This is a genomic window from Sphingobium salicis subsp. salicis, assembly GCF_049472635.1.
Taxonomy (GTDB): Bacteria; Pseudomonadota; Alphaproteobacteria; order Sphingomonadales; family Sphingomonadaceae; genus Sphingobium; species Sphingobium yanoikuyae_A.
In genome coordinates, this window is the sequence record NZ_JAYRCS010000001.1 from 1,663,015 (window position 1) to 1,776,467 (window position 113,453).

Below are 113,453 nucleotides of genomic sequence, written 5' to 3' on the forward strand. Positions count from 1 at the left end.
ACCCGACATGCTGTGGCAGCCGCTGTCCCTTTGGCTTTCCCGCCATGGCGGATGATGTTATGTGCGCCTGCGAAAACAACATTACCACTAGTGAGGATCGAGCCTTTGTCAGACATCGTCATTACCGCCGCCAAGCGTACCGCCGTGGGCAGTTTCATGGGCGCCTTCGGCACGACTCCGGCACATGAACTGGGCCGCCAGGCCATCCTCGCCGCGCTGACACAGGCCGCCGTCGCGCCCGAGGAAGTGGACGAAGTGATCCTGGGCCAGATCCTCACCGCCGGCCAGGGCCAGAACCCCGCCCGCCAGGCCGCCGTCAACGCCGGCATCCCGGTCGAGCGCACCGCCATCGGCCTCAACCAGCTATGCGGATCGGGCCTGCGCGCCGTCGCGCTCGCGGCACAGGCGATCAAGGCGGGCGATGCCCGCATCATGGTCGCTGGTGGCCAGGAAAGCATGTCGCTCGCCCCCCATGCCCAGATGCTGCGCGGCGGCACCAAGATGGGCCCGGTCAGCTTCGTCGACACGATGATCCATGACGGCCTGACCGATGCGTTCCAGGGCTATCATATGGGCATCACCGCCGAGAACCTGGCCGAGAAATATCAGATCAGCCGCGAGGCGCAGGACGAGTTCGCCGTCGCCAGCCAGAATAAGGCGGAAGCCGCGCGCGCGTCGGGCCGCTTCGCCGACGAAATCCTGCCCGTGACGATCAAGGGCCGCAAGGGCGACACCATCGTCGACCAGGACGAATATATCCGCGCCGGTGCCACGATCGAAGCGCTGCAGGGCCTGCGCCCCGCCTTCAAGAAGGACGGCACCGTGACCGCGGGCAATGCCAGCGGCATCAATGACGGCGCCGCCGCGCTGGTGGTGATGAGCGCCGACGAAGCCGCCAAGCGCGGCGCCACCATCCTCGGGCGCATCGCCAGCTTCGCCACCTGCGGCGTCGATCCGTCGATCATGGGCATCGGCCCGGCCCCGGCCAGCCGCAAGGCACTGGAAAAGGCCGGCTGGTCGGTCGCCGATCTCGACCTCATCGAAGCGAACGAAGCCTTTGCCGCGCAGGCGCTGGCCGTGGGCCAGGAACTGGGCTGGGATCCGGCCAAGGTCAATGTCAATGGCGGCGCGATCGCGATCGGCCACCCCGTCGGCGCATCGGGCGCGCGCGTGCTGACCACTTTGCTCTATGAAATGGCGAAGCGCGACGCGAAGAAGGGCCTTGCCACCCTGTGCGTCGGCGGCGGCATGGGCGTGTCGATGTGCATCGAGCGCTGAGCGCCAGCGACTGAATAGCGAAGGGCGCCGGTCTTGCGATCGGCGCCCTTTTTGATGTTAGAGCCCGTACCAGCCCGCTCCCCCGCCCAACCACCCGACAGGATGACACTTGATCGGGCGGTTGGGCGGGGGATCGGGCCGGAACCGTTTTTTCTAAAACGGACTCTCAGGCCCAGATGCGGTCGAACCGTTTGCCCAGGCCCGTCAGCAGTTCATATTGCGACAGGCCCGACGCCTGCGCAGCCTGCGGCAGATCATAGTCGATCGTCAGCCAGTCTCCCTCCGCGACATCCGGGCGCGCGCCGACATCCACTGCCAGCAAATCCATCGACACCCGGCCCAGCACGTGCAGGCGGATGCCATCGACCAACGCCGCGCCCCGCCCCGAAAAGCCGCGCAGATAGCCGTCGGCATAGCCGATATTGAGGACCGCGATCTCCAGATCGCGCTCGGCCCGATGGGTGGCGTTATAGCCGATCGTGTCGCCGGCGATCACCGCGCGACGCTGCAATATCTGGGCCTGTGGCTGGACCACCGGGCGGAGATCCGGCGCTGCATCGGGATGCGGCACGCCGCCATAAAGGGCGATGCCCGGCCGGGTCAGGTCGAAACCATAGTCCGCGCCCATGCAGATGCCTGCGCTGTTGGCGAGACTGTAGCGCTGCGCGGGCACTGCGGCCCGGATATCCCGGAAGCGGGCCAGTTGCGTCGGGTTGAGATCGCTATCCTCGTCGGCTGACGCCAGATGGCTAAGCAGCGTGACAATCTCCAGCCCATCAACCAGTTCGCCGAGGTCAGCCCGCCAGTCGAGGCCCAGCCGGTTCATGCCGGTATCGATCATCAGGTCGCAGGCGCCGCCGCCTGCCGCCTTCCAGCGCGCCACCTGACCCGGCGTACAGAGCACCGGGCGCGCTCGCGAGGTCAGTGCCTGCGTCATATCCTCGTCGCGCACGCCGTGCAGGACGGCAAAGTTCACACCGTCCATCTGCGCTTCGAGCGCCGCCGCCTCGCCCCAGTTGGACACGAAGAAATCGCGACAGCCCGCATCTTTCAACCGCTGCATGACGCCGGCCGCGCCCAGGCCATAGCCATCCGCCTTGATCGCCGCGCCACAGGCCGGGGCGCCGCCCTGCCGCGCCAGCCAGCGCCAGTTGGAAAGCAGCGCATCGCCATCGAGGCGCAGGCGGAGCGGAGCGATATAGCCAGTCATTGCCCGCAGCCGATAGCGCGCCGGGGCTCAGGCGTCGAGGGGGCGTCCTTTTGTTTCCGGCAAGGCGACAAGGCAGGTGACCAGTGCCAGTGCCACCACGACGATCGTGTACCATAGGCCGGCATAGGGATCGCCGGTCCGCGCGACGATATATTGGCTGACCAGCGGCAGGAAACCGCCGAAATAGCCGGTGCCGATATGATAGGGGATGGAGAGCGAACTGTAGCGGATGCGGGCCGGGAAATATTCCGACAGAAGCGCCGCGACCGGGCCATAGGTCGCGCCCGACAGGGTCCAGAGCAGCAGCAACGCGGCGAACAGCATCAGCGCACGCGGCCAGTCGGGGCGGACGACACCGAAATCATAGCCCTGCGCCGTCAGCGCGGCATCGATCCCGTCGCTGCTGAGGTCCGCCACGGCCACGCCGCCGATGCTGACCGCCGGCGCCACGCCGCTGCGCTTCTCATAGGGGATGCCGCGCTTGGAAAAATGATCGAGCAGCTTGCCGCAGGCGGTCGGCTGTATCTTGGCAAAGGGATCGAAACGGCAATCGGGGCCGCTCACCACCACCGGCGCCCGTGCTGCCGCCTGCGTCAGCGCCGGGTTCGCGGTCGCGCCCATATACTGGTAGAGCGGCATGACCAGCAGCAGCACCAGTGCATAGCCGATGACGATCGGCTTCTTGCGCCCGATCCGGTCCGACAGCCAGCCGAAGAAGATGAAGCTCGCCATGCCGGCAAAGGCGCTGCCGCCGACCAGCAACTGGGCGATGCCCGGCGCGACATGCAGGCCGCTCTGCAGGAAATAGAGCGCCTGGAACATCACGGTATAGGCGATCACGGTGAAGCCCGCGGCGATGCCGATCATCGCCACCAGCATCCGCTTCCTGTTGCCCGGCGCGGTGAAGGCCTCCTTCAGCGGGTTCTTCGCCTGTTGCCCGGCCTTCTTCATCGCGGTGAAGACCGGGCTTTCGCGCAGCATCAGGCGCATCCACAACGAAATGGCAAGCAGCGCCAGCGAGAAGATGAAGGGAATGCGCCAGCCCCAGGCGTCCCACACATCCATGCCGACGATCCATTGCGTGCCGACCACGACGATCAGCGACAGGATGAAGCCACCAATCACGCCGGCCTGGATGAAGCTGGTATAGAAGCCGCGCTTTCCAGCAGGCGCATGTTCGGCGACATAGATGGCCGCCCCGCCATATTCGCCGCCCAGCGCCAGTCCCTGCGCGATGCGGAGCAGGATCAGGATGACCGGCGCGGCGACGCCGATGCTGGCCGCCGACGGGGTGAGGCCGACGCCCGCCGTCGCCAGCCCCATCAGGATGATGGTGGCAAGGAACGTATATTTGCGCCCTAGCCGATCGCCCAGATAGCCGAACAGCATCGCGCCCAGCGGCCGGAAGCCGAAGCCGATCGCGAAGCCGGCCAGCGAATAGAGAAGTTCCACGGTCGGATTGTCGGTCGGGAAGAAGGTGCGGCCGATGATCGGCGCGAGCACGCCATAGATGTAGAAATCATACCATTCGAACACCGTGCCCAATGCCGAAGCGGTGATGACCAACCGGTCCCGCTTCGCATCCATCACATAGTCGCCCCCGACCACCTGCGTCATCCCGCCCCCTTAACTTCCCACTTTTCCCGTATATTTTGACATCTTCATGCGCCAACGGGAAAGGAAATTTCCAATCGCCATATCGATAAGATCATGCTGGTCTAGCATGGCGAGGCCTGTGTAGGACAGGTGCAGCAATTGCGGGCATAGCCATGCGTGGCCGGGCTTGGGGGACGCAGAATGGACAGCGAAGGCGCGGACGCATCTGGCATGCCAACGAAAGCGACCCTGATCGCGACCATTCTGCTGATCATCGCCGCGCCGATAGCGATCCTGTTCTGGATGACCGCCGTGCCCGGCCGGTCGCACCAAGACCCGCCGCCACGCCTTACAGCGGAGCAGCGGGCGCTCAGCGGGCGGCTGAGGACCGATGTCGCGCTTATCGCGCGAAAGCCGCACAACGCTGCGCATTTGCGCGAAATGGATCATGTCGCACATTATGTCGAAATGGAATTGCGACAGGCCGGCTATGCCCCACGCCGCCAGCCAATCCAAGGCATCCCCGGCATCTTCAATATCGAAGCCATGCTCGAACCCGCCAATGGTGATGCCCCGACGCTGGTGATCGGCGCGCATTATGACAGCTATGGCACGACGCCTGGCGCCAATGACAATGGATCAGGCACGGCGGCAACGCTGGAACTTGCCCGCGCCTTGTCCGATCTGCGCGGACGGAGCCGATTGCGGCTACGCTTCGCCTTCTTCGCCAATGAAGAGCCGCCCTATTTCCAGACTGCGCATATGGGCAGCCTTGCCTATGCCAAGGCGCTGGCGGCCGGTCAGGAGCGCGCGCTCGGCATGATTTCGCTGGAGACAATCGGCTTCTACAGCGATGCAAAGGGAAGCCAGCATTACCCCTTTCCGTTATCAGCCCTCTATCCCGACACCGGCAATTTCATCGCCTTTGTCGGCATGACATCCTCGCGCCCGTTCATTCGGGCCACGGTTGCAGCATTCCGGCGCGAGGCAGCCTTCCCCAGCATAGGCGGCAGCGCCCCCGGCTTCGTGCAGGGGATCGACTGGTCGGACCATTGGGCGTTCGCGCAGGTCGGGATACCCGCTTTGATGATTACCGACACGGCCCCGTTCCGCTATCGCTATTATCATAGCGAAGCCGATACACCCGACCGGCTGGACTATGACCGCATGGCGCGGGTGGTCGATGGCGTGAAACGGGTGGTACGTGCGTGGGCGCGGAAGGGCGCGCTATAGCCTTAGAACAGGCGCGATCCATTGGGCACGGGCTTGTCGGGCGCGAACAGCATGACGGCGCCCGCCGCGTCGGCGAAGCCCAGGGTCAGCACTTCCGACATGAACTTGCCGATCTGGCGCGGCGGGAAATTGACCACGGCGGCGACCTGGCGGCCGGGCAGCTCTTCCAGTGCGTGATTTTCGGTGATCTGGGCGCTCGATTTCTTCTGGCCGATCGTCGGGCCGAAATCGATCAGCAGCTTGTAGGCGGGCTTGCGCGCCTCGGGATAGGGTTCGGCCGAGATGATCGTGCCGACGCGGATATCCACTTTCAGGAAATCGTCGAAGCCGATCGGGTCGGCGGCGGGGGCGCTGGGGTCGTGTGTCAGGTGCATGCAGGAACTCCATCTCCTCCCCGCCTGCGGGGAGATGGCGGCGAAGCCGACGGAGGGGGCGTGCCCCAAATGCGAGGCCGCGTCCAGAAGCATCCCCCCTCCACCACTTCGTGGCCCCCTCCCCGTTCCGGGGAGCAATGCTTACTCCAGTTCCAGGATCACCGCGTCAACCGGCAGGCTCTCGCCCTGTGCCGCCGACACGCTCTTGACCGTGCCCGCCTTGCCGGCGCGCAGGATATTTTCCATCTTCATCGCCTCGATCACGGCGAGCGGCTGGCCGATCTCGACCTTGTCGCCCTGCTTGACGTTCAGCGCGACCAGCAGGCCGGGCATCGGGCAAATCAGATATTTCGACAGATCGGGCGGGATCTTCTCGATCATGTGCGCAGCGTAAGGCGCGGCGTGGGCGGGCAGGATGCGCAGCTTGTGGCTGGCGCCATGGGCGGTCAGCACGAAGCCCGACCGCATCGGCGCGATCCGCACCGCCAGTTGCTCCTCGCCAAATTCCGCCTCGATCAGGCGATCGCCGGGCGTATATTCGAGCGCCATGTCGATGCTCTCGCCATCGACCGTCACTTCGTCGCCGTCGATCACGACATCATGAACGGCGTCGCCGATCTTCACCTGCCAGCCGGTGGGCGGGGCAAGACGCTTGCCAAGCTGCCCGTCGATGCGGCGGGCGCGGTCGGCCTGCGCCATCGCGGCGAAGGCACCGATGGCGGACAGGCGCTTGAGCAGTTCTTCCGACGCCGGGGCACCAGTGAAGCCTTCGGGATATTCCTCGGCGATGAAGCCGGTCGTGATGTTGCCGGAGCGGAAGCGCTCATGCTGCATCAGCGCGGAGACAAAATCGATATTGTGGCCCGGCCCTTCGATCTCGAACTTGTCGAGCGCCTCGATCTGCTTGTCGATGGCCTCGAGGCGGGTCGGCGCCCAGGTGATCAGCTTGGCGATCATCGGGTCGTAGAAGATCGACACCTCGCCGCCTTCCTGCACGCCGTCATCCACGCGGATCAGCGCGCCGCTTTCATCCGTGCCGGTTTCGGGCGGATTATAGCGGATCAGGCGGCCGGTCGACGGGAGGAAGCCGCGATAGGGGTCTTCGGCATAGACGCGGTTCTCGATCGACCAGCCGTTGATCTTCACGTCCGCCTGACCGAAGCTCAGCGTCTCGCCATTGGCGACGCGGATCATCTGTTCGACCAGGTCGACGCCGGTGATTTCCTCGGTGACGGGATGCTCCACCTGAAGGCGGGTGTTCATTTCGAGGAAGTAGAAGCCGTCGCCGGTCTTGTCCTCGCCACTGACGATCAGTTCGACCGTGCCAGCGCTGAAATAGCCGACCGCGCGGGCGAGCGCGACGCACTGCTCGCCCATCTTCTTGCGCATTTCGGGGCTGACGAAGGGCGACGGCGCTTCCTCGACCACCTTCTGGTGGCGGCGCTGGATCGAACATTCGCGCTCGTTCAGGTAAACGATATTGCCATGCTGGTCGCCCAGCACCTGAATTTCGATATGGCGCGGGCTTTCGATGAACTTCTCGATGAAGACGCGATCGTCGCCGAAGCTGTTCAGGCCTTCGCGCTTGGTGGCTTCAAAGCCTTCGCGGACATCCTGTTCGCTGTAGGCGAGGCGCATGCCCTTGCCGCCGCCGCCGGCCGAGGCCTTCATCATCACCGGATAGCCGATCTCGTTGGAGATCTTCACCGCATGTTCGGTGTCGTCGATCACGCCGACAAAACCGGGGACGACATTGACGCCCGCTTCCATCGCCAGCTTCTTGGATTCGATCTTGTCGCCCATCGCCGCGATGGCGTTTGCGGGCGGGCCGACGAAGATGATGCCCTCGGCGTCCAGCGCCTTGCGGAAACTCTCGCGCTCGGACAGGAAGCCATAGCCCGGATGGACCGCGTCGGCGCCGGTGGCCTTGCACGCTTCGATGATCTTGTCGGCCAGCAGATAGGATTGGGCGGCGGGCGGCGGGCCGATATGGACGGCTTCATCGGCCATCAGCACATGCGGCGCGCGGGCGTCGGCATCGGAATAGACCGCGACGGTCTTGATGCCCATCTTCTTGGCCGTGCGCATGACACGACACGCAATTTCGCCACGGTTCGCGATCAGGATCTTGGTGATTGCCATTATATTTCCTGTCCCAGTCCTTGTTCTAAACTCCGTTCGGTTCGAGCGTGTCGAGAACCGCTTCTCGACCTCGCTCGAACCGAACGGGTGTTATGGTTGCGGCGATGAACTAGCTTGCGCCAACGCCTTCCAAAATTCTGACGCGATCCAGCGTCATTCCCGTTTTGCAATCATATCTGACCAGCGCCTCGCCCGATGTTCCTTGCATGGAATAGGCCATCACATCGCAATGCGCGTCACGCCAGGCTCGCCAGCTTTTTTGTTCGGTGGTCAGAAGGTTGATCGGTGTCTGACCAAAAGCCTTGGTCGTATTCCTTCGGGCCGGATCGCGTAGCGTTTGGACAGCTTTACTCCACGCCACACTGAGACGCTTTTCCGCCTTCGCCAGCTCAGCCGCAGCACATCGCTCCTCCCCCGCCTGCCCCTTCTCGTGGCATGGCGGGGGTGCGTAGCGCACCACCTCGCTGAGAAGGAGGAGGGAGATCACTCCGCCGCCTCCAGCTCGACCTTCACTTCGGCCTGCATCGGCACGACGCCCAGCTTGGCGAAGAGCGCCGCATCGGCATTGTCGCCGGCATTGGCGGTGGTCAGCAGCTTGTCGCCGGTGAAGATGCTGTTCGCGCCGGCCATGAAGCAGAGCGCCTGGCAGCTATCCGACATGCTCTCGCGGCCGGCCGACAGGCGCACCATGGATTCCGGCATCACGATCCGCGCAACCGCGACGGTGCGCACGAACTCGATCTCGTCGATCTTGGCGAGCGGGGTGTCGGCCAGCATATTGCCCAGCACCGTGCCCTTGACCGGAACCAGCGCGTTGATCGGCACGCTCTGCGGATGGACCGGCAGCACGGCCAGCGCATGGAGGAAGCCGACACGATCCTCGCGCGCCTCGCCCATGCCGACGATGCCGCCCGAGCAGACATTGATGCCCGAATTGCGGACATTTTCCAGCGTCACCAGACGATCGTCGAAGGTCCGGGTGGTGATGACCTTCTCATAATGTTCGGGCGAGGTGTCGATATTATGGTTGTAATAATCGAGGCCTGCTTCGGCGAGCATATCGGCCTGGCTTTCGCTCAGCATGCCCAACGTCATGCAGGTTTCCATGCCCATCTGGCGCACGCCCTTCACCATCTCGACAATGGCGGGCATGTCGCGATCCTTGGGGTTGCGCCAGGCCGCGCCCATGCAGAAGCGCGAAGACCCTGCGTCCTTCGCCTGCGCCGCCGCCTGCATTACCGCCTGCACGCTCATCAGCTTCTCGGCCTTCAGTCCGCTTTCCGCCGAGGCCGACTGGTTGCAGTAACCGCAATCCTCCGGGCAGCCGCCGGTCTTGATCGACAACAGGGTGGACAGCTGCACCTCGTTGCGCGGGAAGTTCGCGCGGTGGATCGACTGCGCTTCAAACATCAGGTCGCCAAAGGGCAGGTCGAACAGCGCGGCGATTTCCTCGCGCGTCCAGTCGTTGCGGGCGGTCAGGGTGCAGGGGGTATTCATTTACGCAGCTTCCTCTAGCCCCGCCGGGGGCATGTTGTGGCCGAGCAGGCGCAGCACATCGGCGGCGCACTCCACGACATTGGAACCCGGCCCATAAATGCCCTGAACCCCTGCGTCACGAAGATAGTCATAATCCTGCGGCGGGATGACCCCGCCAGCGATCACCTTGATGTCGCTACGGCCGTGGTCGCGCAGCCGGTTGATCAGTTCCGGGATCAGCGTCTTGTGCCCGGCGGCGAGCGACGAGGCGCCGACCACATCGACACCGCTGTCGAGCGCCAGCACCACCGTTTCCTCCGGCGTCTGGAACAGCGGGCCGGACACGACATCGAAGCCCATGTCGCCGAAGGCCGACGCGATTATGTTGGCGCCCCGGTCGTGCCCGTCCTGCCCCATCTTGGCGACGAGAAGCTTGGGCTTGCGACCGAGGCGCCGTTCGACGGCCTGCACCCCGTCGAGAACCTGTTTCCAGCGGCTGTCATCCTTGTAGGGCGCGCCATAGACGCCCTTCACCGGTGTCGGCTGCGTGCCATAGCGGTTGAAGCTGTCTTCCATGGCGGCCGAGATTTCGCCCAGCGTGGCGCGCGCACGGGCGCACTCGACGGCGTGGGCGAGCAGATTGGTCTCGATCGACTGCGGCGCGGCGGCTGCATCGCGCAGCGCCTGCAACGCAGCCTGGCAGGCATCCTCGTCGCGCTGCGCCTTCACCCGGTTGATGCGGGCAATCTGGGCTTCGCGAACCTTGGTGTTGTCGACTTCGAGGGTTTCGAGCAGGTCTTCGTTCGCCAGGCGATATTTGTTGACGCCGACGATGACGTCCTCGCCCCGGTCGACGCGCGCCTGACGGGCGGCGGCGGCGGTTTCGATCATCGCCTTGGGCCAGCCCGCGCCCACGGCCTTGGCCATGCCGCCTTCGGCTTCCACGCGGTCGATGATTTCCTGCGCGGCGTCGACCAGCTGCTGGGTCAGCGCCTCGATATAATAGCTGCCGCCCAGCGGATCGACGACATTGCACATGCCGGTCTCTTCCTGGATCACGATCTGCGTGTTGCGCGCGATGCGGGCCGAAAAATCGGTCGGCAGCGCGATCGCTTCGTCGAGCGCATTGGTGTGGAGCGACTGGGTGCCGCCCAGCATCGCCGCCATCGCCTCGATCGTGGTGCGCATGACGTTGTTATACGGGTCTTGCTCGGTGAGGCTGACGCCCGACGTCTGGCAATGGGTGCGCAGCATCTTCGAGCGCTCGTACTGCGCGCCCAGCTTCGTCATGACGCGGTGCCACAGCACGCGGGCGGCGCGCAGCTTGGCGATCTCCATGAAGAAGTTCATGCCGATGGCGAAGAAGAAGCTGAGGCGTCCGGCGAACTTGTCGATGTCGAGGCCGCTGGCGACGCCATAGCGGACATATTCCGCGCCGTCGGCGATGGTGAAGGCCAGTTCCTGCACCTGCGTCGCGCCGGCTTCCTGCATATGATAGCCGGAAATGGAGATGCTGTTGAACTTGGGCATCTCGCGCGACGTATAGCCGAAAATGTCGCTGATGACCCGCATCGAGGGTTCGGGCGGGTAGATATAGGTGTTGCGGACCATGAACTCCTTGAGGATGTCGTTCTGGATGGTCCCGTCGAGCAGCTTGCGCTCGACCCCCTGCTCCTCGCCCGCGACGATGAAGAAGGCCAGGATCGGGATCACCGCGCCGTTCATGGTCATGCTGACCGACATCTTGTCGAGCGGGATGCCGTCGAACAGGATCTTCATGTCCTCGATCGTGTCGATCGCCACGCCCGCCTTGCCGACATCGCCGACGACGCGGGGATGGTCGCTATCATAGCCGCGATGGGTGGCAAGGTCGAAAGCGACGCTGAGGCCCTTCTGGCCGGCCGCCAGATTGCGGCGGTAGAAGGCGTTGGATTCCTCGGCAGTCGAGAAGCCCGCATATTGGCGGATGGTCCAGGGCCGACCCGCATACATGGACGCACGCACGCCGCGGGTGAACGGCGCAAAGCCCGGCAGGCCCGGATCGACGGTCACGTCCTCGGCCGTGTAGAGCGGCTTCACCGTGATACCTTCCGGGGTATCCCAGTTCAGATCCTTGCCCTTCACTTCCTTGGCAGCAGCGGCGGCCCACTGGTCCAATGTCGGCTTCTCGGTCATTCGTTCCTACCCTTCACTCCTCTCCCGCAGGCGGGAGAGGATATGCAGGCTTAGCAGCTTGCTGCTTAGCCGGAGTTGGAGTGGGCTGTCCCGTGCCCACCCCGCTGCGACTAGGCGGCAAAGCCGCCAAGTCTCGCTGCCCCTCCCGCAAGCGGGAGGGGTGATGTCAGTGCGCACCGTCCTTCGGCGTCTCCATGATCTCGGTCAGCACCCCGTTCATATCCTTGGGGTGGACGAAGAAGATCGGCGTGCCATGGGCGCCGATGCGCGGCTCGCCCAGCACCTTCTTGCCCAGCCCCTCGAACCAGGCCTTGGCCGCCATGATGTCAGGCACTTCATAGCAGATATGATGCTGCCCACCGGCCGGGTTCTTGGCGATGAAGCCGTGGATCGGACTATTCTCGCCCAGCGGCTCGATCAGTTCGATCTGCGTCCCCGCCGTGCCGCCTTCACCCGGCGTATCGACGAAGCACACCTTCACCCCCTGCGCGGGCAGGTCGAACGGTTCATGCGTCAGCGTCGCGCCCATGATGTCGCGATAATAAGCGAGCGAAGCCTCCAGCGAAGGCGTCGCGATGCCGATATGGTTGAGACGGCCGAGTTTCATAACATCCTCATATCGTCACTCCAGCGCAGGCTGGGGTCTTGGGCCTTCAAGGTCCAGCTTAGCGGCACGAGATCCCAGCCTGCGCTGGGATGACGCTCCTGCGGGCCATCACAGCGGAATATTATCGTGCTTCTTCCAGGGGTTATCCAGCGCCTTGTTGCGCAGCTTGCGCAGGCCCAGCGCGATCCGCTTGCGGGTCGAGTGGGGCTGGATCACCTCGTCGATGAAGCCCTTGCTCGCCGCCACGAAAGGGTTGGCGAAGCGGTCTTCATATTCCTTGGTCTTCTCGGCAATCTCTTCGGGCGTCTTGCCGCGGAAAATGATCTCGACCGCGCCCTTGGCGCCCATCACCGCGATCTCGGCGGTCGGCCAGGCATAGTTCAGATCGCCGCGCAGATGCTTGGAACTCATCACGTCATAGGCGCCGCCATAGGCCTTGCGGGTGATGACGGTGATCTTCGGCACGGTCGCCTCGGCATAAGCGAAGAGCAGCTTGGCGCCATGCTTGATGATGCCCGAATGCTCCTGCGCGGTGCCCGGCAGGAAGCCCGGCACGTCGACGAAGGTGACGATCGGAATTTCGAACGCATCGCAGAAGCGTACGAAGCGGCCGGCCTTCTTCGACGAGTTGATGTCGAGCACGCCGGCCAGCACCATCGGCTGGTTGGCGATGATGCCCACCGTCTTGCCCTCGATCCGGCCGAAACCGCACAGGATATTGCCCGCATGGGCCGGCTGCACCTCGAAGAAGTCGCCCTCGTCCACCACCTTGCGGATCAGCTCGTGCATATCATAGGGCTGGTTGGCATTGGCCGGGATCAGCGTGTCGAGGCTGTCCTCCAGCCGGTCCCACGGGTCCGCGCTCGGGCGCTCGGGCACTGGCTCCTTGTTGGACGCGGGCAGGAAGTCGACGAAATCGCGCACCGCCAGCAGCGCTTCGATGTCGTTCTCGAACGCCACGTCCGCCACGCCCGACTTGGTCGTATGGGTGATCGCGCCGCCCAGTTCCTCCTGCGTTACCACCTCGTTGGTGACCGTCTTGACCACGTCAGGCCCGGTCACGAACATGAAGCTGCTGTCCTTCACCATGAAGATAAAGTCGGTCATCGCCGGGGAATAGACCGCGCCGCCCGCGCACGGCCCCATGATGACGCTGATCTGCGGCACCACGCCCGACGCCAGCACATTGCGCTGGAAAATCTCGGCATAGCCGGCCAGCGAGGCGACGCCCTCCTGGATGCGCGCGCCACCGCTGTCGTTGAGGCCGATCACCGGCGCGCCGACCTTCATCGCGATGTCCATGATCTTGCAGATCTTCATCGCGTGCCGTTCCGACACCGCGCCGCCATAGACGGTGAAATCCTGGCTGAAGACATAGACGAGGCGACCGTTGATCGTGCCCGATCCGGTGACGACGCCGTCGCCCGGAATATGCTGTTCGTCCATGCCGAAGTCGATGCAATTATGCTCGACATACATGTCCAGCTCTTCAAAGCTGTCCTCGTCCAGCAGCACTTCGATCCGCTCCCGCGCGGTCAGCTTGCCCTTGCCATGCTGCGCGTCGATGCGGCGCTGGCCGCCGCCCATGCGGGCGCCCTCGCGCTTGGCTTCCAGCTGTTCGATGATGGCGAGCTTCGACATGAAAGGCTTCTCTCCAAATTCGTGGCGTCCATAGCTTGGCCGACGCCGCCTTGCCCTTCCCCTACCCAGCCGCACGTAAAGTTCGCAAATGTAAATTTGCCAATTTGCAAATCGCGACTTCGCAAATTAGGGTAAGGATTATGGCACGCGGCAACCGTATATTCGCAGGTCCACGCCTGCGCCAGCTGCGCCTGGACCATCGCATGGACCAGGCGACGATGGCGCAGGCACTGGGCATATCCGTATCCTATCTGAGCCAAATGGAAAATGACGATCGCCCGTTGACCGCCAAGGTCAAGGCCGCGCTCGCCAATGCCTTTCCCACAGACTGGGCCAGTTTCGACAGCCGCGAGGACGAGCAGCTGCTGGGCGCCTTCGCCTTTGCCCTATCCCATCCCGAGCTGCCCGGCCCCGCGCTGGAGCCGGAACGGATCGAGAAGCTGCACCTGCAATTTCCCGAGTTCGCGGCCCGCTATGTCGATCTCTACAACGCCCATATGCGCGCCAATGAACGGATCAACATGATCGAGGAGGCGATCGCCAACGATCATGAGGTGCAGGCCCGCCTGCCATGGGAAGCGGCGCGCGACTGGTTTCATGAGGCGGGCAATTATGTCCATAGCCTCGACTGCCTGGCCGAGGAGATGGCCGAGAGCTTTGCCCAGGGCCAGGTGCTGGACGAGGGCATGCTGGTCGAGGCGCTGGCCCGCCGCCACGGCATCGAGACGCTGATCGCCGAGACGCCCGACAGCGCGCTGCGCGCCTATCGCGCCGCCGACCGGCAATTATTCATCAACGCCGCCCTGCCGACCGAAAGCCGCAAGTTCATGCTGGCGCACCAGCTGATGATGCTGGAGGGGCAGGCAGTGATCGCCGATGTCGTGCGCAAGGCCGGCCTGCCGGTCACCGGCGCCGACCGGCTGCTCGCCATCGGCCTTGGCAATTATGCCGCCGGCGCGCTGCTGATGCCCTATGCCCCCTTCCGGGAGGCGGCGCGGACGATGCGCCATGATATCGACCGGCTGGCCCGCACCTTCGGCGTCAGTTTCGAACAGGCCTGCCACCGCCTGTCCACGCTGCAGCGACCGGGCCTGCGCGGCATCCCCTTCTTCTTCTGCCGGGTCGACATGGCCGGCAACATCACCAAGCGCCACAGCGCCACTCGCCTGCAATTCGCCCGCTTTGGTGGCGCCTGCCCGCTGTGGAACGTGCATGAGGCGGTGGCCGTGCCCGATCGCATCAATGTCCAACTTGGCGAGACCCCCGACGGCGTGCGCTATGTCTCGATGGCCAAGGGGCTGGTGAAGCCGTCCGGCAGCTACAAGCGCACCCCGCGCCGTTTCGCCGTGGTGCTGGGCTGCGAGGTCGCCCATGCGGCCAATTTCGTCTATGCCGACGGCCTGCATCTGCAGGAGGAAGGCGCCGCGACGCCGATCGGCATCACCTGCCGCCTCTGCTCGCGCCAGAGCTGCGACCAGCGCGCCTTCCCACCCGCCGACCGCCCGATCCATGTCGACCCCGACAATCGCCAGATCGTGCCCTACTGGATCGGCTGACACGAAGTAATAATGGCACGAAAATCCGAAATAAAATTCGCCATTACTTTTACATTTCAATATTCAACTTCACGAACGAAGATCATGCAGCATATTGAAATATAATTCACTTATATGTCGTGTCACTTTTAACAAAATTGTCATAGCGAAATCCCAGTTGCAGGGCGGGACTGTCACGGACAGCTCGGTGCCAGAAAAGATAATCGGCACCCTTGTCGCACATGGTAAAAAGGGATTTCGGGTCAATGAAACAGCTATTGATGTGCAGCGCCGCGCTGGTCGTGGCGGCTGCGCCGGCGATCGCGCTTGCGCAATCGACCGGCTCGCAGGATTTCGAGGACAGCATCATCGTCACCGGCGCGCAGGGCGACCAGAGCGTCGGCGGCGTCAAGATCCCCGAAACGCCCAAGGCCAAGGTCACGCTCGACCAGGAGATCATCGCCCGCCAGCGCCCCGGCCAGGCGATCAACGAAACACTGAACCTGGTGCCCGGCGTCAGCTTCTCCAACCAGGATCCCTGGGGATCGCTGGGCGGCAGCTTCACCGTGCGCGGCTTCAGTTCTGACCGGGTGTCGCAGACGATCGACGGCATTCCGCTCAATGACTCGGGCAATTACGCGCTCTACACCAACCAGCAGCTCGACCCGGAAATCATCGAGGCGGCGACCGTCAGCCTGGGCTCGACCGATGTCGACAGCCCGACCGCCTCGGCCGCCGGCGGCACGATCAACATCCGCTCGCTGACGCCGTCGGACGAGATGGGCGCGATGATCAGCGCCAGCTATGGCAATATCGTCGCCCGCGGCAATGACGATGATCGCGCCTATCACCGCATCTTCGGCATGTTCCAGACCGGCGTCTTCACGCCCTTCGGCACCAAGGCCTGGTTCTCCGCCTCGCGAGCGACCAACAAATCGACCTACACCAATTATGGCGGCGTCGATAAGCAGCAATATAATGGCAAGATCTACCAGCCGATCGGCAGCAATGGCGACTTCATCGCGCTGGCGGGCCATTACAACCAGAACCGCAACACCTTCAACGGTTCGACCTATACCACCGCGACCTTCCCCGGCACGACCGACGGTCGCTTCTACGACACCGCGACCTGCACCGTCGATACCCCGCAGACCGGCGTCACCGACTATGCCAATAGCTGCGGTTCGGCGTTCGAGCGGCGCTACAACCCGTCCAACACCGGCAATGTCCGGCTCAATTCGCGCTTCACCCTGGCGAATGGCCTCACGCTGACGGTCGATCCCAGCTTCCAATATACCAAGGCCAATGGCGGTGGCACATCCTATGCCTATGAAGGCGCCAGCGCCGACGGCAATACGGGCGGCTATTATCTCAAGGACAGCCGCAACACCGCCACCAGCAGCTCGACCCAATATTATTATGTCGGCGGCGTGGACCTGAATGGCGATGGCGACACGCAGGATTTCGTGCGCGTCCTGTCGCCTAGCCAGACCGTGACCAAGCGCTATGGCGTGATCGCCAACCTGTCCTACGATATCGACCCCGAAAATCGCCTGCGCCTGTCCTACACCTATGACCGCGCCCGCCATCGCCAGACCGGCGAGGCCGGCTATCTGGAGGCCAATGGCGATCCGGTCGACGTCTTCCCGATCAACAATCCGATCGTCGATGCCGACGGCAATGTCGTGCAGAAGCGCAACCGGCTATCCTATGCCACGCTGAACCAGATTTCGGGCGAATATCGCGGTTCCTATCTCGACGATCAGGTCATCCTGCTGCTGGGCGCGCGCATGCCCTTCTTCAGCCGCGACCTCAATCAATATTGCGTCACCACCGACGCATCGGGCAACGTCAACTGCCCGGCGACCCAGGCCGGCATCGATGCCCAGCTGGCCGCCAACAGCGCCTATGCCGCGCCGCAGTCGCGCAAGTTCGACTATAACAAGCTGCTGCCCAACCTTGGCGTCACCTACAAGTTCACCAGCAAGGCCAGCGTCTTCACCAGCTATGCCAAGAACCTGTCCGTGCCCGGCACCGACGCCCTCTATGGCGCGCTCTATTTCGACCAAGACTCCAGCTCGGGCAATCCCAAGCCGGAAACCTCCGACGCGTTCGACCTTGGCGTGCGCTATCAGTCGGGCCTCGTCCAGGCGCAGCTGTCGGGCTGGTACACCCGCTACAACAACCGGCTGGCAACCGCCTATGACGCCGATTGCGATTGCAGCGTGACCCGCAACCTCGGCCGCGTCGACAAATATGGCGTGGACGGCAGCGTCGCGGTGCGCCCGGTCAAGGATCTGATGCTCTACGTCTTCGGCTCCTACCTGAAGTCCGAGATCAAGGACGATGTCCAGACCGGCGCCAGCACCTATGCCGCGACCGCCGGCAAGCGCGAGGCCGGCGCGCCGGTCTACACGCTGGGCAGCCGCATCCAGGGCACGCTCGGCCCGGTCGACCTCGGCCTCCAGATCAAGCGGACCGGCGAACGCTATGTCAACGACATCAACACGGTGAAGCTGCCCGGCTATACGCTGGTCGATCTCGACGCCCGCTTCTCGCTGGAGCAATGGGGCCTCAAGAAGACCTTCTTCCAGCTCAACGTCACCAACCTGTTCGACAAGGTCTATATCGGCTATTCGGGCACCGGCCTCACCAGCACCGCCACCACCGCCTATCTCGGCTCGCCCCGCGCGATCAGCGGGTCGATGGTCGTAGCCTTCTGACCGGACGAAGGGGCGCCGGCACCGGCTGCCGCCCCTTCACCCCACCACGGGCATCGCCCCGTCCAGATAGTCGAGAAAAGCGCGCACCCGCGCAGCGGTGCGATCTTCTGCCGCGTAGAGGGCATGGATATCCTCGCCGTCGCCGGGGTTATAGTCGGCCAGCACTTCGACCAGTCGCCCCGCCCTGATGTCGCTGGCGACATGGAAATGGCCGTGCCGGGCGATGCCGCCGCCGGCGACCGCCATCTGGCGCACCACTTCGCCCGAATTGCCGTAGAAGCTGCCCTGCACCGGGCGCTGGACCAGCTTTCCGCCGATGCGGAACGGCCAGCCGTCGATCGAGCGGCGGAAGCTGAAGCGCAGGCAGTCATGATCGTCCAGATCGTCCGGCGTCTGCGGCGTTCCGCGCCGGGCGAGATAGGCCGGGCTCGCCACCAGCACCATCGCGCTATGGCCCAGCTTCTTCGCCCGCAGGCTGGTGTCGCGCAGCGGGCCGATGCGGATGGCGATGTCGGCCCGCTCCTCGACCAGATCGACGATCGTGTCGGACAGGGTCAGGTCCACCGTCACCGCCGGATACAGGGCACGGAAACCGGGCAGGATCGGGATCAGGCATTCGATGCCGAAGGAGGGCGAAGCGTTGATCCGCAACAGCCCGCGCGGCGCCGTGCGATCCTCGCCCAGCCCCGCCTCCAGCGCCATCATGTCGCCCAGCAGCACCGCCATACGGTCGCGATAGGTGACGCCTTCCGGCGTGAGCGCCAGCGCCCGCGTCGTCCGCCGCAACAGCGTGACGCCCAGCCGCTGTTCCAGCCGGGCGATCGACCGGCTGACCGCCGATGGCGTCAGCCGCAGCGCCTTGGCGGCGGCCGCCAGACTGCCTTCACCCGCCACCATCAGGAAGGTTTCGATGTCGCCGAACCTATTATCCATGATTTCAAATCACTTCTGAAGTGTCAAAGTGCAATCTAATCACCAATGATAAATAGTCTATCTTGGTGTCAACGTCGCTGTCACTTTTCAGAGGAATGCACCATGGATCTTCAGCTTTCGGGGAAGACTGCCCTCGTCACCGGATCGACCGCCGGCATCGGCTTCGCCATCGCCAAGCGCCTGGCGCAGGAAGGGGTCGAGGTCGTCATCACCGGCCGCAACCAGGCCAAGCTGGACGCTGCCGCCGCCGAGCTTTCGCAGGCCGGCGCCATCCGCCCGGTGCTGGCCGATCCCGCCACCGCAGCGGGCGCCGACGCGCTGATCGCCGCCGTCCCGGACATCGACATCCTCGTCAATAATCTCGGCATCTATGAGGCCAAGGATTTTACCGACATCACGGACGCGGACTGGCACCATCTGTTCGAGGTCAATGTGGTGAGCGGCGCCCGCCTTGCCCGCCATTATTTCCCGAAGATGCTGGCCAAGAACTGGGGCCGCATCCTGTTCATCGCCAGCGAAAGCGGCCTGCTGCCGCCCGCCGAGATGATCCATTATGGCATGACCAAGTCGGCTCAGCTCGCCATTTCGCGCGGTTTGGCCGAACATACGCGCGGCACCGGCGTCACCGTCAATTCGGTACTGCCCGGCCCGACCCGCTCGGAAGGCATTGTCGAGTTCATCCGCTCGGTGGTCGAGAACAAGGACGCGTCCGAAGCCGAGCGCGAGGCCGAATTCTTCACCAAGCTGCGCCCGCTCTCGCTGATCAAGCGGCTGATCGAAGCCGATGAAGTCGGCGCGATGACCGCCTATCTCGCCAGCCCGCTGGCCGCCGCCACCAACGGCGCCGCGGTCAAGGTCGAAGGCGGCATGGTGCCGACGATCTACTGACGCCCAGCGCCAACCTCCGCAAAGCGGTGGTTGGCGCGCGCCTCCATCACAATCCTGCTTGTGGTAACTGGCCCTGTCGCTCGTTTCCTCCCCTGTCTATGAGGATGGAAATGAGCGATACGGACTGCCTGCCCACCATCGACCAGGCGCTGGAACAGGATGGCTATGCCCGCCTGGCCGGCGCCGACCTGCTGCGCCAGCTGGATATCGGCGCGGCCGACTGGGCGCCCTTTGCCCGCAGCTGGGACGATCTTGGCCCCGACCTCTTCATGGCCGATGGCGGCCGTTATCGCCGCCGCCGCCACGCCACCTTCCACTGCGCCGCCGGGCAGTTCAGCCGCCAGCCGCACCAGCCCCATTATCAGAGCCGCGACTATAACCCGCTGAACGGCGACGTGCAGCGCTGGTTCGATCCCGTCGAAGACGCCACGATCGCGCTGCCGGTGACGCAGGCGCTGCTCGCCTTTTGCGCCAGCCATTTCGATCCGGCGTCATCGGGCGACTGGCATGTCGAGATGCACCAATTCCGGATCGAGGCGAAGGCGGGCGAGCTTGGCCGTCCCACGCCCGAAGGCATGCACCGCGACGGCGTCGACCGGGTCTTCGTGATGCTGGTCGAGCGCCGCAATGTGCGCGAAGGCATCACCCGCATCGGTGCCGCCGACGGCACGCCGATGGGCGAATTCACCCTGGCGCAACCCGGCGACGCCATGCTGATCGACGATCATCGCATCTTCCACGGCGTAACCGAAATCCACGCCGTCGATCCCGCCCAGCCCGCCTGGCGCGATGCGCTGGTGATTACCTTTGTAGCCAACAACTAAGCCCGTTCGTTTCGAGCGAAGTCGAGAAACGGCAAGCGCAGCGCTCTGCGCTTCTCGACACGCTCGAAGCGAACGGATTTTTGGTTCTCCGCCTTTACTTCAGCAACACCAGCTCTTCGGCCATGCTGGGGTGCAGCGCCACGGTATCGTCGAAATCCTGCTTGGTGAGGCCTGCCTTCACCGCGACCGCCGCCGCCTGCAGGATTTCCGGCGCATCCGGGCCGATCATGTGCAGGCCCACCACCTTGTTGGTGGTCGCATCCACGACCATCTTGTAGAGCGCCCGCTCGTCGCGCCCGGCCAGCACATTCTTCATCGGCCGGAAGTCGGAGGTATAGACCTTCACGGTGCCATATTTATTCTTGGCCTGCGCTTCGGTCAGGCCGACGCCGGCCAGCGGCGGATGGCTGAACACGGCCGAGGGCACACAGCTATAGTCGACAGTGCGCGGGTTGTTGCCGAACACGGTGTCGGCAAAGGCATGACCCTCGCGGATCGCCACCGGGGTCAGTTGCAGCCGATCGGTGACGTCGCCCACCGCATAAATGCTCTCGCAGCTGGTGCGGCTATATTCGTCGACCTTGATCGCGCCCTTGTCGTCGATCTCGACGCCGGCATTCTCCAGCCCCAGCCCGTCAGTGTGCGGGCGGCGGCCGGTGGCGAACAGCACGATGTCGGCCGCGACCGGATCGCCATTCTTGAAGTGGACGCACAAGGTGCCATCCTCCTTCTTCTCGATCTTCTCCATCTGCGCGTTGAAGCGGAAATTAATTCCCTTCATCGTCGAAATCTGGAGCAGGCGGTCGCGGATCTGTTCGTCATAGCCGCGCAGCAGCGTGCCACCGCGGTTGACCATCGTCACATGGCTGCCGAACTGGTGGAAGATGCCGGCAAATTCATTGGCGATATAGCCGCCGCCGACGATGACGATGCGCTTGGGGCATTCGTCCAGATGGAACACCTCGTTGGAGGTGATGCCATGTTCGGCGCCCTCCACCTCAGGGATCAGCGGCCAGGCGCCGGTCGCGACCAGGATGACCTTGGCCGTCACCTCGCGTCCGCTGGCGAGCTTCACGCTATGCGGCCCGGTCACCGTCACCCGTTCGGCGATCAGCTCGACCTTATGGCTGTTGAGCGTATTGGTGTAGAGCCCTTCGAGCCGGTCGACATCGGCCAGCACATTGTCGCGCAGCGTCGCCCATTCAAAGCCGCAGTCCGGCACATTCCAGCCGAAGCGGCGGGCGTCCTTCAGATCCTCGGCGAAATGCGCGCCATAGATGAGCAGCTTCTTGGGCACGCAGCCGCGGATGACGCAGGTGCCGCCGACGCGAAATTCCTCGGCCACCGCGACCTTGGCGCCATGCGCGGCGGCAACGCGCGACGCGCGCACCCCACCCGATCCCGCGCCGATGACGAAAAGGTCGAAATCATAATCGCTCATGCCAGTCTCCGCTCGGCGCACTATCTTGGCGGCGGATATGGCGGCTGGACCGCACAGTTACAAATGGGAATTTTTGCAACTTCCGTTCGCTTCGAGCCTGTCGAGAAGCATTTTCCGACGTCGCCCGAAACGAACGGTCGTCATTGCCTTATTCGCCCAAAGCGATCTCGATCAGCGCCATGGTCGAGGGGTCGAAACCGGTCGGGCCATTGGCCTCGATCGACTTGGCGATCTCTTTGCCCAGTTCGACGCCGAACTGGTCATAGGGATTGATCCCCATCAGCACGGCATTGGCGAAGGTGCGATGCTCGTAGAAGGCGATCAGCGCGCCCAGCGCCTCCGGGTTCACGTCGTCCATCAGGATGGTGGTCGACGGGCGGTTGCCGGCATAGGCACGGGCCGGATCTTCATTGTCCTTGCCGCGCATCAGCGCCGCCCCCTGGGCGAAGCAGTTGACCAGCAGTGCGCGATGATGCGCCGGGTCGAGCGCATTGCCCGGTTCGATCGAGGCGATGAATTCGACCGGGGTCAGGATCGTGCCCTGGTGCAGCAGCTGGAACACCGCATGCTGCGCATCGGTGCCCACGCCGCCCCAGGTGATCGGCGCGGTCGGCCCATCGACCGGCGAGCCGTCCAGCTTCACCGACTTGCCATTGCTCTCCATCTCCAGTTGCTGGAGATAGGAGGGCAGCAGCGCTAGCCGCTCGTCATAGGCGAACAGCGCGCGGGTCTCGCAGCCCCGCACGCGGGCATAATATTGATCGACGAAAGCGGCGATCAACGGGATATTCTCGCGCGGATCGGTGAGCTGGAAATGGCGGTCCATCGCCGCTGCACCCTCCAGCAGGCTTTCGAACGCGTCCCAGCCCAGCGCCAGCGCGGCGGGGAAGCCGATCGACGACCAGAGCGAATAACGGCCGCCGACGCTTTCAGGGAAGGGCAGGATGCGGGTCTCGTCGACGCCCCATTCCATTGCCTTTTCCGGCGCGGCGGTTAGCGCGATCACCTTGCCATAGGGATCCTCGACGCCCGCCTCGACCATCCAGTTGATCGCGCTCGCCGCGTTCAGCATGGTTTCGCTGGTGGTGAAGGTCTTGGAGGCGATCGCGATCAGCGTGGCGTCGGGGTCGAACGCATCCATCGCCTTTTCGAGCGCCGTGCCGTCGACATTGGAGACGATCGCGACATCGTAACGCATGCCGTCGCCGCCCAGCGCATCGACGATCAGGTCGGGGCCAAGCGCCGAGCCGCCGATGCCGATATGCAGGATGTGGCGGATCGGGCCGAGCGCTTCCGCCTCGATCGCGTCGATCAGCGCGCGGGTGCGATTGTGCAGCGCCTTGGCCAGCGCCACGCTGTCGGCATTGCCGACGCCGCGCTGCGCGGTGTGTTCGGCGGCGCGGCCTTCGGTATTGTTGACCGCCTCGCCTGCAAACAGCGCCTCGCGCCGGCCGGTGAAATCCTGTTCCTGCGCCAGCTTCAGGAAGCCGTCGACCAGATCGTCGGTCAGGTGGCTCTTGGACCAGTCGAAGCGCAGCGGCCCGTGGCTCAGCACCAGCTTGGACAGGCGGTCGGGATCACTCTCGAAGATGGTCTTGAGTTCAGCTTGAGGCAGGGCGGCAAGGGCCGCCAGTGCGGGACTGGACATGCGGGAGATCCTCTTGGTCGTTGGTCGATATCGACGCTGCACCGGTCGATTCTTCCTCTCCTTATCCAAAAGCGGCACGCATTGCATCGTCCACGCGCTTGACGCGGCGCGGGCGACCCCGCAAAAGCCGCGACAGGCCGCACTCACACGCTGCCATGCGGCACGATCTTGAAGGATTATAAGACAGACATGAGCGCAAAATCGGAAACGCGGGACTTCATCTGGTTCCTCGCCAAGCTGGCGGTGTTCGTCTTCGTCCTGCGCAGCTTCATCGTCTCGCCCTTCAACATCCCCTCGGAATCGATGCAGCCGCGCCTGCTGATCGGCGACTATCTGCTGGTCGCCAAATGGCCCTATGGCTATTCGCGCTATTCGCTGCCCTTTTCGGTGCCGCTGATCCCCGGCCGCATCTTCGCCTCGACGCCGCAGCGCGGCGACGTGGTGGTGTTCAAGGCGCCGCCGAGCCAGAAGAACGACTATATCAAGCGGGTGATCGGCTTGCCGGGCGACATGATCTCGGTCCGCGGCGGCACCGTCTATCTGAATGGCCAGGCGATCCCGAAGCAGAAGGTCGCCGACCTCGTCATTCCGGTGACGCCCAACATGGAAGATGCCGCGCAGAAGGAAGGCAGTCCCTCCCCCTGCTATCGCCCCGAATTCGAACAGGCCGCGCCGGGCGGTGGCAAGCAGTGCCGCTATCCGCAATATCGTGAGACGCTTCCGGGCGGTAAGAGCTATAACGTCCTCGACCTGGTGCCCGATGGCGCCGCCGACGACCGTGACACCGTGCTGGTGCCGCAAGGCCATCTCTTCATGATGGGCGACAATCGCGATCGCAGCGCCGACAGCCGCTTCCCGGCGGTCGAAGGCGGCGGCATCGGCCTCGTCCCCGAGGAAAATCTGGTCGGCAAGGCACTTGTTTCGGTCTTCTCGACCGACGGCAGCGCCAACTGGCTGCTGCCCTGGACCTGGTTCACCGCCGCGCGCTGGAGCCGGATCGGGGAAGGCTTTTGATGGTGGCTTCGCACAGGCCTGATACCGCAGCCTGGCTGATCGCACTGATCGGCCGCGCGCCGATCAACCCGGCCGCCTTCGAACAGGCGCTGACCCATGGCAGCGCCAAGGCGGAAAATTACGAGCGGCTGGAATTTCTGGGCGACCGCATCCTGGGGCTGCTGATCGCCGAATGGCTCTATGCCCGCTTCCCGGCCGAACCGGAAGGCAAGCTGTCGCGCCGGTTCAACGCGCTGGTCTCGGGCGAAACCTGCGCGCAGGTCGCGCGCGCCGCCGGAGTGCCCACCCATCTGGTGCTGGGCAAGCAGGCCCGCGACGATGGCGCCGCCGACAGCGACAATGTGCTGGGCGACGTGATGGAGGCGCTGATCGGCGCCCTCTATCTGGAGGCCGGACTGGACGAGGCGCGCACGCTCGTCCACCGCCTGTGGGGCGACCGGGTCGATACCCAGACCGCCGCGCCGCGCCACCCCAAGTCGGCGCTGCAGGAATGGGCCGCGTCGAACAAGCGCAAGCCGCCCGAATATGTGATGACGGACCGGTCGGGACCGCATCATGCGCTGCGCTTCACCGTCACCGTCTCGATCAAGGGCGCGGGCGAGGCGAGCGCTACCGGCGGCTCCAAGCAGGAAGCCGAAACCGCTGCCGCGAAAGCCCTGCTGGAGCAATTGGCGGGCTAAGCCTGTCCCCAACATTCATTTTGGTTTAGGAAGACGTCTCCGCGCATTGGCGTGGAGCGAACGGAGCATGTGATTGACCATCGAGTTTGAAAATCAGCGCTGTGGCGTCATCGCCATCGTCGGCGCCCCCAATGCCGGCAAGTCGACGCTGGTCAATGCACTTGTCGGGCAGAAGGTGGCGATCACCAGCCCCAAGGCGCAGACCACGCGCACCCGCGTCATGGGCGTCGCGATCGAGGGCGACGCGCAGATGGTGCTGGTCGACACGCCCGGCATTTTCGCGCCGCGGCGCCGCCTCGATCGCGCGATGGTGCAGGCCGCCTGGGGCGGCGCGCAGGGCGCCGACCTGATCGTCCTGCTGGTCGATGGCAAGGCGGGCCTTGGCACCAAGATGGAGCCGATCATCGCTGCGCTGAAAGCCCGGCCGGAACGCAAATGGCTGGTGCTCAACAAGGTCGACATCGCGGTCAAGGAGAAGCTGCTGGTCCATACCCAGCGCCTCTATGAGGAGCTGGAATTCGAGGAGACCTTCTTCGTTTCCGCCGCGACTGGCGACGGCCTGCCCGAACTCAAGACCGCCTTTGCGAACGCCATGCCCGAAGGCCCCTGGCATTTCCCCGAGGATCAGGTGTCGGACGCGACCGACCGCATGCTCGCGGCCGAAATCACCCGCGAGCAGCTTTATCACCAGCTCCACGCCGAACTGCCCTATGCCGCCGCGGTCGATACCGAGCAGTATAAGGAGCGCGACGACGGTTCGGTCGAAATTCACCAGCAGATCCTGGTCGGCCGCTCCAGCCAGCGCGCGATCGTGCTGGGCAAGGGTGGCCAGCGCCTCAAGGAAATCGGGTCCAAGGCGCGTGCCGAGCTGGCCAACCTCCTGGGCGTCAAGGTCCATCTCTACCTCCACGTCAAGGTGAAGGAAGACTGGGAAGAAGACCGCTTCATCTATCGCGACATCGGCCTCGACTGGGTCGACTGATCCACTTCGCTGCACAAGCGAAACATAATCGCCACCCTGGTCGTTGAGCCATCATGCTCAAGACCATCATGGTGGCCACGCGGGATCGCGCACGACTGGCCGAGATTACCAGCGTCGCGACCCGCTTCGGCCTCGACATGCTGCTCGCCCGGCTGGGACTGGCGAAAGGCGATGACAGCGCCGCCGCCGATCCGCCCGACCTGCCCCGCCGCACCCGGCAGGCGATGGAGGCGCTCGGCCCGACCTATGTGAAGCTCGGCCAGATCCTCGCCACGCGGCAGGATCTGCTGCCCGAAGCGTGGATCGCCGAATTCGGCAAGCTGCACAGCGACGCGCCCACCTTGCCCTTCGACCAGCTTCGCCCGCGCCTCGAAGCGGTGCTGGGCGAACCGGTCGAGACCGCCTTTGCCCGCTTCGATACGGCCCCGCTCGCAGCCGCCTCCATGGCACAGGTCCATCGCGCCACGCTGACCGACGGGCAGGAGGTGGTGGTCAAGATCCGCCGGCCGGGCATCCGCAAGGCGATGGAGGCGGACCTGCGCCTCATCACCCATCTGGCCGGCATCGTCGAGGCCAGCAGCCGCGAGGAGCGCCGTTTCCAGCCGCAGGCACTGGTGCAGCAATTGCTCGACACCGTGCTGGAGGAACTGGATTTCACCCAGGAAGGTCGCAATGCCGACCGGCTGCGCGAAGACCTGGGCGACAACCCGGCCGTGGTCATCCCGGCGATCCACTGGACCTATTGCGCGGAAACCGTGCTGATGATGGACTATATCGACGGGGTGCCGCCGCGCGACGGCGAAAGCCTGCGCGCCGCCGGCATCGATCCGGCCGCGATCGCCGACCTCGGTGCCGCGCTGGTGCTCGACATGGTGCTGGTCCATGGCCGTTTCCATGGCGATCCCCATCCCGGCAACCTGCTCTGCCTGCCCGGCGACCGGCTCGCCTTGCTCGACCTTGGCCTGATCGGCCATGTCAGCGCGCGGCGGCGGCAGGAATTCCTGTCCTTCATCCTCTCGCTGCGCTCCGGCGACGCGCGTACCCTGGCCGACACGCTGATTGCCTGGTCAAAGGCCAGCGCGCCCGATCCCGGCCGGGTGCTGGACGCCGCCGAGCAACTGGTCGCGCGCCATGGCAGCGGCCCGCTGGTCCTCACCCGCATGGTCGCCGACTTCTTTCCGCTGCTGCGCAAGGAGGGGCTGGTGCTGCCGCCCGACCTCGCCCTCATCTTCAAGGCGCTGATCACCATGGACGGGGTTCTGGGCGCGATCCGGCCCGGCTTCGACCTGTCGCAGGCCCTGCAGAAGGCCCGCGGTCGGCTGGTGATGAACCAGGTCGCGGCAGCCCATGCCCCGGAAAAGACCGTCGCGCTGCTGCTCGAACTCTCGCGCATCGCCGACGACGCCCCCCGCCTGCTGCGCGCGCTGACGCGCCGACTGGAAGCAGACACGACGCCCGCCACCCCGTCCCCATCGGACCAAGGAAGCAAATGGATCGCCGCCGCCGTCCTGGCTGCCGGCGCCCTGATCGCTGCCGCCCACTATTTCGGCTAGGCTGTCACCTGTTCCGGTCCGCGCAGCAACGAAGCCGGCGATAAACTGGTCAGCCGATCAGTTCGTCGACGCTTCATTCTCGGCGATTATCGACAAGCCAAAGTCCCGCGACCGCTGCACCAGCGTGCGGACCGTGTCCGGCCCGTCATAGCCTTCATAGGTCGCGACGAGGATCGCCTTGCCCGCCGCCGTCGTCAGACAGCCGCCAACGCCGATCGCCACCTGCGTCTGCTGCGTCTGCTGGGTCTGCATCGTCATCGATCCGCCGATGATGGCGCAGCTATCGTCCATTCCCATCGGCACCACCTTGCCGCTGGTCTGGGTCTTGGCGCCGAACAGCGTCTCCATCCCCTTGTCGATGGCCACATTGGTATCGTCCTTGTCCAGAAACGCCTTGAACGCCGGCGTGTCGAACTCCGCTTCCATTAGCTTCAGGAACTGGTCCCGCTCCAGCGTCGCCATCAGTGCCGCGACCGGCGCCTTGACAAGGATATAGCGATCCAGCTTCGTCAACGTCGCCTCTCAGGCAAAGAGGGTCAGGACCGTGACATTCTGCGTGTCCATGGTCGCCATCATCTGCGCCAGCGACGCCATCTGCCCCTTGGGCGGGCAATAGCCCTCCGGCACGGTCCAGTGCAGTTCCTGGTCGCCGACCTGAAAGCGCACGACATCCGGTTCGGCGGCCAGCGCGGGGCTGGCCGCCGACAGAAGCAGGGCGACGATGGCGCAGGCCCGCGCCGCCATGGCGCCGATCATGCCTTGGCGGTCTCCGCCTTCTTCTTGGCCGGGGCCTTCTTGGCGGCGGGCTTCTTCTCGCCCGCTTCCTTCTTTGCCGCCGGCTTCTTGGCGGCCGCCTTCTTCGCCGGCGCCTTCTTGCCCTTCTTGGCCGGGGCCGCCGCTGCGCGCGCGTCGATCAGCTGGGCCGCTTCCTCCAGGGTCAGCGCATCCTGCTCGATCGTCTTGGGCAGGGTCGCGTTGGTGGTGCCGTCGGTGACATAGGGGCCATAGCGGCCCGCCATCAGCTTGATCTCCGCTTCGGTGCGCGGATGCTTGCCCAGCACCTTCAAGGGCTCGCGCGACGATCCGCCACGCCCGCCCTTGTTCGCCGCATCGGCGAGCTTGGCGACGGCCATGTTCATGCCCACCTCGAAAATCTCGGCGGTCGAGGACAGGCGGCCATATTTGCCGTCATGCAGCAGATAGGGACCGAAGCGGCCGATATTGGCAACGATCGGCAGCCCGGTTTCCGGGTGCAGGCCGACCTCGCGCGGCAAGCTCAGCAGCTTGATCGCCCAATCGAGCGTCATCTCACCATCGGGCAGATCCTTGGGGATCGATCCGCGCTTGGCTTCCTTGCCCTCGCCCATTTCGATATAAGGGCCGAAACGGCCGGACTTCTTGACGATGTCCTGCCCGGTTTCGGGGTGCTGGCCCAGGATTTCGGGGCCGGTATCGGCGCCATCGCTGCCGCCGGGCTGGCCGAACTTGCGGGTATATTTGCACTCGGGATAGTTGGAGCAGGCGATGAACGCACCGAAGCGGCCACCGCGCAGCGACAGCTGGCCATCGGCGCAGAGCGGGCAGGCGCGCGGATTGCTGCCGTCCGCCTTGGGCGGGAACAGCATCGGCTCCAGGAACTTGTCCAGCTCCGCCGTGATGTCGGACGGCTTCTGCTCCATGATCTCGGCGGTCTTGGGCTTGAAGTCCTTCCAGAAGGCTTCGAGCACTTCCTGCCACTGGGCGCGGCCGCCGGAAATCTCGTCCAGCTCGTCCTCAAGACCCGCGGTGAAGTCATAGGAAACATAGCGTTCGAAGAAGCGCTCCAGGAAGGCCGTCACCAGACGCCCGCTCTCCTCGGCAAAGAAGCGGTTCTTCTCGACGCGGACATAGTCGCGGTCCTTCAGAACCTGCAGCGTCGAGGCATAGGTCGACGGGCGACCGATGCCCAGCTCTTCCAATTTCTTGACCAGCGACGCTTCCGAAAAGCGCGGCGGCGGCTGGGTGAAATGCTGTTCGGCGCTCACCTCCTTCTTGGCCGGCGCATCGCCTTCGCTCAGGCGCGGCAGCAGCTTGCTGTCGTCATCCTCGGCGTCGTCGCGACCTTCTTCGTAAAGGGCGAGGAAACCGGGGAAGATCACCACCTGGCCGGTGGCGCGCAGCGTGTGGCTGCCGCTGCCGTCCACCATGTCGATGGTGGTGCGCTCCAGCCGGGCCGAGGCCATCTGGCTCGCCAGCGCGCGCTTGAAGATCAGGTCGTAGAGGCGCGCATGATCGCCGCCGCCGACCTTGTCGCGATGGAATTCGGTCGGGCGGATGGCCTCGTGCGCTTCCTGCGCATTCTTGGCCTTGGTCTGATATTGGCGTGGCTTTTCGGGCAGATAGCCGCCGTCATAGCGTTCCGCGATCGCCTTGCGCGCGGCCGAGATGGCGCTGCCGTCCATCTGCACGCCGTCGGTACGCATATAGGTGATCGCGCCATCCTCGTAGAGCTGCTGCGCGATCCGCATCGTGTGGCTGGCCGAAAAGCCCAGCTTGCGTGCGGCTTCCTGCTGCAGGGTCGAGGTGGTGAAGGGCGGCGGCGGATTGCGGGTGAGCGGCTTGGTCTCGACCTTGTCGACGGTGAAGCGGCCGGCCTCCACGTCCGCCTTGGCGGCCATGGCGTCGCCTTCCTTGCCGATGGTCAGGCGGTCGATCTTCTCGCCCTTCCAGCGGACCAGGCGCGCGGTGAAGCCCTGCCCGCCCTGCTCCATCTCGGCCGCGATCGACCAATATTCTTGGGGGCTGAAGCTTTCGATCTCGCGCTCGCGCTCCACCACCAGACGCAGCGCGACCGACTGGACGCGGCCAGCCGACTTGGCGCCGGGCAGCTTGCGCCATAGCACCGGCGACAGGGTGAAGCCCACCAGATAGTCGAGCGCCCGGCGCGCGCGATAGGCGTCGATCAGATCCTCGTCCAGCGCGCGCGGCTTGGCCATCGCGTCCAGCACCGCCGCCTTGGTGATGGCGTTGAACGTCACCCGGTCGACCGTCTGCGGCAGCGCCTTCTTGGCGCGCAACACTTCCTGCACATGCCAGCTGATCGCTTCCCCTTCGCGATCAGGGTCAGTCGCCAAGATCAATCGCGTGGCCTTCTTCGCTTCGTCGGCGATGGCCTTGAGCTGCTTGCCCTTGTCGCCATAATTCTCCCACGACATGGCAAAGCCATTGTCCGGGTCTACCGATCCGTCCTTGGGCGGCAGGTCGCGGATATGGCCGTAGCTGGCCAGGACATGGAAATCCCCGCCCAGATATTTCTCGATGGTCTTCGCCTTGGCCGGCGATTCGACAATGACAAGTTGCATGTGGGTCCAGTAGCTGCTTACGCGTGTGTGTGTAAGGTGGGGAGCAAACACGTAGCGCGTCAAGCCAATCTGACGACTGGCTCCGTCAACGAATCACCCCCATGACATTTTCGTTCCTAGCGGAGCCACGAATGATGAGGCGGAATTTTTTGGCAGCGCTCATTGCCGGAGCGGCTGCGATCCTGGGCGGAAAGGCACAGAAAGGGCGCGCGACAACCGGCCAGCTTGGCGGCGACGCGCAGGATAGTTCGTCAACGGAACTGGTAGAGATGCGGCAGAAACTGCGCGCCGCCCTTCCCTATGAATGCGTCACCGTTGCGGGGGGTGACGCGCTCTCCGAATGGAAACGCCTCCACGATCTCGGCCAAGGCTGGCCAGTCATCATCGGCGATGACGAAGCGCTGGATCGCATCGCGGAGCAATATAGCCTGGATGATCCGGCCATGCTCCCGCCATCGGCACACCCCTCTGCGTCATTGCCCAAAACAGCGGCCGAAATCATTGTTGCGGCGGACGGCGTCAATGTCCCGGCCGCGCTCAGGCAGTTCTGGCAAGATGAATATGGGGACGATGAGGAAGCGGATGCCATGCCTGCAGAAGGTTCATGGCCGAGTTCGACATCCAATGCGCAGCCTGGCTTCACCATCGCCAGCGATGTGTTGACGGGCAAGGCTTTCCCACGCGTTCACATCCTCATCATTCCTACCCCCCATTCCTATGAAGTCCCCGCCTATCTGCGATGGGGCAACTGGAATGCCTGCCCGTCTCCGGAAATCCATGTCGCAGCCCTGCGATACTGGCATCACCGCTATGGCGCGGAGTTGATCGGGCTAAACGGCGACACCATCAATATGCGGGCATCCCGCCGACCCAGCACGAAGGCGGAGGCTCTCAACCTTGCTCGCGATCAGTTCTACTATTGCGCAGATATCGTCTATCAGGGCACCGAAACGCTGGCGCCATTGGCCGCTGGTCTAATGGATTCCGATTGGTGGTTCTTCTGGTGGGATTGATCACATCCGGGGAGTAATCGTTTACCGCAAGCTGACCCGTCCGCCCGCCTGCCGTTCCAGCCCGCCCGCCAGTTCCAGTTCCAGCAGCACCGTCTGCACGATAGCGGGCGACAGGCCGGACAGGCGGATGATCTCGTCCACCGCCACCGCGACCGGCCCCAGCAGCGCGATCACTGCCGCGCGATCGGCATCGGCGACATCGCTCGACACCGGCTGGCCGATAAAGTCGAAACTGCCCTGCCGCACCATGCGGGGATCAAGCCCGCCGACCGCCTCCAAAATGTCGTCAGCATTCTGCACCAATGTCGCACCCTCGCGGATCAGCAGGTTGCAGCCCTGAGCGCGCGGGTCGAGCGGCGATCCCGGCACCGCCATCACCTCGCGCCCCGCCTCGGTCGCCAGCCTTGCGGTGATCAGCGATCCGGACTTGGGTGCCGCCTCCACCACGACCGTGCCCAGCGCGAGGCCGGCGATGATCCGGTTGCGCGCCGGGAAATGCCGGGCGAGCGGCTGGGTGCCGGGCGGATGCTCGGTCACCAGCAGGCCGCGCTGCGCCACATCCTCCTGCAAGGCGGCATTTTCGGGTGGGAAGCCGATGTCGATGCCGCTCGCGATCACGCCGATCGTGCCGCTGTCGATCGACCCGCGATGCGCTTCGGTATCGATGCCGCGGGCCAGGCCGGACACGACCACCGCACCGCGATCGCCCAGTTGCTGCGCCAATATCCGGGCAAAGCGGCAGGCGGCGGCCGACGCGTTGCGCGCGCCGACCATGGCAATGCAGGGCCGCGCCGTGATCGCGGCATCGCCGCGCACGATCAGCGCCGGCGGCGCGCCCTCCATCTCGGCCAGCAGCGCGGGATAGTCGGCATCCCCCATCAGCAGATAGCGGGCGCCGGCTGCACGGGTGGCGGAAATCTCCCGCTCGATCGCGGCAGCATCGGCCACCCGCGCCTCGCCCCCACCGCGCGCGGCAAGCATGGGAATGGCGCGCAGCGCCTCGGCCGCGCTGCCGAAGCGCGCGAGCAACTGGCGGTAGCTAACGGGGCCGATCCGGGGGGATCGGATCAGGCGGAGACGGTCGAACCGCTCCTGCCCGCTCACTCGGTGGCGGCTTTCTGCTTGGAACTGCCGACCTTGGGCTCCTCACCCTTCAGCAGCCGGGCAATATTGGCGCGGTGCCGCCACAGCACGATCAGCGCGAGCGCCAGGCTGACCGGCACCAGATCGATCCGGCCAAAGGCAAACATGGCGATCGGTGCGCTGACCGCGGCCGACATGCCGCCGACCGACGACCATTTGGTGCCGAACAGCGCGCCTAGCCACACGACCGCAAAGACGATGCCGGCCGGCCAGTACATGGCCGTCACCACACCCATCATCGTCGCCACGCCCTTGCCGCCGGCAAAGCGCAGCCAGACGGGGTAGCAATGGCCGATGAACGCCATAGCGCCCGCCATCGGCCCGCCACCATCCACCAGCGCCGCGCCGATCAGCACCGCCGCCGCCCCCTTGAGCAGGTCGAGCAGCAAGGTCGCCGCCGCCAGCCCCTTGCGCCCGGTGCGCAGCACATTGGTCGCGCCGATATTGCCCGAGCCGATCTGGCGCAGGTCGCCAGCGCCAGTGAAGCGCGTCAGCAGCAGGCCAAAGGGGATCGAGCCGAGCAGATAGCCCAGCACCAGGACAGAAGCGGGAAGCAGCCAGGGAGGTGTCATGAAATTCGCCGATAAAGCGTTTTCAAAGCAGGTGGAACAACTGCTGGCTCGGAAAACGCGGTACATCAAAAGACCAGAACAGGACAGCCGATGCAATCGGCCGGCCTGTTCTGATTGTTGCGCGCGACCATAGCGTGACAGTCGCGCGGGGCAATGGGCAGTATCGGTTTACCGCACCCGCGCGGGATTGCCGACCACGGTTGCACCGGCCGGCACGTCGCGCGTCACCACGCTGCCCGCACCGATCAGCGCATCGTCGCCGATCGTCACGCCGGGCAGGATGATCGCGCCACCACCGATCCACACATTGCGACCGATATTGATCGGCACGCCCCATTCGATGCCGGTGGCGCGCTCGGCCGGATCGCGCGGATGGTCGGCGGTCAATATCTGCACCCCGGTGCCGATCTGCGTGCCGTCGCCGATCGTCACCGGCACCACGTCCAGGATGACGCAGTTGAAGTTCAGGAACACGCCCGCGCCCAGGAAGATGTTGAAGCCATAGTCGCAGTGGAAGGGCGGCCGGATCGTCGATCCCGCCCCCAGCGCGCCCAGCCGCTCGCGCAGCAGCGCCTCGCGCTCGGGCGGCAGGGTCGCGTTGAAACGCTGCATCCACGCCGCTGCGGCCAGCTGGTCCGCGATGATTTCCGGGTCGCTCGCATGATAGGGCTCACCCGCGATCATCTTCTGCTTCATGCTGGGCTGGGTCATCCTGTTCTCCTTCGATCGGCCCGCGAGGTGGCAGCGACCGGCCCGCTTTGCAAGCACCGGACGTTGACACTCACGCCCCATGTCGCGACACAGGCGCGCATGACGGTCGCACCAGACGCTCCCATCCTTTTCTTCGATTCCGGCGTGGGGGGCCTGTCCATCCTGGCCCCGGCCCGCGCCGCCTTGCCGAACGCCCCGGTCGTCTATGCGGCCGACAGCGCCGGCTTCCCTTACGGCACCAAGAGCGAGGCGGAGATCGCCGCGCGCGTGCCCACCCTGCTCGGCCGGCTGGTGGAGCGCTATCGCCCGCGCCTCGCCGTCATCGCCTGCAACACCGCCTCGACCATCGCGCTGCCGCATGTCCGCGCCGCGCTCGACATTCCGGTGGTCGGCACCGTCCCGGCGATCAAGCCGGCGGCGCTATTGTCCAAAAGCCGGGTGTTCGGCGTGCTGGGCACCAATGCCACCGTGCGCCAGCCCTATGTCGACCGACTTGCCGCCGAACATGGCGCCGACTGCACCGTGCTGCGCCATGGCAGCGCCGCGCTGGTGCAACTGGCCGAGGCGAAGCTGCGCGGCGAAACGCTCGATCCCGCCATCGCCCGCGACGCTCTGGCGGGGCTTCTCGATCAGCCGGGTGGCGATCGGATGGACATGGTCGTCCTCGCCTGCACCCATTTTCCGCTGGTGGAACAAGAACTTGCCGCCGCCGCGCCGCATCCGATGGGCTTCGTCCATGGCGGCGAAGGGATAGCCCGGCGCATCGCCTTCCTGACCGAAGGACAGCCCTGGCCGGATGCGCCCTCGCCCGGCATCGCCGTCTTCACCCGCGTCGATGACCAGGTCGAGGCGCTGCGTGACGCGCTTGCCGGCTATGGCCTTGATCGCATCGACGCGCTCTGACCCCAGGGGTAGGCCATTTGTCCAATGGCAAAGCGTTTCGATCACACTGATAGGGAATCTGCGTATCGTTGCGAGCGGTTATCGCTGGCAATGGCAGGCGCGCGCAGGTAAATGCACTCCTCAGGCAGAGGATGGCGCGACCATAGAAGAACCGGCGCGCGAGCAACGGGAAGAACGGCGTAGTGAATTACAAGCATATCTTTTCGCAGGCGATCGACCGGCTCCACAGCGAGGGCCGCTATCGCGTGTTCATCGACATCCTGCGTAACAAGGGCGCGTTCCCCAATGCCCGCTGCTTCCACGGCCATAACGGCCCGAAGCCGATCACCGTCTGGTGCTCGAACGATTATCTCGCCATGGGCCAGCATCCCAAGGTGGTCGCCGCCATGGAGGAAGCGCTCCATGATGTCGGCGCCGGATCGGGCGGCACCCGCAATATCGGCGGCAACACCCATTATCATGTCGATCTGGAGGCCGAACTCGCCGACCTGCATGGCAAGGAAGCGGCCCTGCTCTTCACCTCGGGCTATGTCTCGAACGAAGCGACGCTCTCGACCCTCGCCAAGATCCTGCCGGGCTGCATCATCTTTTCGGACGAGCTGAACCACGCCTCGATGATCGCGGGCATCCGCAATTCGGGCTGCGAAAAGCGCGTCTTCCGTCACAATGATCTCGATCATCTGCGCGAACTTCTCGCCGCCGAAGATCCCGAGGCGCCCAAGCTGATCGCCTTCGAAAGCGTCTACTCGATGGACGGCGACGTGGCGCCGATCGCGGAAATCTGCGACCTAGCCGACGAGTTCAACGCGCTCACCTATCTCGACGAAGTCCATGCCGTGGGCATGTATGGCGCGCGCGGCGGCGGCATTTCGGAGCGCGACGATGTCGCCCATCGCCTGACCATCATCGAAGGCACGCTGGGCAAGGCGTTCGGCGTGATGGGCGGCTATATCGCCGCCGACCAGATGATCGTCGACGTGATCCGCAGCTATGCGCCCGGCTTCATCTTCACCACCTCGCTCTCGCCCGTGCTGGTCGCCGGCGTGCTGGCGAGCGTGCGCCACCTGAAGGGCTCCAGCGCCGAGCGCGAGGGCCAGCAGGCATCGGCGGCCAAGCTCAAGCAACTGATGCGCGACGCGGGCCTGCCGGTGATGAACTCGGTCACCCATATCGTGCCGCTGATGGTGGGCGATCCGGTCAAGGCCAAGCGGATCAGCGATATCCTGCTCGCCGAATATGGCGCCTATGTACAGCCGATCAACTATCCCACCGTGCCGCGCGGCACGGAGCGACTACGTTTCACCCCCGGCCCGGCCCATAATGAAGAGATGATGCGCGACCTGGTGTCGGCACTGGTCGAAATCTGGGACCGGCTGGAACTCGAACTGCTGGAACGCCAGGCCGCCTGAGCGGACAGGAACGGGGTGGCCGATCACAGCGCCGCCCTGTCCTATCTGCGCAAAAGCCGCTAAGATGAGGCAGGTCGGAGCCATCCGCCCCGACGCCTGTCCCGCAACAAGATTTCCTACATTGGATATCAAATGTCACAATGTGCAGGAAATATGCGAAGTTAAGCGCGCCCTTTCCTACAAATCCAACATCATACCCGGATCAGCCCACCCCTGACTGCATAGCCGCGATAGAGCGTCCGGGCATGGGGAAAGCCTCCCATGTCCTGCGCCAGCCGGTTGATCGCGCTGCTGAGTTCGCGCCGGGGCGAGACGTGGAATCGCGCCAACCAGCCGAACAGCGCTCTTTTCCAGAGCGCTGGCAGTTCGTCCTGCTGGCCGAAATCGACGATCTCCAGCTTGCCGCCCGGCGCCACGCAGCGCGCCGCCTGGACCAGCGCCATTTCCCATTCGGGGATCATCGACAGCGCATAGCTGATGAACACGCGCTCGAAGCTCGCCCGCCCGAACAGCGCCTGCGGATCGAACCCACAGGCATCGCCCTGCGCCAGCGTCACCCGATCCGCCATACCCGCCTTGGCAACCGAGGCGCGCGCCGTGTCGAGCATCGCATCGCTGATATCGACACCGTATAGCTCTGCTTTTGGCCAGGCCTTGCCGACCGCAATCAGGTTGCGGCCGGTGCCGCAGCCAATCTCCAGCACAGCGCCGCCGGCGGGCGGATCGAGATCGGCGATCAGCCCGTCGCGGCCCAGCAGATAATATTTGCGGGTCAGGTCATAAATGTGCCGCTGGTAGCGATAGACCCCGTCCATCAGCTGCCCATGACCACTCATGCGTCGGTGCCCTTCAGCACATAGAGATGCACGCCGCCATAGATGGCCGACCGGTCCCGCGCGGTATAGTCGCGCGAGGCTTCGGCGCGATAGTCCCAATGGGCCAGCACATCGTCGGCGACCCGGCCGGGCAGGATGCTCGGTTCGCCGGCGGTGCGGAACAGCACGCGGGCGCCGGGCTTGGCCGTCCGCGTGATCTGCGCCCAGAGCGCGTTCAACTGCTCGTCATCCATCCAGTCCTGCGCATCGAGCAGGATATAGCGGTCGCACGATGCCGCCGGCTGACTGGCCAGGAAGTCGGTGAAGTTGATATGCCGGACATCGACCCGCTCTGCCCTGTCGCGCACTGCGCGATGATTGGCTGCCTGCAGATAGGGCGGCAACGGCCCTTCGCCGCCTGCATAGCCGCGACCGAACGCCTGCACGGCGAAATAATTGTCCTGAAGATCGAAGTCGCAGGCCAGTTTCTTGAGCCGCGCCTTCAGCACATTGTCCATCCGGTCGTCGCCCGCCAGCGCCTCGAACTGCGCGGGCGGGATGCCGAGGCCGAACAGCGAGGCCGGCTGGCTGGTCAGCCAGCGGACGAAGCCCTTGTCGAAGATCGGCGCCAGCTCGCGCTCGAAGATCGCCAGTTGCTCCTCGCGGCTCTGCGCGTCCAGCATCCGCTTGGGGTTCACGCCATGCAGCCGGGCGAGCAGATGGGCTGCGCCGATGAAGCGGCCAAGCAGGCCATGCCTGTAGATGCCCCGCGCAAAGCCACCGATGCGGCGGCGACCGGTCATGTCGCGCCCCTCCCAATAACGACGGGTCGCCTCATCCAGGCGCGGCGCTACGATCTCACGATAGGCCGCGATATTCGCCTTGTCGTCCGCCCGCGCGAAGAAGCGATGGAAGGCGGCATGATCGGGCAGCGTCTGCGCCGCCATCAGCTTCAGCCGGTTGAGCGCGATATGGGCGGTGTTGAGGTCGACCGCTGTGATCTTCGCGGGATCGGCGGTCAGGTAGGACAGGACATTGCAGCCGCCCGACGCGATCGTCACCACATGGCTGTCGGGCGTGATCGCCAGCGCTTCCATGTCGACCGCCGGGTCTTCCCAGATCTGGGCATAGACCAGGCCGCGGAAGGCAAAGGTGAAGGCGCGTTCCAGCAGCCCCTGCTTCGACAGATGGCGGTGACGATGCACCGCGTTGGTGACTTTCTTGTGGGCCGATGCGGCCATGGGCGCACTCCTCGCTGCCGGGTCGTTCGGTCGGCCGATAGGGCAGGCGCGTGTCGTGCGCATGACCGCTGGGTTACGCCATGATGACGCCCCTTGCGGAACCGGGACCGCCTTTCCCATCTTCTGCATCTGATGGCGCACTGGATCGAACCCCACCCCACCGGCATCTATGTCCGCCCCGCCGATGCGTGGATCGACCCGTCGCAGCCGCAGGAACGCGCACTCGTCACCCATGGCCATGCCGACCATGCGCGTGGCGGCCACGGCCATGTCTGGGCCACGCGGGAAACGCTGGCGATCATGGCGCTGCGCTATGGCACGGCCAGCGGCACGGCGGTCGGCTATGGCGAGGAGATCAGGCTGGGCGGCGTCACCATCCGCTATGTGCCCGCCGGCCATGTGCTGGGATCGGCGCAGATCATCCTCGACCATGCCGGCGAACGGGTGGTGGTGACCGGCGACTACAAGCGCCGCCCCGACCCGACCTGCCTGCCGTTTGAGCCGGTGCCTTGCGACATCTTCGTGACCGAGGCGACCTTCGGCCTGACCGTCTTCCGTCATCCCGACACCGGCAGCGAGATGGACCGGCTGCTCCATGCGCTTCACGCCAATCCCGATCGCTGCGTGCTCGTCGGCGCCTATGCGCTCGGCAAGGCGCAGCGGGTGATCTGCGAGTTGCGGGCGCGCGGCCATCATGACCCCATCTATATCCATGGCGCGCTCGAACGCATGTGCGCGCTCTACCAGGATTTCGGCGTCGATATGGGGAAGTTGCGCGGCGCGACTGGCGTGGCGGCCAAGGATATGCGCGGCGCCATCGTGCTGGCGCCGCCCTCCGCGCTCAACGATCGCTGGAGCCGCCGCCTGCCCGACCCGATTGCCGCCATGGCGTCAGGCTGGATGCGGGTGCGCCAGCGCGCCCGGCAGCGCAATGTTGAGCTGCCGTTGGTCATTTCCGACCATGCCGACTGGGATGAACTGACCGACACGATCCGCGAAGTCGCGCCGAGCGAGACCTGGATCACCCATGGCCGAGAGGAAGCCCTGCTCCACTGGTGCATGACCCACCAATATCGCGCCCGCGCACTGGCACTGGTGGGCCGCGAGGATGAGGAGGAAGGGTGATCAATATTGCATCACCACCTCCGTTCGGTTCGAGCCTGTCGAGAACCGGTGCGCATGGGTTCTCGACAGGCTCGAACCGAACGGAACAAGACGGATGAGGCAATTTTCCCAACTGCTCGACAGCCTCGTCTATACCCGCTCGCGTAACGGCAAGCTGGCGCTGATCGCCGCCTATATGCGCGAAGCCCCCGATCCCGACCGAGGTTGGGCGCTGGCCGCGCTGACCGGCAATCTCGATCTCAAGGCGGTGAAGGCCTCGGCCATCGGCGAAATGATCCGCGCTCGCACCGATCCCGTCCTGTTCGAGATGAGCCGCGATTATGTCGGCGACCTGGCCGAGACCGTGGCCCTGCTCTGGCCCCGCTCCAGCAATGAACCGGCCGAACTGGACGACGGCTCGCTCAGCCTGTCCGCCATCATCGACCGCCTCCACAATATCAGCCGCGCCGCCGCGCCGGACGCGCTGGCGCAGATGATGGACCATCTCGACGCATCGGGCCGCTTCGCCCTGCTGAAACTCGCCACCGGGGGCCTGCGCGTCGGCATCTCCGCCCGTCTCGCCAAGACCGGCTTCGCCCAGGCTTTCGGGCTCGACGTCGATGATGTCGAACAGGTCTGGCACGCCCTCGCCCCGCCCTACACGGCCCTGTTCGACTGGGCGGAGGGCCGCAGCGCCCGCCCCGACCCGGAGGGCACGCCCTATTTCCGCCCCTTCATGCTCGCCCATCCGCTCGAGGCCGACAGCGTCGACCTCGCCGACTATGCCGCCGAATGGAAATGGGACGGCATCCGTATCCAGATCGTCGGCACCGGCCGCGAAACCCGACTCTACAGTCGCGCGGGCGATGACATCACGGGCAGCTTCCCCGAAATCGCGCAGGCCTTCACCGGCCATGCCGTGCTGGACGGCGAATTGCTGGTGAAGGGGGAGTTTCAGGGCGGCGAGGCGGCGAGCTTCAACGCCCTGCAACAGCGTCTCGGCCGCAAGGCGGTGAGCGCGAAGATGATGGCCGACTATCCCGCCTTCGTCCGCCTCTACGACCTGCTGATCGAAGGCGACGACGATCTGCGCGCCCTGCCCTGGACCGACCGCCGCGCGCGCCTCGAAGCCTATATGGCGCAGCTATCGCCTGACCGTTTCGACCTGTCTGCCGTGATCGACGCGCCCGATTTCGCGGCGCTGGCCGACATCCGCGCCGGCGCCCGCGATGCCGCGATCGAGGGGGTGATGCTCAAGCGCCGTGACAGCCCTTATGTCGCCGGGCGCAAGGCGGCACTCTGGTACAAATGGAAGCGCGATCCGCTGACCGCCGACTGCGTGATGATGTACGCCCAGCGCGGCCATGGCAAACGCTCCTCCTTCTATTCGGATTATACATTCGGCTGCTGGACGGGCGATCCGGAAAATGGGGGCGAATTGCTGCCGGTCGGCAAGGCCTATAGCGGGTTCACCGACGAGGAACTCAAATGGCTCGACCGCTTTGTCCGGGGCAATACTGTGAACCGCTTCGGCCCGGTCCGCGAGGTCGAGAAGACGCTGGTGCTGGAAGTCGCGTTCGACTCCATCCATGACAGCAAGCGCCACAAGTCCGGCCTCGCCATGCGCTTCCCCCGCGTCGCCCGCATCCGCAAGGACAAGCCGGCAGCCGAGGCGGACACGGTCGAGGGATTGAAGCGTCTGGTCAGTTGAAGCATAAGGACCAGAAGGAGAACGAGGATGGCCTATAGCGGAAGCTGCCATTGCGGCGCCGTCACCTTCACCGTCGATGCCGATCCGCCCAGCGAGGCGATGAGCTGCAACTGCTCCCATTGCGGCCGGAAGGGCTTCGTCCTGACCTTCGTTCCGGTCGACCAGTTCCGCCTCGACAGCGGCGCCGATCAACTGACCGACTATCTCTTCTACAAGCACGCCATCACGCATCAATTTTGCAAGACCTGCGGGACGGAAGCCTTCGCGCTCGGCAAGTCGCCCCAGGGTGAAATGCGCGCGATCAACCTGCGCTGCGTGCCTGCGATCGATATCGAAGCACTGACCATCCAGAAGGTCGACGGGGCCAGCTTCTAACTCTGACTTTGCTCTGTCACGCGACGCCCCTATATGGGCGCTTTCGCGCGTCCGGCGCGACCACAGTTATGGAGCAGTTGAATTGAGCAAGGTTCTGGTCATCGGCGCAGGCGGCGTCGGGTCTGTCGCGGTCCACAAGATGGCGATGAACCCTGATATTTTCAGCCATATCACGCTGGCCAGCCGCCGCATCGTCAGCTGCGAGAAGGTCGCCGAATCGGTCAAGAAGCTGGTCGGCGTGGATATCGACGTGGCCCAGGTCGACGCCGACAATGTTGAAGAGACCATCGCCCTGATCCAGAAGGTCCAGCCCAAGCTGGTCGTGAACCTGGCGCTGCCCTATCAGGATCTGGCGATCATGGACGCGTGCCTCGCGACCAAGACCGATTATCTCGACACCGCCAATTACGAACCGCGCGACACCGCCAAGTTCGAATATAGCTGGCAGTGGGCCTATCAGGAACGCTTCAAGGAAGCCGGCATCATGGCGCTGCTGGGTTCGGGCTTCGATCCGGGCGTAACCAGCGTGTTCGCCAGCTACATCAAGAAGCATCTGCTCGACACGATCGACACGCTCGACATTCTCGACTGCAATGGCGGCGACCATGGCCAGCATTTCGCCACCAACTTCAATCCGGAAATCAACATCCGCGAAGTGACCGCCCCGTCGCGTCACTGGCTGAACGGCGAATGGGTCGAAGGCCCGGCATTGAGCCACAAGCAGGTGTTCGACTTCGATCAGGTCGGCGAAAAGAACATGTACCTCATGTATCATGAGGAACTGGAAAGCCTTGCCACCCACTATCCCGAAATCAAGCGCATCCGCTTCTGGATGACCTTCGGTGACGCCTATCTCAAGCATCTCGAAGTGCTGCAGAATGTCGGCATGACCCGGATCGATCCGGTCATCTATAATGGCCAGGAAATCATTCCGCTGCAGTTCCTGAAGGCCGTTCTGCCCGAACCGTCGAGCCTGGGTTCGACCACCAAGGGCAAGACCAATATCGGCGACATCGCGACCGGCCAGAAGGATGGTCAGGAAAAGACCGTCTATATCTATCAGGTCTGCGACCATGAGGACGCCTATGCCGAAACCGGCAACCAGGCGGTCAGCTACACCACCGGTGTGCCCGCGATGATCGGCGCCGCCATGATTTTGACCGGCGCCTGGAAGGGCGAAGGCGTGTTCAACATCGAGCAGTTCGATCCCGATCCCTTCATGGATATGCTCAACAAGCACGGCCTGCCCTGGCAGGTGAAGGAACTGGACGCGCCGCTGGCCTTCTAAGCTTCGGTTGTAGCAGAAACCTGGTCCTTCCCGCGACCCGAAGGGCGACCGAAGGTCAACGCGGGAACCCATCTCCGGACTTGGCGTCTGGGGATGGGGTGGGAGATGGATCCCCGCCTGCGCGGGGATGACGGAGTGGGCTGGAATGCGAAACCCCATGTGGGCCGTTCTGGCCCTTTCTCTATTGGTTCCTGCGGCATCGGCGCAGCAGCCCCCCGATCCCTACGCCCCGGCCAAGGCCATCGTCGCCGACGTCAACCGGATCGTGACGCCGAATGGCGTCCAGGAAGATCTGGTCGTGACCTTGGGTGGCGCGCGGCAGGCGATCAATGTGCGCGGCGCCGATCGGGCCAACCCGATCCTCCTCTATGTCCATGGCGGCCCCGGCGCGGTGGAAATGCCCTTCGCCTGGTCGTTCCAGCGGCCATGGGAAGATTTCTTCACCGTCGTCCAGTGGGACCAGCGCGGCGCAGGCAAAAGCTACGCGCTGAACGATCCCAAGGCGATCGCGCCGACCATGACGCTGGATCGCTATCGCGACGACGCGATCGAACTGATCGACTATCTCAAGGCCCGCTATGGCAAGCGCAAGCTCTTCCTGCTCGGCCATAGCTGGGGCTCGGCGGTGGGCCTCTCGGTCGCGATCAAGCGGCCCGACCTGCTCTACGCCTATGTCGGCATGGGCCAGGCGATCGACTTCCGCGCCGGCGAACGCATGGGCATGGATTGGACCATCACGCAGGCCAGGAAGGCCGGCAACACCGATGCCGTCAAGGCGATCGAGGCGCTTGCCCCCTATCCCGACAGCGGGCCGTTCACGATCGACAAGGCGGACGGCTGGCGCCGCTACGCCATTCCCTATGGCTCGCTGATGGCCGACCGGCCCGACCCGACGCTCTACTTCCAAACGCCGCGCCTGTCGCCCGACTATACGCCCGAAGACCGCAAGGCCTGGGGCGCAGGCAGCGAATTTTCGACCACGGCCCTGTGGCCGCGCGTTGCGGACGTCAGCTTCGCCAAGGTCCACGAGATGAAGCTGCCGGTCATCATGCTGCTCGGCCGCACCGACTATACCGTACCCTCGCCGCTCGCCGCGCAGTGGATGGACCGGTTGAAAGCCCCCGCCAAGAAGACCATCTGGTTCGAGCATTCGGCCCATATGCCGATGGTCGAGGAACCCGGCCTGGTCCTCAAGGCCCTGATCAACGATGTCCGCCCGCTGGCGGATCAGGAGTAATAATTTCATGGAAACCAAGGCTGGCGATCCCGCCGCTTTCGCCCATTTCGACTTGTACCGCGTCCCATCCCCCGCCTTCGTCGTCGATGAAGCGGCGGTGCGACGGAACCTGTCGGTGCTGCGCGATATCGGCGACCGCGCCGGCATCAAGGTGCTGGGCGCGCTCAAGGCCTTTTCCATGTGGTCGCTGGGCGGCGTGCTGGGCGAATATCTCGACGGCGTCTGCGCCTCGGGCATCTATGAAGCGCGCCTAGGCCGCGAGGAATATCAGGGCGAGGTCGCGACCTATTGCGCTGCCTACAAGCCCGATGATCTGGCCGAAATCCTCAAGATTTCCGACCATGTGATCTTCAACAGCCCCGGCCAGATCGCCCGCATGAAGCCGGTGATCGATGCCGCGCGCGCAGAAGGCCGCATCTTCGACATCGGCCTGCGCCTCAATCCGCTTCACCCCGAGGGTGAGGTGCCCAAATATGACCCGTCGCAGCCGCACAGCCGCCTCGGCTTCCCGGTCGACCAGTTGCGCGCAGAGCATCTGGACGGGGTGGACGGCCTCCACGTCCACAATCTGTGCGAACAGGATTTCCTGCCGCTCCAGCGCACCTGGGCGGCGATCGAGCCGTTCGTCATGCCCCATGTCGCCGGCCTCAAATGGCTGAACTTCGGCGGTGGCCACCATGTCACCCGCGCCGACTACCAGATCGACGAGCTGATCGCCTTCCTTCAGGCGATCAAGGCGCAGACGGGCCTTGAACTCTATATCGAACCCGGCGAAGCGATGGCGCTCGATGCCGGCATCCTGATCGGCGAGATCCTGGACGTGATCGACAATGGCATGCCCGTCGCGATCACCGACATCAGCGCCACCTGCCACATGCCCGACGTGATCGAGGCGCCCTATCGCCCCGCCATGCTGCATGAGCAGGACGAAGGCCCGGTCACGCGCCTGGGCGGTCCATCCTGCCTGGCGGGCGATATCATCGGCGATTATCGGGTGCCCGGCGGCGCCGAACCGGGTGCGCGCATCGCCTTCCTGGACCAGGCCCATTATTCGATGGTGAAGACCAACACCTTCAACGGCGTGCCCCTGCCCGCCATCTGGCTGTGGAATTCCAAGAGCGATGAACTCCGGGAAATCCGCAGCTTTTCCTATGCGGATTTCAAGGGCCGGCTGTCCTGATTCCACTCCCGATTCTACCCGGCCGGGCGTGTAAAATTCCGCGTTAATTCCGTGGAAACTATCTTTCGTCCGGCCGAAATATCCTGTCTTTTCAACAACCCATCCAGCATGACGCACGTTTCATAGCGGGCTGCGCAACAAAATTTTCATATGCGCTTTACAGGGGGGACCCCACCGCATATATCGGCCGCTCGCTGCCCCATGGGACTTCCACCGCAAGGCAGCTTTTTCGCCCTGAACTACACTGGAGGTCCCTTGAGTTGCACAAGCATCATAGCGCGCTGGGGGTAGCGACCGCCCTCACACCGGCAGCACCGGTAACGCTGATCCGTCCCGAAGCCGCAGCTCGGGCCGCCCGTTTCTTCACTGAGAAGTTTCCGGGTCGCTCGCTCTATGCAGTCAAGGCGAATCCGTCTCCTGATCTGATCCGTACGCTTTTCGATTCGGGCATCACGCATTTCGACGTGGCTTCAATTGCCGAAGTGCGTCTCGTTGCCGAAACGCTCGAAGGCAAGGCCAAGCTCTGCTTCATGCACCCGGTTAAGGCCGAGGAAGCAATCGCAGAAGCTTACCATGTCCATGGCGTGCGCACCTTCTCGCTCGACACGATCGACGAGCTGGAAAAGATCATGCGCGCCACCGGTGATGCGACCGATCTGGAGCTGTGCGTGCGCCTGCGCGTTTCGTCCGAACATTCGGAACTCAGCCTGGCGTCGAAGTTCGGCGCGGAGCTGGGCGAGACCCGCGAGCTGCTGATGGCAACCCGTCAGGCCGCCGATGCGCTGGGCATCTGCTTCCATGTCGGCAGCCAGGCGATGAGCCCCCAGGCCTACAGCGATGCGATCGAGCGCGTGCGCGCCGCGATCGTCGACGCGGCCGTCACGGTCGACATCATTGATGTCGGCGGCGGCTTCCCGTCCATCTATCCGGGCATGGAGCCGGTCGCGCTCGAAAATTATTTCGAAGCCATCCACCGCGGCTTTGAAAGCCTACCGGTCAGCTATTCGTCGGAACTGTGGTGTGAACCCGGCCGCGCGCTGTCGGCGGAATATAGCTCGATCATCGTGCGCGTCGAACGCCGCCGCGGTCAGGAACTCTACATCAACGACGGCGCCTATGGCGCGCTGTTCGACGCCGCGCATATCGGCTGGCGCTTCCCCGTCGCCCTGCTGCGCGAAGATGAGAGCGAAGAAGAGCTGGAAGGCTTCTCCTTCTATGGCCCGACCTGCGACGACATGGACCATATGGTCGGCCCGTTCATGCTCCCGGCGGACGTGAAGGTCGGCGACTATATCGAAATCGGCATGCTTGGCGCCTATGGCGCGGCGATGCGCACCGGCTTCAACGGCTTCACGTCGGAATCGACGATCGAAGTGTCGGACGAGCCGATGGCCAGCCTCTATGCGGAAACGCTGCCCGCCCGTCGTCGCGCAACTGTCATCAAGCTCGGTTAAGACGGGTAACGCTCCCCTTTAGGAGAGGGTGCCCGTCCAACGGCCCGCATAGGCCGAGGATCGAACGAAAGACTATATCCCTCGCTGCCGCCCCCTCGCAGCGAGGGATTTTCTTTGGGGCATTTGCCCCCTCCACGACGGTGTGAACTTCACAGGAAATCGCTCAGGGGCGCCGGAAAATCCCGACCAGCTCGACATGGGTCGACCAGCGGAACTGGCCGACCGGCATGACGCTGTCGAGCACATAGCCACCCGCCACCAGATGCACGGCGTCGCGGGCGAAGCTGCCCGGATTGCACGAGACATAGGCGATCAACGGCACCGTCGACTGCGCCAGTTGCATCGCCTGTTCGCGCGCACCCGCACGGGGCGGATCGATCACCACGGCGGCAAAGCGGTTCAACTCCTCGGGCGTCAGCGGGCGGCGGAACAGGTCGCGATGATCCGCCACCATGCGCCGCTGTGCGCGATGGCCGGCGAGCTTGAGCGACAGCACCAGATCGCGCGCGCCCTCCGCCGCATAGACCGGCCGATTGGCGCCGATCGCCAGCGCAAAGGTGCCAAGGCCGCAGAACAGATCGGCGACAGCGCCGGTCGCGGGCAGCGCGTCCTGCACTGCCTTCACCAAGACAGCCTCGCCATCGGGCGTCGCCTGCAGGAAGGAATAGGGCGGGAAACCGACCGCCACGCCACCAAAGCTGACGGTCACCGGCTCCGGCTCCCAACGGGTTTCGGGGCCATCGCCCTGGTCGATGGTCAGCCGTGCCAGAGAGTGTCCGCGGGCGAAATCACCCAGCGCCTCGTCCGCCGCCAGCCCCTCGACCTTCACGCCTTCCAGCAACAGGTCAATGCCCTGGTCGGTCAGCGACATGCGCACATGCGCGGCGCGCTTGTCGGGCAGACAGGTCAACAGCATCGTCCGCAGCGGCGCGATCAGTGCAAACAGGCGCGGATCCAGTATCTCGCACATCGTCAGGTCGACCAGAACATGGCTGCCCTGCTCGGCAAAGCCGATGGTGATCCGCTTGCCCTGCCGCGCGGCACGCAGCGAGGCACGGCGACGCGTGCGCGGCGGCGAGACATGGGCCGGCAGCACCATCTGCGGCACTACGCCCTGCCCGGCCAGCGCACCGGTCACGCGGGCGCTGACGAAATCAGCGAGGCTCGGCTCGTCGATCTGCTGCAGTTCGCAGCCACCGCAACCGGGAAAATGGACACAGGGCGCGTCGACATGATGCGGGCCAGCGATGATGCTGCCGTCGGCAGCAATCCGGTCGCCCGGTGCTACCAGCGCGAAATGCCGCCCATCGGCGGTGACGCCATCGCCCTTGGCGGCGATGCGGAGGATGAGATCATTATCTTGGGTCACAGCCGCGAGCCGATAGCGGCTGGAAGCGCGGCAAGCAAATCATCCGCGACAAAAGCCGGGCCAGCCCGTCGCGCAGCGTCCCCATGCAGCCACACCGCCTCGCACGCCGCACGGAAGGGATCGCCGGTCACGGCCAGTCGCCCGACGACCAGGCCAGCCAGCACATCACCCGTTCCGGCGGTAGACAGCCAGGTCGAAGCGCCCCGCGCCACCGCTACTTGGCCATCCGGCGCGGCGATCACGCTGTCCGCGCCCTTATAGACCACAACCGACCTCGTCATGCGGGCGCCGGCCAGCGCCCGGTCGATCTTGCTGCCCGGCAGATCGCCGAACAGCCGGACGAATTCGCCTTGATGCGGGGTCAGGATCGATCCGGCCGGGATATGGGTAGCTGCCCTTGCTGCCAGCAAGGTGAGCGCATCGGCGTCCAGCACCAGCGGCCGCTTGCATGCCAGCGCAGCATCAAGCCGCATCTGTGCCCCATCCTCCCGGCCCAATCCCGGACCGACCAGCACGGCCGCCAGTCGAGCTTCGGAAAGAGCATCGCTGAGGACAGTTTCGTCCTCAATCTGCTGATGAACGATGGCATGTGGCCTGGCCTCACAAGGCGAAGCGTCATAGCGCCTCACCATGCCAGCACCGGAATGGGCCGCCGCAGCCGCTGCCAGCGCTGCCGCGCCCGGCATAAGACCGCCGACAACGCCGACCAGACCTCGGCTATATTTATGCGCAGCGGCAACAGGCGCGCGAAGCCGTGGCGGTGCAAGCACATGCATGTCCTGCGGCATGGAGAGGCCGATGTCCGCCCGCACCAGCTTCCCCATGAGGCTGGCCGCCGGCTGCAACAGATGCGCGGGCTTGAACGCGCCCAAAGCAATCGTCACGTCGAACTTCGGCACCGCCGACAATAGCTGGCCGTCATCCGTCCCCACCCCGCTCGGCAGATCGATCGCATAGCTGTGATTGGCATGCGCCACCAATTCGCCCAACCGGTCCGCCACCGCCGCATCCAGGCCGCGCGTCAGCCCCGTGCCGAACAGGGCGTCGACCAGTTGCGCCGCCGGCGCGGCATCGGCCAGCGACTCTACCGGGCCGTCCCATAATGCCCTGGCCCGCAGGGCGGATGCAGTGCGACTGTCCCCCAGGGAGGAGACCCGCACCGGCACGCCAAGTTCGCGCAATATACGAGCAATAACAAAACCATCACCACCATTATTGCCAGGACCACAGAGGATCAGCGCGTCCCGTCGATGCCCGACACGCCAGATGATCTGCGCCGCCGCCGCACCGGCTCGTTCCATCAGTTCATAGGGATCGACACCAGCATCAAACGCCGCCTGCTCGGCCGCACGGATGGCTGCTGCCGTCAATATCGGGTCGGGCACCATCAATTCGGCTTGGCCGCCACGGTAGCGGGCAGCCGATACCGGTCGGCACCGATCGTCACTTCGACCAGCCCCTTGTCGATGATAGTGAGCTTCGCGTCCTCGGCACCATCGGCTGAAACCAGGCCGCGCCCGTCCTGCACGATCCTCAGCCGCCGGAACCCGCCATCCCGATGGCGCAGCGTCAACATGTCGCCCTCGCGTTCGACGCCGCACGCCCGCGACCAAGCGCCCTTGCCGATCGCGCAGTCGATCAGGCTTTCGTCATCGGCGATCGCCCCACTCCCGCCGCCCTTGCCGTCACATCCCGCCAGGGCCAGCCCCGCCAGCATCAGTGCGCCAGACAATCGCAGCCCCATCAGAACATCTCCTTTCGACATCCTCTATGGCCCGGCGCGCCAGGCCCGACCATCAACTCAGCCGGTTACGGCACTCCAGCACGATCGGCCCGAGCAGATCGGCAAAGCGGCGCTGCCCCGCAGCATCGTCAACCAGATCCTGCCGTATCTCGATGCCCAGATAGGGGATACCATTGGCTTCCGCATGGCGATTCATGGTCGCGTTGAGCAATTGCCCCGAATAGGGCAGTTGGTCGCCGACATTCAGCCCCGCCGCCTCCAGCATCGGAATGGCGATCCGCGCCGCCCGATCATCCTGATTATAGAGAATGCCGATGTCCCAGGGCCGTTGCTGCGCCGGATCGCTCGCCAGGCACGGTGTGAAGCTATGCACGGAAAGGATGAAGGGTGACGTCATGCCGTCAAGCATGGCCGCCACCTGCTGATGATAGGGATGATGGAAGCGGCGCATCCGTTCGGCCAGATCAGCGTCCCGATTACCCGGAATAGCATGGCCGTCACTCATCACCGGCAGCAGGCCGGGCGCATCCTCTTCGCGATTGAGATCGATGACTAGGCGGGAGATACCGGCCAGGATCGCGGAGCAGTTCAGTTGCGCCGCGAGCAACTGGCTGACCTCCGCCACGCCGATGTCGATCGCGATATGTTCGCGAAGCAGCGTCGGATCGATGCCCAGGTCGATATCGTCGGGGACATGGGCCGAGGCATGATCGACGATGATCAGCAGGTCGAGATCGCCCTCGCGCACGGTGGTGAAGGCTTCGCTCATGATGTCCTGATCCTCGTTTCCATCACCCACCAATCCGGATGATCGCGGCGCAGTGCGTCCGCCGCCTGCCCCCTTCCCTGCTCGTCATCGAACAGCGCGAAACAGGTCGCGCCCGACCCGGACATGCGCGCGAGCCGGGGCCTTTGCGCCTGCAACGCCTCCAGCACTTCACCGATCACAGGCGCCAACAGCAGGGCCGGCGCCTCCAGATCATTGCGCCCGTCGCGCGCAAGCCCATCAATATCCAGCGCATCGAGCGCACCGCGATCGATCCTGTCCCAGCCGGCAAAGACCGACGCCGTCGAGACGCCGACCCGCGGATTGACCAGCAGCATCGGCCGGCTCGACAGATCATCCAGCGCCTGCGCCTCCAGCAGCTCGCCACGGCCGCGCACCAGTTGCGTGGTACTGGCCAAGCAGGCCGGCACGTCCGACCCCAGCGACAGGGATAATTTCTGTAATACAGTATCTTCTACCTCGAAGCTCCAGATACGCGTCAGCAAGCGCAGCGTCGCGGCGGCGTCCGCCGAGCCACCACCAATGCCGGATGCAACCGGCAGTCGCTTGTCGAGCCGAATATCGGCACCGGCCGTTATACCGGTGGCCGCCTGAAGACTCCGCGCCGCCCGCATGACCAGATTGTCCTCGTCGCCGCTCAGGCCAGCACCACAAGGGCCTTCCACGGCAAGCGTGATGACGCCGTCATCGCGCTGCCGGGCATGGAGAATGTCCCCATCCTCGGCAAAGACGAACAGGCTTTCCAGCGCATGATAGCCATCCGCGCGGCGCTCTCGCACATGCAAGGCCATATTGACCTTTGCGTAAGCAATTTCAGTTAGTTGTTCAGATATGTTCACAGGATTTCAATGCAATCTCAGGGCGCTGCATATTCGGGTTTCAACCCTTCGCGGGCCTTGGCGTCAAGCCGATTGGCGACATCCCCCTCCGCGAAGACCGCCGCTGCGCGCCAGGCGTAGCGGGCTTCGTAGCGACGGCCAGCGGTCCACAGTGCGTCGCCCAGATGTTCGTTGATCGTGGCATCGCCGGGCGCCCCTGCTGCGGCGCGTTCCAGCACCGGGACTGCGCCCTTGACGTCCCCGGTCACGAACTTGGCCCAGCCAAGCGAGTCCGTGATCGACGCATCCTGGGGCTTGAGCGCGCTCGCCTTTTTCAGCAGGTCGAGCGCCACATCGACATTCTGCCGCCGTTCGATCTGGGCATAGCCGAGATAATTGAGGATGACCGGTTCATTCGGGGCCATGACGGCCGCCTTTTCCAGCACCGCACGAGCCTCGTCCCACCGCTTCCCCTGCTCAAGCGCACTGCCTTCAAACAACAGCAGCGCCCAGGGCAGGCTGTCGGCCGAATAGCCCGCCTGCGCACGATGGAAAGCCGACGCAGCGCCGTCGAAATCTCCCGAATCCGCCAGCAACCGTCCAAGTCTTACAAGGCGTTCCGGCTCGGCATTGGAAGCCGATGCCAGGCTTTGCGCCAGGGCAATCGCACCATCGCGATCACCCGACGCGGCCAGCGCTTCGACCAGTTCCGCCTGAGCGAGCGCGCCATACCAGCCAGTCACCGGCACCTTGCGCGCTTCCGCCGCCGCATAATTGGCGAGATCGCCCGCCACCAGCAGCTTCGCCGCCACCAGATGCGGCTCGGCAGCGGCCGGATCGGCAAAGGTCGCGATCCGCGCCAGACGAATGCCCAGCGCCGTGCCCGTTTCGTCGGACGCGATGTCGACCGCCAGACGGGCCAGCAATTGGGCAAAGCCCTGCCTGGGCGTGAAGGGGGCGGCAATCGCTCCCGGCACCTTGCCGCGGGCAACGTCCGCATGGGCCTTGGCGAAGCTCGCCTCATCGGCGGGCAGCAGGGCCAAGGCATCCGCCTTCGCGCGGCGCCCGGCCAGTTGCGCGGCGAAGGTCAGGCGCAGCGCTTCGTCATCCGTCACGCGCAAGGCCAAGGCGCGGCGCATCGCGCCAATCGCCTCTTCCTTGTCGCCCCGCGCCATGGCCTGCAACGCCAGATGTTCGTCAAGATAGCGGGCGCCCAGCGCCCCGAACTTGTCCTTGCTGTCGATGACGGGCGCCACATAGCGGCGCTGGCCCAGCGATATCCAGCTTTGCACGATCGGGGCGAGGAAGGAGAAATTGCCTTCCTCCACCAGGCGATCGGTGAAGGTCTGCGCCGCCGCCCAATCCTTGCGCCCCAACGCGTCACAAATCCGCAGCAAGGTGCCGTCGCGCGGCAGCATGCCGCCCTCATCCAGCAACGCGGCCGATTGCAATGCCAGCGGCATGTCGCCGCTTTCCAATGCCTGGACATAGGAACGGCGGGCAATGGCAAGGCTGGTCGGATCGCCGGCGAGGGCCACACGATAGCTGTCGACCGCAACGCCCAGCGCGCCTTCACCATCGGCAAGGCGCGCGCGGACATAGGCATGCAAGGCCATATCGGGATCGACCGATGCGCCGGCTACAGCCGGCAGCATCAGCAACAGTCCTGGAATCAGGCCCCTACATGTTCGGATAATTCGGTCCTCCACCACCCTCGGGCACGACCCAGTTAATATTCTGGGTCGGGTCCTTGATGTCGCATGTCTTGCAGTGGACGCAATTCTGCGCGTTGATCTGGAAGCGAGGCTCCCCTTCATCCAGACCGACCACTTCATAGACACCGGCAGGACAATAACGCTGAGCCGGCTCGTCATAAAGGGGCAGATTGTAGGAAATCGGGACCGACGGATCCTTCAACTGCAGATGGACCGGCTGGTCCTCTTCATGATTGGTGTTCGACAGGAAAACCGAGGACAGACGGTCGAAGCTGATCACGCCATCGGGCTTGGGATAGGCGATCTTCTGGCACTGGTCCTTGCGCCACAATTTCTCGCAGTCGGGCTTGTGCTTCATGGTGAAAGGCAGGCCGATCTTGAGCGTGCGCATCCACATGTCGATGCCGGCCAGCAGCGTGCCGATGGTGTTGCCGAACTTGGCCAGCAGCGGCTCGGCATTCTTCACCAGTTTCAGTTCGTCCGCGATCCAGCTGGAACGCAGCCGATCCTCATAATCGTGCAGCACGTCGCGCGCGCGTTCGTCCTGGATCGCCTCGAACGCGGCCTCGGCGGCCAGCATGCCCGACTTCATGGCGGTATGGCTGCCCTTGATGCGGGGCACGTTGACGAAGCCGGCCGAGCAACCGATCAGAGCGCCACCGGGAAAGACCAGCTTGGGGATCGACTGCCAGCCGCCCTCGTTGATCGCGCGCGCGCCATAGGAAACGCGGCGACCGCCCTCCAGGAACTTGCGGATTTCCGGATGCTGCTTCCAGCGCTGGAATTCCTCGAACGGATAGAGATGCGGGTTGCGATAACCCAGGCCCACGACGAAGCCGAGCGCAACCTGGCCATTGGCCTGATGGTATAGAAAACCGCCGCCATATGCGTCAGTTAGCGGCCATCCCTGCGTATGGATGACAAGGCCCGGCTGATGCTTGGCGGGATCGATGTCCCACAATTCCTTCATCCCCAGACCATAGACCTGCGGCTCGCAATCGGCCTCCAGGTCGAACTGGCGCTTGAGGATCTTGGTCAGGTGGCCGCGCGCGCCCTCCGCAAAGAAAGTATATTTGGCGTGCAGTTCCAGGCCCGGCTGATAGTCCGCCTTGCGCTCGCCATCACGGGCAATGCCCATGTCGCCGGTCGCGACGCCCTTCACGCTGCCATCCTCATTGTAGAGGATTTCGGCAGCGGCGAAGCCGGGGAAGATTTCGACGCCAAGACCTTCGGCCTGCTCGGCCAGCCAGCGGCACAGATTGCCCAGCGATCCGGTATAGGTGCCCTTATTGTGCATCCAGCCCGGCGTCATGATGTGCGGCATCGCCATCTTGCCCGCCTTGGACAAGACCCAATGCTGGTTGTCGGTGACCGGAACATCGGCCATCGGGCAGCCCTGTTCCTTCCAGTCGGGGATCAGCTCATCCAGCGCCCTGGGATCGACCACCGCGCCTGACAGGATATGGGCGCCGATTTCCGACCCCTTTTCCAGCACGCAGACGGCCAGTTCCTGCCCGGCGGCATTGGCCAGTTGCTTCAGCCGGATCGCTGCAGACAGGCCAGCCGGCCCCCCACCGACGATGACGATGTCATAGGGCATCGAATCCCGTTCGCTCATAATCCCTCCATAAAGGCGCCCGCCAGCACATGTCCGGCCATCCGGTCGCCTTATTACTCCAACGTTTTGACATTCCACGCGATGAAGATTCTTGACCCTCGCGTCAACCTCTGGCCCAAGGGCATCGTGATGCGGGGATTAGAGCGGGACTTTGGAGCCGCAGCGCCGGACGCTTATCTGGCGTGGTGGTCGCTGGCGGGGGTGGACGGCGCCGTAGCGGAAGCACCAGTCAACTGGTTGCGGCCCCAGCCGACACGCGCGCAACTGGCCGAGCAGGCTGCGAAGGCCTTTGCTCCACCGCCCCCCGAAAAACCCAAGACGCTGGACGCCTATCTCGAATGGCTTGCCAGTGATTCGGCCCAGCCCGAACGCAAATGGCCCGTCACCCCGATCCTGCCGACCGGCCCGGCCGAAGCATCGCTGATGGTCATTACCGACATGCCCGACATGGCAGATGCCGGCGCGGGCCATTTGTTCGCCGATCGCGCCGGCGCGCTGTTCGATGCCATGATGCGGGCCATCGGCCTGCGCCGTGACGATATCTGCCTGGCTTCGCTGTTCACCGTCCGCCCCGCCGGCGGCATGGTGGAGGCCAGCGATCTGGCGCATGTCGCCGATCGCATCAGGCTCCATGTCCATCTCGCCGCGCCGCGCCGCCTGCTCCTGTTGGGCGATCGGACGGTCCGTGCGCTGCTTCCGACCGATGGCGCGGACCGGCCCGTCGGTTTACGCCCCTTTAACCATGATGGCGGCACTGTGCCCGCCATTGCCACATTCCATCCGCGGCTGCTGCTCAGCCAGCCTGCGGCCAAGGCGGAATGCTGGCGCGCCCTGCAAAGCCTGATTGAGGAAGACCGCCCGTGATTCGCGTTGCAACCCGCATTTCCAGCCTTGCCCTGCTCAGCATGAGCGCGGCGCTGGCGATCCCGGCCGGCGCCAAGGCGGCCGAAACCCTCCCCACCTTGCCGACCAGTTCCACCGCCGGCACGCCGCTCCAGCTGTCCGATGGCGACAAGGCGCGCTACAATGCCATCTTCGCCGCCCTGCGTGACCAGAAATGGTCGGATGCCAAGGCGATGATCCTGGCACTCGACCCGCAGGATGCGGTCCGTCCGCTGGCCCTGTCGGAACTCTATCTTGCCAAGGGGTCGCCGCGCGTCGAGCTGTTCGACCTGCTCGACCTCGTCAACAAGGCAGCCTGGCTGCCCAAGGCCGACCAGCTTTCCCGCCTGGCGCAGAAGCGCGGCGCGACCATCCTGCCCGATCTGCCGCAGGTGCAGAAGCTGGTATGGCTGGGCTCGGCACCCCGCCGCCAATATGTCAGCGGCAGCAAGACGGACGTTCTGGCCCAGAGCCTGTCGGCCCAGATCCTGACCTTCATCAAGAATGACGATCCGGCCGGCGCGGAAGGGCTGCTTGCCGCCGGCGAAGCGGGGCTGACGCCCGAAGGCCTGACCGAGGTGCGCCAGCGTGTTGCCTGGGCCTATTATATTGAAAGCGACGATCTCAACGCGCGCCGTATGGCCGCGCGCGCGCTCGAAACCCGTACCGGCGGCGACTGGACTGTGCAGGCTCACTGGACGACGGGCCTGGCCGCCTGGCGCCAGAATGATTGCCGCGCTGCCGCCCCGGCCTTCGCCAATGTCGCCGCACTGGCGGGCGACGCCGACATGCGCGCGGCCGGTGCCTATTGGGCATCGCGCGCCTATATGGTCTGCGGCGAGGCCGAGAAGGTCGAGAATATGCTGAAGCTCGCGGCGCGATCCGACGAGACCTTCTATGGCCTGCTCGCCCGCGAGAGCCTGGGCATGCCACTGGGCGGGGCGACCATGAATGCGCGTTTCAGCGACAATGACTGGCGCCAGCTCAAGGACAGCCCCAATGTCCGCAGCGCGATCGCGCTGGCCGATATTGGCGAAAATGGCCGCGCCGACGAGATTTTGCGCTATCAGGCGAAGCTGGGCGGCACCGCCCAATATGATGCGCTGCTGCGGCTCGCCAGCGCGCTCAACCTGCCGGCAACCCAACTCTGGCTCGCCCATAATGGCCCGGCCGGCAAACAGCCCGACAGTTTCGCCCGCTTCCCGGCGCCGGCCTGGCGGCCGGACGGCGGCTGGCGTGTCGACCCATCGCTGATCTACGCCCATACGCTGCAGGAATCCGGCTTCCGTTCCGACGTCGTCTCCAGCGCCGGCGCCCGCGGCCTGATGCAGGTGCGCCCCGGAACCGCCGGCGATGTCGGCCTGTCGAACGCATCGCAATTGTTCGTGCCGTCCACCAACATGGAATATGGCCAGCGCTACCTGGAATCGCTGCGCGACATGAGCGCGACCGGCGGCCTGCTGCCCAAGGTGATGGCCGCCTATAATGCCGGCCCGCTGCCGGTCGAACGCTGGAACAGCGAGGTGAAGGACAAGGGCGATCCCCTGCTCTTCATCGAATCCCTGCCCTATTATGAAACCCGCGCCTATGTGAACATCGTCATGCGCAACTATTGGATGTACCAGATCCAGGCAAAGGGCGAGGCGGATTGCCTGACCGGTATGGCGCAGGGCATGTGGCCAACCTTCCCCAATGCCAAGGGCGTCAAGCTGGTGCGTCTCAGCAAGGCCGATGGCCGGGCGATGCTCGCCGGCGGATCGGACTGATGCCGATCGACGAGGGCCGGACCTTCCTGCCCGTCCGCATTGCCGTCCTGACCGTTTCCGACACCCGTACCTTGGCCGACGACCGGTCCGGCGACACGCTGGTCGATCGCCTGACCGGCGCGGGCCATGTCCTGGCCGACCGACTGATCGTCACCGATGATCGCAGCGCCATCGTCGCGCGCCTTCACGCCTGGATCGACGATCCGCAGGTCGATGTTATCCTGACTACTGGTGGCACCGGCGTCACCGGCCGGGATGTCACACCCGAAGCACTGGCCCAGGTGCAGGACAAGGAAATTCCCGGTTTCGGCGAACTGTTCCGGTGGCTCAGCTATCAGTCGATCGGCACCTCGACCATCCAGTCGCGCGCTACCGCCTGCGTCGCGCGCGGCACCTATATCTTCGCGCTGCCCGGCTCGACTGGCGCGGTGCGCGATGCTTGGGACGGCATTCTCGCCAGCCAGCTCGACAGCCGGTTCCGCCCCTGCAATTTCGTCGAGCTGATGCCGCGCCTCACCGAGCGCTGAGCGGCTGTTTGAAAAATCGCGAAAGAGCGATTTTTGGTTACGGCACCAGCCCGCTTCCCCGCCCAACCACCCGATCCAGTGTCATCCTGTCGGGTGGTTGGGCGGGGGAGCGGGCTGAAACGGGCTTTCTCAAACAGCCTCTGAGCGCCCTCACTTCTTGAGCGTGGGCGCCGGGTTCTCCTTGAAGAATTTGCTGAGTTCGCCGAGCATCACTGACCACCAGTCGACCACATCGGCAAAATTCTCCTGATTGAGACCGCCGATCGTGCTGACGTCATAGGACACGTCCAGAGTCTTGTCGTCGGCCAGTGACATCTGGATGAAGCGCTTGGACTGGTTCCACTTGTTCGCCAGTTCGACCGTGTTGCCGCCATCATCCGCGAAATTGATACCGAATTGCAACGAGTTGCAGTCCTTCATCTCTTCGCAGCCATAGAAATAGATGGTGAAATTATAGCCGGAGGCCGCGCTCTCTATCATCGGATTGCCGGTCGACTTGCTCTTCGTCAGCGCCGCCTTGTAGCCCGCCGCCTGCAACGCTTCGACCACCGACTGGGGCCGGCTGGCGCAGACCATATTTGCGGCGCAATCCGTCGTAGGCGTCGCGGCATCGGCCGCGCCTGCCATCAACATCAGAGCCGGAACAAGCCACCAGGCACGCATGATATTTCCCCCTGCTTTCAAGGGGGCAGCCATGACGCGTCGGAAGCGACCTTGTCAATAAGTTCATGATATGTTCTCATTCCTGGATGGCAAATATCCCCGGACGCGGCGCAACGCACAACCAGGCAAGCAGCCGGTTCAATCTTGCCGCGCGCGAGGCGGACGGCGACTGGCTCGACGCCGTGGAAGCGATCGACGGACCGGCCCAGAAACTGCGCACCAGCGTGTCGCTGATCACACCGCGTACGATCATCTCGCGGAATGCGTCGCCCGACATCGCCTTCTCCCAGTCGATCAACGCCTATGCCGGCTGCGAGCATGGCTGCATCTATTGCTTTGCCCGGCCAACCCACGCCTATCATGATCTGTCGCCCGGCCTGGATTTCGAGACGCGGCTGTTCGCCAAGCCGGACGCTGCGGCGCTGCTCCGCAAGGAACTGGCGCGCCGCAACTACAGCGTCTCGCCGATCGCCATGGGCACGAATACCGACCCCTATCAGCCGATCGAGAAGGATTGGGGCATTACCCGCCAATTACTGGAGGTGATGGTGGAATGCCGCCACCCGGTCTTCATCACCACCAAGTCCGACCGCATCCTGCGCGACATCGACCTGCTTGCCGATCTGGCGCGCGACAATCTGGTCGCGGTGATGATTTCGGTCACCTCGCTCGATCCCAAGGTCGCGCGCACGCTGGAGCCGCGCGCCCCCCATCCCGAGCGACGGATCGCCACCATCGCCCGACTGGCCAAAGCTGGCGTGCCGGTATCGGCAAACATGTCGCCGATCATCCCCGCGATCAACGATCATGAGATCGAACAGGTGGTGGCGCGGCTCGCCATGGCCGGCGCGCAGGACGTCAACTACATCCTGGTCCGCCTGCCGCATGAGGTCGCACCGTTGTTTCGCGCCTGGCTGGAAACCCATTATCCCGATCGCGCCGCCAAGGTAATGGCGATGATCCGGGACATTCGCGGGGGCCGCGACAATGATCCCGATTTCGGTAGTCGGATGCGCGGCCAGGGCGTCTGGGCCGACCTGACCCGCACCCGCTTCACCAAGGCACGGCGCAAGGCCAATCTGGGCCAGGCGCGGATCGGCGTCCGCACCGATCTGTTCCGGCCGCCCGAAGGCGCGCAGATGCGGCTCTTCTAGAGGCCGGTCAAATCTCGACCTGGCTACCCAGTTCGACAACGCGGTTGGTCGGCAGGCGGAAAAATTCCATCGCGCTTTCCGCGTTGCGGAGCATCCAGGCGAAGATCTTCTCGCGCCACAGCGGCATGCCGGGATTGGCCGAAGGCAGCAGCGTCTGGCGCGCCAGGAAGAAGCTGGTGTCCATCATCTTGAACGCCTGACCGCAGCCGGTGACATTCTTGAGCGCGGCCGGAACATCCGGCTCCTGCATGAAGCCATATTGCAGCACCAGACGGAAGAAGCCGCGCCCCAGATCCTCCAGCTTGCACCGGCCGTCATCCTCGACCACGGGCACATCCTTGATCTTGACGGTCAGCAGGATCACCCGCTCGTGCAGCACCTTGTTGTGCTTGAGATTATGCAGCAGCGCATGCGGCACGCCATCGGGCGTCGAAGTCATGAAAACAGCGGTGCCCGGCACGCGCACGGCGCTGTTGGCGGCCGAAGCCACGAATACCGGGATCGGCATTGCTGCCTCGCGCAGCCGTTCCTGCACCAGCCGGCGCCCACGAGACCAGGTGGTCAACAAGGTGAAGACGACGAAGCCGATCAGCAGCGGGAACCAGCCGCCGTCGGGCACCTTGGTCAGATTGGCCGCCAGATAGGCGCCATCGACCAGGTAGAAGACGGCAAGCAGCGGCGCGGCATAATACCATTTCCAGTGCCACAGCCGATAGAGCACCACGGTCAGCAGCACATTGTCGATGAACATCGCACCGGTGACGGCAATGCCATAGGCCGCGGTCAGGTTGGACGATGTCTTGAACACCAGCACCAGCAGGATGACCATCACCATCAGGCCCCAGTTGATCAGGGGAATGTAGATCTGGCCGGCCGTCGAGGCGCTGGTATGCTCGATCCGCAAACGCGGCATGAAGCCGAGTTGGATCGCCTGCTGCGTGACCGAGAAAGCGCCGGATATCACCGCCTGCGAGGCGATGATCGCCGCCAGCGTGGCAAGGCCGATCAGCGGCAACTGCATCCATTGGGGCGCGAGATTGTAGAAGGGGCTGTGCAGCGCCGCGGCACCCTCCCGGAAGAGCAGCGCGCCCTGCCCCATATAGTTGAGCATCAGCGCCGGCAGCACGAAGATCAGCCAGGACACGCGGATCGGGCTGCGGCCGAAATGGCCCATATCGGCATAGAGCGCTTCGGCGCCCGTCACCGCCAGCACCACCGAGCCCAGCGCCAGGAAGGCGGGCAGCGGATCGGTGGCAAAGAACATCACCGCCCAATAAGGATTAAAGGCGTAGAGAATGCCCGGCGTCTTGACGATGCTGAGCACGCCGAGCGACGCGATCGTCACGAAATAGATCAGCATGATCGGGCCGAACAGGGTCGCAACCTTGTTGGTCCCCAACCCCTGGATCCAGAACAATCCAAGCAGGATCAGCACCGCGACCGGCAGGATCGCCGGCGCCAGATTGGCATTATAGACCGCCAGGCCTTCCACCGCCGACAGCACGGAAACCGCCGGCGTGATCATCGAATCGCCGTAGAAGAGCGACGTCGCGAACACGCCCAGCAGCACGATGCCGCGCGACCAGCGCTGCGTCTTAGTCTGGCCGTTGATCAGCGCCAGCAGCGCCAGGCTACCGCCCTCGCCCTTATTGTCGGCGCGCATGATGATGCTGACATATTTAAGCGTCACGACCAGCATCATCGACCAGAACATCAGGCTGATGACGCCCAATATATGGTCGGGATCGAGGTCGAGATGATGGTGGCCCGCAAAGGTTTCGCGGAAGGCGTAGAGCGGGCTGGTGCCGATATCGCCGAAGACGATGCCGATCGCGCCGACGACCAGCTTGGCCGTGGCTTTCTGGCGGGCATGGCCATGCCCTTCCTGCTCGCCGTCTTCGGGGACGGCGACCGCGCTGTCATCAGCCATGAAGGAAATGCTCGATCATCAATATCATGTCGCAACCCTTGCCAGGGCAATTCTCATTCCAAGGACGGAGCCCAGCAAACCGCCGGCCCCTACCATGGGCACAGGGTTCACGCAATGATCGCCCCGATGCGGATCATCGCGAAGCCGCATCCATCGCCAGCATGGCATCGATACGCGCGATATTGGCCTGCAGTTCCGCTTTGATCTTGCTGCCTTCGGGCGCCGATTGCGCCAGCGGCAACCATTGTTTGCGCGCGGCGTCCAATTGCCCCGCCTGGGCCAAAGCAAGGCCATAGAAATAGCGCGGCGCCGGTCCTTCCGGGTCCAGCCGCAGCGCCTGGCGATAGGCATAGTCCGCCGCCGGCGCGACCACGCCATCGGCATGCGCGACCAGCGCATTCCCCATGCCCAGCCACAGATTGGCGTCTTCCGGCGTCTGCTTGAGGCCGGACAGCAGGACATTGGCGGCCTCCTTGGTCAGGCCGCGCCGCCCGTAGGAATCCGACATGATCAACCATTGGCCGGCCGGGCCATAGCGCTCCGCCAGGCTGCGGCGTCGCTCCGCCAGCTTCTCGTCGAACTGCGCTTCCTTCTCGGCCGCGACCTGTCGCGGTGCGCCGGCAAGGCCGGGATGCCCCTGCCAGGCATAGCCCGCGAGGCCGACCAACAAAGTCGCCGCAACGATCTCCCGCGTCACGCGCGGGATACGCCCGATGAAGCAGAGCACCGCCATGGCCATGATGGCGAGGCCGAAAGCAATGATCCAGCCCGTCATGCCCGCGGCCTCCGCTTGATCCGTCCGCGCATCAACAACAGCCCCAATGACAGCAGGATTATCGGCGCCGCCCATAACGGCCAGAGGATCGGCGCGGCCGTCGGCTCATAGCTGACCCAGTCGCCATAGCGCTCGATCAGCCAGCGCCTGATATGCTCAGGCTCCTCCCCCGACCTGATCCGCTCGCGTATCTCGGAGCGCATGTCGCCAGCCATGCTGGCGTTCGAATCGGCGATCGACTGGCTCTGGCAGGTCAGGCAGCGGATGGTTTCCATCAGCGCCTTCGCCTTGCGCTCCAGCGCCGGGTCATCAAGCTGCCGGTCGGCATAGGGCGCGGGCGGCAGGGCGGTCTGCGCCTGAACCGGCGCTGCCAGCATCAACAGGAGAAGAGAAAGCAGCCCCCTCATCATTGTGCGTCCTTCAGCCGTTGCAGCAACATCGGCACGTCATCGGCGCGGATGTCACCAATATGCTGATAGGCGATCCTGCCCCTGCCATCGATCACGAAGGTTTCCGGCACGCCTGACGAGCCCAGCGCGATCTGCACGCCACTGCGCGCATCCAGGCCAATCCGGCTATAGGGATTGCCGTTGCGCGCCAGGAAGGCGTCGACATCGGGCCGGGCATCGCGGATCGCGATCGCGTCTATCGCCACCCCAGCCTGCTTGAGCGCCATCAGTTGCGGCGCCTCCGCCGCGCAGGGAATGCACCAGCTGGCAAAGATGTTGAGCAGGCGCGGCTTGCCATCCGCCAATTGCGTGCTGGCGAGCGCGGGACGATCGCTGGCAGCAGCCGGCAGGGTGAAGGCCGGCAAAGCCTGGCCAATCAGCTTGGAGGTGATGACGCGGTCATCCGGCTTGAACAGGCCGCTTGCGAACAGCGCGAAGAAGCCGAGGAACAGGACAAGCGGTAGCCAGATCAGCAGCTTCCTCATGCCATTGCCTTCCGCGCCCGCCATTTCATTAGCCAGCCGCGCCGTTCCCGCCCGACCAGCGCCAGCAGGCCGCCCAGCGCGATCATGATGCCGCCCAGCCAGATCAGCGTCACGAACGGCTTCCACCAGATCCGCATCTGCCAGCGGCCGGCATCGGCTTCCTGCCCCAGCACGACATAGAGCTGGCCATTCCACCGGGTCAGCAGGGCCGCCTCGGTCGTGGTCGTCGGCGGCGAGGCGAAGAAGCGTGACTGCGGATGGATCACGACCGCGCGGCCGCTGCCCTCCGCAATGACGTCCGCCTGCAACGCCGTCCAATTGTCGCCAGCAAGCGGCAGGATGCGCTGGAAGCGCAGCGTCCAGCCAGCCGTCTCGATGCTGTCGCCCGGTCGGACTGCCACCAGCTTCTCGACCGTGAACGCCGAATCGCAGGCCATGCCCGCCAGGCTGACGGCACAGCCCAGATGGGCGATCACCATACCATAGGTGAAGAGCGGCGTGCGGCGCAGGTTGCGCTTCCACAGCGGTGCCAGCGATCCCACGCCGACGGCCAGCGCCACCACCAGCCCGCAATAGGGCAACAGCCCGATCCGGCCCCAGGCGAGCGCACCAACCAGCACCACGGCCGCCAGTGCGACCGCAGTCGGAACAAGCATGCGCCCGGCCACGGCGCGCACCTGATCCCGGCGCCAGCGGGTAAGCGGCCCCGCCGCCATGACGATCAGCAGGGCGAGCGCGATCGGCCCGGCAATGCGATCGAAATAGGGCGCGCCGACCGACACCTTGTGTCCGAATGCTTCGGTCATCAGCGGGTAAAGCGTGCCGATCAGCACCAGCCCGAGGATCACCGAAAGCAACAGGTTGTTGACCACCAGGAAGGTTTCGCGGCTTACCAGTTCGAACGGCGCGCCCTCGCGCACCGTGCCGATCCGCCAGCCGAACAGAGCCAAAGCGCCGCCGATATAGAGCGCCAGCAAGGCCAGGATGAAGCTACCCCGCTCCGGATCGACGGCGAAGGCATGGACGCTGGTCAATATGCCCGACCGGACCAGGAAGGTGCCGACCATCGACATGGAGAAGGCGACGACGGCCAGCATCACCGTCCAGGCGCGCAGCGCGTCGCGGGTCGCCAGCACGGTCACGCTATGCAGCAGCGCGGTTGCCGCCAACCAGGGCATAAGCGACGCATTTTCGACCGGATCCCAGAACCACCAGCCGCCCCAGCCCAGCTCATAATAGGCCCAATAGCTGCCCGCGGTGATGCCAAGCGTCAGCATCACCCAGGCGGCCAGCACCCAGGGCCGCATGGCGCGGGCGAACGCGGCATCTACCTGCCGCGTCAGCAAGGCGCCGACTGCGAAGGAAAAGGCGACCGACAGGCCAACATAGCCGAGATAGAGCGTCGGCGGATGGAAGGCGAGGCCGGGATCCTGCAGCAGCGGGTTGAGCCCCTGCCCGTCCGCCGGTGCCGGGGAAATGCGGGCGAAGGGATTGGAGGAGAAGAGCAAGAAGGCATAGAAACCGAGGCTGATCGCCGCCTGCGCCCCCAGCGTCGCCATATGCGCGTCGCGCTTCAACGCGCGCTCGAACAGGGCCACTGCGGCTCCAGCGACGCCCATTACCGTGACCCAGAGCAGCATCGACCCTTCATGATTGCCCCAGGTTCCGGCGAACTTGTAGAGCCATGGCTTGGCCGAATGGCTGTTGGTCGCCACCAGCAGCACCGACATGTCGGACCGCAGGAACAGGCTGATCAGCGCGACAAAGGCGGCTGCCGTCAGCACGCCTTGCAAAACAGCGACAGGTCGGACGGCGCCCAGCACCTCGCCCTTGCCGCCCGCCAACCCCATGCCGACCAGAAACAGCTGGAGCAGCGCGAGGACCGCGGCAAACCACAGGGCGGCGAGACCGGCTTCGGCAATCATGGCGCGGCCTTCATCTCATGCGTGGTTTCATTATAGGTCATGCCGTCCAGCTCGCGCGGCATGTAGCGCTCGTCATGCTTGGCCAGCAAATTGGTGGCGACGAACCGCCCCTGCCGATCAAAAGCGCCCTCCGCGACCACGCCGCTGCCTTCCTTGAACAGGTCAGGCGCGATGCCGCTGAAGGTTGCCGGCACGGTTGCCTTGCCGTCGGTCACGTCGAAATTGATCGTCACGCCATCGGCCGCACGCTCGAGGCTGCCCTTCACCACCATGCCGCCCAGACGGATCGCCTTGCCGGGCTCCACACCCTTGGTCTTCACGTCGTTGGGCGCGTAGAAATAGGCCGCTTCGTCCTTCAGCGCCGATACGGCGAGCAACCCGGCACCGATGATCGCCACCAGCGCTGCGAGCGCCAGGATAAGCCGTTGATGCTTGGCCTTCATGTCCGGTCAGACAGTCGTTCGGCCTGACGTTCCGCCGATCGCATCGCGCGCCAGCTGGCGATGGTGACGATCGCCGTGCCTACGGCCGTCACGGCATAGGCGGCGATCACGAAAGCCCATTGGTTCATCTCTACCCTCTCGTCAGGCGCTGCATCCGCGCCTCGACCTTATTTTGTGCCAATATTGCCCGCATCCGCATCAGCACGATCGCGGCGAACAACAAGGTGAAGCCGAACAGCGTCAGGCCGAGCGGCCAGAGCATCGATCCGTCGATGCTCGATCCGCGCATCGTGATGCTCGGCCCTTGGTGCAGGCTGTTCCACCAGACCACCGACCGATTGATGATCGGGATGTTGATCGCGCCGACCAGGCCGAAGATGGCGGTCACCGGGCTGACACCGCCCTGCCCCTGCCGCGCCGATGCATTGGCCAGGGCGATATAGCCCAGATAAAGGAAGAGCAGCACCAGCATCGATGTCATGCGCCCGTCCCATTCCCACCAGGTGCCCCAGGTCGGCCGCCCCCAGATCGAACCGGTCATCAGGCAGATGGCGGTGAACAGCGCGCCCGGCGCCGCGATCGCGCGGCCGGCTACGGAAGCCAGCGGATGGCGCCAGACCAGTTGCATCAGCCCGGACACGGCGATGCCGGTCCAGCCCGCCATGCCGAGCCACGCGGCCGGCACATGTATATAGAGTATGCGCACCGTATCGCCCTGCAGATAATCCGCCGGCGTCAGGAACAGACCCGAAGCGCAGCCGGCCAGCAGCAGCACGAGGCCGGGCCAGAACAGCCAGCCCGTCATCGGACGGGCGATCTTCAGGAAGCGGGCGGGATTGGCAAAACGGTGCATGAGTACAGGTTTCTTAGCGACACCCGAACGTCAACGCCAGTGGCCGTTTAGCCCATGGAAAAGCCAGCAAAACGCAGCGTTGCCACGATTGGCCACGCTTTTTTGTTACAGGCAGGCGACAAATCGAGCGGGAGGGACTATATGCGCGCGAAAGGTCGCCCCAGAGGGGTGGTCAGGAACGGCAATGGACCCGCTCACACCCATGATTACGACGAATCCTTTCGACGACGACAAGTTGCGCGAAGAATGCGGCATTTTTGGCGTATCTGGCGCAGAAACCGCGTCCGCGATGGTAGCGCTCGGCCTTCACGCCCTGCAGCATCGCGGCCAGGAAGCGGCAGGCATCACCAGCTGGGACGGGCATGATTTCCATACCCATCGCGCCATGGGCCATGTCGCCGGCAATTTCGACCGCGACGAGGTGATTCGGGGCCTTCCCGGCGACACGGCCTGTGGCCATGTCCGTTACTCGACCACCGGCGAAACCTCGCTGCGCAATGTCCAGCCGCTCTATGCCGAACTCAATTCCGGCGGTTTCGCGGTTGCCCATAACGGCAATATCTCCAACGCGATGAAGGTCCGCCGCGAACTGATCCGCCGCGGCTCCATCTTCCAGTCGACCTCGGACACCGAAGTCATCATCCATCTGGTCGCGACGTCCAATTATCGCACCCTGCTCGACAAGTTCATCGACGCGCTCAAGCAGATCGAAGGCGCCTATTCGCTGATCGTCATGACCCCCGAGGGCATGATCGCCTGCCGCGATCCGCTGGGCATCCGCCCGCTGGTGATGGGCAAGCTGGGTGATTCGACCATCTTCGCTTCGGAAACCGTCGCGCTCGACGTGGTCGGCGCCGACTATGTCCGCTCGATCGATCCGGGCGAACTCGTCATCGTCACCAAGGATGGCGAAATGCGCTCGATCCGCCCGTTCGGCGAAGTGCATCCGCGCCCCTGCATCTTCGAGCATGTCTATTTCAGCCGCCCCGATTCCATCATCGACAATTCCAGCGTCTATTCGGTCCGCAAGGCGATCGGCGCGCAGCTGGCGATCGAAAATCCGGTCGAGGCCGACTATGTCATCCCGGTGCCCGACAGCGGCGTACCGGCCGCCATCGGCTATGCGCAGGAATCGGGCATCCCGTTCGAACTGGGCATCATCCGGTCGCATTATATCGGCCGCACCTTCATCCAGCCGGGCGACAAGGTCCGCCATCTGGGCGTCAAGCTGAAGCATAATGCCAACCGCGCCCTGATCCAGGGCAAGCGCATCGTGCTGATCGACGACTCGATCGTGCGCGGCACCACTTCGCTAAAGATCGTGCAGATGATGCGCGAAGCGGGCGCGGCCGAAGTGCATATGCGCATCGCATCGCCGCCGACCAAGCATAGCTGCTTCTATGGCGTTGATACGCCCGAGCGCACCAAGCTGCTGGCGCACAAGCTGGACATTGGCGGCATGCAGGACTTCATCCACGCCGACAGCCTGGCCTTCATCTCGATCGACGGCCTGTACAAGGCGCTGGGCGAGGCGAAGCGCGCCGACATCCGTCCGCAATATTGCGACGCCTGTTTCACCGGCGACTATCCGACCAAGCTCACCGACCAGGATGAAGCGGTGGTCGAAAACCAGTTCGAACTGCTGGCAGAACGGGTCTCCTGATCCACGGGCAAGGCCCGACCGGGCGGGGTCGCACGACCCCGCCCTTCCCTTTTCCCACGACGACACCCGGCATCGGCCGGGGCGAACGGAGAGCCGATGTCTGATACCTTGCCGCTGTTCGGAAAACTTGCGCTCGTCACCGGCGCCAGCCGGGGCATCGGCGCGGCCACGGCGGAAGCGCTGGCCGCAGCCGGCGCCCATGTGATCCTGACCGCGCGCACCAGCGGCGGACTGGAAGAGGTGGAAGACCGCATTCATCAGGCCGGCGGCAGCGCCACCATCGCGCCGCTCGACCTGATCGACGGCGAAAGCATCGGCCGCCTGGCCCAGGCCATTTCTGGCCGCTGGAAGGCACTCGACATCCTCGTCCTCAACGCGGCGACGCTCGGGTCGCTGGCATCGGTTCCGGCGATCGATGCCAAGGAATTTGCCCGGCTGCTGATGCTCAACATCGCTGCGCCCCAGGCGCTGATCGCCGCTTTCGATCCGATGCTGCGGGCCAGCGCCGACGCGCGGGTCATTGCCCTGACATCCTCGGTCGGCGCCACCCCGCGCGCCTATTGGGGCGCCTATGGCGCGTCCAAGGCCGCACTCGAAACGCTGGTCGGCGCCTATGGCGAGGAGATGAAGAACATCTCCGCCATTCGCACCCATATCGTCGATCCCGGCGCCACCCGCACCGCGATGCGCGCCCGCGCCTTCCCCGGCGAGGATCCGGCAACGCTCAAGGGGCCGGAGACGGTCGCCAAGGCGATCCATGATCTGGTGCTGAGCGATGCCCCGAACGGCCACCGCCTGCGTGTAGAGGGTTAAGCGGCCGACTTCACCAGCGTGACCTGGGCGACATCAATGGTGCCGCCCCGGAAACCGCCTTCGCAATACATCAGATAATAGCGCCACAAGCCGACGAAATGCTGGTCGAAACTGGCCGGCAATCGCCCTTCGTCGATCGCCCGATCGAACCGCTCGCGCCAGCGGCGCAGCGTTTCGGCATAATGGCCGCCAAAGCGGCGCACGTCGCGCCATTCCAGCCCGCGTTCCTGCGCCAACGTCCGAAAGCGACTTTCGGATATCAGCATGCCGCCGGGGAAGATGTAGGTCTGGATGAAATCGGCGCCGCGCGCATAATGATCGAAGATCGCGTCGTCGATCAAAATATACTGGATCGCGGCGCGGCCGCCGGGCTTCAGCAGGCGCGCGACCGCATCCAGATAGTCGGGCCAATAATGCTGGCCGACCGCCTCCACCATTTCCACGCTGGCGATGGCGTCATATTGCCCCTGTGCGTCGCGATAGTCGGTCAGGTGGATTTGCGCGCCGGACCCCAGCCGATCGCGCGCATAATCAGCCTGCTCGACCGACAGGGTCAGCCCGTCATATCGGATGGCACAGCGCTCCATCGCCTGTTCGGCGAGGCCGCCCCAGCCGCATCCGATTTCCAGCAGCGCCTGTCCGTCGCGAAGGTCAAGCCGTTCCAGCAGGGCGTCCACCTTGCGCTGCTGCGCCCGTTCCAGGCTTTCGATCCGATCCTGCGGATTGAGGAACAAGGCACTGGAATAATGCATATTCCTGTCCAGCCATAGGCTGTAGAAGTCATTACCCAGATCATAATGGAAGGCGATGTTCCGGCGCGAGCCGTTACGGTTGTTGCGCCGCGCCCAATGCAGTAGCCGTCCTGCCCAGCGTGCCGGTCCATGAGGCCGGGCAACGCGGCCCAGCGATACCGCATTGGCCATGAACAGCGCGAACAGCGGCACCGGATCGGCACTGCGCCACTCGCCCGCCGCCCAGGCGCGATACCAGCCCGCCGAGCCACCCATCGCCAGTCGCACCAAGGCGCGCCAGTCGACCAGGTCCACGACACAGTCGAATCCGGGCGTCCGTCCGCCCAACAGCCGGCGCGTGCCGTCCGGCAAAGTCGCGTCCAGCGAGCCCTGCTCCAGTCCCTGGTCGATGCGATCGAGCATGTGATGGAAAAGCGGCGCGAACAGGCGCGCCCGCCATCCCGGCGTCCGGTCTGCCGGCGGGCGCCGGATCGACAATGCGGCCTTGCCGCGACGGGGGTCGACTGCATTCATCGGGCCTCTTTCTGCCCCATGCCGCGCGTCGCTGCAATCACCCCCTCATCTGACGATAGGCCGCCAGCGCGCGCTCGCGACCTTCGCGATGGCCGATCCGCTTTTCGGGATAGGATGATGGTCTAACCCCATGAAAATCCGGATCATGGATGACGCGATCGTCGAGATGCGCCAGTTCCGGCACCCATTGGCGGATATAGTCGGCGGCATCGAATTTGTCCGACTGGGTCAGCGGCGCCATGATCCGGGTGAAGAGATTGGCATCGACGCCGCTGCCCGCCACCCACTGCCAGTTGACGCTGTTATTGGCATAATCCGCGTCGACCAACGTGTCCCAGAACCAGCGCGCGCCATGGCGCCAGTCGATCAGCAGATGCTTGATGAGGAAACTGGCCGCGATCATCCGCACCCGATTGTGCATCCAGCCCGTCTGCCAGAGCTGGCGCATGCCGGCATCGACGATCGGATAGCCGGTCCGGCCCCGTTTCCATGCGGTCCAGTCGCCTCGCGCCTCGCGCAGATCGCGCCAGTGCATGGCATCGAAGGCCGGCTGGGCATTTTCCGATCCATAGGTCGGCAGGGCCCAGACCTGATTATGCGCGTAATCACGCCAGATCAGTTCCTTGAGATAGACGGTCGCGTCGCCCGGCGCCTTCGCCACCCGATGCCAGACCTTGGCCGGCGAAATCTCCCCGAAATGGAGATGCGGGGACAGGCGGGACGTTCCCTCCTGCGACGGCAGATCGCGCGCGACCGCATAGTCACCGACTTCTCCTAGAAAACTGTCGAGATAGCGCTTTGCCCCCTCTTCGCCCGGCGACCAGTCGGCAGGGAAGCCGCTCGCCCAGTCCGGGTCGCGCGGCAACAAGTTCCAGCCTTCCAGCCTGTCGCTGTCCGGCCAGTGCGATGGCGCCTCGATCCGCTGCGGCGCGGGCTGTGGTGGCGCGGGTGGCATGTGCAGCATCACCGCGCGAGAAAAGGGCGTGTAGATGCGATAGGGCGTCCCGCCACCCGTCCGCACCGCCTCCACTGGCAATAGCAGCCCGCCGTCATGAAGCCGCAGGTCGATCTGCCTTGCCACCGCCTTTTCGGCGTTGCGCCACCAGGGTTCATGATGGCGGATCGCATGAACGACCTGCGCGCCGCTGTCCTTGGCCACCTGCGCCAGCACATCGACGCAGCGTCCGCGCCGCAGGATCAATCGCGATCCCTTACCCCTCAGTCGCTCGTCCAGGCTGGCGAGGCTGTGATGCAGCCACCAGCGCGACGCACCACCCATCGCCCATTGGCGCGGGCTTTCATCGTCAAGGATATAGAGCGGAATGACCGGGCCGGCCTGCGCGGCGGCGGCGAGCGCCGCCTGATCCGAGAGGCGCAGATCCTGGCGGAACCAGATGATGATGGGGGATGGCATGTCCGCCCAATGCCTGCCTAGTCCCCCGGTTCCAAATGAATTTTCCGCGCCCTTCCAGGAGATGCCCGGCAAATCCGATGAATGTCGATTCGGCCAATGGACGCGCGCATCGCCGCCGCCTATTCTGGAACCCAATACACTAGCCATGGGTCGTCAACCGGCCATGGCTGCAGCGATGCAGGGGAAGACATGGCGTCGATGCCAGATAATGCAGAACTGAATTACCGGCCGTGCGTCGGGATCATGCTGGTCAACATGGCGGGCAAGGTCTTCGTGGGTCAGCGCCTCGATAATGTCGTGGAAGCCTGGCAGATGCCGCAGGGCGGGATCGACGACGGCGAAGACGCCAAGACGGCGGCGCTGCGTGAACTGGGCGAAGAGACCGGGATCACGCCGGAGCATGTCGAGATCATCGCCAAGAGCCGCGACGAGCATTTCTATGATCTGCCGCCCGAACTGATCGGCAAGCTGTGGGGCGGCAAATATCGCGGCCAGCGCCAGATCTGGTTCCTCGCCCGCTTCCTGGGCAAGGACAGCCATATCGATATCCAGACCAAGCATCCCGAATTCCGGGAATGGAAATGGGCTGCGCCCGAAACGCTGCCGGAACTGATCGTGCCGTTCAAGCGCAAGCTTTACCGCGACATATTGCAGGAATTCCACGACTTGATCTGATGGGGGCTTAAAATCCCCGGTCGGTTCGCTATGACAGCGGCATGCGTCACTGTCTGGCTATCCTGCCCTTTCTCTTTGCCACCCAGGCCTGGGCCAATGCGCCCGCGCTGCTGCCGCCGTCCGTTCGCGAGATGCTGGAGGCGGCGATTGCCAATGGCAATGAGACCGAAATTGCGACCGTCGCCAAGATCGCCAAGCAGACCAATCCGCAATCGGCCGACCAGATCCAGCAGATGGTCAACAGTTGGAAGGAACGGACCAAGGCGACCCATGACACGGTGATTCGCGAGGCGCGCTTCACCGAATTATGGACCGGCAAGCTGGAGGCCGGCGGCTTCCGCTCGACCGGTTCGACCAGTGAAATCGGCATCAGCGCCGCCGCGCAGGTCAAGCGCGAAGGGCTGGAATGGAGCCATAAGCTGAGCGCCACGGTGGATTATCGCCGCGCCAATGGCGTCACCTCGCGCGAACGCTACACCGCCAGCTATGAACCGCGCTATCAGTTCGACCCGCGCGGTTTCGCCTATGGCCTGACCCAGTTCGAACGCGATCCCTCGATCGGCTATGACGAGCGCTACACCGCCTCGGCCGGTATCGGTTACAAGGTGATCGTCAGCAAGCCGATCGACCTGTCGCTAGACTTGGGCCCGTCCGTCCGTCATGCCAAATATGTGATCGGGCCGCGCGAAACCAAGCTGGGCGCGCGTGCATCTATGGACCTGGCCTGGCGTCTGGCGCCCAATGTCACCTTCAAGCAGACCGCTGCAGGTTACGCAGAAACTGACGTATTTTCAGTCAATTCTCTGACACAGTTGCAAACCAAGGTGAGCACCCGCCTGTCCGCTGGCCTGTCTTATACGGTGCAGTATGAGTCGGAGACCCTGCTGTCCGCGCGCGACTTCGACACGCTCAGCCGCCTGACCCTCAGCTACGATTTCTGATCGGGGTGGAGCAGGCGCCCGCGCTCTGATAGACCTCCGGGATGAACGGCACCCACCCGCCCGTAACAGCCCCTGAAACCGCCCTGCTGGAACAGGCCGCCGCCGCGCCGATGCTGGCACAGGTCGAGGCATGGGCCAGCATCAACAGCGGATCGCGCAACCTGACCGGGCTCGCCACCATGGCCACCACGCTCGCCGACGCCTTTTCGGTGCTGCCGGGCGCGATCGACCTGATCGACCCCGATCCGGTCGAGACCGTGGCGCCCGATGGCCGCACATCGGTGATCCGCCATGGCCAGCATCTTCGCCTGACCGTCCGCCCCGATGCGCCGGTCCAGTTGCTGCTGACGGGGCATATGGATACGGTCTTTCCGGTCGATCATCCATTTCAGACGCTTCGCTGGCTGGGACCCGGCATTCTCAACGGCCCCGGCGTTGCCGACATGAAGGGCGGCATCGCCGTCATGCTCGCCGCCCTATCAGCAGTCGAGCAAAGCGAGGCACCCCGGACGCTCGGCTATCAAGTGCTCATCAACAGCGACGAGGAAGTCGGCAGCCCCTCCTCCGCTGCCTTGCTCCGTCGGGCCGCCGCCGGCAAGCGCGCCGCCTTCACCTATGAACCGGCCCTGCCCGATGGCACGCTGGCCGGCGCGCGGGCGGGCAGCGGCAATTTCTCGATCGTCGTCACCGGCCTCAGCGCCCACGCCGGCCGCAACCCCGACGATGGCCGCAATGCCCTGCTCGCGGCCGCCGATCTCGCGCTGCGGCTGAAGGCCGGCAGCGGCAGCGGCTTTTCCTGCAACCCCGCCAAGATCGACGGCGGCAGCCCCAATAATGTCGTGCCCGACCATGCCGTGCTGCGGGTCAATTTCCGCCCGCGCACGCCGGACGACGAAATCGCGGCCCGTGCCCTGCTGGATCGGGCCATGGCCGATGTCGCCCGCGATCATGGCGTCAGCCTGCATCTTCACGGCGGCTTTGGTCGCCCGCCCAAACCCATGGATGCCAAGGCCGAGCGGCTGTTCGGCCTGGTCAGGCGTTGCGGCGCGGACCTCGGCCTCGAGATTGGCTGGCGCGACACCGGCGGCGTGTGCGACGGCAACAATATCGCGGCCTGCGGCGTCCCGGTGGTCGACACCATGGGCGTGCGCGGCGGCAGCATCCACAGCGACGCCGAATTTCTGATCAGCGACAGCCTGGCCGAGCGCGCGCAACTGTCCGCGCTGGCACTGCTGCGGATCGCCCAAGGACAATATTGAGAGAGAGGACCGCCTTTTGAGTTTCTACATGCGCACCGCGCGAGCGGACGACCTGCAGACCTTGTATGAAATGGCGAAGCTGACCGGCGGCGGCTTCACCAACCTGCCGCCCGATCGCGCCGCCCTGACCGCCAAGCTGGAGCGCACCGAACAGGCGCTCAGCCGGCAGGATGGCGGGATCAAGGATGATCTGATCGTCCTGGTGCTGGTCAATGCGCAGACCGGCCAGGTGCGCGGCACCTGCCAGATCTTCAGCACGGTGGGACAGAGCTGGCCCTTCTATTCCTATCGTCTGGGCGTGCTGACCCAGCACAGCCGCGAACTGGCCCGCACCTTCCGCGCACAAATGCTCTCGCTCACGACCGATCTGGAAGGATCGACCGAGGTTGGCGGCCTCTTCCTCCACCCGCGCGAACGGGCAGAGGGGCTTGGCCTGCTGCTCGCGCGCAGCCGCTATCTCTATATCCGCAACCATCGCGATCGCTTCGGCGACCGGGTGATTGCCGAATTGCGCGGCGTGATCGACGAAGCGGGCGGCTCGCCCTTCTGGGACGGCCTTGCCGGCCGCTTCTTCGGCATGAATTTCCAGGAGGCCGACGAGTTCAACGCCGTCAACGGCAACCAGTTCATCGCCGACCTGATGCCCAAGACGCCGATCTACACCGCAATGCTGACCGACAGCGCCCGCGCCGTCATCGGCCTGCCCCATCCCAATGGTCGCGCGGCTATGCGGATGCTGGAGACCGAGGGCTTCACGAACGCCGGCTATGTCGACATTTTCGACGGCGGCCCGACCATGGTGGGTCAGATCGACCAACTCCGCACCGTGGCCCAGGCACGCGACGTGACGCTGGCGGCGACCCATGACAAGGGCGGCGACAAGATGCTGGTGTCGACCGGCCTGCTCGCCGATTATCGCTGCACCTATGGCTATGTGCAGGAGGGCGAGGATGGCAGCATCTCGCTCGACGCGGCCAGCGCCGCGCTGCTGCAACTGGACGTCGGACAGGCATTCACCATGGCGGGGCGAGCATGAGCGTGCGCGAGATCAATTTCGACGGGCTGGTAGGGCCAAGCCATAATTATGCCGGCCTCAGCCTTGGCAATCTGGCCTCATCCCGCAATGCCGGCGCGGTGTCGCACCCCCGCGCCGCAGCCCTGCAGGGGATAGAAAAGATGCGCGGCAATCTGCGCCTCGGCCTTGCCCAGGGTATTTTCCTGCCGCAATGGCGTCCTGACGGCACCTGGCTCGCGACCCTGGGCACCGACATCAGCAATGCCGATCCGCATATCCGCGCCGCCGCCATGTCGGCCTCGTCGATGTGGGCCGCCAACGCCGCGACCGTCTCGCCGGCCGCCGACACAGCCGACGGACGCACCCACCTGACCGTCGCCAATCTCGTCACCATGGCGCATCGCAGCCATGAATGGCCCCAGACCCTGGCGCAACTGCGCCTCGCCTTTTCCGACACCCGCGCCTTTGCCGTGCATGGGCCCATCCCCGCGCCCTTTGGCGACGAAGGCGCGGCCAATCATATGCGCCTGTGCGACAGCCATGGCGCACCGGGCGTCGAGGTTTTCGTCTATGGCCAGTCGGGTGGCCCCTTCCCCGCCCGCCAGCATGTCGAGGCCAGCAAGGCCGTCGCCCGTATTCACGGCCTCGATCCGGCCCGCACCCTGTTCGTGCAGCAGTCGCAGGAGGCGATCGCTGCCGGCGCCTTCCACAATGACGTCGTCGCCGTCGCCAATGAGCGCGTTCTCTTCACCCATGAACAGGCTTTCGCCGACAAGCAGGCCTTCTACGCCTCGCTGCGCACGCTGTTGCCGTCGGTGGAGATCGTCGAAGTGCCCGCCAGCGCCGTCAGCCTGGCCGATGCGATCAAGAGCTATTTGTTCAACGCGCAGCTCGTCACGCTTCCTGACGGCACCATGGCGCTGATCCTGCCGAGCGAGGCGCAGGCAGTCCCGGCCGTATGGTCCTGGCTGGAACAGATGGTTGCCGGCAATGGCCCGATCCGTCGCCTCATTCCCGTCGATGTCCGTCAGTCCATGGCCAATGGTGGCGGTCCCGCCTGCCTGCGTCTGCGCGTGGTCGCGGATCCAAAGGATATCGACCCGCGTTTCCTGGTCGATGAGCCGCGCCTGGATGAAATCGCCCGCATCGTTTCGGACTATTGGCCCGAAACCATTGCGCCCGACGACCTGTCCGACACGCGCCTTATTGCCCGGATCGAACAATCATGGTTAAGCCTTGTTGACCATTTGCAACTTTCGGGCGACTTAATGCCTTAGAAGATGGACGAAAGCCTCGGATGAGTCTGATGGAACGGATCAAACGCCTCTTCACGATCAAGACCAAGTTCGAGGCTTTCCTCGTGATCTACGCGCTTGCGCTGGGCGCCAGCGAGCGCGGCGTCGTCTATATGCATCAATATCCCGGCGTCGGCGGCCAGTTGCTTGCCCTCGCCTGCTCCGGCGCTGTCTTCATGGCGGGCGGAAAAATGCTCGATGCCTTGGAACTCCAGCGCAGTTACGGCGCTTGATACTGCCTGATCACCATTGCTCGCAAAGCAACACCAGTTCGCCGCACATAAGGGATATTACGTAGCCGCCACCCGTTGGTGAGGGTCTTTGTGCCTGCACCCAGATTTGGGAGAGGGTCAACCATGCCGGACGACATAAGCGACAGGAGTGTCACCGCTGCGGAACTGGTCCGCAACTTCGCCCATTGGCGCGAGATCGGCGCGCGACACCCCCTGCTGATAACCCATCATGGCCGCGAAACCCATGTCTTCATGGGGCTGGACCGGTTCAAGGCGCTCGCCAGCCAGGACGAGTTCGATCAAAATCCCGATCGATTGCGCGAACTGGCCGTGCGCATGGCCCAGGGACTGATCCTGTGCCGCGCCGATTTTCGCATCGACCTGATCAATCCGGTCGCGCTGGCCATGGCACGGCGCTGGGACCGCCGGCTGGAAGGGCAGATGCTTTGGGATGCGCTGCCAGAACTGGTCGGCACACTGACCGAGGCGCATGCCCGGCACAGCCAGGTATCCGCCGAAATCAGCGCTGCGGATATTCCCTCCCCCTTCCGCGACGATAGCTGGCTCCACGTCGAAACCTTTCCCTTCGCAGACGGGATCGGCCTGCTGCTGCGCGACATCACGTCCGACGTGCAGCGCCATCGCCTGGCCGACGTCAAATCGGCCATCCTCAAGGCGATGGGCATCCATGGCGGCGTCGGCTATGCCCGCCTCTCCAACCGGGGTTTCATCGAATATGTCGATGCCACCATCTGCACCCTGGTCGGGCTCCCCGAAGCCCGCCTGATCAACGCCTATATGACCGACCTCATCGCCCTGCCACAGCGGCCGCATTTCCGCCAGGAACTGGAAGCCGTGCTGCGCGGCGAGGGCGACCGCCGGGTCCAGGCCCATCTACTCACCAATGGCGGCGCCTTGCTTCCCATGGAGGGCGCCCTCGTTCAACTGCGCGGCACCTACGGAACGGAGGGCGTCGTGCTGGTAATGACACCGCCCTGCTTGAGCGAAAACGACCAAGTCGCCTCCCAATGATGTAAAATCCAGCGGTCGTAGCGGATTTGTCTGTGTAGACCGTTCAGTATCCCCCCGAAATGTCCGAAAAGCCCCGAAAACACTGCCTCTGATTTACACAATTCGCACAAAAGGTGCGTGAATTTCGCATACCGCTTTTTGAATGTTGCGCCTTTATTGGAGTGACATGCGGAACCCTCCTCTCCATGCGGTGCTTCGCCTCGCTCGACTGGGCCAGGCCATGTCCCGCCATGAGCGTGGCAGCGTGCTCGTCGAAGCCGCCTTCGCCCTTCCCCTGATGATCGTCCTGTTGCTCGGCATCCTGCTCTATGGCGGCTGGTTGATGACCGCCCACAGCTTGCAGCAGGCGGCCAATGACGCGGCACGCGCGGCCGTGGCCGGCATGACCGCGACCGAGCGACGGGCGCTGGTCGACGAAAGCGTCAATGCCAGCCGCCCATCCTTTCCGCTGCCGGGGGCACAGACGATCGGCGTCGCCGCCAATTCCAATAGCGGCTATTATACGGTCACCCTGACCTATAATCTCAGCAACGCGCCCTTCTTTTCCGCCGCCATCTTCCCGATGCCCGCTGCCCAGATCCAGCGAAGCGCCGTCGTGCGGATCGCATCATGAGCCAGCCGCACAAGCGCATGCGCCGCCTGCTCGTCGACAAGCGCGGCGGCATCAGCGTCCTGCTGGCGGGATCCCTATTCATGCTCGCCGGCGCCGCTACGGTCGCCGTCGACCTGGGATCGATCTATCTCGCCAAGCGCCAGTTACAGGGCGTGGCCGATGCAGCCGCGCTGGCGGCCAGCAGTGGCGGGCGATCGGCCGCCGAAGCGCTACTGACCAAGAGCGGCGTGCCTGGCGTGTCCCTGGTGGCGGTCCAGACCGGCTATTATGACCAGAATAGCGCAGTCGCGGTCGGCAATCGCTTCGTATCGGGCGACCCGCGCGCCAGCGCGATCCAGGTCCAGGTCCAGCGCCGTACCCCCCTCTTCTTCGGCCGCCTGCTGGTCGGCAGGGATGGCGTCGACGTGCGCGCCCATGCCACCGCCGCCCGCTCCGACGCGGCAGCCTTCTCCATCGGCACCGGCCTTGCCTCGCTCAGCGGCGGCCTTCCCAACATGCTCCTGTCCGCCCTGGCCGGAACGGAGCTTAATCTGTCGGTGATGGACTATCAGGGGCTGGCCAACCTGAACGTCGACCTGCTCCATTTCGCCGACGCGCTCAAGGTCCGCACCGGCCGCAATGACGCCGCCTATGGCGAGTTGTTCGGCGCCAATATTCCGTTGTCCGACGTCATCGGCGCCATTGCCGACACCGCGGACAATAGCGGCACGGCCGCCCTGCTTCGCAATATCGGCGGCAAGTTGCCGGGCAAGAGCGTCCGCCTCAGCGATGTCATCGATCTGGGGCCGATGAAGGGGACCGGCAGTTCGACCGGCCAGCCCAGCCTGCTGCTCGACTCCTTCTCAATGCTGCGCATGGTGCTGAGCCCGCCATCCTCGACCGCGGTGCCGCTGGACCTGACCCTGAACGTTCCGGGCCTCACCAGCACGCGGCTGAAGCTCATCACCGGCACCGGCCAGGCCAGCACCCCCCTGATCAGCATCACCAACGACAAGAATTTCATTCTGCGCACGGCACAGACCCGTATCTTCCTGGAGAGCCGGGTCGCCACCCTGCTTACCGGGATCGCGACGATCCGCATCCCGCTCTATGTCGAACTGGCATCGGCCGAAGCGCAATTGTCAAATATCGTCTGCGATCAAGGGGCCATCAACAATGGCGTGACGCTGGCGGTCAAGCCGTCGATCGGGACGGCGGTGATCGGTGACGTCGATGAAGCCGCGCTCACCAATTTCTCGACGCCCGCCAATCCGCGTACCGCGACTCTGGCTTCGGTCCTCGGATCGCTGACCCAGATCCATGCCTATGCCAATGTCGCGCTGGGCGGCGTGACCCAGCAAAATGTGCTGTTCACGCCCAGCGACATTTCCGGGCAGCAGAGCAAGACCGTCAGCACCCAGGATCTGACCCAGGGCGTCGCCTCCAGCCTGGCCAACCAGACCAAGGTCACGGTGACGCTCGCCGGCCTGCAACTGCCGCTCAGCCCCCTGATCTCGCCCGTCATGAGCCTTCTGGGTGAAACGGCGCAGATTCTCGACGGCTTGCTGAACAACCTCACCGCCATCCTTGGCGTGAAGCTGGGCACCGCGACGGTCAAGGTCCACCAGATGCGCTGCGGGATGCCGACCCTGGTCGCCTGATGCGCTAAGAACCTGTCTGAAAAATGCGCGGGAAAGCGCATTTTCGATGCGGCACCGGCCCGCACCCCCACCCGGCCGCCCAGACATGGTATCCTGATGGGTGGCCGGGTCGGGGTGCGGGCCGGTGCGGATGCGCCAGAGGCGCATTTCCAAACAGACTCTAAACCCTTGCCATCATTGCCGCCGGCTTGCAGGAACAGGCCATGGGCGCAATCATGCTGCAGGGAACCGGATCGGACGTCGGCAAATCGGTGCTGGTAGCGGGGCTATGCCGCGCCCTGCTCCGCCGAGGGTATCGCGTCCGCCCTTTCAAGCCTCAGAATATGTCGAACAATGCCGCCGTCACCGTCGATGGCGGCGAGATTGGCCGCGCACAGGCGCTGCAGGCGATCGCCTGCGGGGTCGAGGCGCATACGGACATGAACCCGGTGCTGATGAAGCCCCAGGCCGACCGGACGTCCCAGTTGATCGTCCATGGCCAGGTGCGCGGCACATTGGGCAGCGGCAATTTCCGCAGTGCGCGCGGACAGTTATTGGGCGCCGTGCTGGAAAGCTATGAGCGGCTGAAGGCGCAATGCGACATTGTCGTGGTCGAAGGCGCCGGATCGCCGGCCGAGATCAACCTGCGCGCCGGCGACATTGCGAACATGGGCTTTGCCCGTGCCGCTGACGTGCCGGTGCTGCTGGTCGGCGATATCGACCGGGGCGGCGTGATCGCGGCGATCGTCGGCACCAGGGCTGTGATTGATCCGGACGATGCCGCGATGATCGGCGGCTTCCTGATCAACAAGTTCCGGGGAGACCCCGCGCTGTTCGAGGATGGCTATCGCCAGATCGAAGCGCTGTCGGGCTGGCGCGGCTTTGGTGTTGTCCCTTGGCTGGAGGCGACCGCCCGTCTGCCCAGCGAGGATGCGGTGGCGCTGGAGCGGACAGCACAGCCCGGAACCGCGCGCACCATCATCGCCTGCCCCATCCTGCCGCGCATTTCCAATTTCGACGATCTCGACCCGTTCAAGCTCGATCCCGGCGTGGAATTGCGCATGGTGCCGCCTGGCCAGCCAATACCTGCCGAGGCCGCGCTGATCGTCCTGCCCGGCTCCAAGGCGACGATCGCCGACATGGCGGCCATGCGCACACAGGGCTGGGACATCGACATATTGGCGCATCATCGCCGCGGCGGCGCGATCCTGGGCATTTGCGGCGGATATCAGATGCTGGGGCAGCATATTGCCGATCCTGACGGTATCGAGGGACCGGCGGGCACGGTCGACGGCCTGGGGCTACTCGAAGTCGAGACGCGACTGTCGGCGGGCAAGCGACTGGAACGGGTCGAAGGTGTGGCGCTGGGCGCCGTCTTTGGCGGCTATGAGATGCATATCGGCGAAACGACTGGCCCCGACAGCGAGCGGCCCTTCGCACGCCTTGGCGGCAATGCAGATGGCGCGATCAGCGCCGACGGCCGGGTGATAGGCACCTATGTCCATGGCCTGCTCGCCAGCTGCCCGCTGCGCGCGGCCCTGCTTGCCCGGCTGGGCGTTGATGGCGGCGTGGCGGATTATGATAAGTCGGTCGACATGGCGCTGGATGCGATCGCCGCCCGGCTGGAAGAGCATCTGGACATCGACGCGATCGTCGCCTTGGCGCTGGGCTGAGCGCTCAGCCCTTAAACGCCAAATGGGCCGGAAACCTTGCGGTTTCCGGCCCATTTTATTCCTGTGAAGGAATGGTGCACCCGGAACGATTCGAACGTCCGACCCTCAGATTCGTAGTCTGATGCTCTATCCAGCTGAGCTACGGGTGCGTTGTGGAGGCGCAGATATAAGGGCCCGGCTGATCTGGCAACCCCCAAAAATCATCAATGTGAAATTTATGCGAAAATCGCCGACAAAAGCCCGTATTTCCAGGACTTGCCCCTCGCCGCCTATTGCTTGCGGCGCGGCCAGGGATGGAGAATCGGGATGTAGATGGCGGCAATGATGCCCAGCGCCAGGAAAGTGAGGCCGATCGCCAGGGCAATCACCCAGTAGCGCGGATCTTCCTGCGACACGAACCAGCCCGCAATCAGCGACGGGATGAACAGAAGGAGGCGTGCGATCCAGACCATGGATATTCCCCGCATGTCGTAACGATGCGTCGATCCTAGCATGCTGACTTCGGCAGGGAAAATAATCTGGAAGCCGCTCCAGCCTCTGATCGGTCATTCCCGATAGGGTGGCCGCAGTCGCATGCCCTTGGTCCGACTGGTCAGATGATATTGGCGACACAGCGCACAGCGATAAGGCCGCAGGACGATATCGGCCCGATGGACGACCGCCCAGGCCTCCTCCTCCGTGGCATAGCGTGCCTTGCGAGTGCAGATGCCCAATGTGGTGCGCATGATGGAATGCTTCGCCAGATCGCGCCCGCCGTCAATGCCGATTGACGCAGCAGAATATCAAGCAACCTCAGCGAGTTGCGTTCGATCGTTCAGCGATGAAGGAAAATGGTGCACCCGGAACGATTCGAACGTCCGACCCTCAGATTCGTAGTCTGATGCTCTATCCAGCTGAGCTACGGGTGCGTTGGAGTGGCGCTGTTAGAAGCGTCCGGCGGTGCTGGCAAGCACTTTCTTTCACTTTTTTCGACAATGCCCGAACCATGGGCGTTTTCGGCAACTTCCCGGCGGGCTGATCGTTTCGACGCTGGAAAGGATGCCGACATGAGCTTCACACCCAATGAGATTGCGCTGCTGCTGGTGGCGCTGCTGGCCGGCCTGGTGCTTGGCCTGATGATGAGCGGCCGAGGCAAATATAAGCGCCTGTGGCGCGAGGAGCAGAGCGCCCACCACCATGCCATCCGGGATCGCGATGCGCGGCTGAATGTCGCCAATGAACGGATCGCCGAACTGGAGCGACAGTCCGCACCGATCGGCCCCGGCACCGCGACGGCGGTTGCAGGCGGCGTGCAGGGCCGCGATGACCTCAGCCGCATCAACGGCATCAGCCAGACGCAGGAGGTCGCGCTCAATGAGGCGGGCTATCACCGTTATGGCCAGATCGCGGCGCTCAATAGCGAGCAGGAAGCGACGCTGGAAGCCCGCCTGGGGCTCAAGCCCGGCACGATCGCGCATGAGGACTGGCGCGGCCAGGCGCATGATCTGGAACGGGGCGAGAAGCCGGGCCTACTGAGCCGCCTCACCGGCCAGGCCTGACCCCCTGAAACCCTGAGCCCCCTGAAACGAAGAAGGGCGGGAGTTGCCTCCCGCCCTTTCCTCTTACTTCTTCGCCAGAGCGGCCTGCGCCGCGGCGAGGCGGGCGATCGGCACACGATAGGGCGAGGCCGAGACATAATCGAGGCCGGTCGCCTCGCAGAAGGCAATCGAGGCCGGATCACCACCATGTTCGCCGCAGATGCCGAGCTTGATGCCGGGGCGGGTCGCCCGACCGCGCTCGGCCGCCAGTTCGATGAGCTGACCCACGCCCTCCACATCGATGCTGACGAACGGATCGCGGGCGAAGATGCCCTTGTCGACATATTGGGTCAGGAAGCGGCCGGCGTCGTCACGGCTGATGCCGATCGTCGTCTGGGTGAGGTCGTTGGTGCCGAAGGAGAAGAATTCGCCGACTTCGGCGATTTCACCAGCCTTCAGCGCCGCGCGCGGCAGTTCGATCATCGTGCCGACCAGATAGTCGACCGACGCGCCCTGCTCCGCAAAGACGTCCTTGGCGACCTGATCGACGATCGCCTTCATCAGTTCCAGTTCCTTCTTCGTCGCGACGAGCGGGATCATGACTTCCGGGATCGGCGCTTCGCCGCTCCGTTCCTTCACGATCAGCGCGGCTTCGAAGATGGCGCGGGCCTGCATCTCGTAGATTTCGGGATAGGTCACGCCCAGGCGGCAACCGCGATGGCCCAGCATCGGGTTGAATTCATGCAGTTCGGCGGCACGACGCTTCAGCGCCTCGACACCGACGCCGGCCGCCTTGGCCACTTCCTCGAACTCCGCTTCGCCATGCGGCAGGAATTCGTGGAGCGGCGGATCGAGCAGGCGGATGGTCACGGGCAGGCCGGCCATCACCATGAAAATCTGGGCGAAATCGTCCCGCTGTTCGGGCAGCAGCTTGTCGAGCGCGACGCGGCGGCCCTTCTCGCTGTCGGCCAGGATCATTTCGCGCACGGCGGTGATGCGGGCCGCGTCGAAGAACATATGCTCGGTGCGGCACAGACCCACGCCTTCGGCACCGAAATCGCGTGCGGTCTGGCAGTCGAGCGGGGTTTCCGCATTGGCGCGGACCTTCAGGCGACGGACCTTGTCGGCCCAGGCCATCAGGATGCCGAAGTCGCCGGCCAGTTCGGGCTGCACGGTCGGCACTTCGCCCGCCATGACTTCGCCGGTGGCGCCGTCGATGGTCAGGATATCGCCTTCCTTCAGCTCGCGGCTGCCGATGCGCAGTATCTTGTTGGCATTGTCGATCGACAGGCTGCCCGCGCCCGAGACGCAGGGACGGCCCATGCCGCGCGCCACCACGGCGGCGTGGCTGGTCATACCACCACGCGCGGTCAGGATGCCCTTGGCCGCGTGCATGCCGTGAATATCTTCCGGACTGGTTTCGACGCGGACCAGGATGACGGCGTCGCCCAGTTCGTTGCGACGCTCGGCGGTGTCGGCATCGAACACGATCGCGCCGCTGGCCGCGCCCGGCGAGGCCGGCAGGCCCTTGGTCAGCACATCGCGCGGCGCCTTGGGATCGAGGGTCGGGTGGAGCAACTGGTCGAGCGCGGCGGGATCGACGCGGGCGACGGCTTCCTCTTCCGAGATCAGGCCTTCATTGGCCATTTCAACCGCGATCTTGAGCGCAGCCTTCGCCGTGCGCTTGCCCGAGCGGGTCTGGAGCATCCAGAGCTTGCCCTGCTGCACCGTGAACTCAATGTCCTGCATGTCGCGATAATGGGTTTCGAGGATGTCGAACACCCGTGCCAGTTCGGCATAGGTTTCCGGCATCGCCTCTTCCATCGACAGCGGCTTGGCCCCTGCCCGCTCGCGCGCCTGCTTGGTGAGGTACTGCGGCGTGCGGATGCCGGCAACGACGTCCTCGCCCTGAGCGTTGATCAGATATTCGCCATAATAGGCATTCTCGCCGGTCGCGGGGTCACGGGTGAAGGCGACGCCGGTGGCCGAGGTGTCGCCCATATTGCCGAACACCATCGCCTGCACATTGACGGCCGTGCCCCAGTCGCCGGGGATCGAGTTCAGGCGGCGATAGACCTTGGCGCGGTCCGCCTGCCAGCTGCCGAACACGGCCGAGATCGCACCCCAGAGCTGGTCGGCGACATCCTGCGGGAAAGGCTTGTTCCAGAGCTTGGCGACCAGCGCCTTATATTCCGAAACCAGCGCCTTCCAGTCGTCGGCGGTCATTTCGGTGTCGAGCGTGTAGCCCTGATCTTCCTTGGCGATTTCAAGGGCTTCCTCGAATGCGCCATGATCGAGTTCCAGCACCACGTCCGAATACATCTGGATGAAACGGCGATAGCTGTCCCAGGCGAAACGCTCGTCGCCCGATGCGGCGGCCAGGCCCAGCACAGTCTCGTCATTCAGGCCGAGATTGAGGACCGTGTCCATCATGCCCGGCATCGAGATGCGCGCGCCCGAGCGGACCGAAACTAGCAGCGGATCGGCAGCGTCGCCGAATTTCTTGCCGGTGACCGCCTCGATATGGGCGATGCCATTGGCGACTTCCGCCTTCAGGCTTTCGGGATAGACGCCGCCATCGGTATAATAGCGGGTGCACATTTCGGTGGTGATGGTGAAGCCCGGCGGCACCGGCAGGCCAATCGCGGCCATGCCGTCAAGGTTCGCGCCCTTGCCGCCCAGCAGATTCTTGTCGCCCTTGCCCCCATCGTTCACGCCACCGCCGAAACGATAAACATAGCGCGTCGAAGTGGTGCTCATCTGGGCCTCTTCCGTCATAACCATATACCGGCTCTCCCTGCACTGATTGCCGAGTTGTGCGTTGCAATAATAATGCCGCAATTAGCGGCTCAAGCCATTAGGGGATAGGACTTATCCCGCTTAACTTCGCATATTTCCCGCAGATTTTGGAATTTCGTTTCCTTATCCTGTAATCTTCGAAAAGTCGGCGACATTGTGCACTGCATCACGGACCCGCGCCAGCAGCGCGAGGCGAGTCGTGCGCTTCGCCCGATCAGCATCATTCACCGTCACGGTCTCAAAGAAGGCGTCGATCGGCGCGCGGAGCGTCGCGAGCGCGGCCATGGCGCCCTCGAACTCCTCGGCCGCGACAGCCTGTGCCGCCTGCGGTTCCGCCGCGTCGAGCGCAGCGATCAGATCAGCTTCCGCCTTTTCGGGTTCATAGGAAAGCGAAATCGCCTCCGCCTGCTCCACGCCTTCCTTCTTGAGGATATTGGCGGCGCGCTTGTAGCCCGCGAGCAGATTGGCGCCGTCGTCCGTCGCGACGAAGGACTGGAGCGCCTTCACGCGAGCGAGCAGGCGGACAAGGTCGTCCTCGCCGCCCAGCGCGAACACCGCGTCGATCAGGTCGTGGCGAACACCGGCTTCCTTCTGCTGGACCTTGAGACGGTCAGCGAAGAAGGGAATGATTTCAAAGCACGCTGCAATAATCGGCTTGGTCAGATCCGTTGGAGCAACAGATTTTCGAATTTTATCGGTGTACTCGCCAATATTCAGCTGATCAGGCGTAAACCCTGCCCGTTCAAATGCTTCAATATCACGTTTAATATCGGATCTCACATTGCCTAGCAGCAATGGTTGCAACAGATCAGGAACATAATCCGACTTCATCAGCTCAAACAATGGAAGACGGATGTTGTTATTCTGAATGGTTGCGAGAACGGCAAGAGCGGCGCGACGCAGGGCAAACGGATCCTTAGATCCAGTCGGCGACATCCCGAAGGCGAAAAAGCTCACCAAAGTATCCAGCTTGTCCGCCAAACTGACCGCCACCGTGACCGGCGCGGTGGGGACGTCGTCGCCCTGCCCAACCGGCTTGTAATGGTCGCGGATCGCATCGGCGACGGCGTCGGGCAGGCCTTCGGCGCGGGCGTAATAGCCACCCATAACGCCCTGCAGTTCAGGGAATTCGCCGACCATTTCGGTGACGAGGTCCGCCTTGCACAGTTCCGCTGCCTGGCGCGCCAGCGCCGGGTCACAGTTCGGCACGATACCTTCGCTCGCCAGCCATTCGGCCAGCTTTGCGACGCGCTCGACCTTGTCGGCGACGGTGCCCAGCTTCTCATGGAAGGTGATGCGGCCAAGCTTCTTCGCCTGCTCGGCGAGCGGGGTCTTGCGGTCCTGCTGCCAGAAGAAGCGGGCGTCGCTCAGGCGCGCGGCCAGCACCTTGCGGTTACCAGCGACGATCGCCACGCCGCCATCCTTCGCCTCGATATTGGCGGTGCAGATGAAGGCCGGGGCCAGCTTGCCCGCTGCATCGCGCAGCACGAAATATTTCTGGTTGATACGCAGGGTTAGCTGAATGACTTCAGGCGGAACCTCAAGAAATTCCGGATCGAAATCGCCGAGTAATGGCACCGGCCATTCGGTAAGGCCGGCATTCTCCGCGACCAGGCCCTTGTCCTCGATCACGCTATAGCCCTTCGCTGCAGCGGCCTCGCCGGCCTTCGCCTCGATGATCGCCTGACGCTCCTGATGCGAGACGATGACATAAGCGGCGCGCAACTTGTCGGCATAGTCATCGGCGCCGTCGATGCGGATCGCCCCGGTCGAATGGAAGCGATGGCCCACCGTCTCGCGACCAGCCTCGATCCCTTCGATCGACAGCGGAACGATCTCGCCGCCGAGCAGCGCGATGATGCCCTGCAGCGGGCGGACCCAGCGCAGGCTTTCGGTGGTGGCACTGGCCGCGCCCCAGCGCATCGACTTGGGCCAGGGGAATGCACGGATGACTGCCGGCACGGCTTCGGCCAGCACGTCGGTGGTGGCACGGCCGGGCTTGTTCACCACGGCGAACCAGACGCCGTCGCGATCCTCCAACTGATCCTGGGTCAGGCCGGTCTTGCGCAGAAAGCCTTCGAGCGCCTGCGCCGGGGCGCTGGTGCGGGGCCCCTTGAACTCCTCGCTGACCGCCGCGGTTTCCAGCGGCAGGTCGCGGGCGATCAGCGCCAGGCGGCGCGGCGTGACGAAGCTGTCGATCGACGCGGGCTTGAGCCCGGCCTTGGCCAGTTCCTCGGTGAAGAGGCGCGCCAGATCGTCGGACGCCTTCAATTGCATGCGCGCGGGAATTTCCTCGCAGCGCAGTTCAAGGAGGAAATCGGTCATCAGGCGGTCCATCCGTTGGTCTTCATCCACGCTTCGCAGCTACCCTTCGCCATGTCGCGGACCTGGCCCATATAGCTGGCGCGCTCCTGCACGGAGATCACGCCGCGCGCCTGCAGCAGATTGAAGGTGTGGCTGGCCTTGATCGCCTGCTCGAAGGCCGCGAGCGGCACATCATTGGCGATGCACTGGTCATATTCGGCTTTGCAGTCCTTGAACCAGCGGAACAGTTTTTCGGTGTCGGCGACCTCGAAATTCCATTTCGACATCTGCCGCTCATTTTCCAGGAACACGTCGCCATAGGTGACGCCCTGGTCGTTGAACTTCAGGTCATAGACGCTGTCGACGCCCTGAATATACATGGCGAGGCGTTCAAGGCCGTAGGTCAGCTCGCCCGCGACCGGCTTGCAATCATAGCCACCCATCTGCTGGAAATAGGTGAACTGGGTGACTTCCATGCCGTCGCACCAGACTTCCCAGCCCAGGCCCCAGGCGCCGAGCGTCGGACTTTCCCAGTCATCCTCGACAAAGCGGATATCGTGGACCAGCGGGTCGATGCCGATTTCCCGAAGGCTGCCCAGATACAGCTCCTGCAGGTTCGCAGGGCTGGGCTTCATGATCACCTGATATTGGTAATAATGCTGCAGCCGGTTCGGATTCTCGCCATAGCGGCCGTCGGTCGGACGACGGCTAGGCTGGACATAGGCCGCGTTCCAGGGCTTGGGGCCCAGGCTGCGCAGCGTGGTCGCCGGGTGGAACGTACCCGCCCCCACTTCCATGTCGTAGGGCTGAAGAATGACACAACCCTGCTTGCCCCAATAGGCGTGCAGGGTGAGAATGAGGTCCTGGAAGGAAAGCGCTTTGCCCTCGGCCACCGGTGGTCCTTGCAATAATGACAGATTATGGTCGGCCGCGCCTTGGCGCAGCGCGGGCCAAGGGTCAAGGAAAAGCCGCGTCGAACAGGGTTAAGCCGCTTGCCCTGCGCGCCCGGCGCCCGCATGGAAGGGATATGAGACTGACCGCTTTCCCGTCCTGCTGGCTTTCCGCGGGACTTTTGCTGCTCGGCGCCTTGGGCCAGACCCAGCCCCTCGCCGCCCGCGAACCCGCCAACATCGCTGTCAACATCGCCCCTGCCCTGTGGCAGGTGAAGGATGACGACACGACCATCTATCTGTTCGGCACCGTCCATGTGCTGAAACCGGGGATCGACTGGTTCAAGGGCGGGGTGAAGCAGGCGTTCGACGCGTCGGACGAACTGGTGCTGGAAATCATCGAGCCCGAAAACCCCGACGAGATGGCGCAGATGATGGCGGGCAAGGCGATGGCGACCGATCGGGTCGCCCTGTCCACCCGGCTCGCGCCCGACGCCGCGCAGAAATATCGCGCGGCGATGGTGGCGGCCGGGGTGCCCTGGCAGTCGTTCGAGGCGTTCAATCCCTGGATGGCGGGCATGATCCTGTCGGTCGCGCCGCTGCAGAAACTGGGCTACCAGTCCGATATCGGCGCGGAGAAGATCTTGCGCGCCGCAGCCGAGAAGGCCGGCAAGAAGGTCGGCGCGCTGGAAACGGTGGAGCAGCAGCTCAATTTCTTCGCCGACCTGCCGATGGCGCAACAAGTCGAGTTCCTCAACGCCACGGTCGAGGGCATGGACGGCATGGAAGGCGAGTTCGCCGCCCTGCTCAACCATTGGCAGACCGGCCAGCCGGAAAAGCTGGCCGACGAAATGAACGATTCGCTCAAGGCCACGCCGGAACTGGCGCAGGTGCTGCTGATCAACCGCAACGCCAATTGGGCCAAGTGGATCAAGGCGCGACTGGACCAGCCCGGCACCGTCTTCGTCGCCGTCGGCGCGGGCCATCTGGCCGGCAAGGGCAGCGTGCAGGATCAGTTGAAGACACTGGGCATCGCCAGCGCGCGTGTGAAGCAGGGGGAATAAGGCCATGAAAAGCTGGATGATCCGTTTCCTGGCCCTCTGCGGTCTTGCGCTACTCGCCGCGTGCGGCAGCGAGCAGAAGGCCCCTGCCCCCAAGGTCGAGGCCGGCCAGGGCCCGGCACTGTGGCGGGTCGAGCGCGCGGGGCTAGACGGCTGGATCTTCGGCACCATCCATGTCCTGCCCGAAGGGGTCGACTGGCAGACGCCGACGATCAAGCAGGCCTGGAAGGACGCCGACCAGCTGGTGCTGGAGGCCGCCGACCTGCAGGACCAGCAGAAGACGCTGGGCCTGTTCGAAAGCATGGGCCGCAGCCCCAACCTGCCCGCGCTCGACGCGCGTGTGCCGGCGGGCGAGCGCCCCGAACTCGACCGGATCGTCAAGGAAGGCGGCACCAGCGCGCAGGCGTTGTCGGGCTATGAAAGCTGGGCGGCCGCCATGCTGCTGTCGGCCGCGTCGCAGGAAAGCCTGAACGTCAGCCAGGCCAATGGCGTCGAGCCGGTACTGATCGCCGCCTTCAAGGGCCGGCCGATCGGTGGCCTCGAAACCGTCGAGCGCCAGTTCGGCGCCTTTGACGGCCTGCCCGAAGCGGCGCAGCGCAAGCTGCTGATCCAGACCATCCATGAAGCCAAGGACATGAAGGCGCTCTATAATCGCATCCTGAGCGCCTGGGCCAAGGGCGACATGGAGGCGATCGCCAAGGAGGACCAGAATGGCGAGCAGCCCGATCCGGTGGTCGAGGATGCGATCCTGACCGCGCGCAACCGCGACTGGGTCGGCGCGGTCGACAAGTTGAAGGGCCGCCCCTTCATCGCGGTGGGCGCCGGCCACCTGACCGGCAAGGACAATCTCGTCGACCTGCTCAAGGCCAAGGGCTACAAGGTCACGCGCGTGCAATAAGCCAACGCTAAACTTGCTTTATCGCCGCTTTCTGCTACAGGGCCGCCTTCCCGCGATGGTCATCCCTGGAGGCGTGGCGGGAAAATTGTATCAAATTTGCTTTTGGAGACACGCAATGAGCGAGCAGCTTACGCTGTCGGCCGAGGCACGCGATCGGGCAGGCAAGGGAGCCTCCCGCGCCCTCCGCCGTGAGGGCCGCGTACCCGCCGTCATCTATGGTATGAACGAAGAACCCCTGTCGATCCACGTCGAGGAAAAGCTCCTCAACAAGCAGCTCGGCACCGGTCATTTCTTCAATTCGGTCATCATGGTCGAAGTCGGCGGCAAGACCGTCCGCACCCTCGCCAAGGATGTGGCCTTCCACCCCGTGACCGATCGTCCGCTGCACGCCGACTTCCTGCGCGTTTCGGAACATGCCACCGTGACCGTCGCTGTCCCGGTGCGCTTCGAGAATGAAGACGCCTCGCCCGGCCTCAAGAAGGGTGGCGTGCTGAACGTCGTCCGTCACGACGTCGAACTGGTCGTCGATGCCGCCGAGATCCCCGATGACGTCGTCGTCGACCTCAAGGGCTTCGAAGTCGGCGATTCGATCCACATCAGCGCCGTGACCCTGCCCAAGGGCGCGAAGGCTGCGATCGAAGACCGCGACTTCACCATCGCCACCATCGTCGCTCCCTCGGCTCTCAAGAGCGCCGAAGGCGAAGCCGCCGAGGGCGAAGGCGAGTAATCGCCTTACAGCTTGCTTGCAGGCTGGAAATTCCGATCCCGTCCGCCTAACCGGCGGGCGGGATTTTTCTTTTCATGCGAGATAGACGATGCAGATCTGGGCCGGCCTCGGCAATCCGGGGCAGCAATATGCGATGCACCGGCACAATGTCGGCTTCATGGCCGTGGACCTGATCGCCGACATGTATCGCTTCTCGCCGCCCAAGAAGCAGTTCCAGGGCTGGGTGCAGGAAGGGCGGATCGGCCCGGAGAAGGTCATCCTGCTCAAGCCCGCCACCTTCATGAACGAAAGCGGCCGCGCGATCGGCGAGGCCATGCGCTTCTACAAGCTGACGCCGCAGGACGTGACCGTCTTCCACGACGAACTCGACCTCGCCCCGATGAAGGTCAAGGTGAAGCGCGGCGGCGGCAATGCCGGCCATAACGGCCTGCGGTCGACCGACGCCCATATCGGCAATGATTTCCGCCGCGTGCGCCTGGGCATCGGCCATCCCGGCCACAAGGACAAGGTCCATGGCTATGTGCTGGGCAATTACCACAAGAGCGAGATGGACGCGCTGGCCGACATGCTGGGCGCGATCGGTGCCGAGGCGGAATGGCTGGCCAAGAATGACGACGCCCGCTTCATGAACGAAGTGGCGCTGCGGCTGGCCGACTGAGGCGGTTCAGAGGCCCAGAAATTTGAAGGCCGGCGCATCCTTGAACTGGCCGCTGACCTCGCCCGAATAGGTTTTCGTCTGGTTCGGGCCAAGATCGAGCTTCCTCACCTTCACGGAAGAGGCAAAGTCGATCGTCTTCAGGTCGACCCAGAAGCTGTTGGGCGTCATCGCGGATTCGAAGAAATAGAGCTTGCGCTTGTGATCTGCGACTGTGCGCCAGCGGGTCGAGGAGATATTGGGCTGATCCGGGGTCGAGATGCCGAGTGGCACCGAGACATTGCGGATCACGCTGAACACGCTGGCCAGCGCCGTCACCGGGTCTTCGCTCTTGGGAATGGCCTTCACATAGAAGGAGGCGCGGGCGAAGCGATCGGCCGAGCGGTTGGTGCCCGGCAACATGGTCGTTCCGCCAATATCCTTCCAATAGGCGTTGAGCGCCAGTTGCTCATCGAAGATCGGCGAATTGGTCATCACCGGATATTGCGGGCCGTGATGGATCACCAGCTTGCCCTTGATATATTCGAAGATGGCACTGTCGCCCGATGCGTCCGAGATCGCGAGATGAAGCGTGCCGAGCCGTTCCTCACCCGGAATATTGTCGGTGACGACGACGAAGCTTTCCTTGGACAGTTCATCGACGGCTGCCTTCACCGTGGCGAAATTGTCGAGCACATATTGGGTCCAGATGGCGATGCTCATGCCCGGCTGCTTGCCGTCGAAATGGGGATATTCGGATTCGACCAGCCACAGGAGATTGGCGGTCAGCCCCGCCTCGTTCATGCCGTCGGTAGTAGAAATGTCGTAGCCGGTGGCGATCACGCTGCCATAGCGGGACGTCCATTTGACCGAATTGGGGCCAGCCTCCCCGCTGCGCGCAATGCCGCGCGGAAAGATCCAGAGGTTGGTGCCGACATCCACCTTCCAGTCCATCGACCGGGCTGTGATCACATCATCATTGGCGCCATGATAGACTAGGCGCGTGCAGGCATCGGCCGATACCGAAGCCAGTTGCGCCGTCAGCAGCGCAAGACCGGACAGGAAAGCGGGCAGACGAGACATGAAACCTCCTACAAAGGTCACGATACTGTCACTGAAAATGCCGATTTTCTGAATAGTTGCCATGGGTGATAACCCGCATGACGGCTTTGGCCAACCCGTCTCTTGCGCAGTAATCGCATGCGATCACGGCCGCCCGCACCTTCGGCGCGACAAAGCGCATTGCGCAGTGCAGCATGAACAAGCCATAGAGGCGTAACGACTTATTAGGCAAAGCAGGGGACAGAGGTGATCCAGACCGTCGCGACCACGCCTTTCGACGACCAGAAGCCCGGCACATCGGGCCTGCGCAAGAAGGTTCGGGTCTTCCAGCAGCCCCATTATGCGGAAAATTTCATCCAGTCGGTGTTCGACAGCCTGGACAGCTATGCCGGCCAGACCCTGGTGATCGGCGGCGATGGCCGCTATCTCAATCGCGAAGTCATCCAGATCGCACTCAGGATGGCGGCGGCCAATGGCTTTGGCCGGGTGCTGGTTGGCCAGGGCGGCATATTGTCGACCCCGGCTGCGTCGCATCTGATCCGCTCGTCCGGCGCCTTTGGCGGGCTGGTGCTGTCGGCCAGCCATAATCCGGGTGGCCCGGACGAGGATTTCGGCATCAAATATAATGTGTCGAACGGCGGGCCAGCCCCCGAAAAGGTGACCGACGCGATCCACGCGCGGACCCTGACGATCGACAGCTATCGCATCCTCGATGCCGCCGACGTCGATATCGACACGCTCGGCACCAGCCAGTTGGGCGCCATGACCGTCGAGGTGGTCGATCCGGTCGCCGGCTATGCCGCGTTGATGGAAAGCCTGTTCGATTTCCCCGCGATCAGGGCGATGATCGCCGGTGGCTTCACCCTCGCCTTCGACTCGATGAGCGCGGTGACCGGCCCCTATGCGACCGAGATTTTCGAAAAGCGCCTGGGCGCACCGGCCGGAACGGTGATGAACGGCACCCCCCTGCCCGATTTCGGCCATCACCATCCCGACCCCAATCTGGTTCATGCCAAGGCCCTCTATGACCGGATGATGGCCACCAATGCGCCCGACTTCGGCGCTGCGTCGGACGGCGACGGCGACCGCAACCTGATCATCGGCCGCCATTGCTATGTGACGCCCTCGGACTCGCTCGCGGTGCTGGCCGCCAATGCCCATCTGGCGCCCGGCTATGCCGGTGGCCTCAAGGGTATCGCCCGCTCCATGCCGACCAGCGGCGCAGCCGATCGGGTGGCGGAGAAGCTGGGCATCCCGCTCTACGAAACGCCGACCGGCTGGAAATTCTTCGGCAATCTGCTCGACGCCGGCATGGCAACGATCTGTGGCGAGGAGAGCGCCGGCACCGGGTCCGACCATGTGCGCGAGAAGGACGGCATCTGGGCCGTCCTGCTGTGGCTCAACATCCTGGCCGCGCGCCAGCAGAGCGTGGCCGACATCATGGCCGATCATTGGGCGACCTATGGCCGCAACTATTATGCCCGCCACGACTATGAAGCGATCGCCAAGGACAAGGCCGATGCGCTGATGGCCGCGTTGCGCGACACGCTCGCCAGCCTGCCCGGCACCGGCAACAGCGGCGGCACGGTGAAGGCGGCGGACGATTTCGCCTATGCCGACCCGACCGACCAGTCAGTGAGCAAGAACCAGGGCGTGCGCATATTGTTCGAGGATGGATCGCGCGTCGTCTTCCGCCTGTCGGGCACCGGCACCGAGGGAGCCACCTTGCGCGTCTATATCGAGCGCTATGTCGGGCCGGACGGCGATCTGGCGCTGGCCACCGGCGATGCGCTGGCGCCGCTGGTCGCGGCCGCACAAGAACTGGCCGACATTGCCGGCTATACCGGCATGGACCAGCCCAGCGTCATCACCTGAACCGGTTCACCATCGCTTACCCCGCAGCAACGGGACAGCAATGACAGCAACCTAAAGGCGGTGGGAATGTCGCTTTCCACCGCCAGAGGTTTCATGCGTTTCCCGTCGCTTGCTGTCGCCCTGCCCCTTGCCACCCTGTCCTTTGCCGCCCTCGCCGTGCCCGCCCAGGCCGCGACGAGCGAGGACGAGCAGCTCTGGGTCAATCTGACGGCGATGGGGTCGATCAAGGACGAGCTGGTCTATTTTGCGGAAATCCAGCCGCGCGTCGGCGACGGCGTGTCGCGCATCGACCAGGCGCTGTTCCGCGGCGCGCTGGGCGTCAAATTGTCGCGCGATATCACCCTCTATCAGGGTTACGCCCATGTCGTCGTCCCGATCGAGGGTGGCAAGGACGCCAATGAGGAACGCAGCTTCCAGCAGTTGAGCTGGACGCTGGCCCGGCCCAAGGATGCCGAGATTTCCTCGCGCACCCGGCTGGAGCAGCGCTGGCGCTCAAACGGCAGCGACATGGGCTGGCGCCTGCGCGAGATGCTGCGGGTGGAACATGCGCTCAAACCGGGCAGCGATGCGGTCAATGCGCTCGCCTATGGCGAGGTCTTCTTCGCCCTCAACGATACCGACTGGGGCGCCCGCAAGGGCTTCGACCAGTTGCGCAGCTTCGCCGGGGTCGAGATTGGCCTGCCCGGTGCATCGACCATGGAAGTCGGCTATCTCAACCAGCTGATCGACCAGGGCGGCAGCCGCCAGCGCGTCAACCATGTCGCATCGGTGACGCTGTTCTTCCGCCATTGACGCAAGGCTGGCCAATCCGCGCCGAAACCGCTATCGGCGCGGCATCATCTGAGACATGAAGGCAGTCAAATGGGTTTTCGTTGCGGTATCGTCGGGCTTCCCAATGTGGGCAAGTCCACCCTGTTCAATGCGCTGACCGAGACGCAGGCGGCGCAGGCGGCGAATTATCCCTTCTGCACGATCGAGCCCAATGAGGGCCGCGTCGCCGTGCCCGACGACCGGTTGCAGACCATCGCCAGGATCGGCGGCAGCGCCAAGATCATCGAAACGCAGCTCGCCTTCGTCGACATTGCCGGCCTGGTGCGCGGCGCGTCGAAGGGCGAAGGGCTGGGCAACCAGTTCCTGGCCAACATCCGCGAGACCGACGCCATCGTCCACGTCCTGCGCTGTTTCGAGGATGACGACATCACCCATGTCGAGGGCAAAGTCGATCCGATCGCCGACGCCGAGACGGTCGAAACCGAACTAATGCTCGCCGACCTCGAAAGCCTCGAAAAGCGCGTTCCCAACCTGCTCAAGAAAGGCGCGCAGGGCGACAAGGAAGCCAAGGCCGCCGCATCGGTGCTGGGCCAGACGCTGGAACTGCTGCGCGACGGCAAGCCCGCCCGCCTGACCCAGCCGCGCGACGAGGAAGAAGCTCGCCTGTTCGCCCAGGCGCAGCTGCTGACCGCCAAGCCTGTCCTCTATGTCTGCAATGTCGAGGAAGGCGCCGCGGCCGAGGGCAACGCATTTTCCGCCCGCGTGTTCGAGAAGGCGGCGGCCGAAAATGCCAGCGCGGTCATCGTGTCGGCCGCGATCGAGGCTGAACTCATCACCATGCCAGTCGAGGAACGCGGCGAATATCTCGAAGCGCTGGGCCTGACCGAAGCCGGCCTCGCCCGCATCATCCGCGCTGGCTATGAGCTGCTTGGCCTCATCACCTTCTTCACCGTCGGCCCCAAGGAAGCCCGCGCCTGGACCGTCGCCAAGGGCAGCAAGGCCCCGCAGGCCGCCGGCGCCATCCACTCCGACTTTGAAAAGGGCTTCATCCGCGCCGAAACCATGGCCTATGCCGACTATGTCCAGTTCAACGGCGAAGCCGGTGCCAAGGAAGCGGGCAAGTGGCGCTCGGAAGGCAAGGATTATGTGACGCAGGACGGCGACATCATGCTGTTCCGCTTCAACGTCTGATCCGATGGCGCTGCGCATTGGCCAGCGGCCTGCGCAGCGCAAGGCCGCCTTCCCGCCCAGCGTGGATGCGGGAACGCGGCTGCTGATCCTGGGCAGCCTGCCGGGCGACACCTCGATCAAGCAGGGCGAATATTATGCCCATCGCGGCAATGCCTTCTGGGCATTAATGAGCGACATTCTGGGCGAGGATGTCCGCAGCGCCCCCTATGCGATGAAGCTCAAGCGGCTGCGCGCGCGAGGCGTGGGCCTTTGGGACGTGATCGAGAGCGCCGACCGCGACGGCAGCCTGGACAGCAGCATCCGGGGCGCGGAACTGCGCGACCTCAGCGCCTTCCTGTCCCGCCTGCCCAATCTCCGCGCGATCGCCTTCAACGGCAAGACCGCTGCCCTGCATGGCCGCCGACAATTGGGGGAAAGGTCCGATCTGGTGATGATCGACCTCCCCTCCTCCAGCGGCGCCTATGCCAGCCTTTCACGCGATGCCAAACGACAGGCCTGGAGCATATTGGCACCCTATGTCGATCCGACATGAACCATTCGTCACTTTACCGACATGGTTGGACTGCTAAGCAGCGGTCAAATCTTCCTTTTTGCCATGAGGCCATGATGTCCGCCCGTCGCCTGTCGCTCGCATTTGCCCTGTCCGTTTCCACCTTGCTCGGCGCCTGCGCCCCGGTGCAGCAGCATCCAGCGAGCGTCGCCGCCGCCCCGGCCGAACAGCGCGCGCCGGTGACGATCCTGGTGTCGATCGACGGCTTCCGTCCCGACTATCTGACCCGCGGCGTCTCGCCCAATCTCAACGCGCTGACGGCCGGCGGGACCGAGGCGTCGATGCGCCCCTCCTTCCCCACCAAGACCTTCCCCAATCATTGGGCGATCGTGACCGGCGACCGGCCGGACCGCAGCGGCATCGTCGCTAATAATATGGAAGATGACAGCCGGCCCAAGGACAAGTTCACCATGGCCAGCGACGATCCCTATTGGTGGAACGAGGCCGAGCCGATCTGGATCACCGCCGAAAAGCAGGGCGTGCGCACCGCCACCATGTTCTGGCCCGGCTCCAACGTCGCCTGGGGCGGCAACAAGGCGGCCGAATGGCCCTACAGGATCAGCGGCGGATCGCGCCCGAGCGACTGGGCGCAGTTCAACGAGGCGATCAGCCCGACCCAGCGCGTCAACGGCGTGCTGGACGTGCTGCGCCGCCCGGCCGACATCCGTCCGCGCTTCGTCACCCTCTATTTCGATGAAGTCGACACCGCCGGCCATATCAATGGCCCGGCCGCGCCGGAAACGACGCGGGCGGTGGCGGACGTCGACGCCCATATCGGCGAACTGGTCGCCGGCCTGAAGGCGCTGGGCCAGCCCGCCAATATCGTCATCGTCTCCGACCATGGCATGGCGGCCAAGGCGAATGACCGGGTGCTGCCGATCGACAAGATCGCCGACCCGGCCGACTATCGCGTCGTCGAGGCCGGCCCCTATGCCAGCCTGGTCGCCAATCCCGGCCGCGAAAAGGCGCTGGAGGCCGCTCTGTTCAAGCCGCGCGACCATATGCAGTGCTGGCGCAAGAGCGACATCCCGGCGCGCTTCCACTATGGCACCCATCGCCGCATCCCGCCCTATTTCTGCCTGGCCGAAACCGGCTGGGTGTTCCAGAATACGACGCCGACCAAGCCGGTCACCGGCGGCGACCATGGCTGGGACGATCGGGCGCCCGAAATGCAGGCTTTGTTCATCGCGAACGGCCCGGCCTTCGTCGGCGGCTTCCGTCCCTCGGCCGATTTCACCAATGTCGATGTCTATCCGCTGCTCGCCCGCCTGCTGGGCGTGACGCCGGTGGCGAGCGATGGCAATCCGGCGGTGCTGCAGGGGCTGGTGAAGCCCTGATCGGGCGACATGCATTTGTCATAAAGCGGTTCTAGGCGGCGCGTCATGTTCACGCGCCGCTCGCTCCTCTCCGCCGCCGCCATCGCCCCGATCGCCGGCGCGCCCGCCCTCCTTCGCGCCCAGAGCTGGTTCGCCGGCTATCCCTTCGCTTTGGGCGTGACATCGGGCGATCCGGCGCCCGACGGCTTCGTCATCTGGACCAAGCTGGCGCCGCGCCCGTTCGAGCCGCATGGCGGCATGCCGATGACGCCTATCCCGGTGAAATGGGAGGTCGCGGCCGATGATCGCTTCAGGACCATCGTTGCCGGCGGCGAAGCGACCGCCCGGCCCGAACTGGGCCATAGCGTCCATGTCGAAGTGACCGGCCTTCAGCCCGACCGGCCCTATTGGTATCGCTTTGCGCTCGGCAACGACCAGTCGACGCGTGGCCGCGCCCGCACCCTGCCGCTGGCGTCGGCCAGTCCCAAGCTGCTGAAATTCGGCGTCGCTGGCTGTCAGAATTATCAGGATGGCCTGTTCACTGCCTTCCGCCATCTGGCGCGCGAGGACGATCTCGCCTTCGTCTATCATTATGGCGACTTCATCTATGAATATAGCCAGCGCGGGCCGGACTATGACAAGGACGGCCTGCCCGGACCGCAGGTGCGCGACCATATCGGCCAGGATTGTTATGACCTTGCCGACTATCGCCTGCGCTACGCCCAATATCTGAGCGATTATGATCTGCAGGCGGCGCGTTGCCGCCATAGCTGGTTTCCGACCTTCGACGATCATGAGGTCGCCAACAACTGGGTCGGTGACATCGACGCCAAGGGCGCGCCGGCCGATGCCTTCCGCATGCGCCGCGCCGCCGGCATGCAGGCCTGGTATGAATATATGCCGGTCCGCGCGGCGATGGCGCCCCGCAGCGAGATGATCGGCACCATGTATCGCCAGGCGCGCTTCGGCGACCTGCTGTCGATCGACTTCCTCGACACCCGCACCTTCCGCACCGACCAGCCCTGCGGCGACAATTTCAAGCCGGCCTGCGCCGAAATGACCGCCACCCAGGCACAGGTCATTTCGGCCGAGGAGGAAGGCTGGCTGACCCGCAACCTTGCCCGCCGCGACGCCAAGTGGAACTGCCTGGCGCAGCAGGTGATGATGATGGCGCTCGACCGCCGCAACAGCGAAGATGCGACCGATCCCATCTACAATATGGACACCTGGGCCGGCTACAAGGTGCAGCGCCAGCGGCTGCTCGGCCGGATGAAGGGGTTGAACAATGTCGTGGTCCTGACCGGCGACGAGCATCAGAATTTCGCCGGCCTGCTGGATGACGGCACCAAGCCGGTGGCGGTGGAGTTCGTGTCAACCTCCATTTCCTCCGGCGGCGACGGATCGGACCTGCGGCCCGGCAGCGACATCATCCTGAAGAACAACCCGCAGCTCAAATTCATCAACGACCAGCGCGGCTATCTGACCTGCGAAGTGACGGCCGACTCCTGGACGACGCGGGCGATGGTGATGGATCAGGTATCGGCGCCGGGCGGCCAGATCCGCACCCGCGCGACCATGACCGTTCCGCGCGGCACGCCGGGGCTGAGCATCAGCTGACAGTTGACGTAAACGGAAAGTCACCATACACCATGTCCGTTGCAATGGGAGATGGATAGATGGACGACATTCTCTATTTCGAGGATATCGAGATAGGCGACAGCTTCGCGTTCGGGCCGCTGACCCTGTCGCGCGAGGAAACGGTCGCCTTTGCCGCGGAGTTCGATCCTCAGCCCTTCCATCTGTCCGACGAGGCAGCGGCGACCACCCATTTTCGCACCATCTCGGCCAGCGGCTGGCACACCACAGCCCTGTTCATGAAGATGTTCGTCGCCGAAATGCAGAAGCAGCCGGGCCGTCAGGCGGCCAGCCTGGGCGCGATGGGCGTCGATGAACTGCGCTGGCTGCGCCCGGTTCGCCCCGGCGACACGCTGCGTGGCACCAATGAAGTGATCGACAAGAAGATTTCGCAGAGCCGCCCGGAAATGGGCATCGTCCGCAACAAGGTGACGCTCTACAACCAGAAGGACGAACCCGTGCTGACCATGTGCCCGATCGCCATGTGGCGGACGCGGCCGGCCTGATCCGCCCTCGGCCGGATGGGGCCACTTCCACTATCCCGGACCTGTCGGTGCGGATCGCCTGCCATTAAGCAAAGGCGCATTCTCATCGGGGAGCCCAGCCATGCCCAGCGCCGCGCATCTTGCCGCCTTCGCCCTCATCTCGCTCGGCATGGTGCTGACGCCGGGGCCGAACATGATCTACCTGATCTCCCGCTCGATCAGCCAGGGGCGCGCCGCCGGCATGGTCTCGCTGCTCGGCGTCGCCTGCGGCTTCCTCTTCTACATGGTCGCTGCCGCCTTCGGCATCACCGCGCTGCTGATGGCGGTGCCCTTCGCCTATGATGTGCTGCGCCTGGGCGGCGCGCTCTATCTGCTGTGGCTCGCCTGGAATGCGGTGCGGCCCGGCGGCCGTTCGCCTTTCCAGGTGAAGCAATTGCCGCTCGATGGCCCGCGCAAGCTGTTCGCCATGGGGCTGCTGACCAATCTGCTCAATCCCAAGGTAGCGATGATCTATCTCTCGCTGCTGCCCCAGTTCGTCGATCCGGCGCGCGGCCATGTGCTTGGCCAATCGCTGATCCTGGGCGCGACCCAGATCGCGATCAGCCTGTCGGTCAACGCGATCATCGCCTGCCTCGCCGGATCGATCGCCGGTTTCCTCGGCACCCGGCCGCGCTGGCTGACGATCCAGCGCTGGTTCATGGGCACGGTGCTGGGCGGCCTCGCCGTGCGGATGGCGGTGGAGCGCTAGTCAGCCTCAGCCGTCACGCCGCCAGCTTGCGCGCCCGTTCGCGCCAGGCTTCGGCCAGTTGCGGCATCTCGGCCAGCGCGCGCACCGCATCAGGATCGGCCTTGTGCCCGCCGCCGATCAGCAGGCGAAAGACCCGCTCGATGCTCCAGTCGGGCAAGGGCCGCTCCAGCAACCCCATCCGCGTGCCCGCTTCCGCCTCGCCTTCGCGGATCACTCGGAAATAGATGCCGCAGCGCGCGGTCTTGACGATCGTCGCCATCACGTCGCGGGCACCGAAACGATGGTCGAGCTTCCAGCAGGGCTGGCGGCCATGGCTCACCTCCACCACCGCGCTGCCCAGACTGAACCGGTCGCCCAGGCATATGTCGCTTTCGGTCATGCCGCGGCTTGCGATATTCTCGCCAAAGGCGCCGGGCGCGTCGAGCAGTGGATGATCGGGCTTGCGATCGCGCCACCAGCCATAATGGTCCTGCGGATAGAGATGGATCGCCTTGTCCCAGCCGCCATGATGAACGGTATCGGCCACCCCGTCGCCCGCGAACCCCAGCCAGTTGATGCGGATCGGGCCAGCGACCGGCAGCTTGCCAATGGCGCTATGCTCGTCATCACGAAAGGGCCGGGGCATGCCGATCAGCAGCGCATCGATGGTCATGAAAGGCTGGGTCATGCCGCTCCATGCCATGGTTGCAGCGCGATGACGATGGCCAGTTGCGGCCAGCTTGCCCCGTCATCCCCTAAGATCAGGCGGCGCTCAGTTCCGATCCCAGCTTGAGCACCAGGTCGCCCTTGTCGGTCTGGACCAGATAGGCGGGATCGCGGGTGGACCCGTTGCGACGGATCAGGGAGCCGGCGATCATCCGCTCCACTTGCCGCTCGAACCGCTCAGCTATACGTCCCCGGCCGACACCCTGCCCCCAATTCCACCTGACCCGTGTTCCCTTGCGGAATCTCTCGGCCATCAGCAGGCATCCTCTCCTTCGGGGGCAATCATGCCGGCCGGCTTTCCCGGTCAGCCTCAGCAAAATTCCCGAGACATGCTCTGGTTCCTTGGGTTTTTCGCCGGTCTGGTCTAAGGGGCCGCGATGGATGTTACCGGACTTCGTGTCGCGCTGTTCAGCGGCAATTATAATTATGTGCGCGATGGCGCGAACCAGGCGCTCAATCGCTTCGTCGGCTATCTGCTGCGTCAGGGTGCGCAGGTGCGCGTCTATGCCCCGACCACCGATACGCCTGCCTTTCCGCCGACCGGCGACCTGGTCAGCGCGCCGTCCATTCCCGTGCCCGGCCGCCCGGAATACCGCATCCCCACCCGCCTGTCGCGCGCGCTGCGCCGGGACCTGAAGGCGTTCGCGCCCAACATGATCCATCTGTCGAGTCCCGATCCGCTCGGCCATCGGGCGCTGACCTGGGCGCGCGATCATGACCTGCCCGCCGTCGCTTCGGTCCATACCCGGTTCGAAACCTATCCGCGCTATTATGGCCTCGCCTTCCTGGAACCGGCGATCGAGGGCATTTTGCGCCGCTTTTACCGCCGCTGCGACGCCATCGTCGCCCCATCGGAATCGATGGCCCAGCTGCTGCGCGAACAGCGGATGAGCTATGATGTCGGCATCTGGACCCGTGGCATCGACCGCGAGATCTTCACCCCAGAACGTCGCGACCTCGAATGGCGCCGCTCGCTTGGCTTTGCCGACGATGTACCGGTGATCGGCTTCATCGGCCGTCAGGTGATGGAAAAGGGGCTTGACGTCTTTTCCGACACGATCGACCAGCTGACCGCACGCAAGGTGCCGCACAAGGTGCTGGTGGTCGGCGAAGGGCCGGCTCGCGAATGGTTCCAGAACCGCCTGCCCGACGCGGTCTTCACCGGCTTCCAGGGCGGGGCCGACCTTGGCCGCGCGGTCGCCAGCATGGACATGCTGTTCAACCCGTCGGTCACCGAAACCTTCGGCAATGTCACGCTGGAGGCGATGGCCTGTCGCCTGCCCACCGTCGCCGCCCGCGCCACCGGCAGCGAAAACCTGGTGCAGGAAGGCGTCACCGGCCGGCTGATCCGCCCCGGCGCGATCGGCAAGTTCGCCGATGCGCTGCAAATCTATTGCACCGACGCCGCCGCCCGCGCCAGCGCAGGCGCTGCCGCCGAGGCGCAGGCTGAACATTTCGGTTGGGACCGGGTCAACCAGGCGCTGGTCGATACCTATTTGCGGATCATCCGCCAGCGCACCCAAGGCGCCAAGATCCGTTCCAGCCCTGTTCCCTGATCGGCGCCGCTTGCCTATATCAGGGCCGATGGCTGATCTTTTCTCTTCCGACGATGTCCTTCCCGCCGGCATCGACCATGCCCCGTTGGCGGACCGGTTGCGTCCGACCGTGCTGGCCGATGTGGTCGGCCAGGAGCATCTGACCGGCCCGGACGGCGCGATCGGCCGGATGGTGGCGGCCGGCCGCCTGTCATCCATCCTCTTCTGGGGGCCGCCCGGCACCGGCAAGACCACCATATCGCGGCTGCTCGCCGATGCCGTCGGCATGCGGTTCGAGCCTATCTCGGCCGTCTTTTCCGGTGTCGCCGACCTCAAGAAGGTGTTCGCCGCCGCGAAGGACCATGGCCGGCGCGGCGAAAAGACCCTGCTCTTCGTGGACGAGATCCACCGCTTCAACCGCGCCCAGCAGGACAGTTTCCTGCCCTTCGTCGAGGATGGCACGGTCACGCTGGTTGGCGCGACAACGGAAAATCCCAGTTTCGAACTCAACGCTGCGCTCCTGTCCCGCGCGCAAGTGCTGATCCTGCGCCGGCTCGATGCCGCCGCGCTCGAACAATTGCTGGACCGGGCCGAAGCGCTGATCGGCCGCCCGTTGCCGCTGGATATGGCCGCGCGTGAAGCGCTGCTGGCCAGCGCAGACGGCGACGGCCGCTTCCTGCTCAATCAGGTCGAAACGCTCTATTCGATCGACATTCCCATGCCGCTCGATCCGGCGGGCCTCTCCGCCCTGCTCCACCGCCGCGTCGCGGTCTATGACAAGGATCGTGAGGGCCATTACAACCTCATCTCCGCGCTGCACAAATCGCTGCGCGGCTCCGATCCGCAAGCGGCGCTCTATTATCTTGCCCGGATGCTGACCGCCGGGGAAGAACCGCTCTATGTGCTGCGCCGGCTCGTCCGCTTCGCGACCGAAGATATCGGCCTCGCCGACCCGCAGGCAGTGGTGCAGTGCCTCGCCGCCAAGGATGCCTATGAATTTCTCGGTTCGCCCGAAGGCGAACTGGCGATCGTTCAGGCCTGCATCTATTGCGCCACCGCGCCCAAATCGAACGCCGGCTATATGGCGATGAAAACGGCCTTCCGCACCGCGCGTGAAACCGGATCGCTGATGCCGCCGATGAACATCGTCAATGCCCCGACCAAGCTGATGAAGCAGGTCGGCTATGGCAAGAATTACCAATATGACCATGATGCCGAGGGCGGTTTTTCCGGCGCCAATTACTGGCCGGAGGAGATGAGCCCGCAGACCTTCTACACGCCGACGGAGCGCGGGTTCGAGGCTCGGATCGCCGAGCGCATTGCCTATTGGAACAAGCTGCGCGCCGAACGCGGCGCGGCGTGACATCCCGGTTCGGGCGCTTCGCGGCGATCGACTGGTCGGGCGCAAAGGGCTTGCAGCACAAGGGGATAGCGGTCGCCATCTGCGGCATCGGTCAGGATGCGCCGGAACTGGTCGAGGCGCCCGGCGGCATCTGGTCGCGCCAGGCGGTCGCCGACTGGCTGATCGCAACAGCGCGCGAGGCACCAACCCTGTTCGGCTTCGACTTCAGCTTCGCCCCACCCTTCGTGGCGCGCGGCGCCTATCTGCCCGGCGATCAGACCCCAACGAACGGCCCCGCTTTCTGGGCCTATGTCGATGCGGTCTGCGACGATCCGGATCTGGGCGCCGCCAGCCTGCTGGAAACCACCCATCGCCGCCATTTCTATTTCGGCAAGGCCGACGGAATGAAGGCCGGCTTCCTGCACAATCGCGCCTGCGAAGCCCATTATAATGCCGGAGGCGGCGGCAAGCCCTCGACCATCTATGACGCGATCGGCGCGGCGCAGGTGGCCAAGGCCAGCTTTGCCGGCATGCGCCTGCTCCACCATATCCGCCCGCATGTGCCGGTCTGGCCGTTCGATCCGCTGCCCGCCACCGGATCGCTGGTCGTCGAAATCTATACCAGCATCGCTGCACGCGCCGCCGGCCGACCCAAGGGCAGGACCAAGATGCGCGATCTCGCCACCCTCAACAACGCGCTGGCCATGTTCGCAACCGCCCCTTACGCCGGCCCGATCGCCGCCGACCATCAGGCCGATGCCTTGCTGACCGCCGCCTGGATGCGCGAAAGGGCCGAAAATCCGGCACTTTGGACACCTTTACCCCTGACCGACAAAATTGCGCGCACAGAGGGCTGGACGTTCGGCGTGATCTGATAGTAAGGGCGTCCGACCCGTCGGGTGCGCCGGCTTAGCACAGCGGTAGTGCAGCGGTTTTGTAAACCGAAGGTCGGGGGTTCGATCCCCTCAGCCGGCACCGGGGTTTTCTGGGCTTTTTGCTCTCACAACATCTTGGTTCGAAGGTGCGCCTGAACCTTCACCAAGTCAAGGCTTCCGCCGCGTTGGCGAGGAACGACGGTGAAAATCTTCCGTAAACGCGCTCCGTGATTCGGCTGTCAGTGTGGCCAAGGAACTGAGCAATCTGAGAAAATGGCGTGTTTGCCTCAGCCATCCACACGGCAGCGCTGTGCCTCATCATGTGAGGAGTGGCCTTCAACTTCGCGCGCCTGGCCGCGGCTGCAAAGCCGTTCCTGATCGAAGCAACCCTTTCTCTACCATGCTCGACCACATAGTCCGACATTGCCCCCTCCTTGGCCTCCAGAAGTGCGGCGCGAAGTTGGGCGTTCATCGGAACGGTGGCGCGATACTTGCTGGTTTGAATCCGCTCGTGAGGATTGAGGATCACGACGTTGCGATTGAAGTCCACGCGGTCCCAGGTCAGATCCAGCAGGGCGTTGGTCCTTGCGCCTGTGCCGACCGCGAGTTGTAGGAAGATCTTGATGTGCGGCGCCTGCGCATTATCCAGCAGCCGGCGGAACTCCGCCTTGCTGAGGTGCCCAACCGTCGTAGATGGAAACGACGGCATCTTTAGAAAAGGCGCCTTCTTGATGAGGTTCGCCTTCTCGGCCCAATTGAGCGCCGCCCGGATCACCGCAAGTTCATTGCGCACCGTGATCGGCTTGCAGTGCGAGCGGCGCACCCGGTAATCCTCCGTGGCCTGCCCATCGACCCGCGCCACCGGCAGCTTGTCCCAATATGGCTTTGCAGCCTTCCATGCCACAGTCGCGCGCTTGATCGACCGCATCGCTTCCTTCGCGGCAAGATATGCCGCCACAGCCTCGCCCACGGTGTGGACCTCGCCGCCTAGCGTTCTGCGTTGCCAGAACTGACGAGCTGCGGCCTCGGCCGACGCTCTATCAGCCGTTCCAAGCGAATGTCGGTGGCGGCGTCCATCCTCATCTGTCCAGACGATGGCGAGTTGCTTTCGGTATCGTTGCAGGGTGTAGTTTGACATTCAAATCGTTCCACTTCGTCCGCCCTGATTCTCAAGAGCTTGCCGCCGAGCTTGAACGCCCGGAGGCTTCCGCCCCGAATCAGGGAGTAGACGGTATCTGTTCCGCAGCCCCAATGCTCCGCCAGGCTTGCGACGCTAAAGACTTGCACCCCCATCTCACCCCTCCCCCACAAGAGCGGCGTCGATGGCGGCGATCATCTTGAAGATCGCGCCCGGCGCAATTCCGCGCGACGGGTTGCCATGCGTCAGCAGTTCACCGATGTCTGCCCCCATGCCATGCTCGGCCAGCGCCACCATTGCCGCAGTGGCAGCCGGCCAGTCAGGATTCGGCCGAGCGTCGCGCATGGCCTTGCCCCTCTCAGCCGCCTCCAACCGATCCAGCAGGGCCGGGAGGTGGTTGATGGCGGCGACGATGAGGGCGGCGTCCACGTCGTTAACCTGAGCAAGATTGGCGTCGTAGCGCTCTTGCAGAAACGCAATGTGCTTACCTCCCCCGCTGATCGTGGCGGGATAGTCCTTGTCGTCGCATTCGGGGTAGCTTTGCGGCTCGACCCGGCTGGCCCACGGCCCCGGCGTCGCCTTCGCGATCAGCCCGCGCAACTCCTGGATGATGTCAGTCATCACCGCCCTCCTTCATACAAGGCGCAACCCGCGCCATATCGCTGCGGCACGACGGGCAATCGCAGCCCTCGACGCGCATCCGGTCGAGCGCCCTGCACTCCTCGCACATCAGCCCATGGTCGGCAGGCTTGCCAACATGATCCTCCCGCATGACGCAGGTGTCAGTGCCGTGGTGTTTCATGGCCGGGCCTCCCGCATGGTCGATCAGCAGCGTTGCTGAAATCCACGCCATCGCGCTCTCCACGGAAGGGAACCGCAACGACTTTCGGTCGCGCAATTCGCTCTCCTGATTCCAGCGTTCGTCACGGACGAAGATGTCGCCCGGCTCGCCGCGGATCGCAAAGGCGCGCTCTTGGACGCCATCTGCCATCGGATAGGCAATGCTTTCCTGGTGCTTGCGGTAATACCACTGGACATAGCCGGGGCGACGCTCGGCATAGATGTCAAAATGGTGCGTGTCGCGCTGGCCGACAGAGAACGATCCTGGCACGAACGGCCCCGGCATATATGGCAGCGACTTCGCCAACTGCGCTTCCCGATCGGAGGCGAAGCGCTGGCGCTGTTCTTCCATCACATCAGTCATTCCACCACCTCCACCTTGACGAACTCCCCACCCTTGAGAACCCACTGGCCGGGGCGCTTGGGCGTTGGCTGGAAGGGCTTGGGCGCGGGGCGTTTGCGGGGCGGGGTCATGCGGATTCTCGCGGATTGTCGTGGGCGCCGGGAAGCATGTCGGGATCGACAGTGTTGCGGATCGTCTCCTGGTTTCGGGTGTCGCCGAACATGTCGGGATCGTTCATGTTGTTGATCAGCCACTTTTCCGACCACGCGGTCAGAAGCTGCTGCAGTTCGGCCTCAGCCACCTTCTGCTCATCCAGCGGCAGAAGCCATTCGGGATAGTCGCCCTCGCCCGAATAATAATCGCTGCTATCGCCAAGGTGCTCGAAATAGTCGTTGATGATCGTGTCGGCGTCGAGCACTGGCGGGATGAGCGCGCGGGCTTCCATGATGACGAAATCGCCCTCGCCTTCGCCAACATTGCAGATGCCGCCTGCAATGGCATCTTCGCGGGTGCTGTAGGAGCCGAGGTCCATCCACTCTTCGGTGCGACCGGCCCACCAGTTCCAAGCTTCCTTGCTCATAATCCTTACCCCGCCGCTATCAGCTTGCGCCGTCGCGGCGGGGCCTCCTTGGTGAATGGTTAGGCGGCGGCCGGATCGGCGGTCTTCGCGCGATCCTTCGCTGCTTTGGCGCGGGCACGGTCCTGGTCGATCTTGCCGCGCGCCATGTGGATAGCGTCGTAGAGGTGGACCGCCTCGCAGGTCGCTTCGTCACTGCCGTCACGGACGGTCGCCACCGCGCTGCCGTTCTTGCAATCGAAGCTGGGAGCGATCACGCCGAACGAAATGACCACGCGGTCGCCGCTGAAATGGTCGCGGACCTTGTGGAGTATCGCGCCGAGGTCGTTCACTTCGTCGCGGGTCATCACGCCGCCTCCTTCTGGGCCTGCGACATGTTCGCGCTGACACCTTCCCGTGCCATGCGCGCCATCCGCTTGACGGTGGCATTGGCGGTCGCCGTTTCTTGCGCCGCGATGTCAGTGAGACATGCGCGGAGCTTCACGTTCTTGGCGAACAGGGTGCTGGCGGCGATCCCCTTCTCGACGGCTTCGGCGCGGCTCTGGTCGCGCTCAGCTTCAAGGGCGAGCTTTTCAGCCTCCAACCGGCCGATCGTCTCCGCATCCCGCAGCGCATTTTCAGCGCGCTGAGCCAGCAAGTCATCACCAGACTTCATCATCCGGTCGAAACGCTTTTTCGTAACGAACATACTTGTTATCCTCTAGGCCGCAAAGGCCGGTTCAGAAATCAGCCGGTAGCCCTTCGACCAGTGGGCCGAGCCGACCGCTTCGATCAGATATCCGTCCGCCCTCATGCAGCGGATCAGCAGGTAAAAGCTGGCCATGCTCCGGTCGGGCATGACCGCGTTGCGCAAGGTTTCGCCGTGGATCGCCCGACCTTCGCGCAGCATCCGCAGAAGGTTGGTGCGGCGGTCCCAGGTCTTGGAATAGCGGCCCTTGCGCGTGGGGAGGTCGTAGCGGGAGGCCATTACTGGCCGCCCCACTTCCGCGCCTTCACCGTCTCAGCGTGGCTGAACAGGTCGTCGGCGTCCTCGTCCGTCTCCATCATCGGCCGCAGCCGGGCGAGCGCACTGTCGATCGCGTCGGCGGTCGGGCAGCGGTCGATTTCGCCAACGGCGGCGTCGAAGGCCGATCCGTTGTTGGCCTCGCCCTGCTGGGACTGGTCGGGGCCTTCTTCTGTATCGGCGCCGGTGGCCTGATCGGTCAGCATTGCGGCTGTCAGAGGCTGCGCGGCCACGCTCGGCGCCATGCCGGCATAGACATCCTCGACCTCTTCGGCCGTCTGGTAGCCGAGCATCACATCCGGCGCGTAGAGACGAACGAGGAAGGTGGCCGACCGATAGCGCAGCATCAGGTGCGGCACCGACTTGTATTTCGGGTTGCTGGTCCAGCCTTCAGCCTGCGCCATCGCCATGTCGACGGCGAACGAGACTTCCTCGCCCGTCTCCGCCAGGGTCGCATAGGCCTCCGCGCAGAGGGTCGCCCCCTGCCCGCTCATCCGCCAGTTGATCCGGCCCTTGAACACCTGCGACGCGTTGGCGCGGGCGATCATATATTGGGCAGAAAAGCCGGCCTTGCCCTTCACGATATGGATATTCTGCATCACGACCAGCGGGGCCTCATTCATGAGGCTGGCCAGTTCGAGCGCGATCAGGCAGTTGGCGCAGGCGGTTTCGTAGTTGTTGCCACGCAGGCCGTCCGGGATCAGCGGTGACATGGCGAACATCTTCGCCTTGTCCTTCATGATAGCATATGCCTCGCGCTGGGCGCTGAGCTGAGGGACCTGGGGCGCGTCGGTGGTCGCAAGCTGGGTTGCCATATTCATTCTCCTTGGGGTCAGGCCGCGTCGGGCCATTGTGTCGGCTCATTCCAGATGCCGCTGTCATCGATGCGCTTGCGCTCCCATGCCGGCAGCCCGACCTGCCGAGGCTCGTCCGCGTAACCGGGCCAGCGATCGCGTTCGAGGCAGTCAGCAAACAGGTCGATCGCCTTGCGATTGAGCCAGCGGCCGCGCTCGATATCCTCCGCCGGCACCTCGTAGAGCGACACGCTGTGCGGCGCATCCTTCTCCACCACGACAAGCAGGAAGTGCGTCGGTTTGCGATCGAACACCGCCTTGATGCCGTCCGCGTAGAATGCGAGGCTCTGGTGATATCCGAAGATCGCGATCGCCCGGCCGAAGCCGACCGGGTCGCATTGACTGCCAGCCATGAATTTCAGATCCGGCAGGATCATGACGCGCGAGCCGATGCGAATGCTGTTCGGCAGAAAGTCGGGCCTGGCGCGCAGCCAGACGCCGCGCTTATGGTCCTGCCAGGCCAGCGTCACTTCGCTCTCGCCGTTGGTCAGCGCGTTGATGGCGAAGGCATTGCGCCGGATCGCCGAAACGACACGATCCACCACCTGCATGTCCTGAAAGCGCAGGACGCACATGCCGGATTTCTCCGCGGCGTCACGCTCGGCAATGGCATCTGCCCACTTCTTGCTATGGGCCGAATTGAAGCCATCGGGCAGCACATGATAGGCGTCCGCCCACCGACCTTCCAGCAGCAGCATATCGTGCGCAGCCTTGCCGACGCTAAAATGCGGAGCATCGTCCTCTCGCGGCCGATCGGGGTTTAGCGCGCTATCGTGCCAGAAATGGAACGGCGATTGGTTCAGGATCAGCTTCGCGCCAGACGAGGACAGCGAAGGCCCAGGCAGCAGGTTCGCATTGCGGTGATAGTCGCTCGCGTCGATGTCGCTGTAGGCGCCGGCGGTGGTGATGACGGGC

Annotated in this window: 109 protein-coding genes and 3 tRNA genes (2 of these 112 only partly in view); 54 read left to right on the forward strand and 58 right to left on the reverse strand. The window is 64.4% G+C overall.

The features are described 5' to 3' along the window. Together VHN57_RS07840 and VHN57_RS07845 are read left to right on the forward strand one after the other, a co-directional pair. Positions 1-55, forward strand: the end of a protein-coding gene (locus VHN57_RS07840) for an alpha/beta fold hydrolase (RefSeq protein ID WP_278988093.1). It extends 920 nt beyond the left edge of the window; the window shows 55 of its 975 coding nt (coding positions 921-975); its start codon lies off the left edge, out of view; its stop codon occupies positions 53-55. A gap of 50 nt (positions 56-105) precedes the next feature. Continuing rightward, entirely contained in the window at positions 106-1,278 is a 1,173-nt protein-coding gene (locus tag VHN57_RS07845; RefSeq protein WP_278988092.1) for an acetyl-CoA C-acetyltransferase, read from the forward strand. Between the two features lie 166 nt (positions 1,279-1,444). On the opposite strand, the gene alr is transcribed toward VHN57_RS07845, so the two are convergent. Both alr and VHN57_RS07855 read right to left on the reverse strand, forming a co-directional pair. Further along, positions 1,445-2,488 carry an alanine racemase gene (gene alr / locus VHN57_RS07850; RefSeq protein WP_278988487.1) on the reverse strand — a complete coding sequence of 348 codons (1,044 nt, stop codon included), beginning with the start codon at positions 2,486-2,488 and terminating at the stop codon, positions 1,445-1,447. 27 nt (positions 2,489-2,515) lie between these two features. Continuing rightward, the gene (locus VHN57_RS07855; protein ID WP_278988488.1) at positions 2,516-4,105 is read right to left on the reverse strand and encodes an MFS transporter; all 1,590 of its coding nucleotides are present in this window, start codon (positions 4,103-4,105) and stop codon (positions 2,516-2,518) included. A gap of 210 nt (positions 4,106-4,315) precedes the next feature. On the opposite strand from VHN57_RS07855, the gene VHN57_RS07860 reads away from it, so the two are divergent. Then, positions 4,316-5,317, forward strand: coding sequence for a M28 family peptidase (locus VHN57_RS07860; RefSeq protein WP_423283403.1), 1,002 nt, complete (start codon positions 4,316-4,318; stop codon positions 5,315-5,317). A 2-nt stretch (positions 5,318-5,319) separates the two neighbouring features. Here the strand turns inward: VHN57_RS07860 and VHN57_RS07865 are convergent, their stop codons facing one another. The 7 genes from VHN57_RS07865 to VHN57_RS07895 all read right to left on the reverse strand — a co-directional run bounded on the left by VHN57_RS07865 (position 5,320) and on the right by VHN57_RS07895 (position 13,732). Then, positions 5,320-5,691 carry a tRNA-binding protein gene (locus VHN57_RS07865; RefSeq protein WP_284110543.1) on the reverse strand — a complete coding sequence of 124 codons (372 nt, stop codon included), beginning with the start codon at positions 5,689-5,691 and terminating at the stop codon, positions 5,320-5,322. 141 nt (positions 5,692-5,832) lie between these two features. Next, complete coding sequence (locus VHN57_RS07870) at positions 5,833-7,833, reverse strand: ATP-binding protein (RefSeq protein ID WP_423283405.1); 2,001 nt, start codon at positions 7,831-7,833, stop codon at positions 5,833-5,835. 109 nt (positions 7,834-7,942) lie between these two features. Then, the gene (locus tag VHN57_RS07875; RefSeq protein ID WP_278988831.1) at positions 7,943-8,320 is read right to left on the reverse strand and encodes a lysozyme inhibitor LprI family protein; all 378 of its coding nucleotides are present in this window, start codon (positions 8,318-8,320) and stop codon (positions 7,943-7,945) included. Next, complete coding sequence (bioB, locus tag VHN57_RS07880; protein ID WP_004207227.1) at positions 8,317-9,330, reverse strand: biotin synthase BioB; 1,014 nt, start codon at positions 9,328-9,330, stop codon at positions 8,317-8,319. Before bioB ends, VHN57_RS07875 begins: the two co-directional genes overlap by 4 nt. Next, on the reverse strand, positions 9,331-11,484 hold the full coding sequence (scpA, locus tag VHN57_RS07885) for a methylmalonyl-CoA mutase (protein ID WP_423283408.1): 2,154 nt from the start codon (positions 11,482-11,484) through the stop codon (positions 9,331-9,333). A gap of 166 nt (positions 11,485-11,650) precedes the next feature. Beyond that, a complete protein-coding gene (gene mce / locus VHN57_RS07890; protein WP_423283410.1) occupies positions 11,651-12,091 on the reverse strand; it encodes a methylmalonyl-CoA epimerase in 441 nt (146 codons plus the stop codon). Between the two features lie 108 nt (positions 12,092-12,199). Further along, on the reverse strand, positions 12,200-13,732 hold the full coding sequence (locus tag VHN57_RS07895; protein WP_423283412.1) for an acyl-CoA carboxylase subunit beta: 1,533 nt from the start codon (positions 13,730-13,732) through the stop codon (positions 12,200-12,202). Between the two features lie 140 nt (positions 13,733-13,872). On the opposite strand from VHN57_RS07895, the gene VHN57_RS07900 reads away from it, so the two are divergent. Next, a complete protein-coding gene (locus VHN57_RS07900; protein WP_010338815.1) occupies positions 13,873-15,288 on the forward strand; it encodes a helix-turn-helix domain-containing protein in 1,416 nt (471 codons plus the stop codon). Between the two features lie 245 nt (positions 15,289-15,533). Next, entirely contained in the window at positions 15,534-17,990 is a 2,457-nt protein-coding gene (locus VHN57_RS07905) for a TonB-dependent receptor (RefSeq protein ID WP_278987512.1), read from the forward strand. Positions 17,991-18,026: 36 nt separating this feature from the next. On the opposite strand, the gene VHN57_RS07910 is transcribed toward VHN57_RS07905, so the two are convergent. Next, complete coding sequence (locus VHN57_RS07910; RefSeq protein ID WP_278987513.1) at positions 18,027-18,923, reverse strand: LysR family transcriptional regulator; 897 nt, start codon at positions 18,921-18,923, stop codon at positions 18,027-18,029. 102 nt (positions 18,924-19,025) lie between these two features. Between VHN57_RS07910 and VHN57_RS07915 the strand changes: the two genes are divergently transcribed. Together VHN57_RS07915 and VHN57_RS07920 are read left to right on the forward strand one after the other, a co-directional pair. Then, positions 19,026-19,811 (forward strand): SDR family NAD(P)-dependent oxidoreductase, encoded by a 786-nt coding sequence (locus VHN57_RS07915; protein ID WP_423283415.1) that lies wholly within the window; start codon positions 19,026-19,028, stop codon positions 19,809-19,811. 110 nt (positions 19,812-19,921) lie between these two features. Next, positions 19,922-20,635 carry a 2OG-Fe dioxygenase family protein gene (locus VHN57_RS07920; protein WP_423283417.1) on the forward strand — a complete coding sequence of 238 codons (714 nt, stop codon included), beginning with the start codon at positions 19,922-19,924 and terminating at the stop codon, positions 20,633-20,635. A gap of 94 nt (positions 20,636-20,729) precedes the next feature. Here VHN57_RS07920 and gor read toward each other — a convergent pair whose 3' ends face one another. Both gor and pgi read right to left on the reverse strand, forming a co-directional pair. Next, entirely contained in the window at positions 20,730-22,076 is a 1,347-nt protein-coding gene (gor, locus tag VHN57_RS07925) for a glutathione-disulfide reductase (RefSeq protein WP_010337904.1), read from the reverse strand. Between the two features lie 148 nt (positions 22,077-22,224). Next, positions 22,225-23,724 (reverse strand): glucose-6-phosphate isomerase, encoded by a 1,500-nt coding sequence (gene pgi / locus VHN57_RS07930; protein WP_423283419.1) that lies wholly within the window; start codon positions 23,722-23,724, stop codon positions 22,225-22,227. 189 nt (positions 23,725-23,913) lie between these two features. Between pgi and lepB the strand changes: the two genes are divergently transcribed. The 4 genes from lepB (at position 23,914) to VHN57_RS07950 (ending at position 27,953) form a co-directional block, all read left to right on the forward strand. Next, complete coding sequence (lepB, locus tag VHN57_RS07935) at positions 23,914-24,738, forward strand: signal peptidase I (protein WP_125985982.1); 825 nt, start codon at positions 23,914-23,916, stop codon at positions 24,736-24,738. Next, positions 24,738-25,418, forward strand: a complete 681-nt coding sequence (rnc, locus tag VHN57_RS07940) for a ribonuclease III (protein ID WP_125985981.1) — start codon at positions 24,738-24,740, stop codon at positions 25,416-25,418. Before lepB ends, rnc begins: the two co-directional genes overlap by 1 nt. A 73-nt stretch (positions 25,419-25,491) precedes the next feature. Continuing rightward, positions 25,492-26,400: a GTPase Era gene (gene era / locus VHN57_RS07945; protein ID WP_010337900.1), complete on the forward strand. Its 909-nt coding sequence runs from the start codon at positions 25,492-25,494 to the stop codon at positions 26,398-26,400. A 53-nt stretch (positions 26,401-26,453) separates the two neighbouring features. Then, positions 26,454-27,953, forward strand: a complete 1,500-nt coding sequence (locus VHN57_RS07950; RefSeq protein WP_278988020.1) for an ABC1 kinase family protein — start codon at positions 26,454-26,456, stop codon at positions 27,951-27,953. 57 nt (positions 27,954-28,010) lie between these two features. Here VHN57_RS07950 and VHN57_RS07955 read toward each other — a convergent pair whose 3' ends face one another. Genes VHN57_RS07955 through topA form a run of 3 tightly spaced genes read right to left on the reverse strand, consistent with a single transcriptional unit; the run spans position 28,011 to position 31,294 of the window. Further along, complete coding sequence (locus VHN57_RS07955; protein ID WP_278988019.1) at positions 28,011-28,466, reverse strand: hypothetical protein; 456 nt, start codon at positions 28,464-28,466, stop codon at positions 28,011-28,013. A gap of 9 nt (positions 28,467-28,475) precedes the next feature. Beyond that, positions 28,476-28,709 carry a hypothetical protein gene (locus VHN57_RS07960; protein ID WP_423283423.1) on the reverse strand — a complete coding sequence of 78 codons (234 nt, stop codon included), beginning with the start codon at positions 28,707-28,709 and terminating at the stop codon, positions 28,476-28,478. Further along, positions 28,706-31,294 (reverse strand): type I DNA topoisomerase, encoded by a 2,589-nt coding sequence (topA, locus tag VHN57_RS07965; protein ID WP_423283425.1) that lies wholly within the window; start codon positions 31,292-31,294, stop codon positions 28,706-28,708. The genes VHN57_RS07960 and topA overlap by 4 nt, the downstream gene beginning before the upstream one ends. A 149-nt stretch (positions 31,295-31,443) precedes the next feature. Between topA and VHN57_RS07970 the strand changes: the two genes are divergently transcribed. Then, positions 31,444-32,307, forward strand: coding sequence for a DUF4253 domain-containing protein (locus VHN57_RS07970; protein ID WP_423283427.1), 864 nt, complete (start codon positions 31,444-31,446; stop codon positions 32,305-32,307). A 21-nt stretch (positions 32,308-32,328) separates the two neighbouring features. On the opposite strand, the gene dprA is transcribed toward VHN57_RS07970, so the two are convergent. From dprA to VHN57_RS07985, 3 genes are all read right to left on the reverse strand, one after another. Continuing rightward, positions 32,329-33,411 (reverse strand): DNA-processing protein DprA, encoded by a 1,083-nt coding sequence (gene dprA / locus VHN57_RS07975; RefSeq protein ID WP_037519867.1) that lies wholly within the window; start codon positions 33,409-33,411, stop codon positions 32,329-32,331. After that, positions 33,408-34,022 carry a glycerol-3-phosphate 1-O-acyltransferase PlsY gene (gene plsY, locus VHN57_RS07980; RefSeq protein WP_278985237.1) on the reverse strand — a complete coding sequence of 205 codons (615 nt, stop codon included), beginning with the start codon at positions 34,020-34,022 and terminating at the stop codon, positions 33,408-33,410. Before plsY ends, dprA begins: the two co-directional genes overlap by 4 nt. Before the next feature lie 168 nt (positions 34,023-34,190). Further along, positions 34,191-34,733: a sugar O-acetyltransferase gene (locus tag VHN57_RS07985; protein WP_048937137.1), complete on the reverse strand. Its 543-nt coding sequence runs from the start codon at positions 34,731-34,733 to the stop codon at positions 34,191-34,193. Between the two features lie 99 nt (positions 34,734-34,832). On the opposite strand from VHN57_RS07985, the gene murI reads away from it, so the two are divergent. Beyond that, entirely contained in the window at positions 34,833-35,636 is an 804-nt protein-coding gene (murI, locus tag VHN57_RS07990) for a glutamate racemase (RefSeq protein ID WP_278985238.1), read from the forward strand. 182 nt (positions 35,637-35,818) lie between these two features. Further along, on the forward strand, positions 35,819-37,045 hold the full coding sequence (gene hemA, locus VHN57_RS07995; protein WP_010337893.1) for a 5-aminolevulinate synthase: 1,227 nt from the start codon (positions 35,819-35,821) through the stop codon (positions 37,043-37,045). A 191-nt stretch (positions 37,046-37,236) separates the two neighbouring features. Here hemA and VHN57_RS08000 read toward each other — a convergent pair whose 3' ends face one another. Together VHN57_RS08000 and VHN57_RS08005 are read right to left on the reverse strand one after the other, a co-directional pair. Further along, on the reverse strand, positions 37,237-37,881 hold the full coding sequence (locus VHN57_RS08000; protein WP_278985240.1) for a class I SAM-dependent methyltransferase: 645 nt from the start codon (positions 37,879-37,881) through the stop codon (positions 37,237-37,239). After that, positions 37,878-39,101, reverse strand: a complete 1,224-nt coding sequence (locus VHN57_RS08005; RefSeq protein ID WP_278985242.1) for a BtaA family protein — start codon at positions 39,099-39,101, stop codon at positions 37,878-37,880. Before VHN57_RS08005 ends, VHN57_RS08000 begins: the two co-directional genes overlap by 4 nt. A gap of 132 nt (positions 39,102-39,233) precedes the next feature. Here VHN57_RS08005 and VHN57_RS08010 point away from each other — a divergent pair, with 132 nt between their 5' ends. The 7 genes from VHN57_RS08010 (at position 39,234) to VHN57_RS08040 (ending at position 47,450) form a co-directional block, all read left to right on the forward strand. After that, entirely contained in the window at positions 39,234-40,226 is a 993-nt protein-coding gene (locus VHN57_RS08010) for a ligase-associated DNA damage response exonuclease (RefSeq protein ID WP_423285996.1), read from the forward strand. Between the two features lie 94 nt (positions 40,227-40,320). Continuing rightward, positions 40,321-41,916, forward strand: coding sequence for a cisplatin damage response ATP-dependent DNA ligase (locus VHN57_RS08015; RefSeq protein WP_278985244.1), 1,596 nt, complete (start codon positions 40,321-40,323; stop codon positions 41,914-41,916). Positions 41,917-41,943: 27 nt separating this feature from the next. Further along, positions 41,944-42,291, forward strand: coding sequence for a GFA family protein (locus tag VHN57_RS08020; RefSeq protein WP_278985246.1), 348 nt, complete (start codon positions 41,944-41,946; stop codon positions 42,289-42,291). A gap of 82 nt (positions 42,292-42,373) precedes the next feature. After that, the gene (locus VHN57_RS08025) at positions 42,374-43,579 is read left to right on the forward strand and encodes a saccharopine dehydrogenase family protein (protein ID WP_278985248.1); all 1,206 of its coding nucleotides are present in this window, start codon (positions 42,374-42,376) and stop codon (positions 43,577-43,579) included. Positions 43,580-43,736: 157 nt separating this feature from the next. Further along, entirely contained in the window at positions 43,737-44,816 is a 1,080-nt protein-coding gene (locus VHN57_RS08030) for an alpha/beta fold hydrolase (RefSeq protein WP_423283432.1), read from the forward strand. A 7-nt stretch (positions 44,817-44,823) separates the two neighbouring features. Next, entirely contained in the window at positions 44,824-45,996 is a 1,173-nt protein-coding gene (locus tag VHN57_RS08035) for a carboxynorspermidine decarboxylase (protein ID WP_278985252.1), read from the forward strand. 260 nt (positions 45,997-46,256) lie between these two features. Beyond that, entirely contained in the window at positions 46,257-47,450 is a 1,194-nt protein-coding gene (locus tag VHN57_RS08040) for a type III PLP-dependent enzyme (protein WP_004207266.1), read from the forward strand. 163 nt (positions 47,451-47,613) lie between these two features. On the opposite strand, the gene VHN57_RS08045 is transcribed toward VHN57_RS08040, so the two are convergent. The 7 genes from VHN57_RS08045 to VHN57_RS08075 are packed head-to-tail and all read right to left on the reverse strand — an operon-like array spanning position 47,614 to position 55,501. Next, a complete protein-coding gene (locus VHN57_RS08045; RefSeq protein WP_278985254.1) occupies positions 47,614-48,819 on the reverse strand; it encodes a class I SAM-dependent RNA methyltransferase in 1,206 nt (401 codons plus the stop codon). Beyond that, positions 48,816-50,207, reverse strand: a complete 1,392-nt coding sequence (locus tag VHN57_RS08050) for an NAD(P)H-hydrate dehydratase (protein WP_278985256.1) — start codon at positions 50,205-50,207, stop codon at positions 48,816-48,818. Before VHN57_RS08050 ends, VHN57_RS08045 begins: the two co-directional genes overlap by 4 nt. Beyond that, complete coding sequence (locus VHN57_RS08055; RefSeq protein WP_278985258.1) at positions 50,207-50,563, reverse strand: hypothetical protein; 357 nt, start codon at positions 50,561-50,563, stop codon at positions 50,207-50,209. Before VHN57_RS08055 ends, VHN57_RS08050 begins: the two co-directional genes overlap by 1 nt. 52 nt (positions 50,564-50,615) lie before the next feature. Next, positions 50,616-51,332 (reverse strand): N-formylglutamate amidohydrolase, encoded by a 717-nt coding sequence (locus tag VHN57_RS08060; RefSeq protein ID WP_278985260.1) that lies wholly within the window; start codon positions 51,330-51,332, stop codon positions 50,616-50,618. Further along, a complete protein-coding gene (locus VHN57_RS08065) occupies positions 51,329-52,189 on the reverse strand; it encodes a 4-(cytidine 5'-diphospho)-2-C-methyl-D-erythritol kinase (protein ID WP_278985262.1) in 861 nt (286 codons plus the stop codon). The genes VHN57_RS08060 and VHN57_RS08065 overlap by 4 nt, the downstream gene beginning before the upstream one ends. Positions 52,190-52,206: 17 nt before the next feature. Then, a complete protein-coding gene (locus tag VHN57_RS08070) occupies positions 52,207-53,823 on the reverse strand; it encodes a tetratricopeptide repeat protein (protein ID WP_278985265.1) in 1,617 nt (538 codons plus the stop codon). A gap of 25 nt (positions 53,824-53,848) precedes the next feature. After that, positions 53,849-55,501 carry an electron transfer flavoprotein-ubiquinone oxidoreductase gene (locus tag VHN57_RS08075; protein WP_278985267.1) on the reverse strand — a complete coding sequence of 551 codons (1,653 nt, stop codon included), beginning with the start codon at positions 55,499-55,501 and terminating at the stop codon, positions 53,849-53,851. A gap of 81 nt (positions 55,502-55,582) precedes the next feature. Between VHN57_RS08075 and VHN57_RS08080 the strand changes: the two genes are divergently transcribed. Genes VHN57_RS08080 through moaB form a run of 3 tightly spaced genes read left to right on the forward strand, consistent with a single transcriptional unit; the run spans position 55,583 to position 58,676 of the window. Continuing rightward, positions 55,583-56,365 carry a uracil-DNA glycosylase family protein gene (locus VHN57_RS08080; RefSeq protein ID WP_423283437.1) on the forward strand — a complete coding sequence of 261 codons (783 nt, stop codon included), beginning with the start codon at positions 55,583-55,585 and terminating at the stop codon, positions 56,363-56,365. Then, positions 56,362-58,149, forward strand: coding sequence for a lytic transglycosylase domain-containing protein (locus VHN57_RS08085; RefSeq protein ID WP_278985271.1), 1,788 nt, complete (start codon positions 56,362-56,364; stop codon positions 58,147-58,149). Before VHN57_RS08080 ends, VHN57_RS08085 begins: the two co-directional genes overlap by 4 nt. Next, complete coding sequence (moaB, locus tag VHN57_RS08090) at positions 58,149-58,676, forward strand: molybdenum cofactor biosynthesis protein B (protein WP_004207276.1); 528 nt, start codon at positions 58,149-58,151, stop codon at positions 58,674-58,676. The genes VHN57_RS08085 and moaB overlap by 1 nt, the downstream gene beginning before the upstream one ends. A gap of 150 nt (positions 58,677-58,826) precedes the next feature. Here the strand turns inward: moaB and VHN57_RS08095 are convergent, their stop codons facing one another. Then, positions 58,827-59,339, reverse strand: a complete 513-nt coding sequence (locus VHN57_RS08095; protein ID WP_278985273.1) for a YbjN domain-containing protein — start codon at positions 59,337-59,339, stop codon at positions 58,827-58,829. A gap of 86 nt (positions 59,340-59,425) precedes the next feature. On the opposite strand from VHN57_RS08095, the gene VHN57_RS08100 reads away from it, so the two are divergent. After that, positions 59,426-60,493: a PA0069 family radical SAM protein gene (locus VHN57_RS08100; RefSeq protein WP_423283440.1), complete on the forward strand. Its 1,068-nt coding sequence runs from the start codon at positions 59,426-59,428 to the stop codon at positions 60,491-60,493. 7 nt (positions 60,494-60,500) lie between these two features. Here VHN57_RS08100 and VHN57_RS08105 read toward each other — a convergent pair whose 3' ends face one another. The 8 genes from VHN57_RS08105 to ccmC form a co-directional block, all read right to left on the reverse strand. After that, positions 60,501-62,423: a potassium transporter Kup gene (locus VHN57_RS08105; RefSeq protein WP_069336983.1), complete on the reverse strand. Its 1,923-nt coding sequence runs from the start codon at positions 62,421-62,423 to the stop codon at positions 60,501-60,503. Between the two features lie 133 nt (positions 62,424-62,556). Beyond that, the gene (locus VHN57_RS08110) at positions 62,557-63,198 is read right to left on the reverse strand and encodes a tetratricopeptide repeat protein (RefSeq protein ID WP_278986728.1); all 642 of its coding nucleotides are present in this window, start codon (positions 63,196-63,198) and stop codon (positions 62,557-62,559) included. Continuing rightward, the gene (locus VHN57_RS08115; RefSeq protein ID WP_161730678.1) at positions 63,195-63,605 is read right to left on the reverse strand and encodes a cytochrome c-type biogenesis protein; all 411 of its coding nucleotides are present in this window, start codon (positions 63,603-63,605) and stop codon (positions 63,195-63,197) included. Before VHN57_RS08115 ends, VHN57_RS08110 begins: the two co-directional genes overlap by 4 nt. Next, positions 63,605-64,132 (reverse strand): redoxin family protein, encoded by a 528-nt coding sequence (locus VHN57_RS08120; RefSeq protein WP_235682084.1) that lies wholly within the window; start codon positions 64,130-64,132, stop codon positions 63,605-63,607. The genes VHN57_RS08115 and VHN57_RS08120 overlap by 1 nt, the downstream gene beginning before the upstream one ends. Further along, entirely contained in the window at positions 64,129-66,057 is a 1,929-nt protein-coding gene (locus tag VHN57_RS08125) for a heme lyase CcmF/NrfE family subunit (protein WP_278986730.1), read from the reverse strand. The genes VHN57_RS08120 and VHN57_RS08125 overlap by 4 nt, the downstream gene beginning before the upstream one ends. Then, positions 66,054-66,500, reverse strand: coding sequence for a cytochrome c maturation protein CcmE (ccmE, locus tag VHN57_RS08130; RefSeq protein ID WP_037519924.1), 447 nt, complete (start codon positions 66,498-66,500; stop codon positions 66,054-66,056). Before ccmE ends, VHN57_RS08125 begins: the two co-directional genes overlap by 4 nt. Beyond that, positions 66,497-66,628: a heme exporter protein CcmD gene (gene ccmD, locus VHN57_RS08135; RefSeq protein ID WP_004207286.1), complete on the reverse strand. Its 132-nt coding sequence runs from the start codon at positions 66,626-66,628 to the stop codon at positions 66,497-66,499. The genes ccmE and ccmD overlap by 4 nt, the downstream gene beginning before the upstream one ends. Before the next feature lie 2 nt (positions 66,629-66,630). Next, a complete protein-coding gene (ccmC, locus tag VHN57_RS08140; protein WP_037519926.1) occupies positions 66,631-67,353 on the reverse strand; it encodes a heme ABC transporter permease CcmC in 723 nt (240 codons plus the stop codon). 202 nt (positions 67,354-67,555) lie between these two features. Here ccmC and purF point away from each other — a divergent pair, with 202 nt between their 5' ends. Then, a complete protein-coding gene (gene purF / locus VHN57_RS08145; RefSeq protein WP_017499557.1) occupies positions 67,556-69,016 on the forward strand; it encodes an amidophosphoribosyltransferase in 1,461 nt (486 codons plus the stop codon). A 96-nt stretch (positions 69,017-69,112) separates the two neighbouring features. Beyond that, positions 69,113-69,829 (forward strand): SDR family NAD(P)-dependent oxidoreductase, encoded by a 717-nt coding sequence (locus VHN57_RS08150; RefSeq protein WP_278986733.1) that lies wholly within the window; start codon positions 69,113-69,115, stop codon positions 69,827-69,829. Here the strand turns inward: VHN57_RS08150 and VHN57_RS08155 are convergent. Beyond that, on the reverse strand, positions 69,826-71,094 hold the full coding sequence (locus tag VHN57_RS08155) for an SAM-dependent methyltransferase (RefSeq protein ID WP_278986735.1): 1,269 nt from the start codon (positions 71,092-71,094) through the stop codon (positions 69,826-69,828). The genes VHN57_RS08150 and VHN57_RS08155 overlap by 4 nt on opposite strands. 37 nt (positions 71,095-71,131) lie before the next feature. Beyond that, positions 71,132-72,508, reverse strand: coding sequence for a cryptochrome/photolyase family protein (locus VHN57_RS08160; RefSeq protein ID WP_423283445.1), 1,377 nt, complete (start codon positions 72,506-72,508; stop codon positions 71,132-71,134). A 189-nt stretch (positions 72,509-72,697) separates the two neighbouring features. Here VHN57_RS08160 and VHN57_RS08165 point away from each other — a divergent pair, with 189 nt between their 5' ends. The 10 genes from VHN57_RS08165 (at position 72,698) to VHN57_RS08210 (ending at position 82,863) form a co-directional block, all read left to right on the forward strand. Next, entirely contained in the window at positions 72,698-73,183 is a 486-nt protein-coding gene (locus VHN57_RS08165; RefSeq protein ID WP_026108839.1) for an RNA pyrophosphohydrolase, read from the forward strand. 41 nt (positions 73,184-73,224) lie between these two features. Beyond that, positions 73,225-74,124 carry a DUF481 domain-containing protein gene (locus VHN57_RS08170; protein WP_010337856.1) on the forward strand — a complete coding sequence of 300 codons (900 nt, stop codon included), beginning with the start codon at positions 73,225-73,227 and terminating at the stop codon, positions 74,122-74,124. Positions 74,125-74,165: 41 nt separating this feature from the next. Further along, on the forward strand, positions 74,166-75,383 hold the full coding sequence (locus VHN57_RS08175; RefSeq protein ID WP_423283448.1) for a hydrolase: 1,218 nt from the start codon (positions 74,166-74,168) through the stop codon (positions 75,381-75,383). Positions 75,384-75,399: 16 nt separating this feature from the next. Continuing rightward, entirely contained in the window at positions 75,400-76,419 is a 1,020-nt protein-coding gene (locus VHN57_RS08180; protein ID WP_037506629.1) for an arginine N-succinyltransferase, read from the forward strand. Continuing rightward, positions 76,416-77,675 carry an N-succinylarginine dihydrolase gene (locus VHN57_RS08185; protein WP_278987838.1) on the forward strand — a complete coding sequence of 420 codons (1,260 nt, stop codon included), beginning with the start codon at positions 76,416-76,418 and terminating at the stop codon, positions 77,673-77,675. The genes VHN57_RS08180 and VHN57_RS08185 overlap by 4 nt, the downstream gene beginning before the upstream one ends. A gap of 29 nt (positions 77,676-77,704) precedes the next feature. Next, positions 77,705-77,926, forward strand: a complete 222-nt coding sequence (locus VHN57_RS08190) for a hypothetical protein (protein WP_026108838.1) — start codon at positions 77,705-77,707, stop codon at positions 77,924-77,926. Positions 77,927-78,049: 123 nt separating this feature from the next. Then, the gene (locus VHN57_RS08195) at positions 78,050-78,958 is read left to right on the forward strand and encodes a histidine kinase (RefSeq protein ID WP_423283451.1); all 909 of its coding nucleotides are present in this window, start codon (positions 78,050-78,052) and stop codon (positions 78,956-78,958) included. A 166-nt stretch (positions 78,959-79,124) separates the two neighbouring features. After that, positions 79,125-79,571: a TadE/TadG family type IV pilus assembly protein gene (locus tag VHN57_RS08200; protein WP_037506839.1), complete on the forward strand. Its 447-nt coding sequence runs from the start codon at positions 79,125-79,127 to the stop codon at positions 79,569-79,571. Continuing rightward, entirely contained in the window at positions 79,568-81,211 is a 1,644-nt protein-coding gene (locus VHN57_RS08205) for a TadG family pilus assembly protein (RefSeq protein WP_423283453.1), read from the forward strand. The genes VHN57_RS08200 and VHN57_RS08205 overlap by 4 nt, the downstream gene beginning before the upstream one ends. Positions 81,212-81,414: 203 nt before the next feature. Next, complete coding sequence (locus VHN57_RS08210) at positions 81,415-82,863, forward strand: cobyric acid synthase (protein WP_278986259.1); 1,449 nt, start codon at positions 81,415-81,417, stop codon at positions 82,861-82,863. A 72-nt stretch (positions 82,864-82,935) separates the two neighbouring features. On the opposite strand, the gene VHN57_RS08215 is transcribed toward VHN57_RS08210, so the two are convergent. From VHN57_RS08215 to VHN57_RS08230, 4 genes are all read right to left on the reverse strand, one after another. Continuing rightward, positions 82,936-83,012 (reverse strand) — tRNA-Arg (locus VHN57_RS08215). A 120-nt stretch (positions 83,013-83,132) separates the two neighbouring features. Further along, entirely contained in the window at positions 83,133-83,315 is a 183-nt protein-coding gene (locus VHN57_RS08220) for a hypothetical protein (protein WP_004207302.1), read from the reverse strand. 93 nt (positions 83,316-83,408) lie between these two features. Continuing rightward, positions 83,409-83,588 carry a hypothetical protein gene (locus VHN57_RS08225; protein WP_004207303.1) on the reverse strand — a complete coding sequence of 60 codons (180 nt, stop codon included), beginning with the start codon at positions 83,586-83,588 and terminating at the stop codon, positions 83,409-83,411. 106 nt (positions 83,589-83,694) lie between these two features. Then, positions 83,695-83,771, reverse strand: a tRNA-Arg gene (locus VHN57_RS08230). Positions 83,772-83,909: 138 nt separating this feature from the next. On the opposite strand from VHN57_RS08230, the gene VHN57_RS08235 reads away from it, so the two are divergent. After that, positions 83,910-84,401: a hypothetical protein gene (locus VHN57_RS08235; protein WP_278986257.1), complete on the forward strand. Its 492-nt coding sequence runs from the start codon at positions 83,910-83,912 to the stop codon at positions 84,399-84,401. Positions 84,402-84,464: 63 nt separating this feature from the next. Here VHN57_RS08235 and ppdK read toward each other — a convergent pair whose 3' ends face one another. The 3 genes from ppdK to VHN57_RS08250 form a co-directional block, all read right to left on the reverse strand. Continuing rightward, positions 84,465-87,164, reverse strand: coding sequence for a pyruvate, phosphate dikinase (ppdK, locus tag VHN57_RS08240; protein ID WP_125985937.1), 2,700 nt, complete (start codon positions 87,162-87,164; stop codon positions 84,465-84,467). A 138-nt stretch (positions 87,165-87,302) separates the two neighbouring features. Further along, positions 87,303-89,504: a glycine--tRNA ligase subunit beta gene (gene glyS, locus VHN57_RS08245; protein WP_278986255.1), complete on the reverse strand. Its 2,202-nt coding sequence runs from the start codon at positions 89,502-89,504 to the stop codon at positions 87,303-87,305. Then, entirely contained in the window at positions 89,504-90,376 is an 873-nt protein-coding gene (locus VHN57_RS08250; RefSeq protein ID WP_004207307.1) for a glycine--tRNA ligase subunit alpha, read from the reverse strand. Before VHN57_RS08250 ends, glyS begins: the two co-directional genes overlap by 1 nt. Before the next feature lie 134 nt (positions 90,377-90,510). Between VHN57_RS08250 and VHN57_RS08255 the strand changes: the two genes are divergently transcribed. The 4 genes from VHN57_RS08255 to pth all read left to right on the forward strand — a co-directional run bounded on the left by VHN57_RS08255 (position 90,511) and on the right by pth (position 93,717). Next, a complete protein-coding gene (locus VHN57_RS08255; RefSeq protein ID WP_278986253.1) occupies positions 90,511-91,437 on the forward strand; it encodes a TraB/GumN family protein in 927 nt (308 codons plus the stop codon). A gap of 4 nt (positions 91,438-91,441) precedes the next feature. Then, a complete protein-coding gene (locus VHN57_RS08260) occupies positions 91,442-92,332 on the forward strand; it encodes a TraB/GumN family protein (RefSeq protein ID WP_278986251.1) in 891 nt (296 codons plus the stop codon). A 115-nt stretch (positions 92,333-92,447) separates the two neighbouring features. Continuing rightward, entirely contained in the window at positions 92,448-93,059 is a 612-nt protein-coding gene (locus tag VHN57_RS08265) for a 50S ribosomal protein L25/general stress protein Ctc (protein ID WP_004207310.1), read from the forward strand. Positions 93,060-93,147: 88 nt separating this feature from the next. After that, positions 93,148-93,717 carry an aminoacyl-tRNA hydrolase gene (gene pth, locus VHN57_RS08270; RefSeq protein WP_278986250.1) on the forward strand — a complete coding sequence of 190 codons (570 nt, stop codon included), beginning with the start codon at positions 93,148-93,150 and terminating at the stop codon, positions 93,715-93,717. Between the two features lie 6 nt (positions 93,718-93,723). On the opposite strand, the gene VHN57_RS08275 is transcribed toward pth, so the two are convergent. Then, positions 93,724-94,776 carry a linear amide C-N hydrolase gene (locus VHN57_RS08275; RefSeq protein WP_278986248.1) on the reverse strand — a complete coding sequence of 351 codons (1,053 nt, stop codon included), beginning with the start codon at positions 94,774-94,776 and terminating at the stop codon, positions 93,724-93,726. Positions 94,777-95,001: 225 nt separating this feature from the next. On the opposite strand from VHN57_RS08275, the gene VHN57_RS08280 reads away from it, so the two are divergent. From VHN57_RS08280 to VHN57_RS08315, 8 genes are all read left to right on the forward strand, one after another. Continuing rightward, positions 95,002-96,630 (forward strand): alpha-D-glucose phosphate-specific phosphoglucomutase, encoded by a 1,629-nt coding sequence (locus VHN57_RS08280; protein ID WP_278986247.1) that lies wholly within the window; start codon positions 95,002-95,004, stop codon positions 96,628-96,630. A 66-nt stretch (positions 96,631-96,696) separates the two neighbouring features. Continuing rightward, positions 96,697-97,422 (forward strand): DUF2490 domain-containing protein, encoded by a 726-nt coding sequence (locus VHN57_RS08285; RefSeq protein ID WP_423283459.1) that lies wholly within the window; start codon positions 96,697-96,699, stop codon positions 97,420-97,422. Between the two features lie 69 nt (positions 97,423-97,491). Beyond that, the gene (ychF, locus tag VHN57_RS08290; protein ID WP_004207317.1) at positions 97,492-98,592 is read left to right on the forward strand and encodes a redox-regulated ATPase YchF; all 1,101 of its coding nucleotides are present in this window, start codon (positions 97,492-97,494) and stop codon (positions 98,590-98,592) included. A gap of 4 nt (positions 98,593-98,596) precedes the next feature. Continuing rightward, positions 98,597-99,124 (forward strand): DNA-deoxyinosine glycosylase, encoded by a 528-nt coding sequence (locus VHN57_RS08295; protein WP_278988734.1) that lies wholly within the window; start codon positions 98,597-98,599, stop codon positions 99,122-99,124. Positions 99,125-99,198: 74 nt separating this feature from the next. Then, the gene (locus VHN57_RS08300; RefSeq protein ID WP_423285998.1) at positions 99,199-100,479 is read left to right on the forward strand and encodes an alkaline phosphatase family protein; all 1,281 of its coding nucleotides are present in this window, start codon (positions 99,199-99,201) and stop codon (positions 100,477-100,479) included. Positions 100,480-100,524: 45 nt separating this feature from the next. Further along, positions 100,525-102,075 carry an alkaline phosphatase D family protein gene (locus VHN57_RS08305; RefSeq protein WP_037506607.1) on the forward strand — a complete coding sequence of 517 codons (1,551 nt, stop codon included), beginning with the start codon at positions 100,525-100,527 and terminating at the stop codon, positions 102,073-102,075. A 59-nt stretch (positions 102,076-102,134) separates the two neighbouring features. Further along, positions 102,135-102,599, forward strand: a complete 465-nt coding sequence (locus VHN57_RS08310; protein ID WP_423283462.1) for a MaoC family dehydratase — start codon at positions 102,135-102,137, stop codon at positions 102,597-102,599. A gap of 100 nt (positions 102,600-102,699) precedes the next feature. Continuing rightward, a complete protein-coding gene (locus VHN57_RS08315) occupies positions 102,700-103,326 on the forward strand; it encodes a LysE family translocator (RefSeq protein ID WP_004207323.1) in 627 nt (208 codons plus the stop codon). Between the two features lie 13 nt (positions 103,327-103,339). On the opposite strand, the gene VHN57_RS08320 is transcribed toward VHN57_RS08315, so the two are convergent. Further along, the gene (locus tag VHN57_RS08320; protein ID WP_278393309.1) at positions 103,340-103,993 is read right to left on the reverse strand and encodes an MOSC domain-containing protein; all 654 of its coding nucleotides are present in this window, start codon (positions 103,991-103,993) and stop codon (positions 103,340-103,342) included. Positions 103,994-104,066: 73 nt separating this feature from the next. Continuing rightward, positions 104,067-104,285 carry a hypervirulence associated TUDOR domain-containing protein gene (locus tag VHN57_RS08325; RefSeq protein ID WP_278988462.1) on the reverse strand — a complete coding sequence of 73 codons (219 nt, stop codon included), beginning with the start codon at positions 104,283-104,285 and terminating at the stop codon, positions 104,067-104,069. A 123-nt stretch (positions 104,286-104,408) separates the two neighbouring features. On the opposite strand from VHN57_RS08325, the gene VHN57_RS08330 reads away from it, so the two are divergent. The 4 genes from VHN57_RS08330 (at position 104,409) to VHN57_RS08345 (ending at position 107,883) form a co-directional block, all read left to right on the forward strand. Continuing rightward, positions 104,409-105,587 (forward strand): glycosyltransferase family 4 protein, encoded by a 1,179-nt coding sequence (locus VHN57_RS08330; protein ID WP_423283465.1) that lies wholly within the window; start codon positions 104,409-104,411, stop codon positions 105,585-105,587. 28 nt (positions 105,588-105,615) lie between these two features. Continuing rightward, the gene (locus VHN57_RS08335) at positions 105,616-106,929 is read left to right on the forward strand and encodes a replication-associated recombination protein A (protein WP_423283467.1); all 1,314 of its coding nucleotides are present in this window, start codon (positions 105,616-105,618) and stop codon (positions 106,927-106,929) included. After that, positions 106,926-107,783, forward strand: a complete 858-nt coding sequence (locus VHN57_RS08340; protein WP_278988815.1) for a hypothetical protein — start codon at positions 106,926-106,928, stop codon at positions 107,781-107,783. Before VHN57_RS08335 ends, VHN57_RS08340 begins: the two co-directional genes overlap by 4 nt. A 28-nt stretch (positions 107,784-107,811) precedes the next feature. Next, a tRNA-Thr gene (locus VHN57_RS08345) sits at positions 107,812-107,883 on the forward strand. Between the two features lie 60 nt (positions 107,884-107,943). On the opposite strand, the gene VHN57_RS08350 is transcribed toward VHN57_RS08345, so the two are convergent. The 10 genes from VHN57_RS08350 to VHN57_RS08395 form a co-directional block, all read right to left on the reverse strand. Further along, positions 107,944-108,879, reverse strand: coding sequence for a tyrosine-type recombinase/integrase (locus VHN57_RS08350; protein WP_423286000.1), 936 nt, complete (start codon positions 108,877-108,879; stop codon positions 107,944-107,946). Continuing rightward, positions 108,771-109,076, reverse strand: a complete 306-nt coding sequence (locus VHN57_RS08355; RefSeq protein WP_423283469.1) for a helix-turn-helix domain-containing protein — start codon at positions 109,074-109,076, stop codon at positions 108,771-108,773. The genes VHN57_RS08350 and VHN57_RS08355 overlap by 109 nt, the downstream gene beginning before the upstream one ends. Position 109,077: 1 nt before the next feature. Beyond that, positions 109,078-109,542, reverse strand: coding sequence for an ead/Ea22-like family protein (locus VHN57_RS08360; RefSeq protein WP_423283471.1), 465 nt, complete (start codon positions 109,540-109,542; stop codon positions 109,078-109,080). Further along, positions 109,535-110,125, reverse strand: a complete 591-nt coding sequence (locus VHN57_RS08365; RefSeq protein WP_423283473.1) for a hypothetical protein — start codon at positions 110,123-110,125, stop codon at positions 109,535-109,537. Before VHN57_RS08365 ends, VHN57_RS08360 begins: the two co-directional genes overlap by 8 nt. A 106-nt stretch (positions 110,126-110,231) precedes the next feature. Next, positions 110,232-110,684, reverse strand: coding sequence for a hypothetical protein (locus VHN57_RS08370; protein WP_423283475.1), 453 nt, complete (start codon positions 110,682-110,684; stop codon positions 110,232-110,234). 59 nt (positions 110,685-110,743) lie between these two features. Further along, positions 110,744-111,028: a hypothetical protein gene (locus tag VHN57_RS08375; RefSeq protein ID WP_423283477.1), complete on the reverse strand. Its 285-nt coding sequence runs from the start codon at positions 111,026-111,028 to the stop codon at positions 110,744-110,746. Next, positions 111,028-111,369, reverse strand: coding sequence for a hypothetical protein (locus tag VHN57_RS08380; protein WP_423283479.1), 342 nt, complete (start codon positions 111,367-111,369; stop codon positions 111,028-111,030). Before VHN57_RS08380 ends, VHN57_RS08375 begins: the two co-directional genes overlap by 1 nt. Before the next feature lie 12 nt (positions 111,370-111,381). Further along, positions 111,382-111,648, reverse strand: a complete 267-nt coding sequence (locus VHN57_RS08385; RefSeq protein WP_423283481.1) for a hypothetical protein — start codon at positions 111,646-111,648, stop codon at positions 111,382-111,384. After that, the gene (locus VHN57_RS08390; protein ID WP_423283483.1) at positions 111,648-112,499 is read right to left on the reverse strand and encodes a hypothetical protein; all 852 of its coding nucleotides are present in this window, start codon (positions 112,497-112,499) and stop codon (positions 111,648-111,650) included. Before VHN57_RS08390 ends, VHN57_RS08385 begins: the two co-directional genes overlap by 1 nt. A 17-nt stretch (positions 112,500-112,516) precedes the next feature. After that, positions 112,517-113,453 carry the 3' portion of a PD-(D/E)XK nuclease-like domain-containing protein gene (locus VHN57_RS08395; RefSeq protein ID WP_423283485.1) on the reverse strand. It continues 8 nt past the right edge of the window, so only the last 937 of its 945 coding nucleotides appear in the window; the start codon falls outside the window, past its right edge; its stop codon occupies positions 112,517-112,519.

Coding starts and splice junctions, on each gene's coding strand:
- alr (WP_278988487.1), bottom strand. CDS start 2,488: ATGACTGGCTATATCGCTCCGCTCCGCCTGCGCCTCGATGGCGATGCG.
- VHN57_RS07855 (WP_278988488.1), bottom strand. CDS start 4,105: ATGACGCAGGTGGTCGGGGGCGACTATGTGATGGATGCGAAGCGGGAC.
- VHN57_RS07860 (WP_423283403.1), top strand. CDS start 4,316: ATGCCAACGAAAGCGACCCTGATCGCGACCATTCTGCTGATCATCGCC.
- VHN57_RS07865 (WP_284110543.1), bottom strand. CDS start 5,691: ATGCACCTGACACACGACCCCAGCGCCCCCGCCGCCGACCCGATCGGC.
- VHN57_RS07870 (WP_423283405.1), bottom strand. CDS start 7,833: ATGGCAATCACCAAGATCCTGATCGCGAACCGTGGCGAAATTGCGTGT.
- bioB (WP_004207227.1), bottom strand. CDS start 9,330: ATGAATACCCCCTGCACCCTGACCGCCCGCAACGACTGGACGCGCGAG.
- scpA (WP_423283408.1), bottom strand. CDS start 11,484: ATGACCGAGAAGCCGACATTGGACCAGTGGGCCGCCGCTGCTGCCAAG.
- mce (WP_423283410.1), bottom strand. CDS start 12,091: ATGAAACTCGGCCGTCTCAACCATATCGGCATCGCGACGCCTTCGCTG.
- VHN57_RS07895 (WP_423283412.1), bottom strand. CDS start 13,732: ATGTCGAAGCTCGCCATCATCGAACAGCTGGAAGCCAAGCGCGAGGGC.
- VHN57_RS07900 (WP_010338815.1), top strand. CDS start 13,873: ATGGCACGCGGCAACCGTATATTCGCAGGTCCACGCCTGCGCCAGCTG.
- VHN57_RS07905 (WP_278987512.1), top strand. CDS start 15,534: ATGAAACAGCTATTGATGTGCAGCGCCGCGCTGGTCGTGGCGGCTGCG.
- VHN57_RS07910 (WP_278987513.1), bottom strand. CDS start 18,923: ATGGATAATAGGTTCGGCGACATCGAAACCTTCCTGATGGTGGCGGGT.
- VHN57_RS07915 (WP_423283415.1), top strand. CDS start 19,026: ATGGATCTTCAGCTTTCGGGGAAGACTGCCCTCGTCACCGGATCGACC.
- VHN57_RS07920 (WP_423283417.1), top strand. CDS start 19,922: ATGAGCGATACGGACTGCCTGCCCACCATCGACCAGGCGCTGGAACAG.
- gor (WP_010337904.1), bottom strand. CDS start 22,076: ATGAGCGATTATGATTTCGACCTTTTCGTCATCGGCGCGGGATCGGGT.
- pgi (WP_423283419.1), bottom strand. CDS start 23,724: ATGTCCAGTCCCGCACTGGCGGCCCTTGCCGCCCTGCCTCAAGCTGAA.
- lepB (WP_125985982.1), top strand. CDS start 23,914: ATGAGCGCAAAATCGGAAACGCGGGACTTCATCTGGTTCCTCGCCAAG.
- rnc (WP_125985981.1), top strand. CDS start 24,738: ATGGTGGCTTCGCACAGGCCTGATACCGCAGCCTGGCTGATCGCACTG.
- VHN57_RS07950 (WP_278988020.1), top strand. CDS start 26,454: ATGCTCAAGACCATCATGGTGGCCACGCGGGATCGCGCACGACTGGCC.
- VHN57_RS07960 (WP_423283423.1), bottom strand. CDS start 28,709: ATGATCGGCGCCATGGCGGCGCGGGCCTGCGCCATCGTCGCCCTGCTT.
- topA (WP_423283425.1), bottom strand. CDS start 31,294: ATGCAACTTGTCATTGTCGAATCGCCGGCCAAGGCGAAGACCATCGAG.
- plsY (WP_278985237.1), bottom strand. CDS start 34,022: ATGACACCTCCCTGGCTGCTTCCCGCTTCTGTCCTGGTGCTGGGCTAT.
- VHN57_RS07985 (WP_048937137.1), bottom strand. CDS start 34,733: ATGACCCAGCCCAGCATGAAGCAGAAGATGATCGCGGGTGAGCCCTAT.
- murI (WP_278985238.1), top strand. CDS start 34,833: ATGACGGTCGCACCAGACGCTCCCATCCTTTTCTTCGATTCCGGCGTG.
- VHN57_RS08000 (WP_278985240.1), bottom strand. CDS start 37,881: ATGAGTGGTCATGGGCAGCTGATGGACGGGGTCTATCGCTACCAGCGG.
- VHN57_RS08005 (WP_278985242.1), bottom strand. CDS start 39,101: ATGGCCGCATCGGCCCACAAGAAAGTCACCAACGCGGTGCATCGTCAC.
- VHN57_RS08010 (WP_423285996.1), top strand. CDS start 39,234: ATGGCGCACTGGATCGAACCCCACCCCACCGGCATCTATGTCCGCCCC.
- VHN57_RS08015 (WP_278985244.1), top strand. CDS start 40,321: ATGAGGCAATTTTCCCAACTGCTCGACAGCCTCGTCTATACCCGCTCG.
- VHN57_RS08020 (WP_278985246.1), top strand. CDS start 41,944: ATGGCCTATAGCGGAAGCTGCCATTGCGGCGCCGTCACCTTCACCGTC.
- VHN57_RS08030 (WP_423283432.1), top strand. CDS start 43,737: ATGTGGGCCGTTCTGGCCCTTTCTCTATTGGTTCCTGCGGCATCGGCG.
- VHN57_RS08035 (WP_278985252.1), top strand. CDS start 44,824: ATGGAAACCAAGGCTGGCGATCCCGCCGCTTTCGCCCATTTCGACTTG.
- VHN57_RS08050 (WP_278985256.1), bottom strand. CDS start 50,207: ATGGTGCCCGACCCGATATTGACGGCAGCAGCCATCCGTGCGGCCGAG.
- VHN57_RS08055 (WP_278985258.1), bottom strand. CDS start 50,563: ATGGGGCTGCGATTGTCTGGCGCACTGATGCTGGCGGGGCTGGCCCTG.
- VHN57_RS08060 (WP_278985260.1), bottom strand. CDS start 51,332: ATGAGCGAAGCCTTCACCACCGTGCGCGAGGGCGATCTCGACCTGCTG.
- VHN57_RS08070 (WP_278985265.1), bottom strand. CDS start 53,823: ATGCTGCCGGCTGTAGCCGGCGCATCGGTCGATCCCGATATGGCCTTG.
- VHN57_RS08075 (WP_278985267.1), bottom strand. CDS start 55,501: ATGAGCGAACGGGATTCGATGCCCTATGACATCGTCATCGTCGGTGGG.
- VHN57_RS08080 (WP_423283437.1), top strand. CDS start 55,583: ATGAAGATTCTTGACCCTCGCGTCAACCTCTGGCCCAAGGGCATCGTG.
- moaB (WP_004207276.1), top strand. CDS start 58,149: ATGCCGATCGACGAGGGCCGGACCTTCCTGCCCGTCCGCATTGCCGTC.
- VHN57_RS08095 (WP_278985273.1), bottom strand. CDS start 59,339: ATGCGTGCCTGGTGGCTTGTTCCGGCTCTGATGTTGATGGCAGGCGCG.
- VHN57_RS08100 (WP_423283440.1), top strand. CDS start 59,426: ATGGCAAATATCCCCGGACGCGGCGCAACGCACAACCAGGCAAGCAGC.
- VHN57_RS08105 (WP_069336983.1), bottom strand. CDS start 62,423: ATGGCTGATGACAGCGCGGTCGCCGTCCCCGAAGACGGCGAGCAGGAA.
- VHN57_RS08110 (WP_278986728.1), bottom strand. CDS start 63,198: ATGACGGGCTGGATCATTGCTTTCGGCCTCGCCATCATGGCCATGGCG.
- VHN57_RS08115 (WP_161730678.1), bottom strand. CDS start 63,605: ATGAGGGGGCTGCTTTCTCTTCTCCTGTTGATGCTGGCAGCGCCGGTT.
- VHN57_RS08120 (WP_235682084.1), bottom strand. CDS start 64,132: ATGAGGAAGCTGCTGATCTGGCTACCGCTTGTCCTGTTCCTCGGCTTC.
- VHN57_RS08125 (WP_278986730.1), bottom strand. CDS start 66,057: ATGATTGCCGAAGCCGGTCTCGCCGCCCTGTGGTTTGCCGCGGTCCTC.
- ccmE (WP_037519924.1), bottom strand. CDS start 66,500: ATGAAGGCCAAGCATCAACGGCTTATCCTGGCGCTCGCAGCGCTGGTG.
- ccmD (WP_004207286.1), bottom strand. CDS start 66,628: ATGAACCAATGGGCTTTCGTGATCGCCGCCTATGCCGTGACGGCCGTA.
- ccmC (WP_037519926.1), bottom strand. CDS start 67,353: ATGCACCGTTTTGCCAATCCCGCCCGCTTCCTGAAGATCGCCCGTCCG.
- purF (WP_017499557.1), top strand. CDS start 67,556: ATGATTACGACGAATCCTTTCGACGACGACAAGTTGCGCGAAGAATGC.
- VHN57_RS08150 (WP_278986733.1), top strand. CDS start 69,113: ATGTCTGATACCTTGCCGCTGTTCGGAAAACTTGCGCTCGTCACCGGC.
- VHN57_RS08155 (WP_278986735.1), bottom strand. CDS start 71,094: ATGAATGCAGTCGACCCCCGTCGCGGCAAGGCCGCATTGTCGATCCGG.
- VHN57_RS08160 (WP_423283445.1), bottom strand. CDS start 72,508: ATGCCATCCCCCATCATCATCTGGTTCCGCCAGGATCTGCGCCTCTCG.
- VHN57_RS08165 (WP_026108839.1), top strand. CDS start 72,698: ATGGCGTCGATGCCAGATAATGCAGAACTGAATTACCGGCCGTGCGTC.
- VHN57_RS08170 (WP_010337856.1), top strand. CDS start 73,225: ATGCGTCACTGTCTGGCTATCCTGCCCTTTCTCTTTGCCACCCAGGCC.
- VHN57_RS08175 (WP_423283448.1), top strand. CDS start 74,166: ATGAACGGCACCCACCCGCCCGTAACAGCCCCTGAAACCGCCCTGCTG.
- VHN57_RS08185 (WP_278987838.1), top strand. CDS start 76,416: ATGAGCGTGCGCGAGATCAATTTCGACGGGCTGGTAGGGCCAAGCCAT.
- VHN57_RS08190 (WP_026108838.1), top strand. CDS start 77,705: ATGGAACGGATCAAACGCCTCTTCACGATCAAGACCAAGTTCGAGGCT.
- VHN57_RS08195 (WP_423283451.1), top strand. CDS start 78,050: ATGCCGGACGACATAAGCGACAGGAGTGTCACCGCTGCGGAACTGGTC.
- VHN57_RS08200 (WP_037506839.1), top strand. CDS start 79,125: ATGCGGAACCCTCCTCTCCATGCGGTGCTTCGCCTCGCTCGACTGGGC.
- VHN57_RS08205 (WP_423283453.1), top strand. CDS start 79,568: ATGAGCCAGCCGCACAAGCGCATGCGCCGCCTGCTCGTCGACAAGCGC.
- VHN57_RS08210 (WP_278986259.1), top strand. CDS start 81,415: ATGGGCGCAATCATGCTGCAGGGAACCGGATCGGACGTCGGCAAATCG.
- VHN57_RS08220 (WP_004207302.1), bottom strand. CDS start 83,315: ATGGTCTGGATCGCACGCCTCCTTCTGTTCATCCCGTCGCTGATTGCG.
- VHN57_RS08225 (WP_004207303.1), bottom strand. CDS start 83,588: ATGCGCACCACATTGGGCATCTGCACTCGCAAGGCACGCTATGCCACG.
- VHN57_RS08235 (WP_278986257.1), top strand. CDS start 83,910: ATGAGCTTCACACCCAATGAGATTGCGCTGCTGCTGGTGGCGCTGCTG.
- ppdK (WP_125985937.1), bottom strand. CDS start 87,164: ATGGTTATGACGGAAGAGGCCCAGATGAGCACCACTTCGACGCGCTAT.
- glyS (WP_278986255.1), bottom strand. CDS start 89,504: ATGACCGATTTCCTCCTTGAACTGCGCTGCGAGGAAATTCCCGCGCGC.
- VHN57_RS08255 (WP_278986253.1), top strand. CDS start 90,511: ATGAGACTGACCGCTTTCCCGTCCTGCTGGCTTTCCGCGGGACTTTTG.
- VHN57_RS08260 (WP_278986251.1), top strand. CDS start 91,442: ATGAAAAGCTGGATGATCCGTTTCCTGGCCCTCTGCGGTCTTGCGCTA.
- VHN57_RS08265 (WP_004207310.1), top strand. CDS start 92,448: ATGAGCGAGCAGCTTACGCTGTCGGCCGAGGCACGCGATCGGGCAGGC.
- pth (WP_278986250.1), top strand. CDS start 93,148: ATGCAGATCTGGGCCGGCCTCGGCAATCCGGGGCAGCAATATGCGATG.
- VHN57_RS08275 (WP_278986248.1), bottom strand. CDS start 94,776: ATGTCTCGTCTGCCCGCTTTCCTGTCCGGTCTTGCGCTGCTGACGGCG.
- VHN57_RS08285 (WP_423283459.1), top strand. CDS start 96,697: ATGTCGCTTTCCACCGCCAGAGGTTTCATGCGTTTCCCGTCGCTTGCT.
- ychF (WP_004207317.1), top strand. CDS start 97,492: ATGGGTTTTCGTTGCGGTATCGTCGGGCTTCCCAATGTGGGCAAGTCC.
- VHN57_RS08295 (WP_278988734.1), top strand. CDS start 98,597: ATGGCGCTGCGCATTGGCCAGCGGCCTGCGCAGCGCAAGGCCGCCTTC.
- VHN57_RS08300 (WP_423285998.1), top strand. CDS start 99,199: ATGTCCGCCCGTCGCCTGTCGCTCGCATTTGCCCTGTCCGTTTCCACC.
- VHN57_RS08305 (WP_037506607.1), top strand. CDS start 100,525: ATGTTCACGCGCCGCTCGCTCCTCTCCGCCGCCGCCATCGCCCCGATC.
- VHN57_RS08310 (WP_423283462.1), top strand. CDS start 102,135: ATGGACGACATTCTCTATTTCGAGGATATCGAGATAGGCGACAGCTTC.
- VHN57_RS08315 (WP_004207323.1), top strand. CDS start 102,700: ATGCCCAGCGCCGCGCATCTTGCCGCCTTCGCCCTCATCTCGCTCGGC.
- VHN57_RS08320 (WP_278393309.1), bottom strand. CDS start 103,993: ATGACCCAGCCTTTCATGACCATCGATGCGCTGCTGATCGGCATGCCC.
- VHN57_RS08325 (WP_278988462.1), bottom strand. CDS start 104,285: ATGGCCGAGAGATTCCGCAAGGGAACACGGGTCAGGTGGAATTGGGGG.
- VHN57_RS08330 (WP_423283465.1), top strand. CDS start 104,409: ATGGATGTTACCGGACTTCGTGTCGCGCTGTTCAGCGGCAATTATAAT.
- VHN57_RS08335 (WP_423283467.1), top strand. CDS start 105,616: ATGGCTGATCTTTTCTCTTCCGACGATGTCCTTCCCGCCGGCATCGAC.
- VHN57_RS08355 (WP_423283469.1), bottom strand. CDS start 109,076: ATGGGGGTGCAAGTCTTTAGCGTCGCAAGCCTGGCGGAGCATTGGGGC.
- VHN57_RS08360 (WP_423283471.1), bottom strand. CDS start 109,542: ATGACTGACATCATCCAGGAGTTGCGCGGGCTGATCGCGAAGGCGACG.
- VHN57_RS08365 (WP_423283473.1), bottom strand. CDS start 110,125: ATGACTGATGTGATGGAAGAACAGCGCCAGCGCTTCGCCTCCGATCGG.
- VHN57_RS08370 (WP_423283475.1), bottom strand. CDS start 110,684: ATGAGCAAGGAAGCTTGGAACTGGTGGGCCGGTCGCACCGAAGAGTGG.
- VHN57_RS08375 (WP_423283477.1), bottom strand. CDS start 111,028: ATGACCCGCGACGAAGTGAACGACCTCGGCGCGATACTCCACAAGGTC.
- VHN57_RS08380 (WP_423283479.1), bottom strand. CDS start 111,369: ATGTTCGTTACGAAAAAGCGTTTCGACCGGATGATGAAGTCTGGTGAT.
- VHN57_RS08385 (WP_423283481.1), bottom strand. CDS start 111,648: ATGGCCTCCCGCTACGACCTCCCCACGCGCAAGGGCCGCTATTCCAAG.
- VHN57_RS08390 (WP_423283483.1), bottom strand. CDS start 112,499: ATGGCAACCCAGCTTGCGACCACCGACGCGCCCCAGGTCCCTCAGCTC.